At 40.2% G+C, this 115,343-nt stretch carries 115 protein-coding genes, 1 tRNA gene, 1 rRNA gene and 3 pseudogenes (2 of these 120 running past the window's edge); 65 read left to right on the top strand and 55 right to left on the bottom strand.

The features are described 5' to 3' along the window. Positions 1-1,470, bottom strand: a 16S ribosomal RNA gene (locus tag ACE1CI_RS12240) (it extends 19 nt beyond the left edge of the window). Positions 1,471-1,745: 275 nt separating this feature from the next. Then, a complete protein-coding gene (locus ACE1CI_RS12245) occupies positions 1,746-3,575 on the bottom strand; it encodes an aspartate kinase (protein WP_413263971.1) in 1,830 nt (609 codons plus the stop codon). Positions 3,576-3,938: 363 nt separating this feature from the next. Between ACE1CI_RS12245 and ACE1CI_RS12250 the strand changes: the two genes are divergently transcribed. From ACE1CI_RS12250 to ACE1CI_RS12260, 3 genes are all read left to right on the top strand, one after another. Beyond that, entirely contained in the window at positions 3,939-4,511 is a 573-nt protein-coding gene (locus ACE1CI_RS12250) for a Uma2 family endonuclease (RefSeq protein ID WP_413263970.1), read from the top strand. 83 nt (positions 4,512-4,594) lie between these two features. Next, complete coding sequence (locus tag ACE1CI_RS12255; RefSeq protein WP_413263969.1) at positions 4,595-4,858, top strand: type II toxin-antitoxin system Phd/YefM family antitoxin; 264 nt, start codon at positions 4,595-4,597, stop codon at positions 4,856-4,858. A 13-nt stretch (positions 4,859-4,871) separates the two neighbouring features. Next, on the top strand, positions 4,872-5,219 hold the full coding sequence (locus tag ACE1CI_RS12260; protein ID WP_413263968.1) for a type II toxin-antitoxin system RelE family toxin: 348 nt from the start codon (positions 4,872-4,874) through the stop codon (positions 5,217-5,219). Between the two features lie 26 nt (positions 5,220-5,245). Here ACE1CI_RS12260 and ACE1CI_RS12265 read toward each other — a convergent pair whose 3' ends face one another. Then, on the bottom strand, positions 5,246-6,067 hold the full coding sequence (locus ACE1CI_RS12265) for a pentapeptide repeat-containing protein (RefSeq protein WP_413263967.1): 822 nt from the start codon (positions 6,065-6,067) through the stop codon (positions 5,246-5,248). Between the two features lie 208 nt (positions 6,068-6,275). Here ACE1CI_RS12265 and ACE1CI_RS12270 point away from each other — a divergent pair, with 208 nt between their 5' ends. Together ACE1CI_RS12270 and ACE1CI_RS12275 are read left to right on the top strand one after the other, a co-directional pair. Then, positions 6,276-6,710, top strand: a complete 435-nt coding sequence (locus tag ACE1CI_RS12270) for a hypothetical protein (protein ID WP_413263966.1) — start codon at positions 6,276-6,278, stop codon at positions 6,708-6,710. A gap of 377 nt (positions 6,711-7,087) precedes the next feature. Continuing rightward, on the top strand, positions 7,088-8,008 hold the full coding sequence (locus ACE1CI_RS12275; protein WP_413263965.1) for a hypothetical protein: 921 nt from the start codon (positions 7,088-7,090) through the stop codon (positions 8,006-8,008). A gap of 63 nt (positions 8,009-8,071) precedes the next feature. Here ACE1CI_RS12275 and ACE1CI_RS12280 read toward each other — a convergent pair whose 3' ends face one another. The 6 genes from ACE1CI_RS12280 to ACE1CI_RS12305 form a co-directional block, all read right to left on the bottom strand. Continuing rightward, positions 8,072-8,422: a hypothetical protein gene (locus ACE1CI_RS12280; protein ID WP_413263964.1), complete on the bottom strand. Its 351-nt coding sequence runs from the start codon at positions 8,420-8,422 to the stop codon at positions 8,072-8,074. Between the two features lie 138 nt (positions 8,423-8,560). Beyond that, complete coding sequence (locus ACE1CI_RS12285) at positions 8,561-9,583, bottom strand: DUF4351 domain-containing protein (protein ID WP_496615428.1); 1,023 nt, start codon at positions 9,581-9,583, stop codon at positions 8,561-8,563. Positions 9,584-9,585: 2 nt separating this feature from the next. Next, entirely contained in the window at positions 9,586-9,921 is a 336-nt protein-coding gene (locus tag ACE1CI_RS12290; protein WP_413263962.1) for a hypothetical protein, read from the bottom strand. Further along, on the bottom strand, positions 9,918-10,055 hold the full coding sequence (locus ACE1CI_RS12295; protein ID WP_413263961.1) for a hypothetical protein: 138 nt from the start codon (positions 10,053-10,055) through the stop codon (positions 9,918-9,920). The genes ACE1CI_RS12290 and ACE1CI_RS12295 overlap by 4 nt, the downstream gene beginning before the upstream one ends. A gap of 42 nt (positions 10,056-10,097) precedes the next feature. After that, entirely contained in the window at positions 10,098-10,442 is a 345-nt protein-coding gene (locus tag ACE1CI_RS12300; RefSeq protein ID WP_413263960.1) for a DUF4351 domain-containing protein, read from the bottom strand. Between the two features lie 16 nt (positions 10,443-10,458). After that, positions 10,459-11,802: an adenylate/guanylate cyclase domain-containing protein gene (locus ACE1CI_RS12305; protein WP_496615429.1), complete on the bottom strand. Its 1,344-nt coding sequence runs from the start codon at positions 11,800-11,802 to the stop codon at positions 10,459-10,461. Positions 11,803-12,400: 598 nt separating this feature from the next. On the opposite strand from ACE1CI_RS12305, the gene ACE1CI_RS12310 reads away from it, so the two are divergent. Further along, a complete protein-coding gene (locus tag ACE1CI_RS12310) occupies positions 12,401-12,652 on the top strand; it encodes a hypothetical protein (RefSeq protein ID WP_413263958.1) in 252 nt (83 codons plus the stop codon). Between the two features lie 20 nt (positions 12,653-12,672). On the opposite strand, the gene ACE1CI_RS12315 is transcribed toward ACE1CI_RS12310, so the two are convergent. From ACE1CI_RS12315 to ACE1CI_RS12350, 8 genes and pseudogenes are all read right to left on the bottom strand, one after another. Next, positions 12,673-13,770, bottom strand: coding sequence for a protein kinase domain-containing protein (locus tag ACE1CI_RS12315; RefSeq protein ID WP_413263957.1), 1,098 nt, complete (start codon positions 13,768-13,770; stop codon positions 12,673-12,675). A gap of 430 nt (positions 13,771-14,200) precedes the next feature. Further along, on the bottom strand, positions 14,201-14,893 hold the full coding sequence (locus ACE1CI_RS12320; protein WP_413263972.1) for a CHAT domain-containing protein: 693 nt from the start codon (positions 14,891-14,893) through the stop codon (positions 14,201-14,203). Continuing rightward, positions 14,872-15,066, bottom strand: a pseudogene (locus ACE1CI_RS12325) (PIN domain-containing protein); the annotation flags it as partial. The pseudogene ACE1CI_RS12325 and the gene ACE1CI_RS12320, both read right to left, overlap by 22 nt. A 17-nt stretch (positions 15,067-15,083) precedes the next feature. Beyond that, positions 15,084-15,320, bottom strand: a complete 237-nt coding sequence (locus ACE1CI_RS12330; protein WP_413263955.1) for a hypothetical protein — start codon at positions 15,318-15,320, stop codon at positions 15,084-15,086. Between the two features lie 206 nt (positions 15,321-15,526). Beyond that, positions 15,527-15,781: a hypothetical protein gene (locus tag ACE1CI_RS12335; protein WP_413263954.1), complete on the bottom strand. Its 255-nt coding sequence runs from the start codon at positions 15,779-15,781 to the stop codon at positions 15,527-15,529. An 80-nt stretch (positions 15,782-15,861) separates the two neighbouring features. Then, positions 15,862-16,263 (bottom strand): type II toxin-antitoxin system VapC family toxin, encoded by a 402-nt coding sequence (locus ACE1CI_RS12340; RefSeq protein ID WP_413263953.1) that lies wholly within the window; start codon positions 16,261-16,263, stop codon positions 15,862-15,864. Between the two features lie 12 nt (positions 16,264-16,275). Further along, the gene (locus tag ACE1CI_RS12345; RefSeq protein WP_413263952.1) at positions 16,276-16,545 is read right to left on the bottom strand and encodes a hypothetical protein; all 270 of its coding nucleotides are present in this window, start codon (positions 16,543-16,545) and stop codon (positions 16,276-16,278) included. A 72-nt stretch (positions 16,546-16,617) separates the two neighbouring features. Further along, entirely contained in the window at positions 16,618-17,199 is a 582-nt protein-coding gene (locus ACE1CI_RS12350) for a hypothetical protein (protein ID WP_413263951.1), read from the bottom strand. Between the two features lie 68 nt (positions 17,200-17,267). Between ACE1CI_RS12350 and ACE1CI_RS12355 the strand changes: the two genes are divergently transcribed. Further along, entirely contained in the window at positions 17,268-18,146 is an 879-nt protein-coding gene (locus tag ACE1CI_RS12355; RefSeq protein WP_413263950.1) for a hypothetical protein, read from the top strand. 7 nt (positions 18,147-18,153) lie between these two features. Here the strand turns inward: ACE1CI_RS12355 and ACE1CI_RS12360 are convergent, their stop codons facing one another. The 5 genes from ACE1CI_RS12360 to ACE1CI_RS12380 form a co-directional block, all read right to left on the bottom strand. After that, positions 18,154-18,990 carry an SH3 domain-containing protein gene (locus ACE1CI_RS12360; protein ID WP_413263949.1) on the bottom strand — a complete coding sequence of 279 codons (837 nt, stop codon included), beginning with the start codon at positions 18,988-18,990 and terminating at the stop codon, positions 18,154-18,156. 150 nt (positions 18,991-19,140) lie between these two features. Next, on the bottom strand, positions 19,141-19,716 hold the full coding sequence (locus ACE1CI_RS12365; RefSeq protein WP_413263948.1) for a thioredoxin family protein: 576 nt from the start codon (positions 19,714-19,716) through the stop codon (positions 19,141-19,143). A 33-nt stretch (positions 19,717-19,749) separates the two neighbouring features. Continuing rightward, a complete protein-coding gene (locus ACE1CI_RS12370; protein WP_413263947.1) occupies positions 19,750-20,943 on the bottom strand; it encodes a hypothetical protein in 1,194 nt (397 codons plus the stop codon). Positions 20,944-21,052: 109 nt separating this feature from the next. After that, a complete protein-coding gene (locus ACE1CI_RS12375) occupies positions 21,053-21,988 on the bottom strand; it encodes a hypothetical protein (RefSeq protein WP_496615430.1) in 936 nt (311 codons plus the stop codon). Further along, positions 21,933-22,247 carry a hypothetical protein gene (locus ACE1CI_RS12380; protein ID WP_496615431.1) on the bottom strand — a complete coding sequence of 105 codons (315 nt, stop codon included), beginning with the start codon at positions 22,245-22,247 and terminating at the stop codon, positions 21,933-21,935. The genes ACE1CI_RS12375 and ACE1CI_RS12380 overlap by 56 nt, the downstream gene beginning before the upstream one ends. Positions 22,248-22,550: 303 nt before the next feature. On the opposite strand from ACE1CI_RS12380, the gene ACE1CI_RS12385 reads away from it, so the two are divergent. Together ACE1CI_RS12385 and ACE1CI_RS12390 are read left to right on the top strand one after the other, a co-directional pair. Further along, positions 22,551-24,749 (top strand): protein kinase domain-containing protein, encoded by a 2,199-nt coding sequence (locus ACE1CI_RS12385; protein WP_496615432.1) that lies wholly within the window; start codon positions 22,551-22,553, stop codon positions 24,747-24,749. 267 nt (positions 24,750-25,016) lie between these two features. Beyond that, positions 25,017-25,454, top strand: coding sequence for a hypothetical protein (locus ACE1CI_RS12390; protein ID WP_413263944.1), 438 nt, complete (start codon positions 25,017-25,019; stop codon positions 25,452-25,454). Between the two features lie 295 nt (positions 25,455-25,749). Here the strand turns inward: ACE1CI_RS12390 and ACE1CI_RS12395 are convergent, their stop codons facing one another. From ACE1CI_RS12395 to ACE1CI_RS12405, 3 genes are all read right to left on the bottom strand, one after another. Further along, the gene (locus ACE1CI_RS12395) at positions 25,750-26,334 is read right to left on the bottom strand and encodes a DUF4276 family protein (protein WP_413263943.1); all 585 of its coding nucleotides are present in this window, start codon (positions 26,332-26,334) and stop codon (positions 25,750-25,752) included. An 11-nt stretch (positions 26,335-26,345) separates the two neighbouring features. Then, the gene (locus ACE1CI_RS12400; protein ID WP_413263942.1) at positions 26,346-27,518 is read right to left on the bottom strand and encodes an AAA family ATPase; all 1,173 of its coding nucleotides are present in this window, start codon (positions 27,516-27,518) and stop codon (positions 26,346-26,348) included. A 105-nt stretch (positions 27,519-27,623) separates the two neighbouring features. Then, the gene (locus tag ACE1CI_RS12405; protein ID WP_413263941.1) at positions 27,624-28,826 is read right to left on the bottom strand and encodes a phosphoglycerate kinase; all 1,203 of its coding nucleotides are present in this window, start codon (positions 28,824-28,826) and stop codon (positions 27,624-27,626) included. A gap of 113 nt (positions 28,827-28,939) precedes the next feature. Here ACE1CI_RS12405 and ACE1CI_RS12410 point away from each other — a divergent pair, with 113 nt between their 5' ends. From ACE1CI_RS12410 to ACE1CI_RS12445, 8 genes are all read left to right on the top strand, one after another. Further along, positions 28,940-29,350 carry a universal stress protein gene (locus tag ACE1CI_RS12410; RefSeq protein ID WP_413263940.1) on the top strand — a complete coding sequence of 137 codons (411 nt, stop codon included), beginning with the start codon at positions 28,940-28,942 and terminating at the stop codon, positions 29,348-29,350. A gap of 112 nt (positions 29,351-29,462) precedes the next feature. Beyond that, on the top strand, positions 29,463-30,326 hold the full coding sequence (gene ylqF, locus ACE1CI_RS12415; protein WP_413263939.1) for a ribosome biogenesis GTPase YlqF: 864 nt from the start codon (positions 29,463-29,465) through the stop codon (positions 30,324-30,326). Between the two features lie 269 nt (positions 30,327-30,595). Beyond that, on the top strand, positions 30,596-31,567 hold the full coding sequence (locus ACE1CI_RS12420; protein ID WP_496615433.1) for a sodium-dependent bicarbonate transport family permease: 972 nt from the start codon (positions 30,596-30,598) through the stop codon (positions 31,565-31,567). A gap of 4 nt (positions 31,568-31,571) precedes the next feature. After that, positions 31,572-31,865 (top strand): P-II family nitrogen regulator, encoded by a 294-nt coding sequence (locus tag ACE1CI_RS12425; RefSeq protein ID WP_413263937.1) that lies wholly within the window; start codon positions 31,572-31,574, stop codon positions 31,863-31,865. Between the two features lie 38 nt (positions 31,866-31,903). After that, positions 31,904-33,025: an RNA-guided endonuclease InsQ/TnpB family protein gene (locus ACE1CI_RS12430; protein WP_413263936.1), complete on the top strand. Its 1,122-nt coding sequence runs from the start codon at positions 31,904-31,906 to the stop codon at positions 33,023-33,025. Between the two features lie 601 nt (positions 33,026-33,626). After that, positions 33,627-35,513, top strand: a complete 1,887-nt coding sequence (gene ltrA / locus ACE1CI_RS12435) for a group II intron reverse transcriptase/maturase (protein WP_413263864.1) — start codon at positions 33,627-33,629, stop codon at positions 35,511-35,513. Positions 35,514-35,784: 271 nt separating this feature from the next. Continuing rightward, positions 35,785-36,459 (top strand): carbonic anhydrase, encoded by a 675-nt coding sequence (locus ACE1CI_RS12440; RefSeq protein WP_413263863.1) that lies wholly within the window; start codon positions 35,785-35,787, stop codon positions 36,457-36,459. A gap of 79 nt (positions 36,460-36,538) precedes the next feature. Then, a complete protein-coding gene (locus tag ACE1CI_RS12445) occupies positions 36,539-37,819 on the top strand; it encodes a proton extrusion protein PcxA (RefSeq protein WP_413263862.1) in 1,281 nt (426 codons plus the stop codon). Positions 37,820-38,583: 764 nt separating this feature from the next. On the opposite strand, the gene ACE1CI_RS12450 is transcribed toward ACE1CI_RS12445, so the two are convergent. Then, on the bottom strand, positions 38,584-39,828 hold the full coding sequence (locus tag ACE1CI_RS12450; RefSeq protein WP_413267183.1) for a sensor histidine kinase: 1,245 nt from the start codon (positions 39,826-39,828) through the stop codon (positions 38,584-38,586). A 42-nt stretch (positions 39,829-39,870) separates the two neighbouring features. Next, positions 39,871-40,545, bottom strand: coding sequence for a response regulator transcription factor (locus ACE1CI_RS12455; RefSeq protein WP_413267182.1), 675 nt, complete (start codon positions 40,543-40,545; stop codon positions 39,871-39,873). Positions 40,546-40,828: 283 nt separating this feature from the next. Between ACE1CI_RS12455 and ACE1CI_RS12460 the strand changes: the two genes are divergently transcribed. Beyond that, entirely contained in the window at positions 40,829-41,560 is a 732-nt protein-coding gene (locus tag ACE1CI_RS12460) for a carbonic anhydrase (RefSeq protein WP_413267181.1), read from the top strand. A gap of 113 nt (positions 41,561-41,673) precedes the next feature. On the opposite strand, the gene ACE1CI_RS12465 is transcribed toward ACE1CI_RS12460, so the two are convergent. After that, a complete protein-coding gene (locus ACE1CI_RS12465; RefSeq protein ID WP_413267180.1) occupies positions 41,674-42,453 on the bottom strand; it encodes an MOSC domain-containing protein in 780 nt (259 codons plus the stop codon). Between the two features lie 219 nt (positions 42,454-42,672). Here ACE1CI_RS12465 and ACE1CI_RS12470 point away from each other — a divergent pair, with 219 nt between their 5' ends. Beyond that, positions 42,673-44,313, top strand: a complete 1,641-nt coding sequence (locus tag ACE1CI_RS12470; RefSeq protein ID WP_413267179.1) for an adenylate/guanylate cyclase domain-containing protein — start codon at positions 42,673-42,675, stop codon at positions 44,311-44,313. A gap of 24 nt (positions 44,314-44,337) precedes the next feature. Here the strand turns inward: ACE1CI_RS12470 and ACE1CI_RS12475 are convergent, their stop codons facing one another. Then, the gene (locus tag ACE1CI_RS12475) at positions 44,338-46,704 is read right to left on the bottom strand and encodes a PAS domain-containing protein (RefSeq protein ID WP_413267178.1); all 2,367 of its coding nucleotides are present in this window, start codon (positions 46,702-46,704) and stop codon (positions 44,338-44,340) included. Between the two features lie 466 nt (positions 46,705-47,170). Between ACE1CI_RS12475 and ACE1CI_RS12480 the strand changes: the two genes are divergently transcribed. Together ACE1CI_RS12480 and ACE1CI_RS12485 are read left to right on the top strand one after the other, a co-directional pair. Then, the gene (locus tag ACE1CI_RS12480; RefSeq protein ID WP_413267177.1) at positions 47,171-48,913 is read left to right on the top strand and encodes a TolC family protein; all 1,743 of its coding nucleotides are present in this window, start codon (positions 47,171-47,173) and stop codon (positions 48,911-48,913) included. A gap of 382 nt (positions 48,914-49,295) precedes the next feature. Beyond that, positions 49,296-49,592, top strand: coding sequence for a 2Fe-2S iron-sulfur cluster-binding protein (locus ACE1CI_RS12485; protein ID WP_496615434.1), 297 nt, complete (start codon positions 49,296-49,298; stop codon positions 49,590-49,592). A gap of 209 nt (positions 49,593-49,801) precedes the next feature. Here ACE1CI_RS12485 and ACE1CI_RS12490 read toward each other — a convergent pair. Beyond that, positions 49,802-50,293: pseudogene (locus tag ACE1CI_RS12490) on the bottom strand (RNA-guided endonuclease InsQ/TnpB family protein); the annotation flags it as partial. A gap of 175 nt (positions 50,294-50,468) precedes the next feature. On the opposite strand from ACE1CI_RS12490, the gene psbM reads away from it, so the two are divergent. Then, entirely contained in the window at positions 50,469-50,585 is a 117-nt protein-coding gene (gene psbM / locus ACE1CI_RS12495) for a photosystem II reaction center protein PsbM (RefSeq protein WP_413256598.1), read from the top strand. 77 nt (positions 50,586-50,662) lie between these two features. Here psbM and ACE1CI_RS12500 read toward each other — a convergent pair whose 3' ends face one another. From ACE1CI_RS12500 to ACE1CI_RS12510, 3 genes are all read right to left on the bottom strand, one after another. Next, positions 50,663-51,493 (bottom strand): universal stress protein, encoded by an 831-nt coding sequence (locus ACE1CI_RS12500; RefSeq protein WP_413266564.1) that lies wholly within the window; start codon positions 51,491-51,493, stop codon positions 50,663-50,665. Between the two features lie 217 nt (positions 51,494-51,710). Beyond that, positions 51,711-55,439 (bottom strand): CHAT domain-containing protein, encoded by a 3,729-nt coding sequence (locus tag ACE1CI_RS12505; protein ID WP_413266565.1) that lies wholly within the window; start codon positions 55,437-55,439, stop codon positions 51,711-51,713. Positions 55,440-55,444: 5 nt separating this feature from the next. After that, positions 55,445-58,825, bottom strand: a complete 3,381-nt coding sequence (locus ACE1CI_RS12510) for a CHAT domain-containing protein (protein ID WP_413266566.1) — start codon at positions 58,823-58,825, stop codon at positions 55,445-55,447. Positions 58,826-58,935: 110 nt separating this feature from the next. Here ACE1CI_RS12510 and ACE1CI_RS12515 point away from each other — a divergent pair, with 110 nt between their 5' ends. The 9 genes from ACE1CI_RS12515 (at position 58,936) to ACE1CI_RS12555 (ending at position 64,656) form a co-directional block, all read left to right on the top strand. Then, the gene (locus ACE1CI_RS12515) at positions 58,936-59,271 is read left to right on the top strand and encodes a DUF6972 family protein (RefSeq protein WP_413266567.1); all 336 of its coding nucleotides are present in this window, start codon (positions 58,936-58,938) and stop codon (positions 59,269-59,271) included. Next, on the top strand, positions 59,222-59,485 hold the full coding sequence (locus tag ACE1CI_RS12520) for a hypothetical protein (protein WP_459564121.1): 264 nt from the start codon (positions 59,222-59,224) through the stop codon (positions 59,483-59,485). Before ACE1CI_RS12515 ends, ACE1CI_RS12520 begins: the two co-directional genes overlap by 50 nt. Positions 59,486-59,543: 58 nt before the next feature. After that, entirely contained in the window at positions 59,544-60,005 is a 462-nt protein-coding gene (locus tag ACE1CI_RS12525; RefSeq protein WP_413266569.1) for a DUF29 domain-containing protein, read from the top strand. Positions 60,006-60,307: 302 nt separating this feature from the next. Beyond that, complete coding sequence (locus tag ACE1CI_RS12530; protein WP_413266570.1) at positions 60,308-60,562, top strand: type II toxin-antitoxin system RelN family antitoxin; 255 nt, start codon at positions 60,308-60,310, stop codon at positions 60,560-60,562. 46 nt (positions 60,563-60,608) lie between these two features. Next, positions 60,609-60,926 (top strand): type II toxin-antitoxin system RelE/ParE family toxin, encoded by a 318-nt coding sequence (locus ACE1CI_RS12535; RefSeq protein WP_459564122.1) that lies wholly within the window; start codon positions 60,609-60,611, stop codon positions 60,924-60,926. A 55-nt stretch (positions 60,927-60,981) separates the two neighbouring features. Continuing rightward, entirely contained in the window at positions 60,982-61,857 is an 876-nt protein-coding gene (locus ACE1CI_RS12540; RefSeq protein ID WP_413266572.1) for an isocitrate lyase/PEP mutase family protein, read from the top strand. Positions 61,858-62,070: 213 nt separating this feature from the next. After that, positions 62,071-63,237, top strand: coding sequence for an AbrB family transcriptional regulator (locus ACE1CI_RS12545; protein WP_413266573.1), 1,167 nt, complete (start codon positions 62,071-62,073; stop codon positions 63,235-63,237). Next, on the top strand, positions 63,212-64,021 hold the full coding sequence (locus tag ACE1CI_RS12550; protein WP_413266574.1) for a DUF1838 domain-containing protein: 810 nt from the start codon (positions 63,212-63,214) through the stop codon (positions 64,019-64,021). Before ACE1CI_RS12545 ends, ACE1CI_RS12550 begins: the two co-directional genes overlap by 26 nt. Then, positions 64,018-64,656: a hypothetical protein gene (locus ACE1CI_RS12555; protein ID WP_413266575.1), complete on the top strand. Its 639-nt coding sequence runs from the start codon at positions 64,018-64,020 to the stop codon at positions 64,654-64,656. Before ACE1CI_RS12550 ends, ACE1CI_RS12555 begins: the two co-directional genes overlap by 4 nt. Positions 64,657-64,701: 45 nt before the next feature. On the opposite strand, the gene ACE1CI_RS12560 is transcribed toward ACE1CI_RS12555, so the two are convergent. The 3 genes from ACE1CI_RS12560 to ACE1CI_RS12570 form a co-directional block, all read right to left on the bottom strand. Then, complete coding sequence (locus tag ACE1CI_RS12560) at positions 64,702-65,724, bottom strand: VOC family protein (protein WP_413266576.1); 1,023 nt, start codon at positions 65,722-65,724, stop codon at positions 64,702-64,704. 129 nt (positions 65,725-65,853) lie between these two features. Then, positions 65,854-66,189, bottom strand: coding sequence for a DUF4870 domain-containing protein (locus ACE1CI_RS12565; protein WP_413266577.1), 336 nt, complete (start codon positions 66,187-66,189; stop codon positions 65,854-65,856). Positions 66,190-66,288: 99 nt separating this feature from the next. Further along, complete coding sequence (locus ACE1CI_RS12570) at positions 66,289-66,522, bottom strand: type II toxin-antitoxin system HicB family antitoxin (RefSeq protein WP_413266578.1); 234 nt, start codon at positions 66,520-66,522, stop codon at positions 66,289-66,291. Positions 66,523-66,632: 110 nt separating this feature from the next. On the opposite strand from ACE1CI_RS12570, the gene ACE1CI_RS12575 reads away from it, so the two are divergent. From ACE1CI_RS12575 to ACE1CI_RS12600, 6 genes are all read left to right on the top strand, one after another. Beyond that, entirely contained in the window at positions 66,633-66,785 is a 153-nt protein-coding gene (locus ACE1CI_RS12575; RefSeq protein ID WP_413266579.1) for a hypothetical protein, read from the top strand. 9 nt (positions 66,786-66,794) lie between these two features. After that, a complete protein-coding gene (locus tag ACE1CI_RS12580; RefSeq protein WP_413266580.1) occupies positions 66,795-66,980 on the top strand; it encodes a hypothetical protein in 186 nt (61 codons plus the stop codon). After that, entirely contained in the window at positions 66,977-67,147 is a 171-nt protein-coding gene (locus ACE1CI_RS12585; RefSeq protein WP_413266581.1) for a hypothetical protein, read from the top strand. The genes ACE1CI_RS12580 and ACE1CI_RS12585 overlap by 4 nt, the downstream gene beginning before the upstream one ends. Before the next feature lie 58 nt (positions 67,148-67,205). After that, positions 67,206-67,442, top strand: a complete 237-nt coding sequence (locus ACE1CI_RS12590; RefSeq protein ID WP_413266582.1) for a hypothetical protein — start codon at positions 67,206-67,208, stop codon at positions 67,440-67,442. Positions 67,443-67,452: 10 nt separating this feature from the next. Next, a complete protein-coding gene (locus ACE1CI_RS12595) occupies positions 67,453-67,899 on the top strand; it encodes a type II toxin-antitoxin system VapC family toxin (RefSeq protein WP_413266583.1) in 447 nt (148 codons plus the stop codon). Between the two features lie 183 nt (positions 67,900-68,082). Beyond that, positions 68,083-68,364, top strand: coding sequence for a type II toxin-antitoxin system Phd/YefM family antitoxin (locus tag ACE1CI_RS12600; RefSeq protein ID WP_413266584.1), 282 nt, complete (start codon positions 68,083-68,085; stop codon positions 68,362-68,364). A gap of 8 nt (positions 68,365-68,372) precedes the next feature. Here ACE1CI_RS12600 and ACE1CI_RS12605 read toward each other — a convergent pair whose 3' ends face one another. Continuing rightward, complete coding sequence (locus ACE1CI_RS12605; protein ID WP_496615435.1) at positions 68,373-70,982, bottom strand: tetratricopeptide repeat protein; 2,610 nt, start codon at positions 70,980-70,982, stop codon at positions 68,373-68,375. Positions 70,983-71,419: 437 nt separating this feature from the next. Between ACE1CI_RS12605 and ACE1CI_RS12610 the strand changes: the two genes are divergently transcribed. Continuing rightward, positions 71,420-71,560, top strand: a complete 141-nt coding sequence (locus ACE1CI_RS12610) for a hypothetical protein (RefSeq protein WP_413266586.1) — start codon at positions 71,420-71,422, stop codon at positions 71,558-71,560. Between the two features lie 145 nt (positions 71,561-71,705). Here ACE1CI_RS12610 and ACE1CI_RS12615 read toward each other — a convergent pair. Then, positions 71,706-71,778, bottom strand: a tRNA-Val gene (locus tag ACE1CI_RS12615). 41 nt (positions 71,779-71,819) lie between these two features. Here ACE1CI_RS12615 and ACE1CI_RS12620 point away from each other — a divergent pair. Continuing rightward, positions 71,820-72,449: a metal-binding protein gene (locus ACE1CI_RS12620; RefSeq protein WP_413266587.1), complete on the top strand. Its 630-nt coding sequence runs from the start codon at positions 71,820-71,822 to the stop codon at positions 72,447-72,449. 56 nt (positions 72,450-72,505) lie between these two features. On the opposite strand, the gene bioU is transcribed toward ACE1CI_RS12620, so the two are convergent. Further along, positions 72,506-73,510, bottom strand: a complete 1,005-nt coding sequence (bioU, locus tag ACE1CI_RS12625; protein WP_413266588.1) for a (S)-8-amino-7-oxononanoate synthase BioU — start codon at positions 73,508-73,510, stop codon at positions 72,506-72,508. A gap of 452 nt (positions 73,511-73,962) precedes the next feature. Here bioU and ACE1CI_RS12630 point away from each other — a divergent pair, with 452 nt between their 5' ends. The 10 genes from ACE1CI_RS12630 (at position 73,963) to ACE1CI_RS12675 (ending at position 83,212) form a co-directional block, all read left to right on the top strand. Beyond that, positions 73,963-74,172, top strand: coding sequence for a DUF2997 domain-containing protein (locus ACE1CI_RS12630; protein WP_413266589.1), 210 nt, complete (start codon positions 73,963-73,965; stop codon positions 74,170-74,172). 46 nt (positions 74,173-74,218) lie between these two features. Beyond that, positions 74,219-74,605, top strand: coding sequence for a DUF1257 domain-containing protein (locus ACE1CI_RS12635; RefSeq protein ID WP_413266590.1), 387 nt, complete (start codon positions 74,219-74,221; stop codon positions 74,603-74,605). Beyond that, positions 74,605-75,057 (top strand): ferredoxin, encoded by a 453-nt coding sequence (locus tag ACE1CI_RS12640; protein ID WP_413266591.1) that lies wholly within the window; start codon positions 74,605-74,607, stop codon positions 75,055-75,057. The genes ACE1CI_RS12635 and ACE1CI_RS12640 overlap by 1 nt, the downstream gene beginning before the upstream one ends. A gap of 200 nt (positions 75,058-75,257) precedes the next feature. Further along, on the top strand, positions 75,258-75,539 hold the full coding sequence (locus ACE1CI_RS12645) for a PqqD family protein (protein WP_413266592.1): 282 nt from the start codon (positions 75,258-75,260) through the stop codon (positions 75,537-75,539). After that, a complete protein-coding gene (locus ACE1CI_RS12650) occupies positions 75,526-75,990 on the top strand; it encodes a lasso peptide biosynthesis B2 protein (RefSeq protein WP_413266593.1) in 465 nt (154 codons plus the stop codon). The genes ACE1CI_RS12645 and ACE1CI_RS12650 overlap by 14 nt, the downstream gene beginning before the upstream one ends. Then, positions 75,990-77,840 carry an asparagine synthase-related protein gene (locus ACE1CI_RS12655; protein WP_413266594.1) on the top strand — a complete coding sequence of 617 codons (1,851 nt, stop codon included), beginning with the start codon at positions 75,990-75,992 and terminating at the stop codon, positions 77,838-77,840. Before ACE1CI_RS12650 ends, ACE1CI_RS12655 begins: the two co-directional genes overlap by 1 nt. A 190-nt stretch (positions 77,841-78,030) precedes the next feature. Beyond that, on the top strand, positions 78,031-78,966 hold the full coding sequence (locus ACE1CI_RS12660) for a hypothetical protein (RefSeq protein ID WP_413266595.1): 936 nt from the start codon (positions 78,031-78,033) through the stop codon (positions 78,964-78,966). Positions 78,967-78,992: 26 nt separating this feature from the next. Then, complete coding sequence (locus ACE1CI_RS12665; RefSeq protein ID WP_413266596.1) at positions 78,993-80,141, top strand: 50S ribosomal protein L11 methyltransferase; 1,149 nt, start codon at positions 78,993-78,995, stop codon at positions 80,139-80,141. A gap of 98 nt (positions 80,142-80,239) precedes the next feature. Further along, on the top strand, positions 80,240-82,066 hold the full coding sequence (locus tag ACE1CI_RS12670) for an ABC transporter ATP-binding protein (protein ID WP_413266597.1): 1,827 nt from the start codon (positions 80,240-80,242) through the stop codon (positions 82,064-82,066). 6 nt (positions 82,067-82,072) lie between these two features. Next, positions 82,073-83,212 (top strand): nucleotidyltransferase domain-containing protein, encoded by a 1,140-nt coding sequence (locus tag ACE1CI_RS12675; protein WP_413266598.1) that lies wholly within the window; start codon positions 82,073-82,075, stop codon positions 83,210-83,212. A 228-nt stretch (positions 83,213-83,440) separates the two neighbouring features. Here ACE1CI_RS12675 and ACE1CI_RS12680 read toward each other — a convergent pair whose 3' ends face one another. After that, positions 83,441-83,722, bottom strand: coding sequence for a YiaA/YiaB family inner membrane protein (locus tag ACE1CI_RS12680; protein ID WP_413266779.1), 282 nt, complete (start codon positions 83,720-83,722; stop codon positions 83,441-83,443). Positions 83,723-84,131: 409 nt separating this feature from the next. Between ACE1CI_RS12680 and ACE1CI_RS12685 the strand changes: the two genes are divergently transcribed. Further along, positions 84,132-84,710, top strand: coding sequence for a zinc-ribbon domain-containing protein (locus ACE1CI_RS12685; RefSeq protein WP_496615436.1), 579 nt, complete (start codon positions 84,132-84,134; stop codon positions 84,708-84,710). Here ACE1CI_RS12685 and ACE1CI_RS12690 read toward each other — a convergent pair. Beyond that, entirely contained in the window at positions 84,703-85,371 is a 669-nt protein-coding gene (locus ACE1CI_RS12690) for an SOS response-associated peptidase (RefSeq protein ID WP_413266777.1), read from the bottom strand. The genes ACE1CI_RS12685 and ACE1CI_RS12690 overlap by 8 nt on opposite strands. Before the next feature lie 19 nt (positions 85,372-85,390). Here ACE1CI_RS12690 and ACE1CI_RS12695 point away from each other — a divergent pair, with 19 nt between their 5' ends. After that, complete coding sequence (locus ACE1CI_RS12695) at positions 85,391-85,999, top strand: glutathione S-transferase family protein (protein WP_413266776.1); 609 nt, start codon at positions 85,391-85,393, stop codon at positions 85,997-85,999. Between the two features lie 11 nt (positions 86,000-86,010). Here ACE1CI_RS12695 and ACE1CI_RS12700 read toward each other — a convergent pair whose 3' ends face one another. From ACE1CI_RS12700 to ACE1CI_RS12710, 3 genes are all read right to left on the bottom strand, one after another. After that, positions 86,011-86,238 carry a DUF167 domain-containing protein gene (locus tag ACE1CI_RS12700; protein ID WP_413266775.1) on the bottom strand — a complete coding sequence of 76 codons (228 nt, stop codon included), beginning with the start codon at positions 86,236-86,238 and terminating at the stop codon, positions 86,011-86,013. Continuing rightward, on the bottom strand, positions 86,222-86,641 hold the full coding sequence (locus ACE1CI_RS12705) for a ribosomal maturation YjgA family protein (RefSeq protein ID WP_413266774.1): 420 nt from the start codon (positions 86,639-86,641) through the stop codon (positions 86,222-86,224). Before ACE1CI_RS12705 ends, ACE1CI_RS12700 begins: the two co-directional genes overlap by 17 nt. Positions 86,642-86,827: 186 nt before the next feature. Beyond that, positions 86,828-87,349 (bottom strand): DUF2231 domain-containing protein, encoded by a 522-nt coding sequence (locus ACE1CI_RS12710; RefSeq protein ID WP_413266773.1) that lies wholly within the window; start codon positions 87,347-87,349, stop codon positions 86,828-86,830. 432 nt (positions 87,350-87,781) lie between these two features. On the opposite strand from ACE1CI_RS12710, the gene ACE1CI_RS12715 reads away from it, so the two are divergent. The 3 genes from ACE1CI_RS12715 (at position 87,782) to ACE1CI_RS12725 (ending at position 90,748) form a co-directional block, all read left to right on the top strand. Further along, entirely contained in the window at positions 87,782-88,816 is a 1,035-nt protein-coding gene (locus tag ACE1CI_RS12715; RefSeq protein ID WP_496615437.1) for a hemerythrin domain-containing protein, read from the top strand. Between the two features lie 345 nt (positions 88,817-89,161). Further along, positions 89,162-90,208, top strand: coding sequence for a hemerythrin domain-containing protein (locus ACE1CI_RS12720; RefSeq protein WP_496615438.1), 1,047 nt, complete (start codon positions 89,162-89,164; stop codon positions 90,206-90,208). Positions 90,209-90,295: 87 nt separating this feature from the next. Continuing rightward, positions 90,296-90,748 (top strand): hemerythrin domain-containing protein, encoded by a 453-nt coding sequence (locus tag ACE1CI_RS12725; RefSeq protein ID WP_413266770.1) that lies wholly within the window; start codon positions 90,296-90,298, stop codon positions 90,746-90,748. 194 nt (positions 90,749-90,942) lie between these two features. Here the strand turns inward: ACE1CI_RS12725 and ACE1CI_RS12730 are convergent, their stop codons facing one another. From ACE1CI_RS12730 to ACE1CI_RS12740, 3 genes are all read right to left on the bottom strand, one after another. Beyond that, positions 90,943-91,803 (bottom strand): SDR family oxidoreductase, encoded by an 861-nt coding sequence (locus ACE1CI_RS12730; protein ID WP_413266769.1) that lies wholly within the window; start codon positions 91,801-91,803, stop codon positions 90,943-90,945. Between the two features lie 391 nt (positions 91,804-92,194). After that, positions 92,195-93,730, bottom strand: a complete 1,536-nt coding sequence (locus ACE1CI_RS12735; RefSeq protein ID WP_413266768.1) for an FAD-dependent oxidoreductase — start codon at positions 93,728-93,730, stop codon at positions 92,195-92,197. 128 nt (positions 93,731-93,858) lie between these two features. Further along, positions 93,859-95,379, bottom strand: coding sequence for a phytoene desaturase family protein (locus ACE1CI_RS12740; RefSeq protein WP_413266767.1), 1,521 nt, complete (start codon positions 95,377-95,379; stop codon positions 93,859-93,861). Between the two features lie 46 nt (positions 95,380-95,425). Here ACE1CI_RS12740 and ACE1CI_RS12745 point away from each other — a divergent pair, with 46 nt between their 5' ends. Further along, complete coding sequence (locus ACE1CI_RS12745; protein ID WP_413266766.1) at positions 95,426-96,154, top strand: hypothetical protein; 729 nt, start codon at positions 95,426-95,428, stop codon at positions 96,152-96,154. A 52-nt stretch (positions 96,155-96,206) separates the two neighbouring features. Here ACE1CI_RS12745 and ACE1CI_RS12750 read toward each other — a convergent pair whose 3' ends face one another. Together ACE1CI_RS12750 and ACE1CI_RS12755 are read right to left on the bottom strand one after the other, a co-directional pair. Further along, a complete protein-coding gene (locus ACE1CI_RS12750; RefSeq protein ID WP_413266765.1) occupies positions 96,207-97,073 on the bottom strand; it encodes a cytochrome c biogenesis protein CcdA in 867 nt (288 codons plus the stop codon). Positions 97,074-97,076: 3 nt separating this feature from the next. Next, entirely contained in the window at positions 97,077-97,601 is a 525-nt protein-coding gene (locus ACE1CI_RS12755; RefSeq protein WP_413266764.1) for a hypothetical protein, read from the bottom strand. Between the two features lie 205 nt (positions 97,602-97,806). Here ACE1CI_RS12755 and bchH point away from each other — a divergent pair, with 205 nt between their 5' ends. Genes bchH through ACE1CI_RS12770 form a run of 3 tightly spaced genes read left to right on the top strand, consistent with a single transcriptional unit; the run spans position 97,807 to position 102,340 of the window. Then, a complete protein-coding gene (gene bchH / locus ACE1CI_RS12760) occupies positions 97,807-101,700 on the top strand; it encodes a magnesium chelatase subunit H (RefSeq protein WP_496615439.1) in 3,894 nt (1,297 codons plus the stop codon). 17 nt (positions 101,701-101,717) lie between these two features. Beyond that, the gene (locus tag ACE1CI_RS12765) at positions 101,718-101,954 is read left to right on the top strand and encodes a DUF2281 domain-containing protein (protein WP_413266762.1); all 237 of its coding nucleotides are present in this window, start codon (positions 101,718-101,720) and stop codon (positions 101,952-101,954) included. Beyond that, complete coding sequence (locus tag ACE1CI_RS12770; RefSeq protein WP_413266761.1) at positions 101,951-102,340, top strand: type II toxin-antitoxin system VapC family toxin; 390 nt, start codon at positions 101,951-101,953, stop codon at positions 102,338-102,340. The genes ACE1CI_RS12765 and ACE1CI_RS12770 overlap by 4 nt, the downstream gene beginning before the upstream one ends. A 121-nt stretch (positions 102,341-102,461) precedes the next feature. Here ACE1CI_RS12770 and ACE1CI_RS12775 read toward each other — a convergent pair whose 3' ends face one another. Beyond that, the gene (locus ACE1CI_RS12775; protein WP_413266760.1) at positions 102,462-102,734 is read right to left on the bottom strand and encodes a hypothetical protein; all 273 of its coding nucleotides are present in this window, start codon (positions 102,732-102,734) and stop codon (positions 102,462-102,464) included. A gap of 530 nt (positions 102,735-103,264) precedes the next feature. On the opposite strand from ACE1CI_RS12775, the gene ACE1CI_RS12780 reads away from it, so the two are divergent. The 4 genes from ACE1CI_RS12780 to ACE1CI_RS12795 all read left to right on the top strand — a co-directional run bounded on the left by ACE1CI_RS12780 (position 103,265) and on the right by ACE1CI_RS12795 (position 104,483). Beyond that, positions 103,265-103,486 carry a type II toxin-antitoxin system HicB family antitoxin gene (locus ACE1CI_RS12780; protein ID WP_193981914.1) on the top strand — a complete coding sequence of 74 codons (222 nt, stop codon included), beginning with the start codon at positions 103,265-103,267 and terminating at the stop codon, positions 103,484-103,486. Next, the gene (locus tag ACE1CI_RS12785) at positions 103,486-103,671 is read left to right on the top strand and encodes a type II toxin-antitoxin system HicA family toxin (protein ID WP_413266759.1); all 186 of its coding nucleotides are present in this window, start codon (positions 103,486-103,488) and stop codon (positions 103,669-103,671) included. The genes ACE1CI_RS12780 and ACE1CI_RS12785 overlap by 1 nt, the downstream gene beginning before the upstream one ends. Positions 103,672-103,711: 40 nt before the next feature. Then, a complete protein-coding gene (locus ACE1CI_RS12790; RefSeq protein ID WP_413266758.1) occupies positions 103,712-104,173 on the top strand; it encodes a DUF29 domain-containing protein in 462 nt (153 codons plus the stop codon). Between the two features lie 70 nt (positions 104,174-104,243). Further along, positions 104,244-104,483, top strand: a complete 240-nt coding sequence (locus ACE1CI_RS12795) for an addiction module protein (protein WP_413266757.1) — start codon at positions 104,244-104,246, stop codon at positions 104,481-104,483. A 13-nt stretch (positions 104,484-104,496) separates the two neighbouring features. Here the strand turns inward: ACE1CI_RS12795 and rsgA are convergent, their stop codons facing one another. From rsgA to grpE, 5 genes are all read right to left on the bottom strand, one after another. Then, positions 104,497-105,660 (bottom strand): small ribosomal subunit biogenesis GTPase RsgA, encoded by a 1,164-nt coding sequence (rsgA, locus tag ACE1CI_RS12800; protein WP_413266756.1) that lies wholly within the window; start codon positions 105,658-105,660, stop codon positions 104,497-104,499. Positions 105,661-105,662: 2 nt separating this feature from the next. Continuing rightward, a complete protein-coding gene (locus tag ACE1CI_RS12805; RefSeq protein WP_413266755.1) occupies positions 105,663-105,941 on the bottom strand; it encodes a sulfurtransferase TusA family protein in 279 nt (92 codons plus the stop codon). Continuing rightward, positions 105,938-107,080 (bottom strand): molecular chaperone DnaJ, encoded by a 1,143-nt coding sequence (gene dnaJ / locus ACE1CI_RS12810; RefSeq protein WP_413266754.1) that lies wholly within the window; start codon positions 107,078-107,080, stop codon positions 105,938-105,940. The genes ACE1CI_RS12805 and dnaJ overlap by 4 nt, the downstream gene beginning before the upstream one ends. Before the next feature lie 177 nt (positions 107,081-107,257). Then, positions 107,258-109,219, bottom strand: coding sequence for a molecular chaperone DnaK (gene dnaK / locus ACE1CI_RS12815; protein ID WP_413266753.1), 1,962 nt, complete (start codon positions 109,217-109,219; stop codon positions 107,258-107,260). A gap of 124 nt (positions 109,220-109,343) precedes the next feature. Next, entirely contained in the window at positions 109,344-110,060 is a 717-nt protein-coding gene (grpE, locus tag ACE1CI_RS12820) for a nucleotide exchange factor GrpE (protein ID WP_413266752.1), read from the bottom strand. A 576-nt stretch (positions 110,061-110,636) separates the two neighbouring features. Here grpE and ACE1CI_RS12825 point away from each other — a divergent pair. From ACE1CI_RS12825 to ACE1CI_RS12835, 3 genes and pseudogenes are all read left to right on the top strand, one after another. After that, entirely contained in the window at positions 110,637-112,634 is a 1,998-nt protein-coding gene (locus ACE1CI_RS12825; RefSeq protein WP_496615440.1) for an ATPase, T2SS/T4P/T4SS family, read from the top strand. Positions 112,635-112,798: 164 nt separating this feature from the next. Continuing rightward, positions 112,799-113,906: pseudogene (locus tag ACE1CI_RS12830) on the top strand (type IV pilus twitching motility protein PilT). Between the two features lie 231 nt (positions 113,907-114,137). After that, positions 114,138-115,343, top strand: the 5' portion of a protein-coding gene (locus ACE1CI_RS12835; RefSeq protein WP_413266750.1) for a type II secretion system F family protein. It continues 39 nt past the right edge of the window; 1,206 of the gene's 1,245 nt are visible here — the first part of the coding sequence; it begins with the start codon at positions 114,138-114,140; the stop codon falls past the right edge of the window.

The raw sequence follows: 115,343 nt of genomic DNA on the forward strand, positions 1-115,343 counted from the left end.
CACCTTCCGGTACGGCTACCTTGTTACGACTTCACCCCAGTCATCAGCCCCACCTTCGGCATCTCCTTCCTTTGCAGGTTAGGATAACGACTTCGGGCGTGGCCAACTCCCATGGTGTGACGGGCGGTGTGTACAAGGCCCGGGAACGAATTCACCCCAGTATGCTGACCTGGGATTACTAGCGATTCCGCCTTCATGTAGGCGAGTTGCAGCCTACAATCTGAACTGAGCCACGGTTTATGGGATTAGCTTAACATCGCTGTTTAGCTGCCCTTTGTCCGTAGCATTGTAGTACGTGTGTAGCCCAGGACGTAAGGGGCATGCTGACTTGACGTCATCCCCACCTTCCTCCGGTTTGTCACCGGCAGTCTCTTCAGAGTGCCCAACTGAATGCTGGCAACTAAAGACGAGGGTTGCGCTCGTTGCGGGACTTAACCCAACATCTCACGACACGAGCTGACGACAGCCATGCACCACCTGTGTTCGCGCTCCCGAAGGCACTCCTCCCTTTCAAGAGGATTCGCGACATGTCAAGTCCTGGTAAGGTTCTTCGCGTTGCATCGAATTAAACCACATACTCCACCGCTTGTGCGGGCCCCCGTCAATTCCTTTGAGTTTCACACTTGCGTGCGTACTCCCCAGGCGGGATACTTAACGCGTTGGCTACGGCACTGTGAGGGTCGATACTCACAACACCTAGTATCCATCGTTTACGGCTAGGACTACAGGGGTATCTAATCCCTTTCGCTCCCCTAGCTTTCGTCCTGTGAGTGTCAGTTGTGGTCCAGCAGAGCGCTTTCGCCACCGGTGTTCTTCCCAATCTCTACGCATTTCACCGCTACACTGGGAATTCCCTCTACCCCTACCACACTCTAGCTCTTCAGTTTCCACCGCCCCTCAGTGGTTAAGCCACTGGTTTTAACGGCAGACTTGAAGAGCCACCTACGGACGCTTTACGCCCAATAATTCCGGATAACGCTTGCATCCTCCGTATTACCGCGGCTGCTGGCACGGAGTTAGCCGATGCTGATTCCTCAAGTACCGTCAGATCTTCTTCCTTGAGAAAAGAGGTTTACAACCCAAGAGCCTTCCTCCCTCACGCGGTCTTGCTCCGTCAGGCTTTCGCCCATTGCGGAAAATTCCCCACTGCTGCCTCCCGTAGGAGTCTGGGCCGTGTCTCAGTCCCAGTGTGGCTGGTCATCCTCTCAGACCAGCTACCGATCGTCGCCTTGGTAGGCTCTTACCCTACCAACTAGCTAATCGGACGCGAGCTCATCTTCAGGCAATAAATCTTTCACCTTTCGGCACATCGGGTATTAGCAGCGGTTTCCCTCTGTTGTCCCCATCCTGAAGCTAGATTCTCACGCGTTACTCACCCGTCCGCCACTAGCTCCGAAGAGCCCGTTCGACTTGCATGTGTTAAGCAGACCGCCAGCGTTCATCCTGAGCCAGGATCAAACTCTCCATTTGATTTACTTGACTCATTCGTTCCTAGCTACGCTAGAAACTTTTTATTAATTTCTTTGACGAGCTTGGCTTTTTTTGGCTTTCAAACTATACTTTTTTCTAGGTTCGGGCGCGACTTGGAGTGCTTCGCTTGTGCTTGGCTTTCTCTCGACCGCTTTACTAATGTATCAACCCCTAAAGGGTTTGTCAACACTTTTTCTAAACTTTTTTTGGGAAGGCTAGAACTGTTTATTCGCAAGGGTTTCAAGGGGAAGTCATGCGGGGAGTTGGCTCAGGCATTAAGCGGGAACCTGGATTTTTTGATTACCTGCTAGACCAAAGGCGGCATGAATTGTCTGTAAGGCGGTAACTCCTTGGTCTTGGGCGACTACGCAGCTGAGTTTAATTTCTGAGGTGGCGATCATTTGGATGTTGATTTGGTTTTTGGCTAGGGCTTCAAACATTTGGGCTGCTACTCCGGGTTGTCCTTCCATGCCTGTGCCTACGGCGCTGACTTTGGCGATCGCATAGTCCACCACAACCTCCCCGCACCCCCATTCAGTAACAACTTCTTGTAAAGTGGCTTTGGCTGCTTCAGCATCGTTTTGGGCAACGGTAAAGGCAATATCTCGCCGGGGAAGCCCGTCAATAATTCGACAGCGTTGGGATTGGATAATCATATCGACACTTATATTTTTGCTGGCGAGTTGTTTAAATAGGCGTGCTGCCATGCCTGGTCGATCGGGAATGTGTCGAATCGCAATACGTGCTTGGTTAAGATCTAGGGCAACTCCTCGCACTGGTGGTAAGGGGTGTTCGGCGGTATTCTCTTGGGTGATTACTTTTCTGTTGATCCATGCCGGAGAAGTGTTCACATCAAAGGTTTTACAGAGCGCAGAGATTGCCCGATCGCATTCTCCCGCCTCAACTACACAACTCACTTTCACCTCTGAAGTAGAAATCATCAGGATGTTGATCTCAGCTTCTGCTAAGGTGGCGAACATCTCAGCAGCGATTCCAGGTCTTCCGATCATGCCTGCACCAGCTATACTGACTTTGGCGATTTGTGGATCTACCATGACTTCGGCTTCATCTGGGGCGGGTGTAGGATGAGTGCGTAAGACGGGTGCGATCGCAGCTGTTACGGCTTCGGCTTTTTTCACTACATTTTTGCTGACGGTGAAGGCGATATCATTACTATTACCTTCATGAATTGACTGAATAATTAAGTCAACATCTAAGTCTTGGTGGGCTATTTCGCCAAACAAACGCGCCGCTACACCAGGACGATCGGGTACGCGCAACAACCCTACTTTAGCTTGATCGGTATCAAACTCTACTGCATCGACTGCTTTTACCAGTTCTAAACCTTCTAACGAACGAGTTTGATATGCTGGAGAAACTACCTTTGTACCGGGTTCATCTGTCCAACTCGATCGCACTACTAAAGGTACTCCATAGTTCCGGGCAATTTCTACTGCACGGGGATGCAATACTTTTGCACCCAAGCTAGCTAACTCCAACATTTCGTCAGAGGTGATTTCTGTCATTAGCTGTGCATCGGGTACTAAGCGGGGATCTGCGGTTAAAATGCCGGGAACATCTGTGTAAATTTCGCAAAAATCAGCGTGTAAAGCCGCTGCTAAGGCAACGGCAGAAGTATCCGATCCGCCACGTCCCAAGGTGGTAATTTCCAAGTCTTCTGCACTGGAAATCCCTTGGAATCCTGCCACTACTACCACTTTACCTTCTTCTAAATGCCGCGAAAGTCTTTCGGTTTCAATTCGCAAAATTCGGGCGCGAGTGTGTTGTGCTTCGGTGACTATTCCTACTTGGGCACCTGTGAGGGAGATTGCTGGTTGCCCCATCTCCTGCAATGCCATACTGAGAAGGGCAATGGAAACTTGCTCGCCAGTAGAAAGGAGCATATCCATTTCCCGACGACTAGGGTTAGTGGAAATTTCATTAGCTAGCTTAACTAAACCATCGGTGGTTTTTCCCATTGCTGAGACTACTACTACCACCGAATTACCAGCTTTAGATGTATCTATAACTCGTTGGGCTACTGCTTTGATGCGTTCTACTGAGCCAACTGAGGTGCCGCCGTACTTCTGGACAATTAGAGCCATGACCGATTTTCCCCTTGAGCCTCTGGTTAATTTTGACCCGTTGAAGAGGTATTTTTAGAGGCATTATATTATGTAATGAACTTTTTGAATTTATCAGAATTTGGTAGGAAGATCAGTTAAAGTTTACACTCCTTTATTAGGATATGCCGAATCAGCGTTATGTAGCATAAGTAGCAAATTAGTTATTAGTTTAGGCTCTTTAATATGTCTTTAGCTGCAAACAATCTATTTTATAGAACGTATTAGTAGGTTGTAATTATGGTAAAATTATACTTATTATTAATGCGATGAATTTGACAATTACTCGATGCGTCTAACAAATTAATCTAGAATATAACAAAGATTATTTGGAGATATACTAAAATGGTTGTCAGCCAAAACACTGTTTATATTTCCCACGCAAACTATCTAAAAGGCGAGGAAATTAGTCCCGTCAGACATGAGTACATTAGAGGAGAGGTTTATGCAATGGCTGGAGGTACTCAAGCTCATAACACTATAACTGGTAACATTTTTGCTTTGTTGAGAAATCATGTGCGGGGAAGTGGATGTCGAGCTTTTGTAGAAAACATCAAGGTTTTGATAGAAGCAGCTGATGTGTATTATTATCCCGATGTGATAGTAACTTGCGATGAAAGGGATAAAAATTTATCTGAATCTTTCATTCGTTATCCGAGTTTAGTTATAGAAGTATTGTCGGATAATACAGAAGCTTTCGATCGCGGAAATAAGTTTGCTGATTACCAACAAATTGAATCTTTACAAGAATATGTGTTAGTTTCTCAAAAGCGGCAAAGAGTAGAATGTTTTCGTCGCAATGCTGAAAGACGTTGGGAATTATATACTTTTGTTCAAGGGGAGCAGATTCAGTTGGCTAGCATAAATTTTAGTGTTGATATTTCGGCTTTGTATGAAGATGTAGCAGAATTGAGTTAAGATGCTAATAAGCTGAGTAATTTTCCCTGAGTTTGAATAGTCAATCTATAATCAACTCAATCCAAAGATCAATCTCTAAAATTATGCCAAAATACCTAAGTATTAACGAAGCACAAGAAAAGCTACCAGAATTACCGGATCAGTTGGCAGATGAACTAGCAATAATCACTAAGGACGGTAAGCCTGTAATGATTGCTATGAGTTTAGAACAGTTTGAATCTTTGTTGGAAACTTTGGAAATTGTTTCCGATCGAGAATTTATGGCGCAGTTGCGAGAAGGTATTCGACAAGCAGAGGCGGGAGAAACTATTAGCTTAGAAGAGTTAAAGGCAGAGTTAGGATTTTGAGAGTATTGGAACAATGGAATCTGTTGTGGAATACAAAGTTATTCTAACTATTCAAGCAAGACAGCTATTTGCTGAGATTAAAGACCGTCGGGAACAAGAATTAATTTTGGCAAAATTAGCAAAACTTAAGCATGATCCTGATAAGCAAGGTAAAGCTTTATCAGAAGATTTAATAGGCTATCGTAGTGTCCGTGCTGTTGGTCAAAGATACCGGATCGTGTATCGAATTATAGAAGATCAGGTGTTAGTTATGGTGGTAGGAATAGGAAGACGTAAAGAGGGAGATAGAAAAGATGTGTACACAGTTACAAAGAAATTATTAGGGGATATTATGTTGGAGTCGCAGACAGAAGAGGAGTAATTATAATTTATTGAGCGAATGCTGTTCTAATCTTCCACTTGACTCAATGTTTCTAAAAATTCCTGTACAACTCGATCGGGTTCTTCGCTACATCTGGTAGGATTGTAATATTGGATAATGGAGATGCCGTGAGTTTGGAAAATGCGATCGCACTCCCGAAAATTCGCTTCAGCTTGTTGGGATGGTGAGCGATCGATCTCTAAAATTCCCGATTTACCTTGATAAAAAATCAGAAAATCAACTTGTTTATTTTCTCTGCCTTCTATGCTTGTTAGCCGAATTTGGAAGTTAGGGATAAAGAGGATGTTTGTGCGATCGAGTGCTTCCGCTATTTTCACTTGTGCTTCTGAACAAAAATGTAACCCATTCCAGTGATAAGTTTGTTCTTCTGAGTCAGGATTAGCTTCCCAGTTATCTCTTGCTTTATCTGATTGAGTGTTATTATTAGTAATAATTTTTCGGTCTAAAATAGCTTGACATAAATCTGCCTGAATTAAATTTGCACATATTCTGGTTTCACTTAAGTTTGCTCCAGTTAGATTAGCACCATTAAGATTTACCTGAATCGCTTGATTTCCATATAAATTAATTTTATTTTGACGCAAATATCGCCTTAAAACTGATTGAATATTATCTTTTTTAACCTTTTCTCCAAATGCTTCTGAAAGAAGTTTCCAAAGTTTAGCACCAGCATCTTTGATATAATCATATTCGTATTCGGAAGTTACAGCAATTTCCTTATAAGAGCGACCTTCCCAAGATTGACGAAACACTAACTCTTGAACTTTATTGAGGCGTTGATAATTGAGGACAATTTCGATAAACTCTAATGCTTCGTCAACAGTCATTTGTGAAAGTTCCTTAATAGTGCAACCTGAAATAGTTGTATAGGGTATAGGCAGAATCCATCTAACCACGAAATCTTTGCCCAAATATAGATTCTAACCTGATCGACAGGCAATTATTACTTATATATGACTTTTATATTACTTTTTCTCACCGTCATAGCTAATATCAAGCTGCTAGGGTGTTGCAAGCATAAAGGAGTAATTTTCTATGACCGAACCTGTAACACTGACAGCAGCCGCGATCGCTACGCTAGTTTTAATTAAAGCCTCAGAAAAGGCTGGTGAAAAGCTTGGAGAGAGAGTTGTTGAGCAGGGTAGTAAGTTGCTATCACAACTTAAGAGCAAGTTACCAAGTACAGCAAATGCCATAGAACTATCGCCACAGCAACCATTAGATTATCATAAAACTGTTCTTGAGTTGGAGGCAATCAGTAATCAAGACCGCGAAATTGCTCAAGCTGTTGAGGAATTGGATATAACAATAAAAGCAGACTCAAAACTTTCTCAAGCAGTTCAAGCTTTAGCAGTTGCCCTCAAGACTCAACCACCAACTGTTCAGAATTTTGGAAAAATTGCCGAAGAAATTAGAGAAATTAAAGCTCTTTTTCAAGGAGGCACTTTTACTGGTAATTTCAACTTCTGACTGACTAAGGAAAAGCAGAAATATAATTTTGATTTTGATACTTTCGTCAAAAAGATTGCCAATGACTATACCTATTTAGAATATTTATCCCCTAGAATAGCCGATCAAAAATGGAAAATTTTAGAGTCATATTCAGAAGAGAAGTTTGAAACATTTGAACTTCAAACTCTCAAGCTAGTTGTTAGCTATTGCTGCTACTTTATTAAAAACCTTCCGACCCCTTCTCCAGAGTACAGATATAGTAGCAGAAAAGCTTATTATTCATTGACTAAAAAGATGAGTAATGAAAATAAATTAAGGAAGAGTACCTATAAACTAAGCTCCATAATTAAAGACAAGATAATGGCTGAAATAATCCGAACAATGGAGGAATAAATATGAATTCAATTGATAGAGCGTTAATTAGAGAATATTTTGAATGCTTACAAAAGCGACGTACTACAACTGAATCATTTGCAAAGCAAGTAATTTCTGATTTGCTAGCTCACTGGAAAGAGAATAGAGCACCGAAAGAAGGAACTTGGGCTTACATCATAGTAGGTGTGTTATTATTTTCGCTCTTGTTCAGTCCTGTCCTTACTGTTTTCCTAATTTTGACAACTGTATTTATTGCACAACTAAGAATAAAACCAAATATTAATCCACCAGTTGATGATAAACAAATAGACCGATGGTTGTTAGAAGACAAACAAAATATTTTAGAAAAAGTTCCTGATGAATTAGATGTAATATTAGTAGGCAATTCACAGAATACACCTAAGTTACTTAATGTAGTACTGAATCAAGATGCTCCCATAGAACTTAGTAGTGGATTTATCCTAGAAAATGATAATAATAATTTGAGAAATTCTTTTGTTTCTAAAGATTATTATGTAGAAAAAGGACTAGATAACAAAACTAGGTATAGTATTCATGTATTTATGGTAATTTATCTCTGTCGGAACTTTCTCACCTACTATAAGTGTTATTGGAATTTTATCAGCGGTGCGGCAAACATAGTTGAGACTGGTGAATATTTGTATGACACAATTGTTTCAGTAAAGACTGAAGAATTATCGCTATTAAAGTCAGTAAATGATGATGGAGAAAAGTTAATACTCAAGAAAGTTTTGCGTATTAGCACTACTGACGGAAAAGAATTAGAGTTCCCTGCGATATCAGACATAAGAGTGAGTTATGAATCCTTTCGGAGAAATGATATTTCACCCGTTAGAGATGCAGCACATATTATTCGAGAAATGATAAGAGAAAGACGTATTGATGTGCAAATAGTAAAGCCGTTTGATGCAGATGATTAAGAGTCATGATACTTAGGAGAAAAAGAGAAAGAAAGGCGATCGCACTTTCCCCTCTTCATCAAACTAAGTTGTTTTGGATTGTGCGATCGCCTTCTTTTCCTGAAGCATATTAAAACTACCGTAAACAATCGAAATTTCAAAAATATCTGTATGAATTAAAGCGGGTTTTCGATGTGCATTCTCACCCAAATGAATACCAATTAAATCTGCTAATTCTTCTTCTGCTTCCTCTTCATCGTGAACATCCCATCTGATTTCACGACAATCATTAAATACTAGCGAATAAGGTAAGCGATCGCCTGTTGGATCGTACAAACATTTAACTAACACCTCAGTACACCACCGAGAAATTTTTACATTTGTTACCAGAGATGTAAGTCCACCTAAACCTAGTAAATTATAATCATCAGCCATACTTATAAATAGGAAAGAACGAGAACAAAAGACGATCGCACTTTCTCCCCTCCATCAAACTAAGTTGTTTTGGATTGTGCGATCGCACTTTAACTTTCTGAAGATAGATGAATTGCAATTAATTCATTACCTAAAAGTTCACGCCAAATTTTCCAACCAAGCAGTTAAATCATCAGGGGATGAAAAATCCAACAACGCTTCTGCTAATTCCTCCAATTGAGTAATTGATAAAGCACGAATTCTCTCTTCTGTGCTGGGTGCAAGTTCTCCCACCCGTCGCCGAAGTAGGCGCAAAATTACTAACACTTCGCGTTGTAAACCTTGTTGTAAACCGCGTTGAACGCCTTTTTGAAGTATTTCTTGATAAAACAAAGATTCTTGCATATTATCCTCCCGAAATAGCTGACTAATCAGATTTGGTTTATGCAGCAATCCTGACATTACTGCGGTACAAACTAATATCTCTCTTCGCTGTGTGGGGTCTTGGATTAATTCTACTCTTGCAGCTACTTCCTGCAACAATTCTCTTGGGGAGTCGCTGCGAGTTAGAGGTGCTAGGGGTAGCAAGGCGGGATCTGCTAAAAACAATTCTGAGTCTTCTTCCCATAACCGAATTATGCGATAGGAATGTATTGTGTTTGCTTCCTGAAATCTGTCTATGAAAACTAGGGGTGAATCGATACGTTGCAGGAAAATTACTACTTGTTCTATTTTACATCTGTATTTTCCATAAAGGCGCACCCAGTAGTTGAGCATTCGTTCGGGAATTGGGGGGTCTGAATAAGGTAATTTTTCAAATTCTAGGTGTAAGATTGTGTTGCCGAATCTTAATAAAATTAAGGAATCTGCTCTAATTGGTTCGGTGGGTAATTCGGTTTTGAGGATTTCGACTGTGGTGAATTCCTCATGAGGTAATAACCAGCGAACGAAACTGGCTGGATTTTGGGAGGCGATGTATTTGCAGGTGTTATCGTAAACCAATGTTTTGCTTTTTTGTCGGCGGATTTTCCCTTTTTTTAGATTATACTTGCTCCCGATAAAGTTGGAGAAAAAATCTGGATTATTTTCGACATTGCTGTGGCGATCGCACTTTCCCCCCTTCATCAAACTAAGTTGTTGTAGATTGTGCGATATTGCTTGGCAATGGGATTGCGATCGCATCTTCAATTTTTAACTTTCTCAACTCGATTTTCCAAAGATTTTTGCAGTGCTAACGCCTCTTCAGGATTTCCAAATTCACCAATATCTACTGGCAATTTCAACTCTTCTCCTCTGTATTTTCGCAAAACCAACCTAGTCACTTTAAAAATAATGTGCTGATTAAACTTGAAAGTTTCCCAGAAGCTATTGTCATGGTTAACAACCTGAATTTTTTGCTGATTTATCGTGTCAAAGTGCCTGGTAAACTTGAAGTAGCGTTCCTCCTCTCCGAGAGACATTAATACATCAAGTGAGTCTGCATCTTTTTGGAATTCAATAGCTAAAATTCTTACTTTCACTGTCTTACCTGGTAAACTGCAAACAAAGTCCAGTAATTCAGAAACTCCTCTATATACATTTTATATCTTGTGCCATTCCAAGGATCGCTCCACCAAACTAAACTGTTGTAAATTGTGCGATCGCATTTCAACATTATGATGGGGAATTAATTTGAGTTAATTCCCCAATAGAAACTTCAATTTAAATTTCCCAACCAAGCAGTTAAATCGGTTGGTGATGTGAAATCTAACAATGCTTCTGCTAATTCCTCTAATTGAAAAAGCGATAAAGTACAAATTCTATCTTCCGTACTTGCTGGAATTTCTCCTACTTGCCGTCTCAGTAAACGCAGAGTTTGTAGAAGTGCTTGCTGTTTTTGTCCTTGTGCTATACCCTGCTTTAAACCTTGTTCTAAACCTTGTTCTAAACCTTGTTGTAACCCTTGTTGTAATCCTTGTTGTAATCCGCGTTGTACACCTTTTTGCAGTATTTCTTGGTAAAACAAAGATTCTTGCATATTATCCTCCCGAACTTGTTTCATATCATATTTATTGAAATTAATCCGGCAAAGTTAATATTTCCGAAATTTTGCCTTTTAGTAAGTAAGTTTTCATGTCTCCTCTGCCTTTGACATGGATAATTCCCCGTTCTACAAAGTTGTAATGATTCTTTAGTAATTCGTAAGTTTCGCTGGTAACTTGTATGCTGCCTGGTATGCCGTGAGATTCCATACGACTAGCAATATTTACTGTGTCTCCCCACAAATCATAAATAAACTTTTTCAAACCAATTACTCCGGCAACTACTGGGCCAGTATTAATGCCAATTCTAATTTGAAACTTTTGATTATTTTCAGTATTAAATTTGGCTAATTCTTGTTGCATATCTAAAGCCATATCTGCGATCGCAATTGCATGATCTTGCCGAGGAATTGGTAGTCCAGCAACTACCATGTAAGCATCACCAATGGTTTTGATTTTTTCCAAATCATGCTTTTCGGCTAATTGGTCAAACAGTGAGAAAATTTTATTGAGTAATTCCACCATTTCTGTTGGGGGAATTTTGGTTGATAATTCTGTAAAACCGACAATATCAGCGAATAAAACGGATGCTTCACTAAAATGTTCGGCTAAAGTTCCAGTGGATTGTTTGAGACGGCGTGCGATCGATTGCGGTAAAATATTCAGTAATAAACGTTCTGATTGTTCTTGTTCAATTGCTAGTTGTTGATAAGCTACTTCCATTTGACGACGAGCTCTAAACTCGGAACGCTGCAACCGTTCGTATAAATAAACTGACAAATCACAAACAAAACAAACCCAAAACATATACAAAAATAATAAGGATGTATTCATCCAAGGTGCTGGCATTGTCGCAGCTTTATTTAACAAAAACTGAATGCTGACATAGTAAGTTAAAACTCCCAGTTGTGTTGTTAAGTGTAAGTGCCAACACACAGGAATTAATGTAGTCATGCCAAAAAATGTTAAAGGCCATCCTAAAATATCAGGTTCGATTTTCCCGGCAAAAATTGTATTTATTATTAGTGGAATTAGGGTGACAGACCAAGCAAAACAGAGAAAAATTACGCTGGTATAACGCCGACCGAATTTAGTTTTTAGTAAGAGTAAACAAACTAATAAGCTTAATTCTTCGGTAATATATATTGCCAAAATTAAAGGTTGGAAAAACTCTCGGTTGAAGAAAAAGTTTCTGATTTCCAAGGCGATAAAAGTCAACAATCCGATTAAAGCAAGTTGTAAATTTAACTGCAAACGCTTGCCCAGAAAGTCTCGTCGCCATCTTTGGTAATCAGCTGCTTCCACCTGAGTCTGTGCTTGGTGCCCTAGCAGATTTGGGATTAAAGAAGCCAATTGATATCTGTTTAGTAGTCGCCGCATCCTGATTGCTAAACCCAAGGAGTAGAAGCTAAATTTAAAACCATCATAGGCTATAGCCCTCTTTTGCCACTACCACTAGAGAATCTTCTGGAACTGCATAGTCAGGACTTAGGCAGTGGGATGGTGCGTTACACTGGCGTTAACGCACCCGAAGGATAGAGGTTTGCGTAAGTCCTAATAGTTTCTTAGGCTTTCGCCTTGGGACAGCAAGCATTATTGAGAATGACTAAAATCTAGACTAGGCAAGGGGAAAGCCTTTTTCTCTGCTTATAGTGACAAAAGCGGGATGGGTGGAGGTAGCTTATATTTTATTTAGAGGGAAATATGTGGCTGTATCTTCCGGGGAAAGGATGACAGTTGGGAAATTGTCTACTTGGAGAAGCGATCGCCCAAACCAGCAAAAAGCAATTATTATTTCGCTACAGTCTTACAATTGCAGTTGTTTGGGGAAAGTATACCTAGCTGAAGTAAATTATAACTAAAAGTAAAGCGAGTTTACTCTTGAGTCACCTTAAAGAGTGACACATCATGTCAAAGAAAAGTCAAAGAAATTTTTTATTTTGAGAATAAGGATGAGTAACAAAGCGAGAAATCACAAATGCAAAACGATATCAATTTACCAATGGCGGCTGTAGTCAACGATATAGAAGCTTTGATTACAGAAATAGATGAAAACCCTCAGATGTCCTCTTGGGTGATCAGATTAGTACTGAAAACAATTAAAGAAAAAGCCCGCAAAATGGCATTAGATAACCCAGCTAACGTTACTAATTTTAATCAAACACCTCATTTTGATGTTTTGACTAATCCCTCAGCAATTACTCCAGTAAAAATCACAACTTTAAGATAGATTTTATCCTAATTAATTCATTAAGAACCAGGTTTATTTTTGGGTGCTTTAGGATCGAATTGAGACTTGAGTTCATCTAATTCTAGATCGATCTGGTTTTTTGCTGATCCAGTTCCTAAAAACTGCGATCGCAATTCTTCCAATTCGCGATCGACTTGACTTTTAGCTGCTTTATTTGTAGGATTTGCGGGAGGTGCAGGTGGGGGAGTTTTTACCGGAGGTTGGCTGGGTGTGACTGAAGTTGGCGAGTTTAAATCTTTGAGGACTTCGGCGGCTGATTGATAACGTTTGTTGATAGCATTTTCTAGCATTTTATCTAAAATACTACCAAGTGAATTGCTAACTGGATGTTGTAAAAATTGCCGCCAAACCCAGGTATCTTCTTCCAAATTATATAGGTCAAAAGGTGACATTCTTGTTAATAAATGAATGCAAGTGACACCTAAACTATAAATATCGCTAGAAAAAACGGCTTTACCACGCGACTGTTCTGGTGCTACATATTCGGGGCTACCGATACTAGTTCCGGTTTTTTGTAAAGCAGTACCAGCAGTAGTTTTAGCAGCACCAAAATCAACCAAAAATAACTTATTATCGCTGCTTCTTCTAATAATATTGTCCGGCTTAATATCCCGATGAATTACTTGGTGACTATGAACAAATTGCAGTATGGGTAATAAATCATTTAATAATTGGCGAATTTGAGTTTCGTTGAAAGCACCTTTTTGAGCTAGTTCTTGAGATAAAGTTTGCCCATCAATGAATTGTTGAATTAGATATTGGCGGTTATCTTGAGTGAAATAAGCTAATAAGTCGGGAATTTGCGGATGTTTACCTAATTCGTCCAATTGAACTGCTTCTTGAGTGAATAATTCTGCGGCTTTTTGGGCGCTATTTGTACCTTGAACTAAAGGGAAAAATTGCTTGATTACGCAAGGAGGTTTAGATGGTTTATCTTCATCAATGGCTAAAAATGTTCTGCCGAAACCGCCTTGTCCAATAGGTTTTATTGCTCGATAACGTTCTCTTAGTAAGAGTTTTGCGCCGCAGTTTACACAAAAGTTTGTTGTTCCAGGGTTTTGCGGATTTGGGCAATTAGGATTGAGGCAGTAACTCATAATATTTTACCAATTAATTAATGATGGGGTATAGCATATTATAAAACTTACAGGACTTACGCAAGTGTCAGATTTGGATCGAATTGTAGGGTGCGTCAGACATTAAATTTGATTGAAAGAATCAGGGTTTTAGCGTCTGACGCACCCTACTGTAGGTGCAAATAAATAAAGTGATAATAGTTATATTCGGATAGGGCGGGCAGGATGCCCACCCCACAAGAGTTACAGCTTTCTTGTGGGGTGGGCAGGATGCCCACCCCACAAGAGTTACAGCTTTCTTGTGGGGTGGGCATCCTGCCCGCAAAAGGTTTTCACTTTATTTATATCTACCTACTTATTGCAAAACCCTGTAGAGACGTTATATATAACGTCTCTACATTCTGGGATATATAACGTCTCTACATTCTGGGTAATCTTGATGGACATGATATTACCGCCCATTGCCAATTAAAATAAAAGGCGACCAATAATAAGGATGAGAATAATCGCTTTGAATTAGGCTAAGTTTCGCTTTTCGTAAGGCTTCACTTTTGCTCATTCCTTGCTTCATATTTTGATAAAACTGAATCATTAAATCCTTTGTCGCAGCATCATCAACACTCCAGAGAGTTGCAATTATCGATTTAGCGCCAGCACGTTCAAATATATAGGCGACTCCGGCTATTTCTTCACCATTGGAATTTGTTTCTATGGCAGTTTGGCAAGCACTGAGGGTGAGGAGTTGGGTATTTTGTAATCCTAATAAGGCAGCATCGGCTATTTTGAATTGTTGATCTGCAAATAGGATTGTGTTTGCTTCCATGTTCAATTTTTTACAACCTTGGGGTTGGAAACAGCCGTGAGTTGCTAAGTGTAGGAGTGGAAAGCGGGATGCGGCAATTTTGAATTTTTCTAGGGTAGCATCGTTGTGGAGAAATACTTGGCTTCCTGGGAACATCTGGGCAAGATTTTTTACTTCTTCCTCTGTTCCGGGTAGATTTTGCGGATCTTGGGGAATCGGATTTCCTAATGCAAAAATACCTTTTTGTAGAAAGGTTTGATTTTGTAGAGACGTTTGATTTTGTAGAGATGTTTCATGAAACGTCTCTACATTATTGGATTTTAAAGAACGACTATAAACCAGTTTTCTACTTGAAGTTCGAGAAAATCTGCGTAATCTGACACATTATTAGTGACAAGAATCAGATTATTAACTTTGGCAATAGCAGCAATTTGACCATCTGCAAAAGAAGGGGTTTTTCCGATAGTTACCAAATGCGCTCTTTGTTCTGCGTGCCATTTAGCTGCATTGGCATCTAACAGGAAAAGTAAACTCACAAAATCACCTCACGACCGGGTGATTTATCTCGCAATTCGGCAAAAAAATCTTCATCAATACCTAATTCTTCCACATTGTTCTCTTGCCGAAACTGTTCTAAACGTTCCCAGAATCCCGATTTACCTGGAACAACTATATCAAATTTATCGATGATAATTTCTGTGCCATCAGGAATATTAATTTTGTCTAGCAATTCAATAATTTTACCTTTCTTGATTCCTTTGATTTGCATGATATTTTTTCCTTTTATTGTCAGGGTTGCTGTAATTTTTCTAAGTTTTATACTGTTAGATTTATTTTAACCAATCTTCTAATTGCAATTCTGGAATGTTAATGAAATCTCTAGTATTGTGAGTTAGTAGGATATTTTTACTAAGATCTTGCATCAGTCGCAAAACCCGCCTGCGAATCAATTCGCAGGCTAATAGCTCAACTCCACTAAAGTGGACTGAAAGCTTTTAATTTTAAATATTTTAGTCCTCTAAAGAGGACTTTTGCTATGAGCCTGGGACTTGAGTCCCAGGCGAATTTTGCGACTGATGCAAGATCTGAGTTTACGCGATCGAGTTGACGTTCCTTTTCCAAAAATTCGCCTATTTTTGCCCATTCTTCTCTATCTTCATCAGAAAGACTTTCTAAAAATTCCTTCGATTGGGATGGGCGGGTTTTGATTTGGATATTTTTGTTTTGCATTCAAACCTTTGGCTAAACCCGCCCCTACCGATTTGTATTAATCTTATAAATAAACGATATATTGTACTCCAATAGCTTTTTTATTCCTCTTCTAACCAATCTTCTAATTGCAAATCTGGAATATTCATGAAATCTCTAATATTGTGAGTTACTAGGATATCTTTACGCGATCGAGCAACAGCAGCAATTAGTACGTCTATATCTTCACTAGGTCTGCCAATTCTTCTTAACTCACCCTGAATTATGCCAAATTCGATCGCCGCATTTTGATCGAATTCGACAATAGTTGGCATCAAGCTAACCAATTGTTCTATTCGGTTGAGATTATCTTCGACCTGTTGAGAACAGTACGCACCCTTATAAAGTTCTGCTATCACAATTGTGGGTACGTAGCACTGAGCGTACTTAGGGTAAAATTGAGCTAACGCTTTTGGATTTCGATCGTTAATCGCACTACAAATGTTGGTGTCTAGCAAATACACAAACTTTTACCTTTATTCTGTTACTTGTACACCATGAATTTTTTCCGAATTAGCCCTTTTTTCTCTTTCTAATTCTTCCATAGTTTTCCTAAAATCCTCTCTCCCTTCCCAAGGACTTTCTAAAAATTCCTTCATCTTTTGCAACTTTTCTTCATTACTCGTGTTCTGAATCGCCTCAATCTCGATATTCACTTCTTGACCATCAGGAATATTAATTTCTTGTGAAAGTTCGATCGCTTTCCCTCGTTTGATGCCTTTGATTTTCATGTTGGTTGTCTCCATGCTACTGGATAATATCTTAACTCTAGAAACCCGGTTTCTTCAAGAAACCGGGTTTCTCTGTACCTCACTCACTTAATAGGGTGTGACGATAATAGTCATGGTTTTGTCGGCTAAATTAAAGCGCATTTCATCTACTACGTAGGTATTTGTTTTGGCGATCGATTCAATACTTTCTAATCGGGTTCGATCGACCACAGGTGGCCCTAATCTTACTTCTGCTTGTCCTTTAATCGGGTCTTTCAAAATAAAAGCATTCAGCGGAATTTTTTCCCAAGATCTTGGCAGTAAAACTCTCTCACCTCGGATAAACTGCCGCCCATCGCTGCCATAAACTAAACCTTGATTGTCAAACTTTACATTGACAATTTGACTCAGAGGGATAGAAATAGAATTTCCATTGCGCTGAATTGATAGATTTTGTCGGTCGATCGCCTTTATCTGACCACTTTTTGATTGATTCCCTTTCAGGATAATCTCTGCTTCTGAAGGCAAGGATACAGGAATTAATCTTTCATCAGCTTTGAGGTTTGGTACTTGTGCAAATGTAAAGTTTCTTGTGTGAATATTTTGATTAGTTGCCGCGTTGGTGTGTCCAACAAAGTGGGGTGTTGTTGCTAAAAGTGCCACGACAAACACCGGGAAAAAAGGTTTCATATTTTGGAACTCTTTTTTAGTGAGCTATAATTTATCTATTATAATTCATCTACATTTGGAGAGGTTTTGTGTCCAGTCCTGCACCTACTCAGGAACTAAATATTTTAGGCAAAGTTGCCAGTGTTGTCGGTTTATTGGGTGCTGCCCTTTTCTTCACTGGTTGGATTTATCGCTGGTCATATTTCTACTTTTTTCAATTAGAAGTAACTACTCTAGATTTACCAGCGCAGTCGTTTTTTATTGTTCCTTTGCAAGTATTTTTCGGTGATGGTTGGGCAATTTTCAAAAGTGTAATTGCTTTGATTTTCACTGCTATAGCTATTATCATTACTTTATGGTTAATTCAAGTAATAGGTAGTGCGGTTAGTGTTAAAATAGAGAGATGGCGATCGCACATTATTAGTTACTGTGAAAGACGCGATCGTTTTTGGTGGGCGCGTCAACTAAAGTCTTTGGTTCAGTTTAATTCGATTAACATAGATTCGATTAAGTTTTTGCGATCGCTAGTAGATGAAGTAGTCATAGTAGCTTGGATATTAATGGTTTTATTTTGGTTAGCTAGTTGGCAAGGAATCGCAGATGCAAGAAGAGATGCGGGACAAAATTCTACTTTACCAGTTGTCACTTTAGTAACACCAGAAAACCGTTCAGCTTTAGGACGTAAACTAGACAATGAATTCACAGATCCGAGTTTAAAGGGCTATCGGATAATTGGCGATCGAGGTTTATTTAATTCTGTAGTAGGCAAAGAAGATACTGATATTAGTAATAAAAAGAATCCGAGAGTTTGGCGATTATTAATGGAACGTGGGGGTTGGATTTATTTGTTTCCCGCTTTACCTGCGAATTCTCAAGCAAGCGATCGACCTATAGTTATCGCTATTCAAGAAAGTCAATCTAGCCCAAATTTAATGATTTTAAGTGGAGAAACATCAAAAACAAAATAACCTTAAATTAATTACCGTTTCCTCCTAATAAATAACGCAATCGCCATTGTCCATCAAATCGGGCAAAACTAATGCGGTAATCTCTCGGTTCATAATACACGAACTGATTTTGCACCCAGCCTTTTTTACGATTTTTCAAAATCACTGGAGTCCACCCATCAAATTGATTAACTAATTCTCGATCGGATTCTGATAACTTCTGGTAAGTTGCTGAATCAAATTGTACCAATTCTTTGGAAACTACTGCTATTATAGGTGAATTAGTTTTAGTGTCGGCGCGAATATTTACTTTTTCGCCAAGAATTGCTACCTCACTTTGCCAATCAGAATCATATATTGGTTTACCAAAAGTTTTCGGACAAACCCAAATTTCGTTTTCGGTTTCCTGCTGAGTTATTCTCGTAGTAACTTCTAATGTACACCCAGCACTAACAGCTTTTTCTATTTGTTGCCAAAATGGTGAGCTTTTATCTTCCAAGTAATAATTTTCTAGGTTTAATGATTCCCCAGAATTTGATTTAGTTTGCGTTGTCACAAGGGCGCGAATAAAAGTTTCATCATAGCGCTTGACTGCACTTAAAAAAGATTGGCGAAATTGGGAAAAATCTACTTTGCTAGATAGAGGATTGCTCGGTGATAAACTATTTTTATTATGATTAAGATTATTTGATTTTTGCAAGGTTAAATTTTTGGGTAAGGAGTCATTTTCCAATGAGTTTGGAGAGAAAATTTGAGCATTTAACGCTGATTGTTTACCATTTAAATAACTGATGGTTGCTAAAGTAGAACCTGCGATCGCGCCAAGGACTATCATCATAAACATCAAAATGTGTGGAAATCTCATACTAATTCCTCTGCAATTCAATTAGCTGGGGGAAGATAGTTACCCTGACTGATACTATTTTATACTTTTACTGTTTCCTAAAACAGCAATAAACCCGTCTGGAAAAGAACGGGTTTTATATAACTCAATATAATAACCTAATGATTAGCTCTAGTAACTTGGTGCGTTACCAGCTTTCCACTTAATATTACAGCCAACACTAGGTTTTTGTTCTGGATTCACAGATCGATCGTTTAATACTGCATCGATCGCAGCACGTAAATCTTTACCTGTCACAGGAATTCCGTTACTAGGGCGACTATCATCCAATTGACCGCGATAAACTAATTGTCTATGGCGATCGAAGAGGAAAAAGTCAGGAGTACAAGCAGCGGTGTATGCCTTAGCAACTTCCTGAGTTTCATCATAACAGAAAGGAAAAGTAAACCCAAGTTCTAAAGCCATTTGTTTGAGTTTTTCGGGTGCATCATCAGGGTAATTTTTGGCATCATTGGCACTGATAGCAACTATTCCCAAACTCTGATTTTTGTAATCTTTTCCTAATTGTGCCAATTCATCTTTAATATGTTTGACAAAGGGGCAATGGCGACAAATGAACATCACTAATAATGCTTCCTTGTCAGCAAAGGTTGCCAGGGAAATTTTCTCATTGGATACTACATCTGGTAGTTGAAAATCGGGTGCTTTGGTATCCAATGCCAACATAGTTGAAGGTGTTAACGCCATGATTGCAACTGCCTTTAGTAAAAGTTATTATTCTTAAGATATCAGATGCTTTGATTTTTTATTGTTGCATCTTAGTTTGATTTGCCAACCAATACCAAAAGCGGCAAAACCTAATAAGCTAAAAGTAGAAGTAGGTTCAGGGACAGATGTTGAAACGGGTGTTAGTAAAAAGCCACGCGGTTGACCATTAAGATAACCATTGCCAATTATTTGCCCTTTGTTATTAATTTTTAAGGCAGAAGTTAGTTGCCAGCCTAAATTAGGAGCAATAAAATTACTCAGATCGTAGATATTATTTTCTTCCCAAATTACGGCGGATGTTGAATAATATTCAGAGCCATAAGCATAAGCACCGACTATTTGCCCTAAATTATTAATGCTATTTGCTTGACCGTACCTACTGCCAATAAAGCCTAAGTCAGTACCAATTGGGTTTTGTTCCGGGTTATTCCATAACAGTCCATGATAGGGGGCTGAAAATAAATCTCTTAAGTCATAAATCATACGTCCTGAACCAACTACTTGACCTCGATCGTTGATAGATGAAAGTGTTAATGGAACGAGAGATTTATAAGTGGTAGTAACTTCTGTAGGGAATAATTGAGTTAATTTGCCATTGTCATAAAAGAAACTATTCCATATAGGTCCACCAGTAAGATTTCCAATTACTTGACCAGAATTATTAAGTGCCATTCCAGAAACATACCTAGCAGAAAATAAATTGGTAAAGGTGCCGTCAACATCTCTAAGTAAACCGTAAGCACCATAGCGAAACTGCGAGGTATAACTCGTTAGTCCAACTAAAGCTATTTGTCCTGCATCGTTAATATCTTGAGGGATTACATTAGTGCAACTAACTTCAGATAGACAAATGTCAACTGGAGGTCTGTCTATTTTTGTAATGTTATTTCCATCAAAAATAAAGGCTTCTTCACCGATCGCATAATTGCCTGCATACCAATAACCAACTATTTTACCTTGGTTATTGATTGCATTAAGTCGAACCAGACTAGGATTTCCACTAATTATGTTACTAAAATCAGTGAGAGTTCCGTTAGTCCATAAATATTTTTCTCCGACTATTTGACCATTGTCATTAATGTCTGAAGGCGTGAAAGGTAATTCAGTAATGGAATAAAAGGAAATTGCAGCAGAGGGTAGGGTGGTGGCGCAAAAAATTAAAGCACTACTAGCAGTAGTTAACGAAAAGTTTTTTAAAGTTATCATGGGAGTAATTTAGAATTTATAGACGAAGTTTTTACCCACTAGTGAGTTACTAACTGAGTGAGAACTTAGCGTGAGTTTGTTTAGTGGAAGATTAGCGATCGCCAACAATTTACAAACCTATCTTAGGGAAGGTAAATAAAGATTTCTTCTTGCATCTTAGTTTGATTTGCCAACCAAGACCAAAAGCGGCAAAACCTAATAAGCTAACAGCAGAAGTTGGTTCGGGTACAGATTTAGAAACAGGTGTTAGCAGAAAGCTAGCCAGTTTATCATTCAGATAGCCATTGCCAATTATTTGGCCTTGATTATTAATTTTTAAGGCAGAAGTTAGTTGCCATCCTGAATTAGGATCGATCGACTCGTTGAGATCATATATAGTATTTTCTTCCCAAATTACAGCAGATCTTGAATTGTAGTTAAGGCCAGAAGTACCTACTATTTGGCCTAAGTTATTAATGCTATTTGCTTCGCTGTAACTACCTCCTAGAGTGCCTAAGTCAATCCCGACAGGATTTTGTTCGGGGTTATCCCAAAACACTCCATGAGTGGGAGATGAATATATATTTTGTGGGTCATTACTAATATTTCCAAAACCGACTACTTGACCTCGATCGTTGATAGATGAAACTGTTACTGGAATAGAAAATGTAGAATCCCTAAAATGTTCTGTGGGAAATAATAGATTTACTTTACCATTGTCATAAAACCAACTATTTCTGACACCTGCACCTCCACCATTTCCTATTACTTGACCAGAATTGTTAAGCGCCATTCCCACAATAGCTCTAGCTGAAAATAAATTGGTAAATGTGCCGTCAGTATCTCTCAATAAACCAAAAGCACCATAGCGAAACGTCTCAGGAGGTCGCAGTCCAACTAACGCTATTTGTCCAGAATCGTTAATGTCTTGAGGGATTAAATTAGTACAACTATTTTCGCTTCCACAAACGTTAATTGGAGGTCTGTCTATTTTTGTAATGTTAGTACTATCAGCAAGAAAGGTTTTGTTCGCCTGTATGATAACTGCCCGCAAACCAATAACCAACTATTTTACCTTGGTTATTAATGCCAGTAAGTTGCATAAAATTAGGATTTTCACTAATTAGGTTACTAAAATCAGTGATAGTTCCGTTGTTCCATAAATACTTTTCTCCAACTATTTGACCGTTATCATTAATATCTGAAGGACTGAAAGGTAACTCAGTAATAGAATAAAAGGAGACTGCGGTAGAAGGCAGGGTGGTGGCGAAAAAGATTAAAGTACTGCTCGCAGTAGTTAAAGAAAGCTTTTTTAAAGTTAACATGGGAGTAATTTAAAATTTATAGGCAAAGGGTTTTTTCCACTGCTGAGTTACTAACTAGGTGGAAACTTAGCGGGAGTTTATTTAGTCAAAACATAGCGATCGCCAACAATTTATAAACCTATCTCAAGGTAGGTAAATAAACAGAAATAGGATTTACCGTATAATCAAGTAAAAATAGTCACGCAATTAAGTTTCAGATTACCAGCCAAAAAACTGGCAACCTAGAAAAATTACATAGTTGCCTAGTTGAGCTAATCTGGATGAGATAAGTTAAAATCTAACAGCCCAACTTGTAAGTTAGGTATGATGCCGATTTATTGCTCTAAGGGACACGAAAACGCTAATACTAATCTTTATTGTCAACAGTGTGGGGAGAAGCTGGAGCAACCTGTTGTTAAAGGTGTTTATCCGGGGTTGCTGCTGGGCGATCGCTATCGGATCGTCCGCCAACTCGGACAAGGTGGGTTTGGGCGGAGTTATTTAGCGGAAGACTCTAACCGCTTCAATGAACTCTGTGTTTTGAAAGAGTTCGCCCCCCAAGTTCAAGGCACTTACGCACTACAAAAAGCTGTAGAATTATTTGAACGAGAAGCAGGCATTCTCTACAAATTACAACATTCGCAAATTCCTAAGTTTCGGGAATTATTTCGGGCAAAACTTCAAGATGAAGGGCATTTATTTTTAGTTCAAGATTATATAGAAGGGGAAACTTATCGCGCTTTATTAGAAGCAAGAAAACGCCAAAAGCAGAAATTTACAGAACCAGAAGTTAAGCAATTAATGTTGCAACTTTTGCCAGTGTTGGATTATATCCACAATTTTGGCGTAATTCACCGAGATATTTCCCCTGATAACATTATTTTAAGAAATTCTGATAATTTGCCAGTATTAATTGATTTTGGTGGGGTAAAAGAAGTAGCGGCAAATGCCGAATCTCAGTTTACTCAAGCGCCACCAAATGTTGTGCCTTCTTATGCTACTCGATTAGGCAAAGTTGGTTATGCACCACATGAACAAATGCAAGTGGGTTTAGTTTATCCCCACAGTGATTTATATGCTTTGGCGGCGACTGCTTTGGTGTTATTAACTGCTAAGGAACCCCAACAATTAATCGATCCGCATAATATGACTTGGAACTGGCGACAAGAAGTAAATCTTAGTCCCAGTTTTGGCATGACTTTAGATAAAATGTTAGCTTATCGTCCGGGCGATCGCTATCAAACAGCCCGTGACGTTTTGCAAATTTTATCAGGTAATCCAAATCCCGTTGTTCCTGTTACCCAAGCACCAAGTTCTGCGACAACTCAAGGTACTGTAGCAGTTTCACCAGCAGCTACTCAACCTGCAAAAATTCCTCCGGTTAACAGGAGTCAAACTAGTAGTAGTTCCAGTGGTTGTTTAGGGAAAATTTTAGCAACGGGTTTAGTAATTGCGATCGCAGGTGGCATAGGTTTAGCAATTAGCAATAGTAACTTATTTAAGAAAAGTAGAAAACCCCCTCGCCCACCTGTAGAACAACCAACGGCGACAGCAACACCTGAACCGCCGATCTCGAAACTTTCGCCACAAGAACAAGCGAGAAAAAATGCGTTGCGCGATCGCCGTCAAGGTTTAGGAATAGATTATAATTTCTTTTTAAATTTAGTCAATGAAACATTCTGGCAAAGAAATCCTAGTCAGAGAGGAAAGGTTTTAAGCGATGAACCAAAAGACGAACAATTACGGAATCAATGGGATAAAATTGCTTCCGAATGGTTGGATAAACTAGCATTTTTAAGCAGTGAATCTCGTCGCCGTTTGGGAAGTTACACAGTAAACGATCGCTCGCAATGGAAAGCAGAAGTAAATAATAAAAAACTGAGTAGTCGCGCCCTTTATGACATCGCAGATGCCGAATTTTTCTCCAGATTTCCCGAACAACGAGATCGAAAGTTTATTGACAAACCAATTGGACAAGTTTGGCAAGCAGTAGTTTTTGATAAAGTCAATGCTATAAAATATGGAAATGCTTTGCAAAGAATCGTTTTTCCTGAAGGGGAAATAGGCGATCGCGTTAGCGGTACACTCAAACCCGGAGAAGGAAAAGCTTACATTGCAGGACTTGCTGCTGGGCAAATTATGAATGTAAAACTACAAGCAGATAGCAAAGTTTTATTTTCAGTTTATCCACCAACAAGCGAACAACCAGCATTATTAGAAGATGCTACCAAACGTACTTGGTCAGGTACGCTTCCCCAAGGTGGTTTTTATGAATTTGTTGTAGTTTCTAAAGCAGAAAAACCTGTTGATTATCAAATTACTATAACTGCGGAAACTCCCGCGCCACCACCAGAACCAACAACAGAACCAACACCCATTCCCACACCAACTTCTACTGCAACACCAACAACAGAACCAACAACAGAACCAACAACAGAACCAACAACAGAACCAACACCAACAGAAACTACTCCATCCCCTCCTGTTGAAACACCTCCAACTAATCAACAAGGGAATCTTTAGGTGTTGATAACTAACTGTTGAAATACAGTTATAGCAAGCTAAGTAAAGGTGCTGTATCAATTTTACCAGAAAAGACTTGTGAAAAACTCAGCTATTGACGTATAATGCGCGGGGGAAGAAATTTAACCAATATTAGGTGAAACAACCCAACGTATTGAAAATTTAAGCGATCGCACCGCTTAAAAAATTTCCTCATGCTTTATAGTATGTCAGCCAATAATTGTCGGTAATTCTTTCTGATAAAAACAACAAAAAACAGGAGTGCTTATGCGTTTTCGTTCCATGTCAGTTTTGATTGGCATCGCCGCTTTTAGTGCTGGAATATTGCCTGTAACAATGATTACTGCCGCACCGAAACCTGATTCCTCAATCCTGGCGCAAAATGTTCCAGTGGGAAACGTAGGTAAAGTTAATCCCGGTCAACCAATAAGAATGACAGTGGTAAATAATACTTCGCTGCCCCTATTTGCAGGAATTTCTGGTGGTACAAGATTGGAACTTGAACCCCAAGGCAAAAATACATTTATTTTTGATTCAACACCAATCAATGTTTTTGTTTATCCGGCTCAAGGTACCGCAAGTTTGAAGTACAAAACCAGCACCCAAGGCAACACCGTAACTGTCCAAGTTACTCAAGTTGGTGGAGTTACCCCTGGTGATGGTACGATTAATATCAGACCTTCTGGTGCAATTTATGTCTTCTAATCAATGAACTATTTGATAATAGTTGAAACCATTGACAGATTAAATCAAAGTTTGAATTTGAACAAACCTTAATCTAGGCATAAAGTCTGCAATTTCCTATTTTTTTTGAACCATCAATTTAAGGTGAGAGGAAAATCCCCCTACTAATATTTTTCAGAAATTAGCGGATTTTTACACAAACCTTACGCAAAAAAACCCAGTTTCTACGCCAAATCATTGCTTTAGATGAGCAAACTTAAGGCAGAAACCGGGTTTTTCACCCCCTCTGCATAAGTCCTGTAATAAACGCTAACTTTCAGCCGATAATTTTCCTAAGTCCATCGCGAAAAACTTGAAAACTTTTTGACTGATTAATTTCCACATTCATATAAGGAGCAACTCTCTGAGCAAAGTCAATTTTTTGTAACCCTGTTTCATAACCGTATTTTTTGAGAATTCGATCCAATTGTTCCCAAGTTCCACCTTTAATTGCATCTGGGTTGCGAAAACTTGCTTTCCTACATAGAGAAGTGGGTATCTTTTCATACTCAGCGCAAATTGCTGATACATCTCCAAGAAACCAAGATTCTAATTCTTCTACAGCAATTCGATGGAGAACTATATTACCTTTTTGTTGCCTAACCACACTGCTAGCATCGCACAAAATTTTTTTTAACTCTAAACAGTCATCTCTATCTTGGTCAACTACAACTACTATGCGCCAGTCGTCTGGCACAAATTTAGCATAAGCATCCATACGTTCTGGTAGTTTTTTTAAAAGCCTATCTTTATTTTGAAAATTATGAATTAAGAAACTATGATTATCTCCGATAATTTTGGGAACAATAATTTTTAAAGTTACTTCTGTGGAATATTCTTCTACTAAAAACTCGATGTGCATGATTGCTCCAATTAATAGGGTAGTCCTCTAAGATAGCCCTCAGACCAGAGATCTCCTAACCCCGCTTTTGATTCTATAAAGTGTTTAGCATCAGGTATTTGATCGGCTCTTGTAACAGTTGAATAACCATTCTTATCTCGTTGGAAAATCCACAAGTTTTTCGCATCTTTAATTGTATTGACCAAGAAGGGAGAATGAGTTGAGACAAAAACTTGAGCGCGTTGCGAATAGGCAATTAATTCTTCACTTAGGGGTTCAAGCAATCGATGATGAAGCCCATTTTCCGGTTCTTCAATACAAAGTAACTGAGGAGGATTTGGATCGTTTAATAGGATCAAATATGCTAGTAACTTCAGAGTTCCATCTGAGGCAAATCTAGCTAAAAATGGTCGGCTAAATGGAGCATCTTTGAATAATAGAGCTAATCTGCCATCAATTGTTGATTCTGATTCGACTCTTTCTAACTGGGGAACGCGATGAGTTAATTGCTTAAGTATTTTATCTAAAACTCTAGGATGTTCATCTGCTAAAAATTGAACTACATTAGCAATATTGTCACCTTCGCGAGAGAGATGTTCCATTGCTCCAACAGTTGCTAATTGGCGTGCTTGAGCGGGAATAAAGTAAGAGAGGAACCATCCTTCTATAAAACGCCGTAAGCTTGCTACACGAGGGTTATCTGATAATTGACCAATTGTTTTAATAGCAAGGGAACTTGGATCATCCATTCGATAGTAGATTCTGTTATCATTAATTTCAGGATTTTCACCGCTAATTACCTCACCTTGACCATATTCAAATTTAAGAAAGTCAAATGGTTTGCCATGAGGCCCTCGTTTCCAGCGAAGACTCTCTCTAGAAACTATAGGCGAGCTATTTTGTAAACCAATAGCTACAGTATAAGTAATCAGAGGTGATTTACTATTTTCCCGATATTGAATGGCTATTTCAATTTCTTGACTTTTGCAATCACGAGATATGACTTCTGGAAATCTTCCTCTTTTTTCTAAAGCTTTACGAACATTAGTAGTGAGACAATCTGATAAAAAACCTATTACATCAAAAAAGGTAGTTTTACCACTTCCATTTGGGCCAAGGAAAACGGAAAATGGTTTAATATCTTTAAGGGTGATATCTTGCAATACTCGGTAGTTTTTTACAGAAATTTTTTCAATTCTTGCCATTAGCCTATTGATTAGAAACAATAAATACAAGAATAGTAAGGGTATGGCGTACCATACCCCTACTAATATTTTTCAGAAATTAGCGAAGCTTAATAAAGTAATTTATTAAGCTTCATCTAAAGCCACAATTCCGGGAAGTTCCTTACCTTCCAACAATTCCAAACTAGCGCCGCCACCAGTGGAAATGTGACTCATTTGATCTGCTAGACCGACTTTTTCGACAGCAGCTACAGAGTCGCCACCACCGATAATGGTAGTAGTTCCATTTGGGGTTAATTCTGCAAGAGTACGAGCGATCGCTTCCGTACCCACAGCGAACTTATCAAATTCAAACACACCCATTGGGCCATTCCAAATTACAGTCTTGCAATCTGCCAGAGCATCTTGGAATAATTTCACGGATTCAGGGCCAATATCTAAACCCATCCACCCATCAGGGATGTTTTCAATGCTAACAGTTTGGGAATCAGCATCAGCAGCGAATTTATCTGCAACTACCACATCAACTGGTAACAGCAATTGTACGCCCTTTTCTTTCGCCTTTTCTTCCAAAGATTTCGCTAATTCTAGCTTATCTTCTTCCACCAAAGACTTACCCACGTTTAAACCGCGAGCTTTGTAAAAAGTGAAAACCATGCCACCGCCGATAAACAGCTTGTCGCATTTTTCCAGTAACTTCTCAATTACGCCAATTTTGCTAGAAACTTTAGAACCACCGATAATTGCTGCTAAAGGACGCTGAGGTTCTTCGATCGCACTTTGCAAATACTTCAGTTCCTTTTCAATCAAAAATCCCGCAACCGAAGGACTCAGATATTTAGTCACACCTTCCGTAGAAGCATGGGCGCGGTGGGCAGTTCCAAAAGCATCGTTAACATACAAATCGGCATTAGCAGCCAACTTCTCAGCAAATTCCGGGTCGTTCTTTTCCTCTTCCTTGTAGAAGCGGACATTTTCTAGCAACAAAACATCACCATTTTGCATTGCCGCAACAGCAGATTCAACTTCTTCGCCAATGCAATCGCTAGGCTTTTTCACCTCTTTTCCCAATACTTCTGACAACCGTTGAGCAACAGGAGTGAGACGAAGTTTGTCATCTACACCCTTGGGACGGCCAAAGTGACTGGATAGGATGACCTTGGCTCCATTATCTGTCAAATACTGGATGGTTGGCAAAGCAGCCCGGATGCGGGTGTCATCGGTAATGTTACCTGCATCATCTACAGGAACGTTGAAATCAGCCCTTACCAGGACTCTTTTACCAGATAAATCTGAGGACGTGAGATCTGCTACAGTTTTCTTGGACACCGAAATAACCTCCTAAATGCTTTTTTTACGAAATCAGCGTGCCAACTTATGGTCGTCCGTTCTGTCTACGCAGTCCACATTTTACCGGAGTGAGGGATCACGAGGTACGTTAAATGTTTAAGACAGTTTTATTCCCAGTGGATCAAAGTCGGGAAGCCCGCGAAGCGGCTGATGTAGTGGTGAATATCGTGCAAAAGTACGGTAGCCGTCTCGTTTTGCTATCCGTAGTAGAACCGCCAGCTGAAGGAGAATCAGCTAATTCAGATGCGATGGCTTCACCCGAAGCAGTAGCAAAATTATTGAAAACTGCCCAAACTCTGTTTACCGATCAAGGCATTCCCGCCGATATCATGGAACGTGAAGGCAAAGCAGCTTTTACGATTTGCGATGTTGCTGACGAAATTGACGCAGATTTGATCGTTATGGGTAGCCGAGGGCTAGGATTAACAGAAGAAGGAAGCACCGATAGTGTCACTTATCGCGTTATTAACCTTTCTCCCTGCCCCGTTTTGATTGTTCCTTAATCGGGGACTGGGGACTGGGGACTAGGGACTAGGGACTAGGACTGTGAAGAGAGTTTTGAGTTTAATCCCCAGTCCCCAACCCCCAACCCCTAACCCCCAACCCCCAACCCAAATGACTACTCCTGCGATTCAATGGTATCCCGGACATATTGCCAAAGCTGAGAAGGCACTCAAGGAACAGCTAAAGCTGGTGGATGTGGTGCTCGAAGTTCGGGATGCGCGAATTCCTTTGGCTACTCAACACCCGCAAGTTCCGCAGTGGGTGGGAAGTAAGGCGAGGGTGTTGGTACTCAACCGAATGGATATGATTCCTTCTCAATTGCGCCAACTTTGGGAAAATTGGTTTGAGTCGCAGGGAGAAACACCTTATTTTACGGATGCCCAACATGGTAAGGGTATCCAAGCTGTGACGCAAGCGGCGCAAGCAGCGGGGGTGGAGATGAATCGGAGGAGGCGCGATCGCGGAATGTTACCCCGTCCTGTTCGCGCTGTCGTCATCGGTTTTCCTAATGTGGGAAAATCAGCTTTAATCAATCGGTTGTTGAATAAAAGAGTCGTAGAAAGCGCCCGTCGTCCCGGAGTAACTAAACAATTACGTTGGGTCAGAATTTCTAATGAAATTGAATTATTAGATGCACCCGGAGTAATTCCCGGTAAGTTAAACGATCAAGAAGCAGCGATTAAATTAGCGATTTGTGAAGATATTGGCGAAGCATCTTATGATAATCAGCGAGTCGCTGCCGAATTAGTGGAATTGTTGAACTATTTAGGAGATGTCGCCGGGAATTTTTTACCTGGTTCTCCTTTGCAATCTCGTTATGGATTAGATGCTAAAGAATATACAGGCGAAGATTATTTAGTAAATTTAGCGAAAGAACGTAATCAAGGCGACGTAGAACGGACAGCACGCCAACTTTTGAATGATTTTCGTAAAGGTTTAATGGGTGCGATTCCTTTGGAATTACCACCTAGTTAATTTGCGGTTTACAGTAGCGATCGCTACCCCAAAAAAAGCTGTTTAAGCAAAAATACTTGTAATCTTTCCAAGTTCTTGACAATTCATCTGTAAAGTTAGTTTTGTTGGACTACTTCTCAGGACGTATGTCCAGGGAAATAGGAGCGAAACTCCTTTTAGCACGCAGTTTTGTAGGTGTCTTGCGTCTTGATTATTTAGGATGTGGGATAGCTTATGCGATCGGGAATTTTGCCAGGTTGTAATTCTATTGATTTGAGGAAAAGTCTGAGATGGATTCAAGCTTAATTTTGTCCAACATACTAAATCCGCCTGTTTTGTTTTTCTTTTTGGGTATGTTGGCTGTTTTCGTAAAATCTGATTTAGAAATTCCCCAACCTCTGCCAAAACTGTTTTCTCTTTATCTGTTATTAGCGATCGGGTTTAAGGGAGGATATGAAATTGACGAAAGTGGAATTAATCCCGAAATTGCCCTCACACTTCTAGCAGCTATAGTGATGGTTTGTGGGATTCCCATTTACTCATTCTTTATCCTGAGAACCAAACTTGATTCATATAATGCTGCCGCTATTGCAGCTACTTATGGTTCAATTAGTGCCGTCACCTTTATTACCGCCAGTTCTTTCTTAACACAACTTGGGATTACCTTTGGCGGACACATGGTTGCCGCCTTAGCATTAATGGAATCTCCCGCCATTATTGTCGGATTAATCCTTGTGAGAACGTTCAGCAAAAAAGATTCGGATGGAAAATTTGCCTGGGGTGAAGTCCTACGAGAAGCTTTTCTGAACAGTTCCGTTTTTCTTTTAGTTGGTAGCCTGATTATCGGCATTTTAACAGGCCCAAAAGGTTGGGAAAAATTAGAACCTTTTACCCAACATATCTTCTACGGAGTGCTTTCTTTCTTCTTGTTAGATATGGGATTAGTTGCAGCCAAAAGAATTAAAGACCTGAGTAAAACTGGTTCTTTCTTAATTGGTTTTGGTGTATTTCTCCCCGTATTCAACGCAATTTTGGGAATTTTAATTGGCAAAATGCTGGGGATTTCCGAAGGAAATGCGCTGTTATTTGCCGTGTTGTGTGCTAGCGCTTCTTACATTGCAGTTCCCGCTGCTATGAGAATGACTGTTCCCCAAGCAAATCCTAGTTTGTATGTTTCAATGGCTTTAGCAATTACCTTTCCATTTAACATCATTGTAGGAATTCCTTTGTATATGGAAATGATCAAGAGATTGTGGGTGTAATGTAATGGAACGAGTAAAAAAAGTAGAAATCGTCACCACTTCTTTGGAGATGCACAAAGTTTTGGAAGTTTTGGATGAAATCGGCATCTCTGGCTATACTGTAATCCGAGAAGTTACTGGCAAAGGTGACAGAGGAATCGCCAGTGATGATTTAGAAGGAGACATTCTCAGTAATAAATACGTGATGTCTATTTGCACTGAGGAACAACAGCAAACATTAGTCGAAGCAATCAGACCTATCCTGAAAAAGTTTGGCGGTGTTTGTATCGTTTCTGATGCCAGTTGGATCGTACATTAGACAATTTTACTTGTAGCAATTCTCCAATTAATTGACTGATGTTAAAAGTTTTAAAGGTCAGAATTTACCCAAATAAAGAACAGCAAGTAGTCTTAGCTCAAAACTTTGGTTGTTGTCGCTTTGTTTGGAATTACTACCTAAATAAAACTAATACTCAGTATGAACAAACCGGAAAGGGTTTAAGCTATTGCGACATGGCAAAAGATTTAACCCAACTCAAGAAGGTTAAAGATTATGCTTGGTTAAAAGAAGCATCTTCATCAGCACTACAGCAATCACTGAAAAATCTAGAAGCAGCATTTAAGAACTTCTTTGAAGATCGCGCTAGATTCCCTAAATTCAAGAGCAAACATGGAAAGAAATCACTTCGCTATCCAGCGAGTTGTTCACTCAAAGATAAGGGCGTAAAACTCCCCAAACTGGGAATTGTCAAAGCAGTAATCCCCAAAAAAATTGATGGCAAGATTAAATCTGTAACTGTTACCAATACAAGTACAGGTAAATATTATGCCTCAATTTTGTTTGAAACCAAGGATGTACCAACCAACAAGGAAGGCAAAATTTCAGGTATCCATTTGGGACTTACTAACTTGGTGACTGTGTTTGACGGAGAAAACTGTTATAAAGTTGATCCAATGAAAACCACCAAGAGATACGCTAAAATCGTGCGGCGTAGACAACGATCGTTATCGCGGAAGAAGAGAGGTTCCAATAATCGTAGGAAGCAAGTTAAAAGGGTAGCCAAATATCATGAAAAAATAACAAATAAAAGGCAAGATTTTCTTCATAAACTCTCAAGAAAGTTAGTTGACGAAAACCAAGTCATTGTAGTAAAAAACCTTTGTGTTGAAGGTTTACCGCATAATAAATTTGCCAAGTCAGTGTTAGATACTGGATTTGGGATACTGGTAAACTTTCTGAATTACAAACTTGACCGAGAGGGAGGAAAACTTGTAGAAGTTGACAGATTCTTCCCCAACACAAGGCTTTGTAATTGCTGCAAATTCAAGAATGATTCACTCACTTTAAAAGACTGTGAATGGGATTGCTTAGAATGTGGAACCCATCACGACAGAGACGAGAATGCCGCACGTAAGTGCGATTCGTTTAGTCAAAACCGAGAAATCGGGGGACGACTAGCAGTATCAAGTAACCAATAGGTTGAGAAGCACTTAAATCCTTGGTACTGACAACTTCATAACCTTGTGAGTGAAGGCAAGTATCCTAGAAAGCCAAAGTCTCATCCCGAAGACACATCGGTGAAAGCACACAAAGCGCGATATTTGTATCGCGTCCCCCCAGGTAGCGACTAGCCATCAATCCTGGAAGCGGGGGTGAAAGCGGAAAGGTGCTGACAGCCTAAAAGTCAGTTCCCCGTGAGCAAGTCCTTATGGATAACGAAAGTGAAGATGTGTCAGAACCACCGTTACTGCAAACCAGTGAAATCAGGCTGATACACTGGGAGTCCCAAAAGGGCAAAGAATAGGGTAATAGGAGGATTTTTGTCGGTCTACTAAGTGTCACCCGAAAACTCGGTGGAGAGCATCATCATAAAAGGACAAACCAAAGGTTATGAGGAACGAAGTAACCCATTTGATTACTCTCATCCAAGGTCGATTGAATGAGTAGTCAGCTAAGACGAAACCTCTAGGAAACTAGGTAACAAATGGGAGAGATTGAGTCAGAAGCGAATGCCCTATCTAACAGTAGGGATATGCTGACAGACTCACGGTGAAATAGAAGGTAGGGGTACAAGTAGCAATGAAAAAGGCTAAAGCCCGACAATCAGATAAAGATTGGTTGAGGATAGTATGGACATCGGATATACCTAATCAAGCCTGCGAAAACCCAACAGTTACCTGGAGGGATATCCAATGGAAGAAATTAGAACGTCAGGTGTTTAAGTTACAAAAGCGCATCTACCAAGCGTCTCGTCGTGGTGATGTCAGAACAACTCGCGGACTCCAAAAGCTGTTGATGAAGTCCCAGGCTGCAAAACTGCTAGCGGTGCGTAGAGTAACCCAGGATAACCAGGGAAAGAAAACGGCGGGAGTGGACGGGATTAAAAGCCTGACCCCAAAGCAACGTTTTGAACTGGCAAAACAATTAAGACTGGGTTCAAAGGTCAAACCAACTCGGAGAGTATGGATACCAAAACCGGGAACGGAGGAAAAAAGACCTTTGGGAATACCTACCATGAAAGACCGAGCATTGCAGGCGCTTGTCAAAATGGTACTAGAACCAGAATGGGAAGCACGTTTTGAACCTAACTCATACGGGTTCCGACCAGGGCGCTCATGCCAAGATGCTATCGATGCAATATTTCTAGCGATAAAGCAAAAAACTAAATTCGTGCTAGATGCGGATATAGCCAAATGTTTCGATAGAATCGACCACGAACAACTACTACGAAAAACCAATACCTTCCCAACCCTACGGAAACAAATCCGAGCATGGCTAAAAGCTGGAGTGATGGAAGGAAAACAGTTGTTCCCAACATCTGAGGGTACACCACAAGGCGGAGTTATATCCCCCCTGCTGGCTAACATCGCCCTTCACGGGATGGAAAACGCAATCATGGAAGCGGCAGATAATTTCGATATGAAACGTCCTGACGGCACACAATTAAGCAAGAGGGATAAAAGAAAGTCTGTTAGCCTGATTCGTTATGCCGATGACTTCGTTATCCTCCACGAAGACATAACCATTGTCCAACGATGTAAAGAGATAATCTCTGAGTGGTTAAAAGGCATGGGTTTGGAATTAAAGCCAAGTAAAACCCGATTAGCTCACACCCTGAAAGAATATGAATCCGAAAAACCGGGTTTTAACTTTTTAGGGTACAACATCAGACAACACCCCACTGGAAAATATACCAGTGGACGAGTCAAAGGGAAACTACTAGGCTTTAAAACAATCATCACCCCAAGTAAGGAAAGCCAGAAAAGACACTACAAAGAGGTTGCAGAAGTAATTGACAAACATAGAGGGGTAAACCAAGCTGCTCTCATAAAAAGCTTAAACCCAATCATCAGAGGATGGAGCAATTACTACTCAACAGTAGTTAGTCAAAAGGTGTTTGAAAAACTCGACCACCTGATAATCTGGAAATTACTTAAATGGGCAAAACATCGCCATAGAAATAAGGGCAGAAAGTGGAATGTCCAACGATACTTTCAAACCATTGGCGGTGATAACTGGGTATTCGCAACCAGGCAAGAAGGAACCAATCCTCTGCGGTTACTAAAACATAGTTCCACAACAATTAAACGCTATGTAAAAGTCAAAGGCGAAGCGTCACCTTATGACGGAAACCTGGTTTATTGGAGTTCCAGAATGGGAGAACACCCTGAAATGCCAAGTAGAATCTCAACCCTACTGAAGCGACAAAAAGGGAAGTGTACCCACTGCGGATTGTTCTTCAAAGATGAAGATGTAATGGAAATAGACCATATCATCCCCAAATCGAAAGGTGGAAAGGATGAATATAAAAACTGGCAACTTCTTCATCGGCATTGTCATGATACGAAAACTATCTTTGATGGTATTTCAGGCAATAAATCTGACTGTAAAAGTGTCAAACCAAAGCCGCCAGTTAACTCAGAAATTAAATGGGTTAACGATATGTTGGTAATGACGTTTGTTTGACAAACACTATTTCGCTGAGGAGCCGTATGATGCGAAAGTATCAAGTACGGTTTTGGAGAGCAACGGCTCTCGTGAGAGAGTCGTTGACTTTAATTATTAGGGAAGAAGGGTTAAGAATACTGTCAAGAAATACTGTGGGACACACAGAATTTCAAGCTTGTGGAGAGGGCATAAGACTCGTTAGCACGTTTTGCTAAAAAGCGGCGCTCGATGAAACAAGAATCTCCCACAGAATAGCTTAACGGGAGAGTGTCAATGAGGGAATTTACCAATGCCAATGAACCGAATTATCAAAGGTCTGAATGAGTTCCATAACAACTATTTCAACTCTCACCGCGAAATGTTTGAGCAGCTATCTCACGGTCAAGCTCCAGAGATACTGTTTATTACTTGTTCAGACTCTAGAATTGACCCAAATTTGCTGACTCAAACCAACCCTGGTGAACTGTTTATCATTCGGAATGTTGGTAATATTATTCCTGCCTTTGGAACACTAAATTGCGGCGAAGGTGCAGGCATAGAATATGCTGTTTACGCTTTGGGTATCAAGAATATTATTATCTGCGGTCATTCTCATTGCGGAGCGATGAAAGGTCTTTTACAAGTGGGTAGTCTAGCTGAAGAAATGCCTTTAGTTTATGACTGGTTAAAGCATCATGCCGAGGCTACCCGTCGTCTTGTTCTAGACAATTACAAAGATTATAAAGGTGAAAAGTTGCTAAGGTTAACTATTGAACAAAATATTTTAACCCAAATAGAAAACCTGGAAACTTACCCCTTAATTCGCGCTAGACTTCACAGCGGTCAACTCAATCTTCACGCCTGGTTTTATGAGATTGAAGCTGGAGAAATCCTCGCTTACAACGCTAGTCAAGGTGAATTTATCCCGTTGGAAAAAGGGCTATTTCCTGTACCCGACCCTCTCGCCGCCATGCGTTCTAGTTAATTAACAATCATTCCTGATATTATGCCCAGTTAATTTGCTGGACATAATATCAAAACGTTAAATATATTAAGTATCGGCAATGAAAAATTCTTTTTATTCCAAGATAACGGAGCCTTTGCATAAAAAACTTAATCATCACTTATTGTCGGCTCATCAATGGTTTTACAAAACTCCTGAAAGAGCTTTAGAGGAAGCATACCAAGCAGCCTTAATCATTAAATCTCTTGAAGAAGAGTACTTTAATGGCAAGAGAATTTGTACTGATTCTACCGATTATAGTGAGAATGTTTTGTCTTACTTAGAAACTGATTTGGGCAAGAATTTAAGTAAGGTAAGAATGCGATTGGCAGAGTTTAAAGTAAGCCGCTATTTTCTGAATGTTTCTAATCCGCTTTTACTAGAGAAAGTGAAATTAATTGATAGTATCATCGAAAAATACTCATATCCTAGTAATAATTCATTAGCTTTAGTGCCGATCGCTAATTCAGTAAAACTCGACTCTTACAAAAAAAATCAATCCGTCTCCTCTATGAATATGGAAGATTTAACAACTGAAACTGTCTCAGATAAAACCGGAGTCTTACCCAGATCGATCGGTAGAACAATTAATAAAATCAAAAGTGAATTAGACCCAAAAGCCGAGGAAGAAGTTATTAAAAAGTTTCGCAATTCTCGGAATAAAACTAGAATTTCTGTAAGATTTCTGGTGATTTTAATTACTGTTCCTTTGCTTGTCCAAATAACAGCGAAAAATTTCTTAGTCACTCCTTTAGTTAATAATTTTGTCAGCCAAAACGAAGCTCAAATCTTTCTCAATTCGGAAATGAAAGAAGAAGCTCTCCGAGAGTTACAAAGTTTTGAAGAAGAGTTAAAGTTTAACAACTTAATTAATCCGACAAATCCATTATCGGCTGAAGTAATGGAAGAGCAGGTCAAACATAAGGCTAATGAAATTGCTGAAGAGTTTCGCGGCAAAAGTCGTGATGCTGTGGGTAATGTTTTTGCTGATATTATAGCGCTTGTTGCTTTTGCTTTAGTGATTGTGACGCACAAACAAGACATAGTTGTTCTTAAATCTTTTATGGATGAAATTGTCTATGGTTTGAGCGACAGTGCTAAGGCTTTTATCATTATTTTGTTTACAGATATCTTTGTTGGTTTCCACTCACCTCATGGTTGGGAAGTACTACTGGAAAGTTTAGCAGGTCATTTGGGTATTGCGGCGAATAAAAGTGCAATTTCTCTATTTATTGCCACAGTACCAGTAATCTTAGATACGATTTTTAAATATTGGATATTCCGTTATCTCAGTCGAATATCTCCTTCCGCAGTTGCTACTTTAAGAAATATGAATGAGTAGTAAGTAGGTACATATAAATAAAGTGAAAATTAAGGCGGGCAGGATGCCCACCCCACAGTGATGCCCACCCCACAGGGATGCCCACCCCACAGTGATGCCCACCCCACAGGGATGCCCACCCCACAGGGATGCCCACCCCACAGGGATGCCCACCCCACAGGGATGCCCACCCCACAGTGATGCCCACCCCACAGGGATGCCCACCCCACAGGGATGCCCACCCCACAGGGATGCCCACCCCACAGGGATGCCCACCCCACAGGGATGCCCACCCCACAGGGATGCCCACCCCACAGGGATGCCCACCCCACAGGGATGCCCACCCCACAGGGATGCCCACCCCACAGTGATGCCCACCCCACAGGGATGCCCACCCCACAGTGATGCCCACCCCACAGGGATGCCCACCCCACAGTGATGCCCACCCCACAGTGATGCCCACCCCACAGGGATGCCCACCCCACAGGGATGCCCACCCCACAGGGATGCCCACCCCACAGTGATGCCCACCCCACAGGGATGCCCACCCCACAGGGATGCCCACCCCACAGGGATGCCCACCCCACAGGGATGCCCACCCCACAGTGATGCCCACCCCACAGGGATGCCCACCCCACAGTGATGCCCACCCCACAGTGATGCCCACCCCACAGTAGGGGCAATTCATGAATTGCCCCTACTGTGGGGTGGGCATCCTGCCCGCCCCATCCGAATATAACTATTATCACTTTATTTATTTACACCTACTTAATATCGTTTTTAGTTTAAGAATTGTTAGCAGGTAGACAAACGATGAAACAACTACCAATTCCTACTTGACTGGTGAGAGTAATTTCACCGCCGTGTTTTTGAGCGATCGCTTGGGCTATTGATAATCCTAAACCACAACCACCTTTCCAATAAGAACGAGATTGATCCGCCCGCCAAAATCTTTCAAACACCTGTTTTAAATGTTCCGGTGCAATTCCTACACCTGTATCGCGAACTTTTACTTCTATATAAGTACCAAAATGACTGGCTTTGATGGTAATTTTACCTCCTTCTGGAGTGTAATGTATGGCATTTTGCAGTAAATTAGTAAACAAGCGAATCAGCTGAACTGAATCACCTAAAACGTATAAGTCATCAGCTAATTTTCCTAACAAATCAATTTGTTTAGCTGCTGCTTGTGGCTGATAAAGTTCAATTAAATTATTTAAAATAGCTGTTAAGTCCAGACGATCCCAATCATGACTCTTGACATTATCAGTTCGGGCTAAAAATAGTAAGTCTTCTGTTAAGCGAGACATTTGATCGGTAGCATTAGCGATCGCTTGAAACTTTTCTGCATCTGTCGATCGCATTCCTTCCGGGTATTTCAACGCCACCGCTGCATTACTTTTAATTGCCATTAATGGGCTACGCAATTCGTGAGACGCATCAGCAGTAAACTGTTTTAAGCGTAGAAAGCTTTGTTCAATAGGTTGCATCGCTTGACGAGTTAAAAACACTCCCCCAACACCGCTTAAAACCAAAGCCATCACAATTCCCCCACCTAAACCAAAATCCAATTTCTGAATAGTTTCATTTAATTCTTTTAGGCTTTGACTCGCCCTAATATACCCAATTAACTGACCGTTATTACTACTAATAATCCTTAAAGTTACTCCTTCAATGGCAATTTTATCAGTTTGAAACTGTACTCTTTGATTTGGCTGAACAGGAATAGGTAAATTTAACACAAATTTCCCCTGTTGGGCAATCAATTTACCTTGAGGATCGAACCATTGTAAGGCTTGATTGTGAAAAGTTAAATCTTTAATAAACAATTCGTTTTCAAACTTTTTATTGCCCTTTTCAAACTGTCCGTTAGCCGCTACTCCTTCAGCTAAAGCAATTAGTTTTTCTGTCTGCTGTTTAGCTAAGCTGCGAACAAAAACCACTCTTACAGCTAGGGCACATATTATCAGTATTGATGCTAATACAAACAGGTAAGATAACAACAAGCGATCGCGAATTCTATTAAACATTCTGTACTTTCTCATTTGACTAAACAAAATTAATCAATTATCTTACTTGTTAGAAAGACGGTAGCCAACCCCGTACACAGTTGCAATTAAATCTTCCTTACTTCCTGCTTCTTTGAGTTTTCGACGCAAATTGGTAATGTGGGTTTTAATAGTTTCTGACTGCGATGACTTATCAAATTCCCAGAGTTTATCTAGTAATGCTGCACGAGTAAAAACTTGCTCTGGGTTTCTCAAGAAGCAGTTAAGAATCATATATTCTTTAGGCGTTAACGACAAAAGTTGACCAGCATAAGTTACTTTATGACTACTAGGATCTAGTTGCAAATCACCATAAATTAAAATTGGTTGTTGAGTTTGCCGACTTCTGCGTGATAAAGCTCTAATTCTGGCTGACACTTCCTCTAAATCAAAAGGTTTAACTAAATAATCATCAGCACCCGCATCAAGTCCCATCACTTTATCTTGTGTGGTATCTCGCGCTGTTAGCATCAAAATAAAAGCATTTAATTGTGTATCTCGTAACCGCTTACATAAAGTGATTCCATCAAGTTTTGGTAACATCAAATCTAATAAAATTACATCGTATTCTGCTGAGCTTGCATATTCCCAACCTTGCAACCCATCAGCAGCTAAATCCACAACGTAATGCTGATGTCTTAAATCTTCAGCTAACGGTTGAGCAATTCGTTCATCATCTTCAACAATCAAAATTCTCATACTGGCATTGGGTTAAATTATTAATCAATCAAGTCAAATTTACTACGGAAATATGCCCGGAATTCCTTCCATTGTTTCTGTTGAATTTGCTCGATGGTAGTCGATCGTAGTCAAAAGCTGGTTACTTAGCATTTTCTTGGCATCCGAGCAAAAACTTAACATAAATTAGCAATTATTAATTATTTGTAAAATAAAATAAATTTATTTAATCTGCTTCTCATAGTTTAATGAAATACGTATGAAATCTTTGGCCTGAAATAGTGGAGTGTGGGCGAGCATAATTATGAGACACCTAGATGGTTTTATTGGTCGTCGTAATGTTTTAAAATTGGCGGGAATTGGAAGTGCTGGTTTAGCTGTTAGTGCTGCTGGCGGGTTCCTTTGGGGTGCACAGGAAGCGGTGACTCCGCAGGTAGCAGAAGCGCAAGAAAAACCCCAACCAGTTCCTCCTGATGCAGCTTTGCAGCGAATTATTGAAGGAAACAAAAGATTTGTTGAGGACAAGCGGCAAAATTTGCAATCTAAATTGCGTTTACAAGAAACTGCTGCTGCACAGTATCCTTTTGCTTCCATTCTTACTTGTGCTGATTCCCGACTTCCAGCAGAAATTGTGTTAGATCAGGGACTTGGAGATTTGTTTGTAGTTCGGGTTGCGGGAAATGTTGCCAGTCAAACTGCCATAGGTAGTTTAGAATTTTCAACCGCAGTGTTAGGAACTCAGCTAATAATGGTTGTGGGACATGAAAGATGTGGTGCAGTAGCAGCAGCAGTCAAAGGCGATCCACTTCCAGGAAGAATGGGGGTTTTTGTTGAAGAGATTAAACCAGCTGTGCGATCGGTAAGAGGAAAAACAGGCGATCCTGTAGACAATGCGGTTGCTGCTAATGTGAAATACCAAGTAGACAATTTGAAGCAAAAATCCACTATTTTGTCTAACCTGATTGCGGAAGGTAAGCTAAAAATTATGGGGGGTCGTTATGATTTGGATACGGGAGAATTAACCATGCTTACCTAATTAATTTAAGAACCAAAGGTTAATTATATCATGATTGTTTGTAGTGACGACTTTAGTCGTATATTCCTCGCATAAAAGGACTAAAGTCCCCACAACGAACTATAAACATGATATTACAACAGGTTAACTTCATCTCCTAATCGTAAAATTTTTCCTGCTTCTGAGGCAGGAATTTTTGTATTAAGACTCAAGCGATAAAAGTGATTAAATCGAGATGAATTTACCCAACTTGGTAAAGTTTCGCGGCGTTTTTCGGTGAAGATTTTTTGGAAATTAGCGTAACTTTCGCCTGTTAACGAGTTGCGAGTGGGAACAATACAACGTTGACAAGGGTTAATTCCCTCAAATATTACTTCGCCAATTTGAAATTTTACAACCTCTCCTTCACTGGCGAAAAGTCGATCTTCCCAAAAGGGAGGAACGCCATTTATCTCCAGGTTTGTACGGAGGCGTTGGCGCATTTCGGTTACAGAAATTCCCGGAAACCAAGAGGCGACGGTTTCTAAGGTAGCGGTACTAATGACAGTTGGGCCGGAGGCAATGTTATCATCTGGAAAACCAGTAGTTGAGTTTCTCACTAATGTGACAGCGAAACCAAAGTATTCACTTAACCAGGATTCTAATTCGGAGCGATCGCTCTCGATATCAAATTCCTTTTTTTCTCCGGTTCCGTGAATTTCTAAACAGATAGTCTGTGTGCTGCTATTCCAAGACGATCGCAATAAATGCACTTTAGCATTACGTTTACCATTGACAAACCGACCTTGTGTATCTACGATAGCGAATTCTCGGTCTTGGCACAAAGCACCGCTGGGTAACACTTTTGCTTGGTTAACAGCTATTCCATCTAAGGATTTTAACGGATAAAGGGAAATACTTGCAAGATATGGCATCTAAGTGGATTCTTTAACCTTAGTTAACAATTGCTTGAAAGAGTTAATCTTAATGTTACAACTGATACGCCTTTTCGTTACAAATCCAGTTATTGAAAGTGCCGATTAGGTTAGACTGGAGACATCATAAGGACAAGAAAAAGCTACTTCATCGGTAGATGTGTCAGTTTATATCAGGGGCGCTATTAGCAAAAATAAATAGCAATAAAGGGTAAAAAAATGGCTGAGCTTAAGCTGTGTGTCTACCTGGATAATGAAGAAAAGATAATACCAGTAGATCGAGATGAATTTACTATAGGACGTTTACCAGATAACGATTTAAATCTGCCTTATTTTGGAATTTCTCGCTATCATGCGCGAATTTTTAAGCAAGGGGAAGGCAAATGGTTCATTGAAGATATGGGAAGTAAAAATGGTACTTTCTTAAATGAAACAATGTTGACTACTGCTGAAAGGTTAGCACATAATGATTTGATTAAATTAGGAAATATTGATGCCCAAGTTATTTTGAATGATTCTACTTTACCAAGGGTGCGAAAATTCGACCAACCAGAATTGGATGAGGGAATGACTATTGTTCGCAATGTGAATGATTTGAAAGAACAATGGATACAAGCGGATAATTTAGCTGATAAAGTTAAACGACAGGAAACCTCGATCGCCCGCTTAAAAGACTTAGTTGATATCGCGCAAAATTTAAACTCAGCTGAATCGATCGAAGAGATATTCTTAGCAGTTAAAAAAGTAGTTTTCCGTTACATTGAAAGTATGGAACGGTTAGGTTTGTTAATTGTTGATAATGAGACAGGGGACTTAAAACTATTTAATGGAGCAGTTAAAGAAATTTACTATTCTCAGCCCTTACCTAATGATGCAAGTTGGATTAGTCGCAGTATATGTCAAACAGTATATGTAGAAAAAATAGCAATTCAAACTTCTAATGCTCAAGTCGATGAAAGGTTCGGTAATGAAATTAGTATAATCACTAAAGATATTCACAGTGTAATGGCTGTTCCCTTATGGGATGAAACTAAAGTTGTTGGGGTTTTATATGCTGATGGACATATTCCCATTAGCGATTCAATTCAGCAAAAAGATGAAGATTTGAGCTTTTTTTCCACTTTAGCTAACTTAGTAGCTTCTAGCGTACAAAGATGGTTACTAACTCGGCAATTAAGAAATGAAGAAAAAATTCGTCATCGCTTAGAGAGATACCATTCTCCAGCAGTAGTACAACAAATGATGAAAGCGGGTAATTTATCAGACAGGGGTTTAGTTCCCAAAGAGAGCGAAATTAGTATTATGTTTGCTGATATCGTCGGTTTTACAGCTCTTTCAGAAAAGTTAACTCCGGCAAAAATTTCCGAATTACTCAATGCTTTTTTTGAGGAAATGTTGCAAGAAGTATTTGCGGAAGGTGGAACTTTAGATAAATTTATTGGCGATTGTATTATGGCATTTTTTGGTGCTCCAGAACCGCAACACGATCACGCGGAAAGAGCTTTTAGAGCCGCGAAAGGAATGTTAGCTCGGTTAGCAAAAATCAATACAAATAAAGTGTTATTTCATCCTTTAGAATTACGAATTGCTATTAATAGCGGGAAAGCTGTCGTGGGAGATGTGGGTAGTACATTGCGGGTAGATTATACGGTTTTAGGTTCGACAATTAATTTAGCTTCGCGGATGGAATCAATCTGTCCTCCTGGTAAATTAATAGTTAGTGAAACAACATATAAAATGTTGCAACCTTCTCAACGTTTAGAGTTAGAAGAAATGGGGGACTATCGGTTTAAAGGTATCGATCAACCTATCCCAATTTATGTGATAAGTAAAAATTTAATGGCTACTAAACGCCAATAAAAGTTACAAAATTTTGGGAATAAATTAATTTTCACATAAATTAGCATGGTTGTTTTCGCTAAAAGCTACGCGATCGCGCCCTTGTTGTTTAGCAGAATAAAGTGCTCGATCCGCAGCATTAATTAAGTCTTGCGGCGATAATTGAGCATCTGGAATCACACAAGTAACTCCCAAGCTCACTGTCAAATGATTACTTACCTTAGAATGACTATGGGGAATCTCTAAATTATGAATTGTTTGGCGAATAAGTTCAGCTAAATGAGTTGCGCCTGACAAATCAGTGTAAGGAAGTATCACCGCAAACTCTTCACCACCGTAGCGAGCAAATAAATCAGCTGGGCGGCGGAAAATATCACTAATAACTATTGCTACTTGGCGTAAACAATCATCTCCTGCTAAATGACCATAAGTATCGTTATAAAGTTTAAAATAATCAATATCAAACAAAATTAAAGATAATGGTGCTTTTTCTCTTCTCAACCGCAACCATTCGGTGTTAAGATATTCATCAAATCGACGGCGATTAGCTATTTGAGTTAAACCATCAATAGTTGCTAATTTTTTTAACTCCTCATTCGCTGTTTGTACTTGGTGATAAAGTTCTGATTGATAAATTGCCATTGCTAATTGATCGGCTATTTCTCTAGCTATTTCTATCTCTGATTCTTGCCAAGAATATTGTTGAGGTTTTAAAAGGAGCAGGCTACCCCAAGTCGTAGAGTTAAAGTGTAATGGAATCAGTAACCAAGCGCCGGGAAAAGTCTTAGCTAAACGAGAATTAATTTCATCTTGACAAAGACTAGCATCATTTAACTGGACAATTTTTAATTTTTTGAGTTGTGAAGAAATCGGATTGTCTCGATCGGGAATTTTCTGCCCCATCAAGCTATTTCTCTCATTGTTTTGCCGATATTCTGCTACTGTTAACCAAACTTCTTGCTCTGGTAAATACTGAAAAATAGCCACTTGCTCAACTTCTAAAAGTTCACCAATATCTGTTACAGCAGAGTCAAAAATAGTTGGTAAATCCAAGGAGTTGCGAATTATTTGAATGACTCGGTTTAGAGCTTCTTCTTTCTGCGCTTGCGATTGTAGTAATACTTCTAGCTGTTTACGTTCAGTAATATCTTGAACTGTACCAAATAGTTTAACTACTCGTCCTTGACTATTGAAAACTGCTTCTCCTCTAGCTTGATTGTAGATAACTGCACCATCTTTACGAACTGCTTTAAAATCAATTTCAAAAGATTTTCCCTCGCTAATTGCTCGGCTAACTGCCTGTAGTAATCTTTCTCGATCTTCAGGAAAACAAACTTGCAAAACCTCTTGGTAATCATATTCTTTGCGATCGCCATAAAAGCCAAAAATGCGGAATAACTCTGACGAACCAACAATTTTTCTAGTAATTATATCTAATTCCCAATTGCCGATCCGAGCAACTCTTTGAGCCGCCGCAAGTTTGGCTTCGCTTTGTCGCAAAGCTTCTTCTGCTTGTTTACGAACAGTGATATCTTCACAAACAATTACTGTATATAAAAGGGAACCATCTTTATTTTTAATTAAAGATACTGTCAAGCGTCCCCAAACAACTGCTTTATCCTTGCGGATATAACGTTTATCAATTACATAGCTATTTATTTCTCCTGCTAATAATGAATTGTATAATTCCAGATCTATGGCTATATCTTCGGGATGGGTAAATTCCGTAAAGTGCATCCCAATAAGTTCTTCTTGGGTATAGCCAAGAAACTGACAATCTGCTTCGTTAGCTAACATGATATATCCATCAACATCAACTAATGCCATGCCTACGGAAACATTGTCAAAAACCGAACGAAACTTTTGTTCGCTCTGCCGCAATCTTTCTTCTATTTCTTTGCGATCGCTAATATCAACCATCGAGCCAACCATACGGATAGCATGACCATTAGCATCGCGCACTGCTTTACCTTGACCGAGAAACCAACCATAACTACCATCTGCCTTTTTTAATCGCATTTCACACTTATATGGCTGATTAAATTCTAAATGTTGTTGGATTGCTTGGTTTACTCTTATCTGATCTTCTTCGTGAATTAATTCATAAAATAAGTCTAAAGTCGGATGACAACTACCCGGCATAAAACCAAGTAAAAGAAACAATTTATCCGACCAGAATAAAGTATTATTTCTGATATCCCAATCCCAAATTCCATCATTAGTAGCCTCCATCATTAACTGGAATCGTTCATAATTTTGGGATAAATCTGTTTCAGGTTGCAGCTGTTTTTGTAATATCATTTTTTTGGGAAGCTGTTCTTCAATTTTATTAATTAACCGATTGTTGCGCCAAATTAGCACATAAAAAGCAACTAATGCCAGTAATGTTTCAGGAAAATAATTAAACCCCACTAAAATCGCCTTTTTGTTGCTATTGTAACATTAATACTCTACCCATAAATAAAACCATCGTTCTAAATATTAGATACCCATTTATTATATAGGCTGATAAAAGTATGTTATATTGCTCATTACTATACAAAATTAAATAAGTGTATAGTTTATTAAACAATAACTTAAAAAAAAATCAGGGAATCGGAAAATAACCTTGACTATTCCGTATAATTTGCATTTACCTGGTTACACTCATTAGAGAAATACCATTGTTGCCCTAAAGCAGAAAGGCTTTTATATTTGATCAGGAAACAGTTAGCTCCTCACCGGGGTACTCTTGCATCACGATGACGCTACCTGTTGCTGACCAAGGGAGTGTTTGCCAAGTCCAGTTCTCAACTAGTATGCTGCTGTAGTTGTTTGCACAAAGCAGCAGACTCTTCAAAAGCGTATGTTAAAGCTTCATTATCTTGTGGTTGTGAGTGTGAGTGCCATAGTATGTGCTGGTATGCCCCGCATAGCTAACGCTAAAAGCGGTGTAGCCAGTCTTGAGTCCAGCAGTGAAGCAAACAGGGATAACCAAAGTTTACCTGCTGTGGTTGAAAAGAGTGATTACTTAGTCAGTAATCGAAGGCACAAAGAGGAAGGAAGAAAAGCCGATCGCGAACCGCCATTTCTGGAATCCGCGACAGGGCGATCTGGCACGGTAAGCGATCGCAATATCCCGGCTTTAACGTCAAATCATCAAGTGATAAAAAACCGGAGATCCCTATCTCCAACCAATAACTTGATGACACAAAAGATACCAGTTAACCGATTACCGGGGGCGGTTCCCATTCCGAACTATCTGATCCCCAATCCTAACCCATTACAGTTTCCCACCAGACCAGAAGAGGTAAACATAGAAGTAACTCAACCTCTGACCTTAGAACAAGCAATAGAACTAGCAGAACGGAACAATCGCCCCCTGCAAGTAGCCCGACTACAAGCAGAACAGGCCCAAGCCCAGCTAAGAGAAGCCAGAGCAGCCTTGTATCCCACAGTAGATTTAAGCGCAACTGTGCAAGGGGGAAGAAACGCTCAAAACGAGTTTGACTTTGAACGAGCTCAAAGGACAAGAGAAAGGCAAATAGATGCGGCACGAGAAGCGGCACGACGACAAGGCGTACCATTCGTCGAGCCACCTGAGCAGCTATCTGAGCCTGGAGCACTAAGTTTAAGCGGCACAATACAAGCTGAGTATAGCCTTTTGAATGGAGGGCGGCGTAACGCTCAAATTCGGGCAGCCCAAGAAGCACTTCGCGGTGCCCAGTTAGCAGTTGAAGCCTTAAGCGAACAAACACGCTTGGATGTTTCCAATGCTTACTACGACTTGCAACTAGCAGATGAACAGGTAAGAATTGCCGAATCTGCTGTCCGCAATGCTGAACAAAGTTTACGAGATGCCATAGCATTGGAACAAGCCGGATTAGGCACCAGATTTGATACCCTGCGGGCGCAGGTGCAGTTAGCCAACCAAAACCAACTTTTAGTGACTAACCGCGCTCAACAACAAGTTAACCGTCGCCAGTTAGCCCAAATTTTGAGTGTACCCCAATCAATTAATATTGTCGCTGCTGACCCTGTAGAAATAGCTGGACTATGGAATTTAACTTTAGAAGAAAGTATTGTCAGAGCATTTCAAAACCGTGCTGAACTGGAACAGCAGTTAGCTCAACGCAATGTTGCTGAACAGCAACGGCGTGTTGCCTTAGCCGCTCGCAGACCGCAAGTAACTTTATTTGCCAACTACAATCTGCTAGAGGTGTTTAATGATGGTTTAGGTTTGGCAGATGGCTATCAAGTGGGGGCAAGACTGAATTGGAATTTGTTTGATGGGGGCGCAGCTAGGGCAAGGGCAGCGCAACAGGAAGCTGCTATTGAAATCGCAGAAACTCAATTTGCCGATCGGCGCAATCTAATTCGTTTCCAAGTGGAACAAGCCTTTTACAATTTAAACGCTAACCTGCAAAACATTCAAACTGCTAGACTCGCCGTAACTCAAGCGGCAGAAGCTTTACGTTTAGCACGCTTGCGGTTTCAAGCTGGAGTGGGTACGCAAACAGAAGTAATTGACGCAGAAAACAGTCTGACAGAAGCGCAAGGAAACTTAGTTAGAGCAGTAATTGACTACAATCGATCGCTAGCCACCCTCACCAGATCTGTAAGTAACATCCCACTTCCTTAAAGGGCAGAGGGGCAGAGGGGCAGAGGGGCAGAGGGGCAGAGGGGCAGAGGGGCAGAGGGGCAGAGGGGCAGAGGGGCAGAAGGGCAGAGGGGCAGAAGGTAAAAAATTCTCAAGAGTCTCCTTGTCCCCTTGTCCCCTTGTCCCCTTGTCCCCTTGTCCCCTTGTCCCCTTGTCCCCTTGTCCCCTTGTCCCCTTGTCCCCTTGTCCCCCAGTCCCCAGTCCCCTTGTCCCCCAGTCCCCAGTCCCCAGTCCCCAGTCCCCAGTCCCCAGTCCCCAGTATTTAAAGTTTGTAATAGTTCTTAAGAAAAAGTAAAATAAGACAGTTAACGCTAATCTAACGGGTTTGCTCCGGGCGAAGATCCGGTTAATCAAGGGGTAAGTGATGGCTAACATTAAATTTGTTAAAGAAAGTACAGAAGTAGTAGCAGCAGATGGGGCAAATTTAAGAGAGAAAATGCTGCAAAATGGCATAGATCTGTATAAATTCACAGGTAAATTGATGAATTGCGGTGGTTACGGTCAATGTGGCACCTGCATTGTCGAAATTGCCTCTGGAATGGAAAATCTGTCTCCGCGCACGGAAGTAGAAAATCGGAAGTTGAAGAAAAAACCGGAAAATTATCGGCTGGTTTGTCAAACGTTGGTTAATGGGCCTGTGAGCGTGATTAGCAAACCTTGACACTCTCACCGTCAAGCTTGCGCTGTGACGGGAGATTCTTCCTTCACTGAAAAACGCCTGACAAAAGCAGTGCTTTTGCTTGGTCTTACTCTTTCTCCAGAAGCTATCGAGGTATGCCCTACCTCTAACATTCGTAAACCTTCATCTCTCAAGTTGCAAGCGGCGTTAATGTCCCGATCGTGTAGAGTTCCACATTTGGGACATTGCCCTCTACCGTCATCAAACAAACAACTAGCATAGAACTCACCACTAGGAGTCATTGAGACTGTGACGGATTTAAACTCACCTTCTGGAATTTTAGATACCTTGGAGTACACTTTTCCCAATTTAGGCAATGTTAAATAATCACCACTTAACTTCATTCCTTGAGGGAATCTAATCGACTGTTTATGATGCTTCTTTTTAAAGTTGGGATATTTAGCCCTTTTTTCAAAGAAGTTGAGAAAAGCACTCGACAAGTCCAAAGCTACTTGTTGCAAAACTTGGGAAGGTGGTTCTGTCAACCACTCATATTCTTTCTTGAGTTGTGGGAGTAGTTTGATTATTTCATTTCTGCTTAATCCTTTCCCTGTGTTTTTGTAAGTTTCAGTTGTCAGGTTAAGGCTGTAATTATAGAACCAACGACAACAACCAAAAGACTTCGCTAACAAGTCTCTTTGTGTAGTTGTTGGGTAGATTCTGTACTTAAACGCCTTAAACATACGTCCTCAACACTTAGTCTTTTTATATTTTACCATACATCCTATAGAATGGTAAAACAAAACAAGGATTCGCTACGCTCATTCTGAGGAACGTAGGTCGCAGGCATTTAGATAAGTACCTGGCGTGATATCCTAGTTTTGTCAAAAAAATGCTGTGAACAGAGGTTGGGATTTTATGGAAGTTAACGATCTAGGGTTTGTCGCCAGTATTCTATTTGTGTTGGTTCCTACTGTTTTTCTCTTAATCCTGTACATCCAAACCAACACTCGTGGCACTGATAAGAATATTTAATTAAAAAAAGAACTGGTGATTAGTAGTGGGTAGTAGGTAGAGAAATTCCTACTACCCACTGCCTAATAAATAGGTGATTAACCAACTGTACGGGCTAACAGAACTGGACAAGGGGCATAAACTCTTACATAGTCAGATAGGGAAGTGCCTAGTAAGCGGTCTAAGTCTGGGAATGCTTTGGCGATCGACGGACGGCGATCGGGAGAACCCAGCAACAGTAAGTCTACATTATTCTCTTCAGCCAGATTACAGATTTGTTCTCCAGGTTTACCAACAGCAGTCACCGACTTGGTGTTGATACCCAATTTCTTGGCTTCATCAGTTGCAGCCTTTAACGCAGACTCAACAGTGGGGGGAGTTTCTTGACCTTTGGCGTTAACGTGAGCCAAAATCAATTGACTGCCTTTGATGTCGCGCAGGAGGAACAAAGCCAGCCTTAAGCATTGTTTTGCGGCTTCCGAAGCATCCAACGCGACCATAATTTTGTTAAGTTTCTTGACATAAATATCGTCCTTAACCAATAACATGGGACGGTTAGACAATTGGAAAACGTATTGACTAACAGAGTTTTCCAAAATTGACTCAAGACGCTTTAAGCCACGAGAACCCATAATAATTAAATCCGCCCCCATTTCGTCAGCGACTTCGCAAACAATGGTTTTCGGATCGCCTTGTCGCAGCATGGCGTTGACGTGGTTTGGGTCTAATTGTAAAGTTTGAATCGCAGTGGCAAGAAACTTACCTCCTTCTTCCCACTTAGCTGTCATCTGATCAGCGTTGACTTGGGGAGGTACAACGTGCAAAACGGTAACTGAAGCAGGTTTAATGGAGGGAATTTCCATCAAAGCTTTTAGCATTTCTTCAGTGTGACCTGTTCCAGAGTCAGCCAGCAATATTTTTTCTATCATGTGTTTGTCTTTGATAGTAATTAAACTGAAGGGTAAAGTCGTTTCAATAATTCACGATAGAACGATTAGCGACTTATCTGGCAAGTCTTTTACAAGCTGTTACAAAACGCGATCGGGATTTATGGATTTACACGATCGACAGGATGATTCTAGAAATCTGGTTAATCCATAAAGTTTGTAAATCCTGGTTAAACTTTCTCCCCTTCTCCCTTCTTTATTACAAACTATTGCCAATTAAAACGAAAGGTGCCCAGTAGTAAGGGTGAGATAAGTTTGATTTTACTGGTTGGGCGGCAGTGATGCCTCGTTGGGCTAAGTTATCTGGGGAGTCATTGCTTTGTAAAAATTTGAGTTGGGCTTGACGGAGGGCAGCGGCTTTAGTTATTTGTGTGTCGTTAGTGTTATTTGCTAGGTTACTGTAAAAGTTTTGCATTAATTGACTAGTGCTACCATCATTTACTTGCCATAATGAAGCCATGACGGATTTTGCACCACCATTAAGAAAATAATAACTTAGTCCAGAAATTTCTATGCCTTCAGCGTTTGGCCCTCCAAGGGCAGTTTCACAGGCAGAGAGTACTACTAAATGAATGTAGCTCAAACCTTGCAGTTTTTGAATGTCGGGAATGGTTAATTTAGCGCCATTTCCTAATAAAAGATAGGAAGCATCTGGACTTCCGGGGACAAATTTTCCATGTGTGGCGATGTGCAAAATATTGCGTCCGGGTAAATTATCTCGTAATGTTTTGAAATCAAAAGTTTGATTAAGGAATTCTAATCCAGGATAAATACCTTTGGGATCTTCTGGTTTTTGGCGGACAATGGCATCTAATTCAGCTGGTACATAAGGTAAGGCATTAAAGTCTGCAACTGCATTGGATAATCCTAGTGCTAACATTGAGGTTTTTTGAGTACCGGGAGGTAAGCGATCGCGCATATCTGTCAAGTCAGCTGATAATACTGTGGAGACGTTGTAGTTTTGAATTAAATATTTTTCTCCGTCATACAAGGCACTCATGGGTATGTAGCGGGTGACGCGATCGAGTGAGAAAATTAAGTTTTGCACTTTACTAGTTTTTAATTCAGTTTCTATGGGTTTAATTAACCAGTCATAGAGTTGTTTACCTGTGGCTTGCACTTCAGTAATGGAAGAATTAGGCTGTTGTAATAATAGCCGAAATTTAACTACAGTTTCGCCTAATTGCCGACGATTTACTGGTACTTCTACTGTTTTAACCACACCTCCGGGAGAGGCTAATAACAGCCATATTTTATCTTCTAAAACTAAGGGATAAATTAGCACGGTTGCGGGTTGTGATTCGACAATTTCTTTGGTTTTACTAATTTTACTAGGGTCAAAAAATGCGTCGTCTTGGGCGCGTCTTTGTCTAATTTCCTTTTCAATTGCTTGGACTTTTTGATTAAATTGTCCAATTAAAACATCCCGTTGATCTAGTAATTGGCTTAATTGATTGCATTGAGTTAGTTGACATTGATGCAGCTTTTGTCCAAATTGAATTAAACTGCCATTTTCTTGCACAATTTTGGCTTCTGTTTGGTTAAAAGCTAGTTCTGGGTTGTTACCTCCCGATCGCGTATATTCGCGTAATTCTTCGGTTTTTAATAGTTCTAATACCTGTTGTGCTTCTAAGATTCTTCCTTGAGATAACAACAAATCTGCTAATTCGCGATAGATATCGGCGGTTTTAATGCGATCGACACTTTGTACGGCTTGCAAAAATGACTTTTGTAATGCCACAGGTAAACCGCTAATTTTCCCTCTTACTTGTTCAATTTCATTAATTGCTTGTTTATAATAAGTAATAGCAGTAATTGGTGAGTTTAAGTCTCGATAAACACGGGCAATTCCGGCGAGAATGCTATAATCGCTATCGATGGAGATGGCTTGTTGGTAAAGTGCGATCGCTTGACTATTTCTCCCTAATTTTCTATTCACTCCTCCTAAAAGATTTAAAGCCAAAGATGCCAGAGTATCATCTTTTTGTTCTTTTGCTTTAGCTAAACTTTGTTGAAACAATTCAATAGCTTTTTCGTTATTCTCTAAACTTGCATAACCCAGCCCTGAAACTAACAAAGAATAAGCTTCCATTTGGGGATTTTGGACGTTACGAGAAGCGGTTAAAGCTTGCTGCGATAAATCAACGGTTTTTTGGAAATTCCCTTCGCCAAAATATCCTACACTTAGCATAACTAACAAAGCAGATTCTACAACGGGATTGTCAGTTTCTTTGGCAATTGCTAAACCTTTTTCACCCAATTCTATAACTTTTTGATACTCACCTAATTCCGCATAAACACTTAATAAGCTAAACAAAGGATAAAGTTGCGCTTGGGGATTTTTAATTCCTTGGCTAAGTTTTAAACTTTGTTCGCCAAACTCCAAAGTTTTTTGATAATCTTCTAGTTGGCTGTAAATATTAGCTAAATAAATTAAGGCTAATGCTTCAAAAGTTGGCTCTTTTATTTCCCTTGATAAGTTTAAAGCCTGCTGCATAAATTCGAGGGATTTCTGATATTCTTCGGGTTTATTTGCTGCTTGGTAATAAGCTTGACCAATTACTAATAAAGCATAAGTCTCTCGCGATCGGTCTTTAATTTGTTTGGCGATTGTTAGACCTTTTTGGGCGAATGCGATCGCTTTTTCATGCTCACCCAAATTATTATAATTATCACCAATTTGCGAATTCAGATATGATTCCAAAGAGGGATTTTTATATTTTTGAATTACTGCTAAACTCTCCTGAGTCAACGCCAATGATTTCTGATATGCTTCAGGAGTATTTGCCAATAAATAAGAACTCCTAGCCAAACTAAAAGAAGCAAAAAGTTCCATTTGCGGATTTTGTAACTCTCGCGCAATTACTAAACCTTGTTGAGCAAATTCAACAGCTTTTTGATGTTCTTCGAGTGAATCATAAGCGAGTGCCAAAACTACTAAAGCCCGCCCTTCAAAGTTGCGGTTTTTAATTTGTTTTGCTATAGTTAAAGCTGACTCGCCAAACTGAGTTGCTTTTTGATAATCTCCTAAGTTAGTATAGGCAAAGCCCAGAGTAAACAAAGCCAAAGCTTCCATTTGCGGATTGTTTATTTGCTTAATCATGGCTAAACCTGGTTCAGCAAATTCCACTGCTTTTTGATAGTTTTCCAAGCCCATATAAGCATAACCTAGAGTCACTAAAGCCATTGCTTGTAACTCTGGTTGTTTAATTTCTCTAGCTAATTTTAAACCAGGTTCGCCAAATTCAATAGCCTTTTGTTGGTTTTCCAAAGAAGTATAAGCATAACCGAGAGTCACCAAAGCTAAAGCTTCCAATTGAGGATTTTTGGTTTCTCTAGCTATGGGTAAAAGCTGTTCATAATACTCGGCTACTTTTTGTAAATTACCCAAGGAATCATAAGCGATTCCCAAACTGACTAAAGCCTTTAATTCTAACTCTTGGCTTTTGATTTCCCTCGCTACTAATAAAGCTGGTTCCAAATATTCCACAGCTTTGGTATAATTTTCTTGAAGTCGATATATAGTGCCGATGTTTTGTAATGCTCTAGCTTCCAAATCTCGGTTTTTAATTTCCTTCGCAATGGTCAAAGTTTGCTGATAAATTTCCATTGCTTTCGTGTTATTTCCCGCAGCAGCGTAAGCATTACCCAAGTTTTTCAGGGTTTCCCCTTCCCCTTGACGGTCTTTAAGTTCTTGATATATAGTCAAAGCTTGTTGAAAACTTTTAATAGCTGCTTCCGCTTGATTATTTTCTAGCTGTTTTTGTCCTGTTTGTAAAAGAGTTTGTGCTTCGGTTTTGCGATCGCTTGTTGCGGTTTGGGCTAAAATATTTGTGATGCTGGGATTTGTTTCGCCCCAGGAAACAGGAGAAAAGGAAAGAAACAGGGTAGCAGTGATTAAACTTAACTGATAAAAACGAAAACTCATAGATTTTATAATCCGTTACCAATTAATACAAAAGGTGCCCAATAATAAGGATGAGAGAACCGAGAACCAAAATTAGCACGAGTCCCAGGTTTAATCTCAAAAACTACAGTAGCACGACTTTCTTCAGAAGTGCCAGTTTGGTTATTTCCCCGCAAAAAACTTAATTGGGCATTTCTTAAAGCCTCAGCTTTAGTAATCCGAGAATCAGCAGTATTATTAGCTAGTTGATTGTAGAAAGTTTGCATTAATAAAGAAGTGCTGGCATCATTGACTAGCCACAAAGAAGCAATAGCCGCTTTCGCCCCACCTTCCAAAAAATAAGCACTAATCCCAGAGATTTCTAAACCTTCCGCATCTGCGCCACCCAAAGCAGTTTCGCAAGCGGATAATACGACTAAATGCACATCAGTTAAACCAAAACTAACTAAATCTTTTATTTGGGGAATGGCTAACTTTTCTCCTGTTCCTAATAACAAGTAAGAATCTTCCGGTTTTCCAGCGACAAATTCCCCGTGAGTTGCAATATGTAAAATCTTTTTTCCTGATAACCTATCTCGCAAGATTTGCCAGTTAAAAGCGTTATTTAAGAAAGCTAAACCGGGATAAATACCGTTTTTATCTGCGTCATTTTCGCGGACTACCATATCTACTTCAGTGAGCACATTTGGTAAAGGATTAAAACCTGCAACTGCATTAGATAAACCGAGTCCTAAAACGGGAGTGTTGGCGGTGCCTGGGGGAAGTCTATTACTTACATCAGTCAACCCAGCTGATAAAATAGTAGAAACGGTGTAATTTTCAATTAAATATTTTTCCCCATCAAACAAAGCCGCCATTGGAATATAGCGGGTAACTCGGTCAAGGGAAAAGACCAGATTAGTAACTTTTTTATTCCCTTTAATCTCAGATTCAAGTGGTTTAATCAACCAATCATAAAGTTGTTTGCTGGTGGCTTTTAATTCTTCAATATTGGAATTAGGCTGTTGTAATAATTGGCGGAACTTTAATACAGTTTCCCCTAATTGACGACGAGAAACTGGAACTTCTACACTTTTGAGAACGCCACCTTCACCAGCGAAAAGTAACCAAGTTTTATCTTCGACAACGAAGGGATAAATTAACACAGTACCAGGTTGGGCGGCGATAATTTCTCTAGCTTTGCGTCCGAAGTCGTTGGGGTCGAGAACTTGTTGGTCTTGGGCGCGACGGTTGGCGATAATTTGTTTTAAAGTAGCAATGCTTTGATTATATTGAGTAGTTAAAGCTTGTAATTGGTCGTTGAGTTGGCTTAATTCGCTGCATTGAGTTTGGCGACATTGGGTAACTTTTTGCCCGAAGGCGATTAAACTGCCGTGAGTTTTGCTAATTTGTTCTTCAGTGGAGTTAAGGTCGATGCCGGAAGTTTGGTTACTGGCTTTAGCGTTACGAGTGTAGTCCCGAATTTCTTGAATTTTCAGGAGTTCTAAAACTTGTTGCGCTTCTAAAATTCTGCCTTGTCCAAGTAAGAGATTGGCTAAACCGCGATAGGTAAATGCCACTTTTCCGGTGTAGGATTTTTGTTGTTCTTGGGGTAGTTTGCGTAAATCTTGGCGAATAGTTTCGGTAACATTAACTGATTGTTTGTAGAAAACAATAGCTAATTCAGGTTGGTTTTGTTTGTTTAGTAAAAAACCAATATTATTAAGAGTTGTCCCTTCCACCGCCTTATTGCCAACTTCTCTGCTAATAGCTAAAGCTTGCTGATAGAATTCCAAAGCCTTCGGGTACTGTCCGAAATTTTCATAAATTGCCCCAAGATTATTGAGAGTCGTCCCTTCGATTGCTTTGTCGCCAATTTCCTTGAAAATGGCTAAAGCTTGGCTTAAGTTTTCCAAAGTTTTCGGGTACTGTCCGAGACTGCGGTAAACTCCCCCAAGATTATTGAGAGTAGTTCCTTGCCCCGCCTTGTTGCCAATTTCCCTGTGAATCGCTAAAGATTGCTGATAGAATTCCAAAGCCTTCGGGTACTGTCCGAAATTTTCATAAATTGCCCCAAGATTATTGAGAGTCGTCCCTTCCATTGCTTTGTCGCCAATTTCCTTGAAAATGGCTAAAGCTTGGCTAAAGAATTCCAAAGCCTTCGGGTACTGTCCGAGATTTTCGTAAATTGTCCCAAGATTATTGAGAGTTATTCCTTCCATCACCCTGTTGCCAACTTCTCTGTTAATCGCTAAAGCCTGCTGATGAAATTCCAAAGCTTTCGAGTACTGTCCGAGATTACTGTAAAGTAACCCAATACCATTTAAAATCGTCCCTTCCCCCGCCTTGCCGCCAATTTCCGTGAAAATGGCTAAAGCTTGGCTTAAGTTTTCCAAAGTTTTCGGGTATTGTCCGAGATGAATGTAAACTTCCCCTATATTATTGAGAGTCATCCCTTCCCCCGCCTTGTTGCCAATTTCCTTGAAAATGGCTAAAGCTTGCTGATAAGTTTCCAAAGCTTTCGGGTATTGTCCGAGGCTGCTGTAAACTGCCCCAATACCATTTAGAATTGTCCCTTCCTTAGCCTTATCGCCAACTTCACTAACAATAGCTAAAGCTTGGTGATACAATTCCAAAGCCTTCGGATATTGTCCCAGATTTCTGTAAACACTACCAATACCAGCGAGAGTCGTCCCTTCCCCCGCCTTGTCACCAACTTCTCTGTTAATCGCTAAAGCTTGCTGATACAATTTCAAAGCCTTTGGGTATTCTCCGAGATTGACATAAACTGTCCCAGTATTATTGAGAATCGCCCCTTCCTTTGCCTTGTCACCAACTTCCTTGAAAATGGCTAAAGCTTGGCTTAACTTTTCCAAAGCTTTCCGGTACTGTCCAAGACTAATGTAAACTTCCACAAGATTGTTGAGAGTCTTTCCTTCCATCGCCTTGTTGCCAACTTCTTTGTGAATAGCTAAAGCTTGCTGATAAAATTCCAAAGCCTTCGGATATTGTCCGAGTCTGACATAAACTGCCCCAATAAAATCGAGAGTCGTCCCTTCCCCCGCCTTGTTGCCAACTTCCCTAACAATAGCTAAAGCTTGCTGATAGAATTCTAAAGCCTTCGGATATTGTCCGAGATTGTTGTAAACTAACCCAATAGCAGCGAGAACAACCCCTTCCCAGGCTTTATCTCCTACTGTTCGATAAATCACCAAAGCTTGTTCTAAACTTCGTAATGCTTCTTGGAATTGACTCTGACGAGACTGCTCTTGTGCTTGTTGAAATAATCTGTACGCTTCAGCTTTGCGTTGTTGATTTGTTGTCGTCTGTGCCGATGCACTTAATATAGTTGGCGTAGTTTCTCCTAATGGCAAAGTAGAAGCAACTGCAAACATCAAACTAGCAGCAAAAACACTCAGACGACTCATATATAACTCCGCAACTAACAGTTATCCGCTGGCTGTTCAATTACATTTATGTCTCATCGCTGAGAACTTATGCAAATTATCTCACTGTAGCGTGTGATATGCTCAAATTTATGAGTGGCATTGAACGCGAATTAATTCTTGATACTCGTCATATTCCCAAACATTTACCCGATACGCCTCAAGTGCAAAGGTTGTTGCGGCGTGGAAGGGCTGCTCATGTTTTCAACGACAAAGCTACAATGAATCGAGTTGCTCAAGCCGTAATTGAAAGAGGAAATTACACTGGAACTATCAGAGGCTATGAGCGTTTTGGTCTGTTATTTGAGGAAGCCATTGGTTATAGAATCAGTCCAGATGGTTCAATCATCCCACTATTTTATGGAGAGGTGAAAATTGATGCAGAAAATCGATACCACGTCACTCCCCGCACCAGATTTAGTGAATAATAACTGGGAATTTGCCGAAGTTTGGATGGATGCAATGCTGTTTCCTCCTTATATATTGTTGTTAGTTGGTGACAAAGCTGGGAATTGTTGTATATTCGATCCTGCTGAAGGTTACAAAATTATCTTTACTAGTTCAACTTACGAAGAAGCCCAACTTTGGTTGTTAGAAGATGAATATGAACCAATTGAAGGGCGAGTTTTTAGTGATAATTAGGCTTGGATCAAGGCTTTATTTATAATAAAAGCACTCCCCCGAAACTTGGAGGTACTGAGTGACAGATAGAGTTTTTCTCGATAATAAAACCAAGTTATACGAAAGTGACTTTTGCTTGTGGGTAGAAGATACCGTCTCCAAGTTGAAAGCGCGAAACTTTGATGAACTAGATTTAGAAAATTTAATAGAGGAGATTGAAAGCTTGTCCAAAGGAGACAAAAGAGAGTTAAAAAACCGTCTGGACGTTCTCCTAAATCATTTACTAAAACGCTGCTACATTCCCACCCCGGAAAACTACCGAGGTTGGGAATTAACTATCAGAGAACAACGCAAACAATTACAAAGATTACTAGAACAATCTCCCAGTTTACAAGGTTATTTATTAGAAGTGTTTGCCGAAATTTGGCAAGTTGCTTTAGCAGATGCCCAAAAAGATTATCCTCAAATCAAATTCCCTGATGATTGTCCATTTCCCAAAGATGTAGAAGCAATTTTATCAGCAGAATTTTGGATTATTTAGTAACGCAAGTTGCTAGTTATAAATGTAGATTTTTCTTAGCCCCCCTTATCAAGGGGGGTTGGGGGGATCTAAACTTGGAAACACAGCGTTAGATCCCCCCTAGCCCCCCTTGCAGAAGGGGGGAACAAGAAAAAATTAATAACTAGCAACTTGCATTAGTATAAAGGCTTAATTTATACTAAAACCACTTCCTCAAAACTTGGAGGTAGCCGAGTGACAAAGATTCTGGAAGCTACCTACAGTAACAGCAATGTGATTTTAAGATATAATTAACAGAAATTTCAGTAAAAATATAGAAACGAATGAAAGCCGTTGAAGTAACAGGAACGTTGGATGAAACTGGTCAATTATTGCTCGATCGCCCTATTGAAAATTTTCCTCCTAGTCGGGTGCGAATTCTGATACTTTTTCCTGATGTTACTGAAGAAGAGGAAACCGATCCTGATGATACTCCGATCGAAGAAGTAAAAGCAAGTCTCAGGAGAGCATTGGAGGAAGCAAAAGCCGGACAACGCTTACCCATTTCGGAAATGTGGTCAGGAATAGATGTGGAATGAAACACCTTTAGTTAACATCGATTTAACACCTGAGTAAAAACGAAATTTGAGGGAATTGCCAAAAAAATATCGCCAAATTCGATCGGACCTTCAGCCAATAATTGTACAATTACAAGAAGGTAATTTTATTGGCGATCGCATTCCCGGAATAGGTGAAGAATATGTCATCATGAAATTAAGAATTAAAAATAGCGACATCCAAAAAGGGAAAAGCGCAGGTTATAGACTGATTTATCAAATTGAGTCACTAACTAGCATACTTTTATTAACAATTTACTCTAAATCACAGCGAGAAGATATCAATGCTAACGAAATTCGCAGTATCTTAGCTGAATTCGATATTCCAGAAGAACCTAAAGATTGAGTAATTTTTACTTGAATTATCATATTATAAATCTATCTCTCACAAATTTACTTCTATGTCGGCTGGACAAAAACTGCGTGAATTAATTGCACGTCCCGAAATAATCGTTATCCCTGGAGTTTATGATTGTTTGGGGGCAAAAATTGTCGAACAATTAGGTTTTGAAGTTGCAGCTACCAGCGGTTTTGGCATTGCTGCTTCTACTCTTGGTTTACCTGATTACGGTTTTCTCACGGCAACGGAAATGTTGTACAGTGTTGGCAGAATTGCCCAATCAGTAACTATTCCTTTAATTGCGGATATGGACACTGGTTATGGTAATGTTTTAAATGTGATGCGAATAGTTAAAGATGCAATACAATTGGGTTTAGCTGGCATCATTTTGGAAGACCAAGAATGGCCTAAAAAATGCGGTCATTTTGAAGGAAAAAGAGTGATTTCAATGGCGGAACACGCTGGGAAAATTCGTGCTGCTGTGAAAGCACGAGGAGACAGCAGTTTAGTAATTATCGCCCGAACTGATGCGCGATCGCCATTGGGTTTAGATGAAGCTTTTCGTCGGGGAAAGGCTTATATTGAAGCTGGCGCAGATGTGTTGTTTGTGGAAGCGCCGCAGTCGGTGGAGGAACTGAGGGCGATCGCACAAACCTTCCCCAAAACCCCATTAGTTGCTAACATCGTCGAAGGTGGGAAAACCCCGCAACTTTCCGCCTCAGAATTACAAGAAATCGGTTTCAAAATTGCCTTTTTCCCCGTCACCGGACTTTTAGCCACAACTCAGATAATGACAGCTTGTTTCCGTCAGTTGAAAGAACAGGGCTCAACAGCAGATTTTACTCAATTGGTGAATTTCAAAGATTTCCAAGAATTTATCGGTATTCCCAAATATCGCCAAATAGAACAAGAATTCATTCCTGTGGAAGAAGCTTAATTTAGGTATTAATGCTATATTAAAGCAAAAGAATCACAATTTAACTAAAAATGGCTTCCCGCGCATCTTTAGTCAAACTTGCTTTATTAACAAAAACTCAAATCAAAACTTCCTCGCTGATATCAAGCATTTGATGCAGCTAATTTGGTTTATGGCTCATGCCGCAAACCTGCAATTAACCTTGTTAATCTAGGAGATAGGAAAAACTTAACTGTGGACAATAGAATAGCAAAAAACTCGTTAGTAACTTTGGGTTTAGAACTACTTCTTTCTTTACCTTTAGGCTTCGCTTTTGGTAAGATCTTCCCCATTGGAGGAATTGCTTGGATATTTGGCGGTATCGCTGCTGGTGCATTAACAATTTATAGTTCGCGCTTCACTAAATGGGATATTCAACCACATCCAATAGCCAGAAAAGTTGGACAAGCATTAGTCGGAACTACCATCGGCTTTTCCATAGCTAAAGGCAACCTCGAAGCAGTTTATTCGGAATTACCAACTTTTCTATTTTTAACGCTGTTTGTTATGATAACAGGCGTATTTATTGGCTGGTTTTTCTCCAAAGTTACCCGCACAAACATCTTCACATCTATGTTAGCCACCACTCCTGGCGGTGTAGGAATTATGTCCAGCTTTGCCGCTGAATATAACAAAGATGTTTCTCTAGTTTCCCTAGTTCAAGTCATCAGAGTTACCAGCGTTGTCATTATTCTACCAATAATCGCCCGGTCAATAACTAATAGTAATGACACTTCTGTAAGCAGTTTAATGAGGAATTTGTTGCCTACAGATAGTTTATCATTACTCTTGCTAGTAATTCTATTAACCTGCACCTTTATAGTAGTGCAACTAGCAAAAAAATGGCAAATTCCTACTCCTTTCTTCTTCGGTGCATTAGTAGTAGGAACAACCTTTAGCTACTTCTTAAATACTGCGCCATTTCTACCCGAAATTAGCTATACTCCACCTTATATAGTTAACTTAATCGGTCAAGCACTACTGGGAATTAGCATTGGTGAATCTTGGGGAAACAATCCGAAAATTAAGAAAAGAACTATTTTTTATGCTTTAATTCCAGTAAGCTTAACTATTGTAGCAGGATTTATGGCAGCTGGTTTTGCTATGCTGTTTACGCCTTGGGATTGGCTAACTTGTATGCTAGTCACCGCACCCGGAGGCGCAGCAGAAATGATCTTAGTGGCCCTCTCCTTAAATCATGATGTAGAAATAGTCACAGCAGGGCATTTAATGCGACTAATTGCTTTAAACGTTTCCCTACCTCTGTGGTTATTGTTCTTTCGCTATCTTGACAATAAGCTGACAACAAATAAAGCAGTAGTCAGAGGATTAACGGATGATCAATACAGTCAAAGAATTTGATACTAAAGAATGGGTAAAAGTGCGTTCTTCCCTGGATGGAAGCCAAACTTTTCTCACTTGGACGGGTTCAATCTACTCTTTTGTCCCTAATGAAAAAAAGAAACGGTTGTTTAACATTGTCGGGATGAGTGTTAGTAGATGTATCGCTAATGATGATGATAGTTGGGATTTTACTTCACGGGAATTAACTTATTACCTTGACCCCCAAACAGGCGAAATTTTGCATAAATGGCAAAACCCTTGGACAGGAGAAACTGTGACTGTAGTTCATGTAGCTAATAGTCCGGTAGAAGGACATTTTAAAGGTAAGTTTCCCGGACGAGTAAATGGTGAAATTACTACTTTTGTCTTTGATTTATTCCCTACTTATCCCAATTCTTTAGCAAAAGAGGAGACTTTTAGTGATTACAGTCCCCAAGAAACTTATCAAGCTGCGGAATTATTTAAACTGACAGTTCCGACTAAAGATTTAGAAAATTCTGACACAGTTACAGTGTCAGAAATGTTTATTGCTTGGGATAGAATCGGTCCTTGGTTACCTTGGATGAAAATGGGAGATAAAGCAGGTCATTTAATATATAGTGCTAGCGGTTTGAAGGTGAAAGATTTTACCGATTTACCTCAATTATTGCAAGATGAAATTAACACGCGAGTTCCTTTATATAAAAATGCGCCGAAATCTCCTTTGGATGATGATATGACTTCTTGGACATATTTTAAAAAGCATTTTCCTGCTTATTTAGCTGGGGAGAGATTTCCCATTCCTGAAGCGGAAGAATCATGAGTAATCATGAACCAAGCTTTGATATTTGGCTTAATTCCATTTTTGGGCAAGAAGTAAAAGAATGGAGTTCCGATCTTGCTGATGAAGTTATTATCCCAAAATCTCCGATTCTCCAAATTGAATATTTAACTCAACTTTTTGCCCATTCGCAAGAGTTACTTAAACCCTATTGTGCCGATCGCATTGGGCAAGGTTTAAACTATTTAATAGCTGATGACAAAATGATTTATGCTGTCTTTGATGATAGTATCTACTGGCAAAAAAGACAGCAATGTATTCAGGCAATTTTTAGTTTATTTCAGAATTTATTTGCCAAGAAATGTGAACCAACGCATAAAGAATACGCAGCTAGTAAAAACTTAGACCATATTTGTTATATGTGGTGGGATGTTTTTCCTAGTTGGGGGACGGGAAACGCTGATTTCGATCGCACTTGTTTAACAGTAATGGAAAAGATTTTGTATCTCAATTCTTGGGTTTGTTGTGAAAGTGCTTTACATGGTTTAAATCATTGGTATTACAACAACCGAGAAGCTGTTATAGAAATTATCGATCGCTTTTTACAAACTCGCCAAAAAATTCCCGAATCAGTACGACAACAAGCAATTTGGGCGAAAAACGGTTTAATGCAATAAGGAACTATTAACTCTGCTAAACATAAACAACTTCCTTTATATTAACTATTTTGCTATCAAAGTCCAAAAGTAACCATCTGGCGCAACAAAAGAAAAGCTTTTTTCCCCAAATTCATTAACTTCAATTTCTGAAAATCTTTGTACATTGCTTTCTTTAATTCGGTGAAAATACTCTTCAATATCACTCACTCGATAAGTGTATAAAGACATTCCCAAACATCCTGGTACTGATTTTTCAAAGCAACTTTCTAAATTCATAGATTCAGGAAACCGAACAATATAAAGTCTGCCAGAACGTGCAGTTTTAAAATCAGTCGTGGAAGAACGAGGATCGTCAAAAGCTGTAACGATAAACTTTTCTTGCGGTTGCAAATCATAAAATTCTCTTCCCGCCTGCGAACTTTCATAAGTAGTTTCCACATCATCTCTTACCCGCAACAAACCCAATGTTTCTTCATAAAAACGCAGAGTTTCTTTACTATCATCCTGAACAATTATTCCCAAATGAGTAATTTGACTAGATTTAAAAGTAGAGTTTTCGTTAATTTTCCCGTAATTTGGCAAAGAATAATTGAACCGTTGAAACAAAACTTGTCGAGTTAAAGGTTGCAGTAACAGCATTTCTCGTACCCCGACAGGTGGATCGATAAAAGGGCGAATTTGTCTATCTTTGTTATAGATAATTTCCCAATAAGGAAAGGTATATTTAATCGGTAAACCTGCCTTTGCTGCCTCTTCAGCATGATTTAAAATATTCATTACATCAGCAGTTAATGTAGTTGTCCAACGAGTGCCTTTCGCCTTCATTGATGTAAGTTTTAACCCTTCATTTTTCGGGCTTTCCCATATCATTAAACGCACTAAACCGTGATCTGAATCTTGGTGAAATAAGCGAAAGGAACGTAACCCAGAATTAACCCCGTATAAGTTATAAACTTTCTCTGCTGACAATTCTCCGGTTTGTCCAATTGTGTAACCAAATTGCGCCCAATATTGAATTAGAGGCATAGCATCCTCTACTCCAATACATACTTCATAAATTCCGGCAATTTTGGGAGATGTTTCCATAAATAGCGCCAAATTTTGCTATAGATTTCTTGTTACATATTCTACTTGCCGGAGGTTAATAAATCTATAGTAGGGACAGGGCATAATTAAATTTTGGGGATTATAGATAATATTTATGATGCCGTGTCCCTACACCAAACGAATAATAAATGGATAGTAATAGGGACGCTTGGGATTACGGAAAACTTTTATTATAGCAATAATCGGCATGACGAAATTAGCGATCGCCAAAAGAAACAACAGGGGAATACCAATTAACATAAAAACTAGGAAGAAAAATGCGATCGCACACACATAAAGATTAATGTGCAAATTCAGAGATTCCTTGGCATTCTCTAGCACGATCGGATCTTCATAGAGTAACAAAACGGCAATTGGTATAGAAATTGACACAATCATAAAACTAAAAAACACCGAGCCATGACATAGCATCGATAAAATTTTTCTCTGATCCTTGTTCTTCATAGACTATCCTCAGAGTTAAGTTTTACCTATTAGCGATCGTAGACTATCTAATTCTTTTTGTTGTTATCAAACCTTCAAATTAGCGCATCCCAGATTTTTCTAGGCATATTCAGGTTGTAATTCAAAAGTTAATATAATTGTCGGTTTAGCCACTAATCCAAATTCAGCGGGCTCTTCATCTTCCAAATGCAGAGTAACAGCTTCAACGATATTTTTTGCCACTTCATCTAATGTGTCTCCCTGCGTTACCACAGAAATTTCTAAGCACTCAGCTACATAACCTTTTTGTTCCCCTGGACGGATATAAGCATTTATGTTTTGTTGCAGTTTCATTTTTATGTTGATTCAAGGTAAAGTTTAATAGCTAATTGGATATTTGCATATTTTATTTTAGCATTATTTCTACTATATTTATGATAATAAATTAACAATTTTTTCTATCAATGACGATTCCTTCAGAAATATTAGCGTTAATCGATCGCCTGAATCAAGAACTAAATGAAACCGAACAAGAATTAATCAGTGGACTCAACCGAATTAGACCTTTATTGTCTATTTTTCCAGACAACAATCTGTTGATCGGCTATTTCAGTTAATTTAATAATGTGCTATTTTTTATAGATAGTTATAGAAGGCGAATTCAATCTATAATTAAAACAATTGAATCTGCGGATGTACTAGAGGAGTTAATTCAGGAAGCAGGCGAAGATTTGGGAGAACAACTAGGTCGAGTAATTGAAGCTAAAATGGGTGTCAGACGCATCATGAATACTTTGGAGGAATTACCGTGAAAAAGTTCCCAGATGAAAAGAGACAAGCTGAAATTCTTAAAGAGATCGAAATTGCCGAACAGAAAGCTAGAGAAATGGCAGAATTTGCCGACAAAATAGCGAAAAAATGGGAACAACTGCTACCAAAAAACCCTGCTGCAAAACCAAAAGTCGGTGAGTCAAATTAAAATTAGGTACGTAAGAAATTAGAATTTACCATGAACACAAATCCAAAAATACCGAATAATGACTTACAACACACTTCAACAATTAAAGCAGCAAGCTGATACCTTAACACTAGAAGAACAACTAGAATTAATTGCCTATCTAGCCGAAAAAGCTAGGCAAACGCAACCTACTAACAAACCTCGACAAAAATGGAGCGAAATTCGCGGTTTAGCTTCTGCACCCGCATTAGGTGAAGATGCTCAAACCTGGGTTTCTCGAACTAGACAGGAAGCCGACGAACACCGAGAAAGGTAATTAAAACAGAATGAAATTAACCGATAGCTTGCAAGGAGTTACCCGCCTATTTTTAGATACAGCACCAGTTATTTATTACATTGAAAACCATCCTCAATACTTTTCAATAATTAAACCAATTTTCGATCGCATAGATAATAGCTTATTAATAGCAGTTACTTCACCTGTTACCTTAAGCGAGTGTTTAGTCATACCTTACCGCTTGGGACAACCCCAAATTCAGCAGTTATTTATTAACCAGCTTGTCAACGGAAACAATACACAATTTAGATCCATTGACTCGAACATTGCCCAACAAGCAGCCCAATTGCGATCGCGGTATAATTTAGCCTTACTTGATGCCTATCAAGTGGCTATTGCAATAGAGACTAATTGCGAAGCATTTTTAACCAATGATATCGCCTTGAAGCGGGTCACTGAATTGCGCGTCTTAGTAGCAGATGAATTAGAACTGTAAAAGAAGTTTGTTTAATGTTTGATGCACTGAATATGACATTAGATGAAGCTATTGTCGCAACCTTGTAATGAATTAAAAGTTTTTAGTCCATTAAAATGGACTTGGGCTATTAGCCTGCGAATTGATTCGCAGGCGGGATAAAAGTGCAGGTGCAAGATCTCAGTTAATAGATGTGAAGCCCTAATGTCTCAACAATATTCAATCGAACAAATAGCAGTTAACCTCAATAAAATTATTCAGGAAATCGAACAAGGTGAACCCGTCGAAATTACACGGGAAGGTGAACAAGTTGCGGTGATTATTTCCACAAATGAATATAAAAAACTGCTGCATAAATCCCCAGGTTTTTGGGAATCTCTGCAACAATTTCGCCAAGAAATTATGGCAGAAGGTATCGAAATTGATCCTGATGAAGTTTGGAAGGATGTGCGCGACAAATCCCCCGGACGTGAGGTAAATTTGTGAGTCGCTTTTTACTCATCGGGGAGATTTTGGGCGAGAATTTCCCTCATAATTTCCAAAAACAAAGGATTATTTTGCAACTCTTCTAAATCAGCACGATTTTCATTAATTGCTTCGAGCCAAAATATCGCCAAATTTTGCCTTAATGTTACTGTATTAGGATGTTCTGCGCCTAAGCTGCGTTGCAAAATTTCCCAAGCTTGCAGTAATAATGGTTCGGCTTCGCTGTATCTGCCTTGGGTTCTGTAAAGTCCGGCTAAGTTGTTGAGGTGGGTAGCTAATTGGGGATGATTTTCTGGCAAACTCTGGCGATCGATTGACAAAGCTTGCAGATATAATGGTTCCGCTTCGCTGTATCTGCCTTGGGTTCTGTAAAGTCCGGCTAAGTTGTTGAGGTGGGTAGCTATACCGGGATGATTTTCTGGCAAACTCTGGCGATCGATTGACAAAGCTTGCAGATATAATGGTTCCGCTTCGCTGTATCTGCCTTGGGTTCTGTAAAGTCCGGCTAAGTTGTTGAGGTGGGTAGCTAATTGGGGATGATTTTCTGGCAAACTCTGGCGATCGATTGACAAAGCTTGCAGATATAATGGTTCGGCTTCGCTGTATCTGCCAAGGGATCTGTAAAGTTCGGCTAAGTTGTTGAGGTGGGTAGCTAATTGGGGATGATTTTCTGGCAAACTCTGGCGATCGATTGACAAAGCTTGCAGATATAATGGTTCCGCATCGCTGTATCTGCCAAGGGATCTGTAAAGTTCGGCTAAGTTGTTGAGGTGGGTAGCTAATTGGGGATGATTTTCTGGCAAACTCTGGCGATCGATTGACAAAGCTTGCAGATATAATGGTTCCGCATCGCTGTATCTGCCTTGGGAACGGTAAAGATTGGCTAAGTTGTTGAGGTGGGTAGCTAATTGGGGATGATTTTCTGGCAAACTCTGGCGATGGATTGACAATGCTTGCAGATATAATGGTTCCGCTTCGCTGTATCTGCCTTGGGAACCGTAAAGTTCCGCTAAGTTGTTGAGGATAGTGGCGAAATCGGGATGTTCTTCACCCAATCTTTGTTTAACAATATCCCGACATTGCTGATACCAAACTTCTGCTTGCTGAGAGAAACTTTGACCTTGATAAAACCTACCTAAGCGGTTAAAAGGTGTAATCAAATCCTCATCATCCAGAAATTCTGCCAAATTATTTGCTACTTCTTCAATGTGAGGAATCCAAGGACTGAAATTAATCACATCCTCACGAGTCAACTGATAGTTAATTTGCCTCGCCACTGCTACCATCGACGCAGCAAAAGTCCGTTTCATTTCCTCTGCTTGAGTCAACTCATCCAACCGCTTTTGCAAAAATTGCCGAATCAAAGGATGTAAACGATAAGTTTCCTGACGCACTTCCTGAAGCAAATGCCAATGTTGCAAATCCCGCAACGCCTTTTCCACAACTTCCTGTTGATCTTCATCTTCTATCGCTTCAGTAGAAAAAGGAATCGCCGCCAAAGCAAACAAACTTAAAACACAACCGAGAATTTTCGCATTTTCATCCAACTGTTCCCAACTTAAATTAATCGCCTCTTCCACCCCAAACTCATAACGCATCAAAGGATTCGCCGCAATTAAAGCCGCATGATCTAATCGCTGTTTTTCCAATCGCCGCAACAACTTAGCCAAAGACAAATTCGGCTGTAAATCGAGATAACGTCCGACTAATTCCAACGCCAAAGGCAAATATCCCAAAAACTGACAAAGACTTCTGGCAATCTTTGGTTCTTGTTGCAGTCGTTCTCTACCAACAATGGATTTTAATAACCGCATCGCCGCCAAAGGTTTGAGCACATCCAACCGTAACTGCTGCAATGTTGAATCAAACTGAAATCGCGTCGTCAGCAACACTTTAAACCGAGATGATTTTGGTAAAAAAGGTTTAACTTGTTGTTTGTAATTAAACACATCATCAAAAATAAACAGCACTTCCCCCGGATGCCATTTTGACCAACAAAACTGCAATTTATCTGCTAATTCCCAATCATCAGGAGGAACAATATTAAATTGAATTTCCGCAAATCTGAGAATTTGCAGTCCCGCCAAAAGTCCCTGCGCGTTTACCCAACAAATCCCACCGGGATAATCTAATAAATGTTGTGTCGCATATTGAATCGCCAACTCAGTTTTCCCTACTCCCCCCATCCCATTAATCGCCGCAATTACCACTTGGCTATTTTTTTGTAAAAGTTGGTGTAATTCCGTCAGTTGTTTGTCTCTTCCCACAAATGCAATGGAGTTGCTGGGAGGGATGTTTTCGGGAGTTGATCCCCCCTGTCCCCCCTTACCAAGGGGGGGAGAATCTGATTCCGCTTTTCCCTCGTTAAGAATGGGGGTAGTGGCTGTAGATTGTTCGTCTTTGCTGATTTCTTGCCAATCTAAACCCAGTTTCTCGCAAAATTCGACGAAATTGAGGTAATCTACCTCTTTGCCGTTAAAGAACTTGCTAGCGGTAGCATAAGCTTTTCCCATTTCCGTTGCGAAAGCTTTGACGCTAGGAAAACCATTCCGCTTTAGGGCTAGTTTAACTTTTTCAATATGTTTTGGGGCAACTTTTAGCGATCGCGCCATAACCATATTTTTCGGGTATTAGTTATATTTTGGCATTGTTTGGGCGATCGACCCGATCCGCCTGCCATTCAATTATTGTAGGGGCGAAGCATTTGGGCGATAAATTTTGCAAATTACTAAAAATCTTGGTTCCAAATGCTAATGCCTACGGCACGCTACGCGAACGCCCTGTCTTGGCGCAAGATTTAGATATAGGTTATCTGTGGGGCAGGGCGAAGCATTCGGAAAGTTATATTTTGGTTGAGTTTCATAAATTGTCGCCCGAATGCTTCGCCCCTACAAAATTTCTATCCAATACAGCATTTCACATTTATCCCTGTCACCCAAAATATTCCCATACCAAAAGTTATACACAAGTTATATAAACGCATACATTTGTTAGTTTCAAACGCATTTATCAGCCGAGTTTGATGAATTTATTACATCAAAAAGGTTGAATCAAAATGAAAGTCAATCAAAAACAAATTCGGTGTATTATCATCTTTTTGGTAACAACAATTATCGGATTTATCGATCCGACTTTTTGCACAGGTTTGCAAGTCTGTATATTAGTTTGGGATTTGTGGGAGAATTGCGATCGCTAATATCCAGAGACTTTCTTAAATTCCCCCCTTGGTAAGGGGGGTTAGGGGGGATCAAAGTTTCAGGCAGAGAGTGCGTAAGTCCTAATTTATCTAAAAAGTGGTACAGATTTTTGTGCCAATCCGTACCACTTTTTCATGTATTGTATGGGCAGTACTGGACTCGAACCAGTGACATCTTGCTTGTAAGGCAAGCGCTCTACCAACTGAGCTAACCGCCCGTTTCTCACCCGCTTAACTACTATAACAGACATTCAAAAAAATGCCAAGTGGTAGGACGCACGATCGCATAACTTTATGGATATTACCTGTAGTGGCTGTTCTGACGTTTGGACTGACCCAAAGTGGTTCTCTGACGTTGCTAGTCTCCGGGGGTTTTTTGTTTGGCGGGCTGATGTTTGGGCCGGATTTAGATATTTACTCGCGCCAATTCCAGCGTTGGGGCTTTTTGCGCTGGATATGGATTCCTTATCAAAAAAGTCTGCGCCATAGGTCATTTTTATCACATGGGCCGATTATTGGGACGGCTTTGCGATCGCTCTACCTCAGTCTTTGGATTATCATCTTAGGCGGATTGGTAATTTTCATTGCTGATTTGTTCGGAGTAGAAACTAGTGAGTGGAAAACTAACACCAAATTAGCTTTATCCTCTGTATCAGAACATAAAGCCGAAGGAATCGCTTTATTTGTGGGATTAGAATTAGGAGCAATGAGCCATTCTTTATCTGATTGGGGTGGTTCAGCTATCAAGCGCTTCAAAAGTAGTAAGTCTAGAACTTTACCGCAGTCGTCTGGAGTGAAAAAGCGATCGTCCTCTAAACTTCCCAAACAAACAATTGTAAAACAAACCACGAAGACACGAAGAACACGAAGTAAAAGAAGCGGTTCATAGTACGTTGTTGCGCTTTAGCGCTAAAATCTAGCGCTGAAGCGCAACAACGTACCGATCTACTTGACAAATTGGGGCATAATTTCCGCAGCGGTGAATAAACCGTAAATACCTCTTTGATTTAAGGCTATTCCAGCTTTTAGATAACCGAAGGCGGGGCCACAAACGTTGGCTGCCATGCTGGTTTCATCGCCTAAAGTGAAGGTATGGGTGGAAATTTTGCCTTCAAAGGTTCTACCAGTTATTTGAACGTTGGTGCTCAAGGGTTTTTTCGGGTTGCGGGTATCGACGACTCCGCCGACTGTGACGCGATCGCGCGGACAAATTCCCGCTAGTTCCAGCATGATATCATCAGCGTGCTCCATATTTTCTAAAGCTAAAATGCCGTTAGTGCGATCGAGTAATGCTTCGACTTCGGCATCGCTCATGGCTACTGCTTTCTCTACGTTGTAACCTGGGATATGAGCGATATCTTCGCGAATTGTCGCCCGATAAGCTTCCCAGTTAGCAATTCCCACTCCAAAGGTAATTTTTACTGAGTGAATCTCTGCATAACTTTGTGCTGCTAACGCTGCTGCTGCGGTTAATAACCCCGGAGTTGCACCGCATCCAGCCATGTAAGTAATCCCTGCTGCTTGTAAACTATCTTTTAATTGCAGCATTTGTTCCACTGCACTGGTACGCTTGAGAGCATCAACTAAAACTCCACGCCAACCAGATTGAATGATTTCCTTGACTACAGAAGCCATAAAGGTATTAGGTAAATTTGGTAGTGCCAAAAAGTACCCATCTACATCTGCTTGGCTGATTAAATCAGAAATGCTGTTGTTACTTAAAGTACCGCCTGCTTCCAGGTAGCCGAGAGAACCTTGTGCTTGGTAGGTGGTGATGCAAGTATCGGGATTTAAACCTCTAGCGTCGTAAGCATAACCTTTTTTATCTGCCGCTGCTACCCAAATCATTTCTTGCTTGGGCGCGAGTATTCTAGCGGCTGCTTGTCCTAACCCACCAAAACCCAGCACTCCTACACGAATGGGACTTGTAAGTTGTTTTAGATTCATCATTCTTAACCTTAAATTTAAAGACAACCTTTAATTATCGAGCTATTTAGCTTAGGTCAGAGTTATTGAAAAATTTTATTAATATCGTCTTAGTCGTGTATGATACAAATCTTATCACATATATAGTGTAACTCTGCAAATGAAGGTACTAGATATAGTGGCTAAATAAGCGATCGGACAAAGGACTGCACTGATGGTAAGAGAAGTATCAATGCTTCTAAGGCTGGTGCTTCTGTCGTTGGGTATCTTGACTGCTAGGGCAAGTTAAGCGAAACTGACAAATAATTGAGGGATTAATCGCGTAAATAATAAGTTGTGTTGCGCTTTGATTCGATTTGCCACATTAGGTAAAGTGAATTAAAGACAAAATTGTTAGCATCTCGATCGAGAAGCTGCGACAGCACTGTTAAGTGCGATCGCCTAGTTCAATGATTATGTAGGTTACAACCAAGAGCATGGAAACACTAGAGTTTATCATTTATCCCGATGGGCGAGTAAAAGAAAAAGTTACTGGCATCATAGGGAACTCCTGTGCTGAGGTTACTGCTGCAATAGAAGCTCAACTTGGACAAGTACTAAGTCAGGAGGAAACTTCTGAGTATTTTGCTCAAGTATTAGAACAATCAAACACAGCAACGACCCAAGCGACTTTTAGTGAATGGTAAGTTGTTTTTTTTTGCAAATTTTACTTTGTTTTAATCATCAGAAACTATGTCACACTTTAGCCAAATCAAAACTCAACTCCGTAACCTTGTCTCCCTGCAAACTGCTTTGACAGACTTAGGGATTGATTGGAAATCTGGCCCTTGTCCGGTGCGCGGTTATCGCGGTCAAACTATTAATGCTGAAATTGCTATTGAGCAGGAAAATGGTTACGACATTGGTTTTAGATGGAATGGCAACGAATATGAATTAGTTGCCGACTTACAGTACTGGCAGCAACCTATCACTGTAGATAGATTTTTAAATAAAATCACTCAGCGTTATGCTTTCCAAACTGTATTGAATGAAACCGCTAAACAAGGTTTCCAAGTTGCTGAACAACAAAAAAATGAAGATGGTTCGATTCGCTTAGTAGTACAACGCTGGAGGGGCTAATGTCCGACTTTTCTCCCGCATCAGGAGATAATGACGGCGTAGCTCGATCGGGTCTAGAACCAGAGTTAGGTGGCTTTCTCAGAAACGATCCAGAACGCTCTGGTTTTGAGCCAGAACTTGGTGGTTCACTCCGACAAAAAGGTGTTTATGTAGATGAGATTACCTGCATCGGTTGTAAGCATTGCGCTCACGTTGCGCGTAACACCTTCTATATAGAACCTGATTATGGTCGATCGCGAGTAGTTCGGCAGGATGGTGACTCGGAAGAGTTAATTCAAGAAGCAATTGATACTTGTCCTGTCGATTGTATTCACTGGGTAGACTACACAAAGTTGAAAAAACTGGAAGCAGAACGCCAGTACCAGGTAATTCCAATGGCTGGGTTCCCAGTAGATCCGGCAATGGTTACTGCCAGAAGCCGTCAACAAAAGCGCAGGTCAAAAAAGCACTAAATTTGGTTTTCCATGCTTTCTTGGTTGCAGATTATATTGATTAGGGCTGTTTTGAGCAGCCTTTTTTGTTGAAGGCAGAGGGGCAGAGGGGCAGAGGGGCAGAGGGGCAGAGGGGCAAAGGAGAAGAGGAAATTGGGATAAGATAATTTTGAAGAGTAAAAACTAAAAACTAAAATCCAAAAACTAAAATCTAAAATCGAATGGGTATTACTTTTGAAATGCGAGTTTCTGTGCCGGAAGATGTTTTAATTCGGGAGTTAGATGGGGAGTCGGTGATTCTAAACCTGAAGAGTGAACGTTATTTTGGTTTGGATGAGGTAGGAACTCGGATGTGGGAAGTGCTTTCTACTTCGGAAACGATCGCCGCAGCCTATCAAACTTTATTATCAGAATATGATGTAGTTCCTGAGCAGCTAGAAACTGATTTGTCTAATTTGCTTCAACAACTGGTAGAACATGGGTTGATTAATGTTAGCAATTAATATTTGGCGTAAGTTAAAAGAACTTTCTTGGTCAGAACTAATGCTACTGATGCAGGCGTTGTTGTTGTTGCCATTGGTAGCTTTTGGGATAAAATGTTTTGGTTTTAGACGGTTTTATGGAGCGATCGCTAATCTTAACCCCAGAAAAGATAAAATGCAAAAAAGAGAAGGGATTAAGCAAGCTAAGGCGATCGCCAAATTAGTAGAAATTGCTAGCAGACATGGTTTATATAAACCTAATTGTTTACAGAAATCCTTGCTGCTTTGGTGGTTATTGCGACGACGAAGTATTGAAAGTAAATTAAGAATTGGTGTACGTAAACAAAAAGAATTATTAGAAGCTCATGCTTGGGTAGAATATCAGGGTTGTGTTTTGAACGATCGCAGCGATGTTGACCAACATTTTGCACCTTTTGCTGGGGCAATTCTACCAGTTGAGGTAAAAATATAATGAGTGGTATTGTCGGGATAATTAATCGGGATGGAAAACCAATTAACCCCGATTTGTTGCAGCAAATGACCCAATTTATGAGCTATCGAGGTCTAGATGCTCAACAGATTTGGCTAGATGGCAATGTGGGTTTTGGTCATACAATGCTACGAACTACTAAAGAGTCTTTGGAGGAGAAACAACCTTTTAGTTTAGATGGTATTTGGATTACTGCGGATGCGAGGATTGATGGTCGAGAAGAGTTAATTGAAAAGTTAAAGATTAATGCGGGAACAGATGTAGAATTAATTTTACGGGCTTATCAGATTTGGGGGGAAGATTGCGTACAATATTTGTTGGGTGATTTTGCTTTTGCCATTTGGGATGAAAGAGAGGAAAAGTTATTCTGTGCCAGAGATCATTTTGGTGTAAAGCCTTTTTATTATGCAGAAGTTGGGAATTGTTTAATTTTTAGTAATACGCTCAATTGTGTGAGGATTCATCCTGGGGTGTCGGATGAGTTGAATGATTTAGCGATCGCAGATTTTTTACTATTTGGTTACAACCAAGAACTCACTACAACTACTTTTGCCGATATTCAACGTTTACCACCAGCCCATTGTTTAATTTGGTCAGAGGAAGCGCTACAAATTAAACGCTATTGGACATTACGCACTGATGGTTTTATTCGCTATAAACGGGCAAGTGAGTATATAGAACATTTCCAAGAATTAATGGAAAAAGCGGTTAGTGACAGACTGCGAACAAATCAAATTGCTGTCTCGATGAGTGGAGGAATGGACTCTACAACTATAGCCGCTACAGCTTGCCAATCTCTACACAAACAAGGCGATACTTTTGATTTAAGAGCTTTCACCGTTGTCTATGATAAATTGATTCCAGATCAAGAACGTTACTATTCGGGATTGGTAGCAGAAACTTTGGGTATTTCGATTCACTACTTGGTTGCTGACAGTTATACTTTGTTTGGACAAGTAGAACAACCTTTGTTGCAACGTCCCGAACCTAGTAGTTTTTCTTGGTTAGCAATTGTTGCAGATCGATTACAAGAAATTGCTGCTCATAGTAGAGTTCTATTAGATGGAAATGGGGGCGATCCGGTTTTTTCTTCTTGGGGCGCTTACTTTTATTTTGCTCATTTGGTGAAAAACTGGCAATTCGATCGCCTGATCGCAGATACGATTGAGTATGTTGTCTCTCATAAAAGACTACCCCAACCGGGAGTGCGATCGCGCCTGAAGCAATGGTTAGGTATTCACCCGCCGCTACCTGCCTATCCCAAGTGGATAAACTCTGATTTTTCCGCTAAATTGGACTTGCCTGGAAGATGGGAACAGTTTTATCGGGAAAAACCCCTAATTCATCCAATCCGTCCAGAGGCATATCAACAGCTTACCAATTCAGGTTGGTCTTATCTGTTTGAAAACTATGATCCGGGAGTAACAAGTTTGCCTGTGGAGGTACGATATCCCTTTTTTGACTTGCGTCTGGTAAATTATCTATTGGCAATTCCACCAGTGCCTTGGTGCTTAAATAAAGAACTGATGCGGGTGGCGATGAAGGGTATTTTACCGGAGTCGGTGCGGATGCGTCGGAAAAGTCCCTTGTTGGGAGATCCCACAACTGCACTTTTGCAGCAAACTGGAACGCAAGCGATCGATCGATTTGAAGCTGCACCAATGTTAGCTAAATATGTCGATCGCAATGCAATACCGTTAGTTTCAGGAACAGAACAGGATGCAATTGAAGCCTGCATTAATCTGCAACCATTGAATCTCAACTACTGGTTACAAAATCTGGCTCTAGTTAACCATAAATTAGCAAAGGATAAACAATATGAATTCCCATAATCAAACATTCTCCAAAAAAAGCTATCACAGCCCTAAATTAGTTATTTACGGTGATATCCGTCAACTAACAACTAGTCAGAACATATCCACACCTTACAGGGATACTGCTGCAATTACAGATTTCCCTAGTAACAAGACGACCTTTTCTTGAGGCAAAAGACAGCCACCTAATCAGTACCACAATAAACTAGTGTTTTCTTATTCTGTGTATGGTCTACAACTGCATTCTGATAAACTAATTCCGGGGTTAGTGCCTTTACAAACTACCGCTGAAGTAGATGTTAGGGTGTGGTTAGATTTGATGCCATCTTGGTTGGATGAAACTGTCGAGCTGGCAGAAGGGAAAAGGGTAAGAGAATTACGGGATGGTGCTTATCTGGGAATTACTTATGAAGATGGTACCAAATTCATTGTTGAGCGATCGGGTCAAGAAATTTGGGCAACTTGGCCCGATAATTTAACCTTAGAGGATACCGCTACCTATCTGCTGGGGCCAATTTTGGGCTTTGTGTTGCGTTTGCGTGGTGTAGTATGTCTGCACGCCAGCAGCATCCAAGTTGGCGACAAGTGTATTGCTATAGTTGGCGCAGCAGGTGCGGGTAAATCTACAACCGCTGCTGCTTTTGCCAAAGCTGGTTTTCCCATCCTATCAGATGATGTTGTACCACTTGTGGAACGGAATAACTGTTTTTTGGTACAACCAGCTTATCCGCGTGTGCGCCTGTGGCCTAACTCGGTAGAGATTTTGTACGGTATGCCGGATGCTTTGCCTTGTTTGACACCGAACTGGGATAAACGTTTTTTAGATTTAACTCAAGAAGGTTTTCAATTTCAGCAGCAACCTTTACCTTTAGGTGCTATTTATATTTTGGGCGATCGCAGTACTATTCCAGAAGCTCCTTTTCTTGAGTCTATACCTGCTCATCAAAGTTTGATTGCCTTAGTGACAAACACTTATGCTAATAGTTATTTGGATAAAGTAATGCGTGCTCAAGAATTCGATTTTTTGAGTCGGGTTGTAGCAAATGTGCCAGTGCGAAAGGCAATTTCTAATACAGATCCAGCCTGTTTGTCAAAATTTTGCCATTTAATATTAGAGAATTTTATGGTAATAGGTAATAGATAATATTAATTAGCCCTTACGAATTACTAATGTATAGTATTTCTGGATATGGCAGCATGATTGCTGACAAAGGACGCATGGACGCTTATGTTAAAGCACTGCGTCAGACAGTAAAACCCAATTCTGTAGTAGTAGATATCGGAACTGGTACGGGAATTTTTGCTCTGCTTGCTTGTCAGTGTGGGGCGAGGAAAGTTTACGCCATTGAACCTAGTGATGCAATTCAAGTGGCGAAAGAAATTGCTACAAAAAATGGTTATGGCGATCGTATTATTTTTATTCAAGATGTCTCAACTAAGGTAAAAATACCCGAACTCGCTGATGTAATTGTTTCTGATATTCGGGGAATGTTGCCATTATTTCAGCAACATATTCCCGCAATTATAGATGCAAGAAAGCGTCTGCTTGCTGATGGTGGCATCCTCATTCCTCAGCGTGATATCTTGTGGGCAGCAGTAGTGGAAGTGCCGCATTTGTACGATCGCATTGTCGATGTTTGGGATAACAATATTTATGGTTTAAATATGACAGCGGCGCGGCAAATTGTAATTAATAATTGGGGTAAAGGTTGGATAGCACCAGCACAACTTTTAACCCTACCGCAATCTTGGGCGATCTTAGATTATCCTACTATAGAAAGTCCTGATATTAGCGCTCAATTAAGTTGGACTGTAGCGCGAAGTGGAACTGGTTATGGAGTAAGTATTTGGTTTGATGCAATTTTAGCAGAAGGTGTGGGTTTTTCGACTGCACCTGGTATGCCAGAACTCGTTTATGGCAATGGTTTTCTTCCTTGGTTAAAGCCTGTTTTTTTAGAAGTTGGTGATACAATTTCGGTAAATTTGCAGGCTAATTTGGTTGGTAATGATTATATTTGGCGGTGGAATACTTGTATTTTACATCAGGGTGATTCGAGTCAAGTTAAAGCGACTTTTCAGCAATCAACTTTTTTCGCTACGCCGCTTTCTCCGGTACAGTTGCGTAAGAGTAGTTCTGCTTATTTACCGAGTTTGAATGAAGATGGAGAGATCGATCGCTTAATCTTAGAATTAATTGGCGAGGGTATAATGTTAGGCGATATTGCTACTCAAGTTCAGGAAAAATTTCCTACTTGCTTTGCCAATTGGCAAGATGCTTTAACAAGAGTTGGTAATCTCGCTCAGAAATATAGCAAATAATAAATCTGGTTCGTTGTGAGGACTTTAGTCCTTTTATGCGAGGAGTATACGACTAAAGTCGCTACAACGAACAATAACTTAAATAGGATAGTTGAACCATGAGAAAATTTAGCTTTTTGCAGCAGAAAATAAAAAATGGTTTTAGTCAGCTTCCTTATTTAGTAAAAGCTTTTGATTTAGTTTGGCAAGCTGCAAAAAAATGGACTGTTATTTGGGCGATTTTGTTAATTATTCAGGGGTTGTTACCAGTTGCAACTGTTTATTTAACTCAGCAGATAGTTGATAGTTTGGTAGCTGCTTTAAATGTGGGAGTTTCTCAGGAAAAAGTTATCCCAATTTTAATTTTAGTTGCTTTGATGGGGGGAGTTTTATTATTAACTCAAGTTTTGGGAAGTTTCTTAAGTTGGGTGCGTACTGTTCAATCAGAATTAGTTAAGGATTATATTAGTGCTTTGATTCATAAAAAGTCGCTGTCAGTGGATTTTGCTTTTTATGAGTCGGCGGAATATTACGATCGCCTACACCGCGCCAGACAAGATGCGTTTTTTCGCCCAACTGCGTTATTAGAAAATAGCGGAAGTTTGGTACAAAATGGCATTACTTTAATCGCAATGGCGGCAGTTTTAACTCAATTTGGTGTTTGGATACCTGCGGCATTATTAATTAGTACTTTACCCGCTTTTGCCGTAATTTTAAATTATAGTAAACAAAATTATAACTGGTGGATAAAAACAACTGCTGATGAAAGACGTAGTTGGTATTACTATTACTTACTGACAGAAAAAAATTCGGCAGCGGAATTAAGGATTTTTGAATTAGGCGATTATTTTCAGTCTGCTTATCAGAGTTTACGGCGTAAGTTACGTGCCGAAAAGGTTAATTTAGCAAAGAATGAGAGTTTGGCGAATTTGGGTGCTGGTGCGATCGCGCTTTCAATCACCGCCTTTGCTTTAACTTGGATGGTATGGCAAGTTTTGCAAAAACGAGTAACTTTAGGAGACTTAGCATTATTTTACCAAGCTTTTAACCAAGGTCAAACATTGATGCGAAGTTTGCTACAAAACTTAGGTCAAGTTTACAGCAATATGCTATTTTTAGGCAATCTTTTCGAGTTTTTAGAATTATCGCCCCAAGTAATAGATCCTCCTACCCCAAGCTTAACCCCCAAAAACTTAAACCAAGAAATTAAATTTGAAAATGTTTCTTTTTGGTATCCAAATAGGAAAAAAGCGGCTTTAGAAAACTTTAATTTAACTATTCCATCGGGAAAGATTGTCGCCATTGTCGGCGCAAATGGTGCGGGTAAAAGTACCTTGCTAAAACTGCTTTGTCGCTTGTACGATCCTCAACAAGGAAAAATCACTTGGGATGGAATTGACTTGCGCGATTTGCAAATTCAAAACTTACGCAGATTAATTACGGTTTTATTTCAACAACCAGTTGATTATAATGCTTCTGTTGCTGAAAATATTGCTCTTGGTGACTTATTAGCTACTGCCAAATTGCCGGAAATAGCTAATGCTGCTGAAGCTGCGGGTGCAACAGAAATTATCGATCGTTTACCTGATAATTACAATACACTTTTAGGTAAATTATTTGCTGGTGGCGTGGAACTTAGCGGTGGTGAATGGCAAAGAATAGCTTTAGCAAGGGCTTTTCTGCGTCAGGCTCCTTTAATTATTTTAGATGAACCGACTAGCGCAATGGATTCTTGGGCGGAAGCAGATTGGTTGGAGCGATTTTGTCAATTAGCTAAAGGGAGAACAGCTATTATTATTACCCATCGTTTTACTATTGCTAGACGTGCTGATATTATTCATGTTATGTCAGATGGTGAAATTGTAGAATCAGGGTGCCATGATGAGTTATTAGCTCTTGGGTGTCGTTATGCTCAATCGTGGAAAAGTCAAATGCAGGTAAATTAAAAGTTAATGAAAAACTTAAAAGAAAACCAATCATTAATAACCTTAATTTTACGGGGAAGATGGGATAAAACAGCGTTACAAGTGGCGCAAGAAATAGTGACAAATAGTAATATAGATTGGGATAATTTATGCGAATTTGTATATAATGAAGCTTTGGCTCCACTGCTGTATCGAATTTTACGGAATGAAGATTGGTTGCCTGAAAATGTACAAATAGAATGGCGAAATGCCTATTATCAAAATGCTTGCCGTAATACTTTATTGCTGAAAGAATTGGGTAATGTGTTGCAAAATTTGGCAGATGTTGGAGTAGATGTAATTGTCCTTAAAGGTGCAGCTTTGGCAGAAAAGGTTTATGGCGATATTGCTGTTAGACAGATGGTAGATTTGGATTTATTGATTCACCCGGAAGATTTACCAATTGTTAGAAAAGTTGTGGCGAGTTTGGGTTATCAGCTTGCAGGTGTGGAAATGCAATCTGGTTTTAATGAAGAGTTTCGCAATGAGGAAATTCATTGGAAGCAGGGATTAGTAAATGTTAATTTAGATTTGCATTGGAAATTAGTTAGCCCAGTTTATTATCAACGGACTTTTTTAACTGATTGGTTTTGGGAAACGGCTATCCCGACTAAAATTAGTGGTTCTCCGGCTTTTATTTTAGGTAATGAAGCGCAAATTGTTTATTTATGTGCTCATTTAATGTTGCATCATGGGGGAAATAGTTTACTTTGGTTACATGATATTGCTGAGGCGATCGCCTTTTCCCCCACACAAATAGATTGGGATTTAGTTATTAGCAAAGCCCAAACTTACAATTTAGTATTATCAGTACAACAAATTTTGCTGCGAGTAGCTGATGAATGGAAAGCGGAAATTCCGGGGAATGTGCGATCGCAATTAGCCACTTTAAAACCTTCTTGGGAAGAAATCAGAGCTTATTCTTGGCAAAATAAAACAATGGTTTTACGCTTATTTGATGATTTAGCAGGTGCAAAAGATTGGCTGACTCGTTTACATATCGCTTGGGATACATTATTTCCTAGTCGCGCTTATATGCAGCATCGTTACGAAATTCCCCATCCTTTACTTATTCCTTTATATTACCCCTATCGTTGGTTACGAGGTTTTAGAAAAGTTTCTGGTTGATTAAGTAGGTGCAAATAAATAAAGTGATAATAGTTATATGAGGATGGGGCGGGCTCTCCTGCCCACCCCACAAGAAAGCTCTAACTCTTGTGGGGTGGGCAGGAGAGCCCGCCCTGGTTTTCACTTTATTTACATCTACCTACTTATTTGGTAAGTTTGTTGTGAGGACTTTAGTCCTTCTTTCTACGCTTATTAGGACTGAAGTCCTCACAACAAACGATATTAAAATTACTTGAGTGGATGATGTTCTGTTAAGATTTTTTCGACTCTGGCTTCGTCAATTCTGGCTGTTAATTTTGAGGCTTCATGATTGTCTCTAACGGTTTTAGCTAAAGTAAATGTAGAACCGACCGAAAATAGTACACCCATTCCCATATAACCTTTTACCCAACCATCAACTGGTAAATAAATTATCCCGATGGAGGTAGCGGAAAGAGAAAGAACAAAGGAAAGCCAAACTTGAATAATCCAAGCTGTCGTATCTTTTTGATTGTTAAGTGGTTGTTGCATAATGTCTCCTATAAGAAGGATGAAAAGTTTGGTTATCTGTTATGCTTTAGATCTTCTAATTAGTTTTTCCCCTTAATAAATTTGCAGTGACAGTTTGTTAACTGGGTGAAATAAATCAAAGATTATTAACCGTAAATAGGGGTTTTGTCAGCTAATTTGCTATTAAAGATGGGGACAGTTTCGTAACTGACACAGGAATCAATCATCTCTTAGTTAGATGTTGCAAGAAACGTATTTTTGTAAAGAAAAGCAATTTATTATAAATAATTTGGTGAAAGGTAAGCGATCGCACCAAATTCATCTTCCAATAAAGGAGAAAAATAGTAAAACTCGATCGGGTATTTTCTCCTAAGTAATTATGTGGAAAACTGTTTTACACTATATATTAGTCTGTATTTTGGTTGCAAACATGAATACTTACTTAGGCAACCTGGGTAGTGGGCAACAAGTTTACGTTGAAAATCAGGGAACGCAAACGATCGTCACACTTTTCAGCAGTAGTCCAGGACAACAACAAAGTCAAAGCAACAGTTTTCCCACAGGTTCTTGGGTAAAACCGCCAGCTTTGTTTCGCACTGCATCTGGGGCAATTTTGCAAATTCAAACTCAATCAGGTAATCAGTTTGTAAGTCTGCAAACTAGTGGAATGAGTAGTTTAAATGAAACTCCTTCTTTGAGTAATGCAGAAAATATTCCCCTGCAACAAACAGAAAAAAATCCCACATCGACAACGCCTTCTATGACACCAATGCAACCAATGGAACCCATGAAACCAATGGAACCAATGAAACCAATGGAACCGATGCGAATGGGTGATATGGAAATGCAAATGTCGCCCACAATGCAAATGCGAATGGGAAATATGGAGTTAAAAATGCCGCCGATGGGAACAGGAACACCAACCAAAGGTGGTTTTTGTACTCAATGTGGTAATCAAGTAAGTGAGCAAGATCAATTTTGCGATCGTTGCGGTCATAAAGTTAAATAGGTTGAATACATTCTGCGCGATCGTTTTTCGGGTTATTCACTTTTGTACTAACAGGATAAGCGGTCATTTCCTCCGTAGGGTAGGGTTGCAGAAACGATTGTAACAATTCGATTTTTTTTGCTTCTGGCTCTAACCATTGGTCATAATTTTTGTCGGCAAGAATTACAGGCATTCGGTCATGAATTGGACGCATTAATTCATTGGCTTCTGTAGTCAAAATTGTACAAGTTTCTATTGGTTCACCCTCCCCTTTTTCCCAATGTTCCCACAAACCCGCAAAAGCAAAAGGTTCGCCATTTTCCAAGCGGAAATAAAAGGGTTGTTTTTCCCCATTTTGAGTTTGCCATTCATAAAAACCATCTGCTAAAATTAAACAGCGTCGCTTTTTAAAAGCTGCACGAAAGGCTGGTTTTTCGGCAACTGTTTCGGCTCTTGCGTTAATTAGCTTTGCTCCCATTTTCGCATCTTTTGCCCAACTGGGAATTAAACCCCAACGTAACATTTTAAATTGGCGTTCTGAACTTTCTGAATCTACTAAAACTGTTGCGATTTGTTGAGTTGGCGCGATGTTATATCTGGGAGAAATTTCAGGAACTTCTTTGACTTGGAACTTGTCAGCTATAGCTTCGGCTAATTGGGTAAAACTGTATCTGCCACACATAAATTTTAGGTAATTGCTGATGTATAAATTATACGAATTTTTCTCTTCAGGTAACTGCTATAAACTCCGACTTCTGTTGACTCAATTAGATATTCCTTTTCAAAGAATACAAGTTGACATTCTGAAAGGAGAAAGCCGAACTCCTGAGTTTTTACTCAAAAATCCTAATGGGAGAACTCCAGTTTTAGAAATTGAGACTGGGAAATTTTTAGCGGAATCAAATGCCATCCTTTTTTATTTGAGTGAAGAAACTGATTTTTTGCCAACGGACTCTTTTGAAAAGGCGCAAGTGTTGCAATGGTTATTTTTTGAACAGTACAGCCACGAACCTTATATTGCCACTTCTCGATATTGGATCTCGATTTTAGGAAAAGCTGAAGAATACCGGGAAGCACTCCACCAAAAAAGAGCCGGGGGTGAGGCTGCATTAAAAGTAATGGAAAAGCATTTAACTGAACATCAATTTTTTGTTGGTGAACGTTATACTATTGCTGATATTGCTTTGTTTGCTTATACTCATGTGGCTGATGAAGGAGGTTTTGATTTATCCGAATTTCCGGCTATTCAAGCTTGGATAAAGCGAGTACAAGCGCAGCCAAAACATATCAGTATTACACAACAAGTATAGCAAAAATAAATTTAGGAATCAGTGTCTATTTCTACTAATTTTGTTCTTGAGGATAGACCTGATTTAATGGTAATTTGAGATTTGGAGACGTTAAACTTTTGGGCTAAAAGTTTAATCAACTCTTCATTGGCTTTGCCGTCAACTGGTGGTGATTTTAAATGTACAATTAGACTACCGTCGGCTTCTTCTTGAATATTTTGCTGTTTAGAATTGGGTTTAACTTTAACTTGTTTTTTCATGCTTGTGTCCTTTTCGCAAAAGTTGACGCAACCACAACCAACCGAGAAAACAACCTATTAAATAGTAAACAAGGTCTTGCCAATCAAAATGGGTTCCTAGCGTCATTCTTCCCCAAAAGGTATAGCGAAATCCTTCTAAAAATGGTGGTTTCCAAAGTTGGAGGAATTCTATTATACTGTTAACAGTGAAAACCCAAAGGGGAATTTGTTTGGCTGCTGAAGGAGTGGGAAAGAAGAAAAAGAGTATTAAACACCAAAAGATTTGGTAGAGAATATCACCAGCATAATTGTCAATCCAGGTTTGAGCAGGGCCGTTATAAAATTTAGTCAAAAAGCCTAGTGGTGTAACAATTAGTAGTGAAAGTAGAGTGAATAGACGGATTTTGGTTTTGTTATAACTCAATTTTTTACCTCTATTAGACTGAATCTAGATCCCCTCGCAGATCCCCGACTTCTTCAAGAAGTCGGGGATCTGCGAGGGGATCTGGGAACATCGGGAGACAAACAAAAACCTATCTGAGTTAAATTATCCCTCAGATAGGTGTGTTTTTTGAGAGGCAAATTGTAGTGATGAGATCTTTTGATTGGGTTATGATTGATTGCGATCGGTATACCCAATGACAGCTATTTTGTGTCGATATACTAATTCGCCACCATACCAACCAGAAAGACCGAGAAGCAATGCCACAATAATCGAAATAACTAGTCCTGTGGGTACAACTGCGCCAGCGACATTTCCCCAACGCAATACTAAGTTAATAATTGATAGAGTTAAAACCGCTATATTGAGGATCATGTGAGCCCAACCTGCGGTACGTTTGCGGACTCTTTCTATGCCAAAAAAGTCCATTAATCCTGTAGCTGCTGCTAATAAACCTATTACAACTCCAGCAACTAATAGCCAAAAAGCGCCTCTTGCCCAAAACAAATCTTTTGTAAAGAAATAGAGTAAATCGCAGACTGGTACTGCTACTAAAAAAGCAATTGGTAAAGTGACAATTACGGGATGAATGGGATGTCCTGCGATCGCTACTGTACTAGTGACACCGCTATCTTGATACTCTGATTGATGGCTTTCAATTAGTGGGGGAAGATTTGGAGTTTGTGTCATATTTCTCTCAAGTTGTTTGGTTCGCCTAATTAGGTTTTTTGCTAGTCAGTGTTTGACTATCAGAAATTGCTTTAGCAAGACAACATATCCCAGTTGCAAATTTTCTGAGGATAACTTTATACAGGGAATCGTACAGCTTTAATCTATATCATTAGCAAAAAAAGTGTATCTATCTCACGAAGTAGATGATAGATAATTTTTATGTATCTCCCAGTAGAATGGCAAGCAAATATTAGAGTTTTTTATGAGTTACATATAATATGTGTTCGGAAAAACATTAAAATTATTTATTATTAAACCCAATCAGAGGTTAAATAGAATTTAATCGGTTTTAACTCCGTCAAAAGAGAGAGGTAATTGCTGTTTTCCTATTGCAGGATCGGACTAGATAAGTTTGACGATTTTAAAAGAATAAACACAGAGGAGAACAACATGGTATCGACTCTTGACGACACCAAGCGCATTGCTATTGCTAGTAAATTAGCAGACATGAAAGCTATCCAAAAGTTAATCATCAGCAATGAGCAAATGCTGCTGAATGCTTGCGGAGATCAAGAAATCTGCAATCGAGTGCGGGATATGCTCAATGATGACCAGAAAAATATGGGGGTTTTAGAAACAGTAATTGTTCAATACGGTGTCAAAGCAGAGCCGAAACAAACGACACAAGAACTGGTTGAGAAAACTCAGAAATTGATGCAGGGTTCTGAGCTATCTTTGTATGAAAAGTTCTCTCAGCATGAACTTTTGAAACACGCCCAAGTAATGAAAGGGTTGTTAGTTCATAAAGCAGCACAAGTTGTGGGTGCTGATATTGAAGCGGCAATTACTCCTTTAAATACCGTCAATTTTGAAAATCGGGCGCACCAAGAACAATTGAAAGGTATTTTAGAAGTTTTGGGTGTGCGGGAACTGACTGGAAAAGATCCCGATCAAGGTATTTGGGCGAGAGTGCAAGATGCGGTTGCTGCTTTCTCTGGTGTTGCTGGTAGCGTGCTCACCCAAAATTCTGGTATGTCCGATATGACAATTGAGCAAATTATTCGCATGGATCATGCCAAAGCTAACACCTTGTTCATGGAAATTGAAGGTGCTAAAGATCCCCAAAAAGCACAAGAATACTTTGGTCAACTTTACAAAGATTTGACCGCGCACGCTAAGGCGGAAGAACAAGTTGTTTACCCAGCAGTACGTCCTTATTACCAAAAGACACAAGACTTGTATCAAGAGCAAGCTGAACAAGAAAGAATGCTCAATCAAATCATGTCTTTGAGTCCTGCTTCTCCTGCTTTTAAAGATCAAGTTAAGGAGTTAGCAAAGATGACTCAGCATCACATTAATCAAGAAGAAAACGAAATGTTCCCCAAAATTCGGGATAATTTCAGCAGCGCTCAACAGCAACAAATGGCGAGTGAGTTCAAAGCTGCTAAGAGCAAATTGCAAGACCAAATGGTTTCTATGAAGTAATTTGAGCCAGCTACACAACAAGCTAAGTTCAGATCTTGCACTCAAAGGAGGTTCCACCTCCTGTGTCCTCGTTCCCTGGTTGAACCTGGGAACGAAGAATGGAGGCTCTGCTCAGGAGTGCAAGATCTGAGTAAGTTAAATCTAGAGGCTTAATTTAATAGCCTCTAGATTTTTTGGGCGTTTTGTCATTAGTAATTTGACGGAATTTATCTAATAATTTAGAAATATTTATTTCCTGCTAATTGGCATTTTTGATCGGTCGAGAGACGGATGAATTAAGTATAAATTGTATGACATTCTCAAGGTATGGACTAATTCCATAATTAACGAGGAAGGAAACACGAGATGGTTAAAAGTTTAGATGATGTAAAGCGTTCTGCTATTGCTATGGAATTGGCAGATATGGCAGAACTTCAAAAGTTGCTGATTGCTAATGAGCAAAGGTTTATTTCCGAAGTTTCCGATCCTGATATTCGCGATCGCTTCCAAAAGATGCTGGATGACGATCAAAAGAATATGGGCGTTTTAGAAACTGTCATGGTGCAGTATGGTGTGAAAGCGGAACCTCGCGATATCACCAAGCAAATGATTGAGCAAGCTCAGAAATTAATGTCAGGTTCGGAATTAAAATTATTCCAAAAAGTAGGACAGCACGAACTATTAAAGCATAAGCAAGTAATGGCTGGACTTTTAGTTCACAAATGCTCGCAAGTTGTGGGTGCTGATGTTGCGGTTGCGATCGGTCCTTTAAACACCATTAACTTTGAAAATCGCGCTCATCAAGAACAACTCAAAGGAGTAATTGAGCTTCTGGGAACTCGCGAATTAACTGGCAAAGAACCCCAACAAGGAGTTTGGGGAAGAGTGCAAGATGCAGTCGCCGCTTTATCAGGTGTATTTGGTAGCGCCGTTACCCAAAACTCTGATAAACAAGACATGGACATCCGCGATTTAATCAGATTAGATCACAACAAGGTAAATACAATCTTCACCGAAATGGGTGCGACTGAAGATGTTGCCAAACTGGAAGAATTATTCGGTCAAATGTACAAAGACTTGTTGGCGCACGCTAAAGCTGAAGAAGAAGTTGTTTATCCCAGAGTTCGCCCCTTCTACGGTAATGACAACACCCAAGAACTGTTTGATGAACAAGCAGAAATGGAGCGAATGTTGAATGAAATTATGTCAATCAGTCCGGCAGATTCTCAGTTCAAAGAGAAAATTAAGCAATTGATGGATGCAGTTGGCGATCACGTTCGTCAGGAAGAAAGCACCATGTTCGCTGCGATCGGTGACAATTTAAACGAACAAGAACGCGAACAATTAGCTAGCGAATTCAAATCAGCTAAGAGCCAGATTCAAGATGAAATGGTTGCTTCCATGAATCAGTAATTAATTGCTCTTTTAACAATTTCATTTCCCACCATTTTACAGGTGGTGGGATTTTTGTTAATACTGCATTTTTCGGGAGAAATGACAATGAATGTGATTGAATTAATTAAATCCGACCATCGCAAGGTCGAGTCTTTGTTCTCAGAAATGGAGAAGACTAAAGACTCCAAAAAAATGCAAATGTTGTTTGACGAAATTTACACTGAGTTAACTTTACACGCGAAAGTTGAAGAGTTAACCCTCTACCCAAGTATGCGGAATTACGATGAAACTCATGACATGGTAGAGGAAGCTGAAGAGGAACATACTGAAGCTAAGGTACTATTGGAAGAACTTAAATCCATGAGTCCTAGCGACCCTGATTTCAAAGCTAAAATTGAGGAATTAAAAGAAGCTGTTCAGCATCACGTAGAAGAAGAAGAAAGCGAAATTTTACCTTCTGTCAGTGATAGCATGGATGAACAAGAAATGAAGGAACTCGCTAAGGAGTTTCAAGAAGCTAAAAGCAAGTTAGAAAAAGAGATTTCTGCTGCTAGTTAGTCAATGAAGAGACTTACAGCAATACACCCTAGAAACCCGGTTTCGCAGAAGAAACCGAGTTTCTTTGTGCTTACAGCAATACACCCTAGAAACCTTTCTTTGCTTTGTGCCTCCGACTGAAAGGTGCGTTACGCTTTCGCTAACGCACCCTACAATGCGTACTCAACAAGTAAGAGATTGAGAGTTAAATTAGTTTAAGCGTTGACAACTTCGCCGCCATTTGGATGTAAGATTTGACCAGACATATAAGAAGAATCATCTGATGCTAAAAATACATAGCAAGGGGCGATTTCTTCTGGTTGTCCTGGACGTTGCATTGGTACTTGTTTACCAAAGCTGGCAACTTTATCTTCTGGGAAAGTTGCGGGAATTAATGGTGTCCAAATAGGGCCAGGTGCGACACCGTTAACGCGAATTTTCTTTTCAGCTAGGGATTGGGAAAGCGATCGCGTAAAGGCAACAATTGCTCCTTTAGTTGAGGAGTAATCTAGCAATTGTTGATTACCTTTATAAGCGGTAACAGAAGTAGTGTTAATGATGGCGCTGCCTTCTTTGAGATGCTTCAGTGCAGCTTTGGACAGGTAAAACATGGAGAAAATATTGGTGCGGAAAGTGCGCTCCAACTGTTGGGCAGTAATATCTTCTATGCTTTGTTGCGGATGTTGTTCAGCAGCGTTATTAACTAGAATATCGAGCTTTCCTAACTCATCAACTGTCTTTTGTACTACTTCTTGGCAGAACTTTTCATCGCCGATATCACCTGCTAGAGTTATACATTTACGACCTTCTTGTTCTACCAATTTCTTGGTTTCTTCAGCATCGTTGTGTTCGTTCAAATAGACGATCGCTACATCTGCACCTTCTTTCGCAAAAAAGATCGCCACTGCACGACCAATTCCACTATCACCACCAGTAATTAAAGCTACCTTATCGCGTAACTTTCCACTACCTTGATATTTAGGATCATCTGATTTTGGTTTCGGAGTCATTTCTGACTCAATTCCCGGTTGTTGCTCCTGATGTTGAGGTGGTTGTAATTGTTCCTTCGTTTGCATAGTATTCTCCTAGAGAATCCTGAAATATTTGCACCCTAAATTGACAGCAACCCAAAACTAAAATTGTGCTTTTTAAACTTGGAAAATAACCAACTAATTACTAGTAATATAGAGCGTTTACTACTGGCGATCGCTCTGAGGGAAACTTTAATTTCCTCGCCAGTAATAACTAAGTGGAGGAAGCGACAAAAACTCCACACCGCCCTTTAATCTTTGGCATTTTTACACCGTTTGTACATCTGCCGTCGCTCTCCTTCGATGCACAATAATGGGACACAGCGACACAACTCCCATCCGATGCAAAATTCTGCATTATTCAGTTATGCTTCAGGTTAACAATTACCAGTTTTTGCTTTATCAACCTACGGGTAGAAAACGCCCAAATCCTAACTCAACCTTTGGTTGCATTGCTAGTAGGAAGAGGTTTTTGATTTAAATCAGTAATTGGTGGGCCATTTAACACTTCACCTGTAGTACTAAAACGTCCCCCATGACAAGGACAATCCCAGGTTTTTTCCGCATTGTTCCAGTTAACAATACAACCAGCATGAGTACAAACAGGTGATAAAGAACACAAATCACCTCTTTCATCGCGGTAAACTGCATATTTCTTACCATCAATGTCAACAATTTTCCCTTCACCTATTGGCACTTGGGAAAGTTCTTTAACATCAGATCTAAACCTGTCAGCAATAAAATGTTTGGCAACACCCACATTTTCCGTAACGAATCTTTGCACGCCAGCTAAAAGATTTGCCCGGTTAGGATCGTAAAGTTTAGTCCAAGGATTTTCCCGACCCAAAATTAAGTCACTCAGCAACATTCCGCCAATAGTACCGAAAGTCATGCCGTTACCTGAATAACCAGTAGCAACATAAATGTTATTGTTAGCAGCAGTTTTACCAATGTAAGGCAAACCATCGGCGGGTTCATAAAGTTGAGATGACCAATGATAGTCAATTGATTTCACATTGTAACGAGCTTTTACATAAGTTTCTAACTGTTCGTAACACTGCTGATTATTGACTTCTTCTCCGGTTTTGTGATCTTCACCTCCGACAATTAAAATGTTTCCATAACTGCGGGTATAATGATAGGGTGAATCGGTGTCCCAAAACAGTCCTACGGGTGCTGGAGAATGCAAACTTACCCCAATTACATAAGAACGATAAGGGGCAATTTTGGTTGACATTACATACAAATCTGGCAGACTTGAAAGGTTATGAATTGGTGTGTGAGTGGCAAGAATTACATTTTTAGCTGCCACAATTCCATGTTCGGTGTAAACATCATTAACCGGATTACTGTTGATTTTAGTAACAGGCGTTTCTTCAAAAACAAAACTGCCGTGACCATTCACAGATTTTGCTAATCCTTGTAAATATTGCAGGGAATTAAACTGTGCTTGATTGGGAAATAAAAGTGCAGCTTTTACGGAAATTGGTAACGGTACATCAGTAGTTAAAGAAGTTTTGATACCTAATTTCTGTGTTGCTTCTGCTTCTTGTTCTATTTCCGAAATGTCTTGAGTATTTTCGGTGTAAAGATATCCTGGTACTCTTTGAAAGTCGCAATCAATCTTTTCTTGGGCAACAATTTCGGCAATACATTCGATCGCCACTCGACTAGATTGCGCTACTAATTTAGCATCCTTTTCCCCCAAAGAAGAAATCATACTTTTGTAGCGTTCATCAGCAGCTTCCGTAATATGTGCAGTTGTGTATCCAGTTACACCACTGCCGATTTTTCCTGCTTCTAAAACTGCCACAGTTAACCCCGCACGCTTCAACAATAAAGCAGCTGTTAACCCAGTAATTCCCCCACCAACTATAGCGACATCGACAGAAATGTTACCGCCTAAAGGTGGAAATTTTGTAGTTTCTGTGGTATCCATCCAAACAGATACAGAGGTTCCTGGTAAATTCATTATTCTTATTCCAATTACTCCTCTATCTGGGATAACGTTTCTACTGTCAAACAGGGATCGGTTAATAGGAATAAAAAGAATCTATCTTTTCGCAGATGTTAACTCAAAAGTAAAAGTTTAACTTTCAATTAACGGTAAATTTCAGTTAGCAACTCGGCATTTTGTTGGGGGGAAACCAAAGTATTGGCGCATAAAATACCGGAAGCAGCAACAGCGGGAACACCAATTCCCGGTAAAGTGCTATCACCAACGCGATATAATCCAGGGATAGGAGTATTGAAACTGGGAAATGTACCTTTACCTGCGGCAATTGCTGGGCCATAAGTTCCTTGATATCTGCGTAAGTAATAGCTATGAGTTAAGGGTGTACCAATAAGTTCTAAAACGATGCGATCGCGCAGGTCTGGAATGATTTTTTCTAAGGCGGAGAATAGGGATTGCGATCGCTCTTTTTTCCTCTCCAAATAACCCGCATCCCTCTGCCAATTCTCGAAAGGTTCCAAAGTATAAGCATGAACCACATAATGTCCCTCTGGTGCTAAATTTGCATCCCAAACAGAAGGAATCGAAATCATACAAGTATTCCCAGGTTCAGTAATATCTTTGTTACTATCATGAACAACCACATGATGACCAGTTAAATTCTCTAAACCTGCTGCCCGAATTCCCAAATGTAAGTGCATAAAGCTATCAACCGCCGGAGTTTGCAGGGAGTTTTGCCGATAATTTACTGGTAAATCTTCAGGACGCAATAACTGAGTGTAAGTGTCCCAAATCGTCGCGTTAGAAATTACAATAGGTGCTTTAATAACTTCCCCATTTCGCAACTTAACGCCGCCAACTTTCCCCGATTCCAAAAGTATTTGCTCAACATGAGCATTTAATTTAATTTTACCGCCCCAACGTTCCAAACCTCTAACTAAAGCATCAACAATTGCCCCACTTCCCCCAATAGGATAATCAACCCCAATATTGTTACGTTCTCCCAACATGAAAGCGACTTCAGGGGCGATCGTTCCTTCAGCTTTTAGCCCAGAAAGTAAAAAACATTCTAAATCAATTAATCTTCTCACCCAAGGATCTGTTATTTCTTGATTCATTATGTTACCAACAGAACCTTGAATAATTCCTAAATGGGGTAACAATTTGAATAGAGAAGGTAAATATTTGACCAACAAAATCGGAATCATTTGTAAATCTGCCCTTAAAGCTATGGTTGGGATATCTTTTAAAGCTTCATAGAGAGATAACAAACGTTTTTCAAATCTGGAGAGTTCGATCGCACCTAGCGGCGTAATTTTCGCTAATTCTTCTCGGTAACGTTCCGAATTACTATAAACCGGAAAAGTGCATTCAGGAAAATGATAATGCCCTAAAGGATCGTAACTAATTGTGGGTAAAGATTCACCTAAAACCGCTAAAACTTGCCTTAAAGGATTCAGACTTTTTGGGTTATTTAAACCACAATAAAAAGATGGGCCAGAATCAAAATTAAAACCCCGACGAGAGAAATTGTGCGCTGCACCACCCGCGATAGTGTGACTTTCACAAACTAGGACTTTTTTGCCATAACGCGCCAGTAAAGCAGCTGCGGTTAACCCACCAATGCCGCTACCGATTACGATTACATCTAATTGCTGTTGCTGCATTTTTGCTCCTGAAAAATTTAGTTAAAACATCAATGATAAAAGTCAGGTGGTTGGCTACAGCTACGAAACAGACGAAAAAGGCTTTATTTCAGGTTTTTTCAGCCCCTTCATTTGGGATAAAACCAATGGAATAAGTAAGCTGAGTGGTGACGGTTTATCTCAGCTGATCGATCGAGGATATAAGAATATATTACCCACAGATATAAACAACTCTGGTCAGGTACTTGCTGGAGCATTCAACCCTGAAGTTGATGAGTCGGGGATAGGTGTCTATTGGGACAAAGACAGTGGATTTATTTCGACGGGTATTGGTGTAGTTGAAGATGCCTACGTTTTGGGGATTAACGATTTAGGCCAAATAGTTGGTAGTGGATTTAATGATAATAGATTTGGTGGCTACATCTGGCAAAAAAATACTCCTACTATCAATCTGAATTTTTTCCCCAGTGGTTTCAACAACTTAGGTCAGGTAGTTGGTCAATCAAGAGAGAAGACTTACCTTTGGGATAAAAACACTGGATTAGTTGACCTTGACCAGGTACTTTCTACTTTTGGCTGGTCAATAGAAATTAACGATCGCGAAGATGGTCGCGGTAATTTACTCATCAACAACGCAGGACAAATTTTTGGCACTGGCTTTTTTAACGGGGAACGTCGTGCTTTCTTATTAACACCTGATAATACAAAGTCGGTTCCAGAACCTGCAACTGCTTTGGGAGTTTTCGCTTTTGCTGCGTTTGCAGCTGCCTCTAAAATGAAACGCCAAAGACAATAGAAATAGAAGGAAATAATTTTGCCCGGTAAAACATCAGTTTACCGGGTATTTCCTATTTTGTAGCCATTTTTAGGGAAACAATCCAACTAATGCCATCAATTAAATAGTATGCGCCAATTATGATTAAAGCCAAGCTACCAATGTGAGTAATTTTTTCGGAATATTTCAAAAAACCGCGAGTTTGTTTAGCTAAACCTGCAAATAAACTAGCAAAGAAAATTACTGCTGTGTAACCTATGGCGTAAAAAACCATTGCCAAAGTTGTTTGCAATTGTGAACCTGTGGCAGAGGCAGCAGCTAACACAGCAAACATGATGGGACTGGTGCAAGGAGAACTGACTAAAGCGAAAGTTAAACCAACACCATAAGCGCCAGCAATGGGAATTTTAAAATTAGTTTGGGGCAATGGTAAGCGGATAATTCCTAATAGTGAAAGAGCCATTAAAATAATGAACACACCCACTGCTAACTGAACAAAACCCCGATATTTAAGTAAAATAATTGTGGCAAAGGAAGATAACATTCCAAACAAACTGAGCATTGTTACTACACCTAAAACAAATGCTCCTGCTTTGCCAAAAGCATCCCAGCGAGAGTTGATTTCACGAGTGCCAATGTAGCTGAGATTGATGGGAAGTAAAGAAAGAATGCAAGGTGAAATACTGGCAATTAACCCCCCAGCAAAGGAGAGAGAAAATAAAACTAGGGGATTATTGGTATTTTGTTCGCTGAACCATTGCTGATAGCGATCGCCTATTCCCAAAACAAAATTGTCGATCGCTGCTGATATGCCATTTTCACTAAATAATTTACTGGCTAAGATTACTAGAATTGTGACCCCGAACAACGCTCCAAATAGAAACCAACCAGAAAATTTAGGTTTAGTCAATTTTTCCGTAAACCATTTGCTGAGAGTCATATATTAATTTCCTGAAGTTTTAAAGTTGCGAGGGCCAGCATAACCAGAAATATCAGCCAGTTCTTTTAAGGGAATACCACCTTCATATAATTTCCCATTAATTTGCCAGGTAGGTAAAGCTCTAATATTGATTTTGTCGCAAAGTTCAGTTTGAGGGTTTTTCCCACGCGGATCGCATTCAACACGAATATTTGCTTTAATAATTTTGTCGCCTTCGGTGCCAAATTGTCGCTCTTGCCAATTACAAACCGTACACCAAAAAGCAGCGTACATTTTCGCACCTTTTTGTTTTAAATGATTTGCCAAAGCAACTTCTGGAATCACATTTGAATTAGCAGAATTTGCTGGAGATGCAGGTTTTTTAGTGGGAACTGATTTAGTTGTAGCTAAGACTGTTGGAGTTGCAGTTGGCGCTGTTTGAGCTTCCACTTTTTGGGAGTCATTAGTGGAAGAACAACTAGAAACAAGTGCTAAGGAAGCGAAAATCGCTGTGGGTAGGCTAATTTTGACAAATTGCATGATTGTCATCGGTTTCATAGAGTTTGGCAAATAGGATCGTCAGAAAATCCAGCATTTACTAAATGATTAATTTTCCAGCTTACAGTAGTTTTCCCACAGATCTACCTGTTTGAACATTTTTTCCGGGCTTTTTTTTCATAATCAGGAAGTATTTTAAATTTACCGGGCGATCGCTTTATGATCGAAATATGAAAAGGGTTTTGTAGCTTAAGTCATGAAACGCATAGTTCTGATTGCTGGGTTTGAATCTTTCAACGCTGAGTTGTACCGCAAAGCAGCGGAGTTAGCTGTAGCACGCTGTCCTGAGCTAGACATTCGGGTGTTTAGCGATCGCGCCCTCACCACCGAACCCGATAAAGTAGAAGCAGCATTACAAGGGGCAAATGTCTTTTTTGGTAGTTTAATATTTGATTATGACCAAGTTTTATGGTTACAAGAAAGAGTTAAAAACATTCCCATTCGCTTAGTTTTCGAGTCAGCATTAGAATTAATGAGTTTAACTCAAATTGGCGCTTTCAAAATAGGGGATAAACCCAAAGGAATGCCCAAACCAGTTAAATTTATTTTAGACAAATTCAGCAATGGAAGAGAAGAAGACAAACTCGCAGGTTACATCAGCTTTTTGAAAGTCGGGCCAAAATTATTAAAATTTGTCCCAGTACAAAAAGTCCAAGATTTACGCAACTGGTTGATTATTTACGGATACTGGAACGCTGGCGGAACCGAAAATGTCTCTTCAATGTTTTGGACGCTGGCAGAAAAATATTTAGGTTTAAAAGTAGGCGAAATTCCCCCACCAATAGAAACCCCAAACATGGGTTTATTACACCCAGATTACCAAGGATATTTCACATCACCACGCCAATATATTGATTGGTATCTTGTAGGGCAGGCATCTTGCCTGCCATTAGATAATAGTGACAGGCAAGATGCCTGTCCTACAAATACAAATTCTCCAAAATCTGACAGGCAAGATGCCTGTCCTACAAATACAAAACCAATAGTAGGAATCTTACTTTATCGCAAGCACGTTATTACCAAACAACCTTATATTCCCCAATTAATTAGAGAATTTGAAAAAGCGGGATTAATACCTTTACCAATTTTTATTAACGGTGTAGAAGGTCATGTTGCGGTAAGAGATTGGATGACAACCGCTTATGAAACCGCCCAAAGAAAGCTGGGAAAAATCGAAACTCCTTCCTTATCAGATGAAGCAGTAGAAGTTGATGCGATTGTTTCTACTATAGGATTTCCGTTAGTTGGTGGGCCTGCTGGTTCAATGGAAGCAGGACGACAAGTAGAGGTAGCAAAACGCATTTTAACTGCGAAGAATGTACCTTATATTGTATCAGCACCTTTGTTAATTCAAGACATTCATTCTTGGACTCGTCAAGGCGTTGGTGGGTTACAAAGTGTAGTTTTGTACGCGCTTCCTGAGTTGGATGGGGCGATCGATCCCATACCCCTCGGCGGATTAGTCGGAGAAGACATTTACCTGATTCCCGAAAGAGTAAAACGCCTCACCGGAAGATTGAAAAAATGGATTGAGTTACGCCAAAAACCCCCATCAGAAAGGAAAATTGCCATTATTTTATATGGTTTTCCGCCCGGATATGGTGCTGTAGGAACCGCTGCTTTATTGAACGTTCCCAAAAGTTTAATTAACTTCCTAAACGCACTCAAAGAACAAGGTTATAATGTTGGACAAATTCCCGCAGATGGCGAAGAATTAATTCGCTTAGTAAAAGAAGCAGATGCAGAAAAAGTAAGTAGGGAAGAATTTAGCCAAGTTAATAAAGTTCATGTCCACACTTTAGAAAAATGGTTGGGATATCTGTTAACAACTCGCATTGAGAAACAATGGAAATCTCTTACCGAGACAGGAATCAAAACTTATGATGATGAATACCAAATTGGCGGAATTCAGTTAGGAAATATTTGGATTGGCGTGCAACCACCTTTAGGGATTTCTGGCGATCCCATGCGGTTAATGTTTGAGAAAGATTTAACTCCGCATCCGCAATATGCAGCTTTTTATAAGTGGTTGCAGAATGAATTTGAGGCGGATGCGATCGTACATTTCGGAATGCACGGAACAGTAGAATGGTTGCCCGGATCGCCATTAGGAAATACCGGATATTCTTGGTCAGATATTCTCTTAGGAAATCTCCCCAATCTATATATATATGCCGCCAACAATCCCTCCGAATCAATGTTAGCGAAACGGCGCGGTTACGGCGTGCTAATTTCTCACAATGTCCCCCCTTACGGGCGTGCAGGATTGTACAAAGAATTAGTAACTTTGCGCGATTTAATCTCCGAATATCGAGAAGATACACAAAAGAACTACGTCCTCAAAGAAGCAATTTGTAAAAAGATTGTCGATACTGGTTTAGATGCAGATTGCCCATTAGAAGAAGCGAAAAAATTAGGAATTGCCTTCACTCCTGAAAACGTCAAAATGTTTAGTGCTGATGTTTTTAATCATTATTTAGTCAAGCTTTACGAATACCTGCAAGTTTTAGAGAATCGCCTCTTTTCTTCCGGTTTGCACGTTTTAGGAGAACCGCCAAACGAAGAAGAAATGGCAGCTTATTTGAATGCTTATTTTGGGGAGGAAGGGACAGGTGAGACACCTATCCCACAAGAAACAGAAAAATTGTGGGATGGGCATCTTGCCCGTGAGACAGAAAAATTGTGGGATGGGCATCTTGCCCGTGAGACAGAAAAATTGTGGGATGGGCATCTTGCCCGTGAGACAGAAAAATTGTGGGATGGGCATCTTGCCCGTCCAGAAGCTTTACAAATTCGGGATTTGTTGATGCAAACAACAGACGAACTAACTAATTTATTGCGGGGATTAAATGGCGAATATATTCCCCCTGCGCCGGGAGGTGATTTATTAAGAGATGGTGCAGGAGTTTTGCCAACAGGCAGAAATATTCATGCTTTAGATCCTTACAGAATGCCTTCACCTGCTGCTTACGAAAGAGGGCGAGAAATAGGTCAAAAAATCATCGCCCAAAACCTCAAAGAAAATGGAAAATATCCCGAAACAATAGCGGTAATGTTATGGGGATTAGATGCCATTAAAACTAAAGGTGAATCTCTAGGAATTCTCTTAGAATTAGTAGGTGCTGAACCAATAAAAGAAGGTACAGGGCGAATTGTTCGTTACGAATTAAAACCATTAGCAGAAGTCGGACATCCCAGAATTGATGTATTAGCAAATCTTTCCGGTATTTTCCGCGATAGTTTTGTGAATATTATCGAACTCTTAGATGATTTGTTTCAACGTGCAGCTGAAGTAGATGAACCAGAAGAGCAAAACTTTATCCGCAAACACGCTTTAGCATTGAAAAAACAAGGTGTAGAAAATGCCACCGCACGCTTATTTTCTAATCCTGCGGGTGATTATGGTTCCTTAGTAAACGATCAAGTTACTGCCTCTAATTGGGAAACAGGCGATGAATTAGCGAACACTTGGCAAGGGCGAAATGCCTTCAGTTTTGGCAGAAAAGATAAAGGGGAAGCGCGAACCGAAATCCTCAATCAATTGCTGCAAACAACAGAAAGAGTTGTGCAACAAATCGATTCAGTTGAATATGGTTTAACTGACATTCAGGAATACTACGCTAACACTGGCGGATTGAAAAAAGCAGCCGAAAAACAACGAGGGAAAAAGGTTAGTGCTAGCTTTGTGGAAAGTTTTTCTAAAGATACAACGCCCCGCAATTTAGAAGATTTGCTGCGAATGGAGTATCGCACCAAATTATTAAATCCCAAATGGGCACAAGCAATGGCAGATCAAGGTAGTGGAGGTGCTTATGAAATTTCCCAACGGATGACAGCGTTAATTGGTTGGGGTGGTACTGCTGATTTTACTGATGCTTGGGTTTACGATCAAGCAGCTGAAACTTATGCTTTAGATGCAGAAATGGCAGAGAAGTTACGCAAAGCAAATCCCGAAGCTTTTCGCAATATTATTGGCAGAATGTTAGAAGCAAATGGGCGTGGTTTTTGGCAACCAAGTCAGGATAAGTTGCAAAGATTGCGCGAGTTGTATGATTTGACAGATGAAGAATTGGAAGGTGTTACAGTTTGATAAGGAGGTAATTTAAGATGATTAATCCATTGATTGAAAAGGAAATTTTTACTCAACTTAATAAATTGAGTGATGAACAACAACAGCAAGTACTAGACTTTGCGCGATTTTTAGCGAGGAAAAATCCAGTTGGTGTACCTGGTAAAGAGTTGCTGAAATTTGCAGGTACTATTTCCCATGAAGATGCAAAAATTATGTTAGAGGCAGCAGAGGAAAACTGGGGACAGGCAGATTTGAAAACTTGGTGTGAATGAGTAGTAGATTCCTGTTAGATACAAATATTGTCATTGCTTTACTTCAAGGAGACGCTTCAGTTCAGCAATACTACGCGGAAGCTGAAGCTATCTTTGTTCCAAGTACTGTAATAGGTGAACTTTATTATGGTGCTTATAAGTCTGGAAAAGTAACAGAAAACTTAGCTCGAATAGAGGAGTTTCTAGCTACTAATAATGTCCTGACGTGCGATACAGCAACAGCGAATTACTATGGGCAAATTAGAAATCTTTTACGACTGAAAGGGCGACCTATACCTGATAATGATATTTGGATTGCTGCTGTTGCTATGCAGTACCAATTAACTCTTGTATCTCGTGATGCTCATTTTCAGGAAATTGATGGATTGCTAGTAGAAATGTGGTAACAGGCTTAATTTATGCAAATCAACTAGTGACAGATTGCTACTAGAAATATAATTAGAGATAGCCAAGTCATATATGTAACTTGGCTATTAGATCTATTGTTTACTCACAGGACAAATTAAGTTAGGAATTTTGAGCAATCCACTCCTGAAGTTCACTATTAGTCATTTGGTTGACGTGCCGAGGAGTGTGTTTATTTTGGCTTTTAGCTATGCCGATAGCTTTTCCCCTTAGAAACTTTAGAAGTTTAATTTGTTCTTCATCAGTTTCTTCAGCATTTGGGATTCTATACAATTGCTCTACTTCCTCCTTAAGCGCTTTAGCTTGTTTAGCTATTGATTCCAGATTTTCAGCTAAGATGCTTAATTCTGGAAAAATATTTTCTTTCATCATCATTTACAATTTTTGCTAAGTGTGTTTGTTGGCTAAACAGATTACTTAGCTTCCTAACTGGTACTTAGGGAATTACTATTAATAATCTGAATAACCAATTATTATTACAATTACAGACTTATCTATATAAAGTCAACAAACAAAAATAAGCGCTTTAGCACTAAAACCCTGCTAAATCGCTGCTTATCTTTATATTTCATCGGATAACGCTATGGGAAGCGCTATATCTTTCTACAACGCCCTAAGTACCAGTTAGGGCTTTACGTAATCGGTTTAGCTAACAAACACACTGTTGAAACCACTTGTCACCCTCTTGGGTGTCAGCTGTATGTTGATTCAACATACAGTTAATATTATAGTACTGTCTAAGGTATTGTAAATACCTTAGTACTGTACATGGTATTTTTAATGACGCTTTTCGCCAACAATAGGAAGTTAAGCAAGTCACAAACACAGTGCTAACACTCACAATCCTAATATTCTGGTGACACAAGAAGTCTTTACCTTACCGCACTTTAGCAAAACATCCGGCAATGTCAAACACATTTACTGCAATCTTTGAAAAAGTAGACGACTGGTATATTGGCTATGTTGAAGAATTATCCGGTGCCAATGTACAAGAGAAAACTTTGGAAGAAGCAAGAGAAAGTTTACAAGAAGCTATAGAATTAATCCTAATATCTAACCGCGAACTAGCTGAAAGAGAACTTTCTGGTAAAGATGTAATCCGCGAACAGATCAAGGTGAACATTTAGTGAAACGAAGAGAACTCATTCAATATTTAGAATTAAACGGCTGCTTGTTTCTTCGTGAAGGTAAAAAACATACCGTTTACTATAACCCATTGAATCGCAAAACATCCGCTATTCCCAGACATACCGAGATAGTTGACGTTCTTGCTAGGAAGATTTGCAAAGATTTAGAAATACCTCAACCTTAGAAATGCTAAAATTTTGTACTTTGTATGAGGCTACAGAATCATGAAAGCAGACATTCAAACTAATCAAAAAAGTCTCTATGAAAATGATTTTGTTAACTGGGTTGAAACCACAGTAGAACAATTGCGTAATCAAGATTATGCCAATGTAGATTGGACGAATTTAATCGAAGAAATTGCAGATATGTCAAAACGGGAGCGGAAAAGCTTAAAAAACAATCTGATAGTAGTTCTGCTCCATCTTCTCAAATGGCAATATCAACCAGAATTTCGCAGTGGTAGTTGGCGAGGAAGTATTCGGGAACATCGCAGACGCATCAACGATGATTTGCATGATTCACCAAGTTTAAACCCTTATTTGCTAGAAATATTTGCTGACTGTTACAAAAATGCTCGTGAACAAGTAGCAGATGAAACAGGTTTGCCATTAGCAACTTTTCCCGAAGATTGTCCTTATACACCCGAACAATCTCTAGATTCTGATTTCTTACCAACAACCGACTAATCAAATGATTCTGTATTTATCGTTCAAATAAGCTACACTAAAAGCAGTTTTTTCAACCGTTTCTGTGACTATGCGATCGCTCGATCAACTAACTCAAGAACTGTTATCTTTACCAAGTACATCAAGAGCATTACTAGCTGAAAAACTTGTAGAAAGCCTTGAATTTGACACAGATTCAGCAATTCAATCTGCTTGGTTAACTGAAGCAAAAAAACGGCAAGATGAAATAAAAAACAATACCGTTGAGCAAATTTCAGGAGAAGAAGCATTAGCACAAGTAAGGCGACAGCTTGAAAACCTTGCAGAGTAGATATTCTCAGCAATCAAATATCCGTATCTTCATACAACTCCAACAACTTTTGCTGTTGAGTTTTCCGCGAAGTGCGCCGATATTTCTTCGCTTCTAATCTCGGTTCATATTGACTCCCACCTTTGCGTTTAGTTTTCATTTTCAAAACTGCATCAGGATCGGATTGTTGATTTAACTGTTCTTGACGTGCGATCGCACTGTCCAAAAACTCCAAATAATGCTCATACCTCTCCCAATCTCCCCGCACCGCACAGTTAGGCTCATCCCGATGCGAACAATCACTAAACTGACAATAATTTTCAACCAAACGATCTCTAATTTCGGGAAAATACTGCGTTAATTCTTCTGGACTACAATCAAGATCCGGCTGATTAAAACCCGGAGTATCTGCTAAATAACCGCCCTTTGGTAACTCAAATAATTCAACGTGCCTAGTAGTATGTCTTCCCTTACTTAATTTCCCCGAAACTTCCCCCACACGCTGTTCCAAACCGGGAATTAAATAATTAATTAAACTCGATTTTCCCACCCCAGAAGGCCCTGCCAACACGGTAATTTTATTGCTTAATTTAGCAGTCAATTCATCTAAACCACTGCCATCAGCAACACTAATAAATATTGGTTCATAACCCCAAGCAGATAAGCGATCGCGCCAAGCTTGTTTTACTTCCAAACTCACCAAATCGCTTTTATTCAAACACAAACTCACCTCCAACTCAGTAGATTCCGCCTTCACTAAAAATCTACTTAATTGAAAAGGCTCTAAATCCGGTTCTGCCAAAGCAAAAACTAAGATAATTTGATCGGCATTCGCGATCGGAGGTCGATCGAGTTCCGTCTCTCTAGGCAAAACCTGCGCGATCGCACCTCGTCCCCCCGCCCAATCAGGCTCTTCAATCTCCACGCGATCGCCCACCATCACCTGCTGACCGATTTTTTTCAACCTCGCCCTGCGGGTACATAGTAAAGAGGTGGGGGGATGGGGAGGTAGGGGGATGGGGGGAGTTTCTAGCTCTAGATCTCTCCCCATCTCCCCATCTCCCCATCTCCCCATCTCCCCATCCCCCCATCTCCCCATCTCCCCATCTCCCAGCTTCACCCGATAAAAATTCGCCTGTACAGCTAACACAGTTCCCCACAAAGGAGAAACTGTGTTATCGTCATCTGCTGTACTCATGCTCAACTCGCAGGTCGCCGGACTAAAATGGCGAAAAAACCAGTCCGGTCTTCTATTTGTTCGATGCGATAACCTTCCATCGTCAGGCTATCAGGAACCTGCTCGATCGGCTCTCCAGGATCTAACCATACTTCCAAAAGAGAACCGGGAGCCATTTGCTGCAAGCGCAGTTTCGTGCGGACAAAATTAATCGGACAAGGAGTGCCTCGCAGGTCTAGCTGGGCATCCGGGGTAGATAGGGCGTTCGACTGAGCGCTCGCGCCGAAGTCAGGGTTACTCATTTGTGGAAAATATTTCCAAAGAATCCTTCTATACCGCCTTTACCAGTGCGTTCGCCCCTAATTTTAGCCAACTTTTCCAACAATTCCCGCTCCTCTGGAGTGATTCGGTTAGGAATTTCAATCTCCACAGTAATCAGGTGATCTCCCCGACTCACTGGGTTGCCTAACTTCGGTACACCGCGATTTTCCAATTTTAGAACTGTATTTGGCTGCGTACCTGGGGGAATCGTCAACTCTTGTGGGCCATCCACTGTGTTAACTTCCAGCCGACCTCCCAAAATTGCCTGTAAGTAGCTAATTTCGATTTGCGACAGGATATTGATTCCTTCCCGCTTAAACTCTGCGTCTTCGTTGACAAATAAGTATACATACAAGTCACCTGGAGGGCCGCCTCGTTGACCGCTATCGCCTTCAGAAGCAACACGCAGGCGAGTGCCATCATCCACACCAGCGGGAATGGTAATTTTCAGCTTTTTAGTAATTTGCTTTTGACCCCGACCATCGCAGGTTTCGCACTTATCTTCAATTACCTGACCGCTACCGTTACAGGTAGGACAGACAGAAACTTGAGTAAAGCTGCCAAAAGGAGTGCGTGTGACTCGCCGCACTTGACCGGAACCTGTACAAGTAGCACAAGTGCGAGGTCGAGTCCCTGGTTTAGCACCTGTACCGCTACAAGTTTCACAGGTTTCTAGGTGAGAAATGCGAATTTCCTTCTCACCGCCAAACACAGCTTCCCGGAAGTCTAATTTTAAATCTAACCGGAGGTCATCGCCTCTGGCGGGGCCTGTGGGTCGTCGCCCAGTGCGAGTCCCCCCGCCTACGCCGCTTTGACCTGCGAACCCGCTAAAGAAACTTTCAAAAATATCGGCAAAACCGCCCATGTCGCCAAAATCTTGAAAGCCTTGTGCTGCTGCGCCTTCTACTCCGGCGTGACCAAAGCGATCGTAACGCGCCCGCATTTCGGGTTCGGAAAGCACTTCGTAAGCTCGGTTAATTTCTTTAAAGCGGTCTTCCGCCCCAGGTTCTTTGTTCACATCTGGGTGGTACTTACGAGCCAGACGGCGGTAGGCTCGCTTGATTTCTTCTTGGTCGGCGTTGCGAGCAACACCTAGAGTTTCATAATAATCGGTGGACATAGAGGACTGGTACAGGTTTAAGTTTTAAGTTATGAGTTTTGAGTCAGAGAGTTTTAAGTTATGTAGTTAACTCAAAACTCTCGAATTGAGTGGCAGGATAGTTTTAAGCTTTCAGTTATGAATTTTAAGTGAAAATTTTAACTCTCTCACTCAAAACTCTCTCACTCAAAACTACTATTAGTCTACGGCTTCGTAATCTGCACTCACCGTGTTTTCATCTTCAAAGTTGAAATCGAAGTCTTCGTCCTCACTAGCTACGGTTACTGCTTCATCTACAGGTTCCGCAGCGGAGGCGGAGTAGGAATCTACAAATTCAGTTTGACTTTGGTTAGCCTGCTGATATACCGCTGCACCAATATCAAAAAGCATTTGTTGGAAACTATCTACTAATTGTTTCATCTCTTCTAAAGAGATGTAAGGATCGGCGATCGCTCCTCTTAATTCTGCCGCTCTTTCTTTCGCGTAGACTTGCATTTCGTCGCTAATGAATTGACTATTATCTTTCATTGTCGATTCATAGCTATAGAACAAGCTATCCGCCTGATTCTTCATTTCAATTAGCTGTTTGCGTCTCCGGTCATCCTCAGCAAACATTTCCGCTTCTTGCCGCATCCGTTCCACTTCAGCAGCCGTCAAACCACCCGTATTAGTAATCCGAATGCTTTGCTCTCGACCCGTACCTTTATCTTGCGCCGCTACTTTGAGAATGCCATTCACGTCAATCTCAAACGACACTTCAATTTGTGGCACTCCTCGTGGTGCTGGGGGAATCCCTGTGAGCAAGAATTTACCCAAACTCTTGTTATCACGAGCCATTGCCCGTTCCCCTTGCAAGACGTGAATTTCCACCGATGTTTGCCCATCGGTTGCGGTAGAAAATACTTGCGATTTGCTTGTCGGAATAGTAGTATTCCGGTCAATAATTTTCGTAAACACCTCGCCTAAAGTTTCAATTCCCAAAGACAGAGGTGTAACATCTAACAGCAGCAGGTCTTCTACTTCCCCACTTAACACGCCGCCTTGAATGGCTGCACCTAAAGCTACAGCTTCGTCTGGATTTACAGATCGATCGGGAGTTTTGCCGCCAAAGAAAGATTTTAGTGCCTCTTGAACTGCCGGAATCCGAGTCGAACCGCCTACCAGAATAATCCGATCGATATCCCCTGCCTTCAAATCGGCATCTTTGAGAGCTTGATTCATTGGTTCGATCGTGCTTTCCACCAAATGACTCACCAACTCTTCAAAGTTCGCCTTCGTCAGTGACATTTCCAGATGTTTTGGCCCACTTTCATCTGCCGTAATAAACGGCAAATTAATCGAGGTCTTCACCATGCTGGAAAGTTCTATTTTGGCCTTTTCCGCCGCTTCTCGCAACCTCTGAAGCGCCATTTTATCCGTACTCAGGTCTATTCCCTCTGTTGCTTGGAAATTCTCAATCATCCAATGGACTATGCAGTTGTCGAAGTCATCGCCACCCAAATGGTTGTTCCCAGATGTCGCTCTGACTTCAAACACCCCATCACCTAATTGCAGGATCGAGACATCAAAGGTGCCCCCACCCAAGTCAAATACCAGCACTAACTGCTCTTCATCTTGTTTATCCAAACCATAAGACAGAGCAGCAGCGGTCGGCTCGTTAATAATTCTTAACACTTCCAGCCCAGCGATCGTCCCAGCATCTTTGGTTGCCTGCCTTTGAGCATCTGTAAAATAGGCAGGCACCGTAATCACTGCTTGTTCTACGGGTTCTCCCAAGTAATTTTCCGCATCCTGCTTCAACTTTTGCAGAATCATCGCCGAAATTTCCTGGGGAGTGTAAGCTTTAGAGCGCACTTTCACATCAACCGTATCGTCTTTCCCTTTAACGCAGTTATAAGGAACTTGGGATCGCTCGATCTCCGTATCATCCCAACGACGACCAATGAAGCGTTTAATGCTGTAAATAGTATTTTCGGCATTCATAACCGCTTGTCGCTTCGCCAGTTGACCGACCAACCGTTCGTCAGCTTTGCCAAATCCCACTATACTAGGCGTGGTTCGCCCTCCTTCTGAGTTAGGTATGACGATCGGTTGACCGCCTTCTAGAAAGGCGACACAACTATTCGTAGTGCCCAGGTCGATGCCAATAACTTTTCCCATAGATCGCGGCAGTTTCTCGAAGAGTGCTTCTGTTCAGGCTTGTTGTAAATTAGGTTTGGTAGATTGAAATTTTAAAGATTTGCCATTGAATTTACAATCTCAAATCTTTAATCACCTACACCCCTTAACTTTCCGGTGACTCGCTTCTACTTTCCTCTGAGGGTACCATGTGTTCAAAAGGAGCAGCAACTTTCACCACTGCATGACGCAGGACTCGTTCTCCCAAAAAATAGCCAGGAATCAGTTCATCAATCACTGTTCCTTCTGGATATTCATTAGTTGGTTCCTGAATCGCCGCCTCATGTAAATTCGGGTTAAATTCTTGCCCCTTCGGACGCATCGCCGATACTCCCAAACTTTTCAGAGCCGTTACCATTTGCTTGTAAATGCTTTGATAGCTTTTGTGAATATTTTTTTCTGCGTCTGTTTGGGGCTTAATTTGAGCTTGTGCCCGCTCAAAATTATCCACTACTGGTAAGAGCGACGAGAGAGTATTACACTTGACCTGCTGATCCAACTCTTCCTTTTCTTTTTGGCTGCGCTTGCGGAAATTATCAAAATCCGCCGCAATTCGCATATATTGGCTGGTACGTTCTTCCAGTTGCGTTTTTAACAGAGCTACTTGCTGTTCTAAGGCCGCGATTTCCGCTTCCATTTCTTCCCATTCGGCGGCATCTGCTGCAAAAGAGATTTCCCGATCGGAGTTCCCATCGGTTGTGGCTACCTCCGAGTTTAGCTCTGTTTCCAGATTAGCTGACATCCCGGCTGAATTGTTGTTCTCTTCAGCAACGTTAGCGTTTATATTTTCCGTTTGTTCTGTCTGTTTAGATTCTTCTATCATCGTCCACTCACCCAGTTAAGAGACTGCTAGCTACAGCGAACTAATTGCTCTAAAAATAGATTTGGCGCTAGCTCCCCCTTAACTTTACAAAAAAAACAGTAATAAAGGTCACTTTTTCTTGCCCATTGAATAGTTAGTTGTCTAATTTCTTGAACTAGCCAATCCCTTTTAATTATTGTACTTTGCTCAAAGAGAACAAGGTAGATTAAGTCTCAGGTTGTCTGAGAAACGATTCAGAGCAGAAAAAATCTATGAGATCGGCCTCTACTTAAAGCGTTGGTTAAGGCTATCATCTTGGAAAGGTAGAAGAAAAATACCCTCCCTTGACTGGCTCATCTATGAAAAATGGTAGTGCTGACCGCAAATCCCGATTAATTGGGTAATTTTGTGAGCTTAGCTTAATTTCAGACTGAAAACTTGGACTGGTTTTCCAGGAAAACCTGTAGCTTCCTAAAGCGGTTATTTTTCATTTCGGGAGTTCCCTTATCGGAAGTTTCAGTATTCGAGATCGCAGTCTGATGAAAATTTGGCAAAAACTTTTGGGAATACTCTATAAGGAGAACTTCTGCATCAGCTATGACTAACTCTTCATCATTTCCAAAACGCACCTCAACCAGCCTGATAGTCCAAAACTTTTCGCCCTTTGGCAATAAGTTGATTCAAGCGGGCTATGTTAATCCTGAGCAGATGAAACAAGCGATGATCGAAAGTCGCTCATCAGGAAGACCATTAACAGAGATTCTAGAGTCGCTAACCGGAAGACAGTTGCCCCCAGACTTGTTGCGTCAGTACAAGAAACAGCAGCTGTTTGAATTAAAGATTCTCTTTGGTGTGGAATCTCTCGATCCCGAAATTACGGATGTGCCAGTTAATCAGCTAGGGGAGTTGATTGACTCATTAATACCGATCGATATCTGTCGCCGTTATCGTTTAGTGCCTTTATCTAAAAATGATACTCAGCCGCCTAGTGTTCTGATCGCGATGGTGAATCCCGATGACCTAGAAGCTTTGGATGATTTGAACCGGATTTTACGGCCTCAAGGTTTGGCATTGCAACGGATGGTGATTACGCGAGAAGACTATGAACACCTGATTACCAAATATTTAGATGAAGAAGCGGAAAGATTAGAGAAACGGGAACGGGAAAAGCAAACTGATGTCAGCGGCTTATTAGACGATCTGAATATAGAAGGTTTGGAAGATGCACCCGAAGAAGGCGAAGACCTTGACGCAGACGGTAAGGAGTCATCAGCACCAATTATTAACTTGGTGAACAAGATTTTGATTAAGGTTTTGCAGGAAGGTGCTTCGGATATTCACGTTGAGCCGCAAGAAGAGACTTTACGGATTCGGTTCCGTAAGGATGGGGTGTTGCAACAGGCATTTGATCCTTTACCGAAGCAAATTATTCCGGCAGTGACGGCTCGGTTTAAAGTAATTTCTGATTTGGATATTGCCGAACGCCGACAAGCACAAGATGGTCGGATTCGCCGGATGTTTAATGGACGGAAGATCGATTTCCGGGTGAGTACTTTGCCTAGCCGTTATGGGGAAAAGGTGGTACTGCGGATTTTGGATAACTCGGCAACTCAGCTGGGATTGGATAAGTTAATTACTAATCCAGATACGTTGGCGTTAGTCCGAGAAATGGCTAGTCGTCCGTTTGGGTTGATTCTGGTAACGGGGCCTACGGGTTCTGGTAAGTCAACGAGTTTATACTCGGTGTTGGCAGAACGGAACGATCCAGGGGTGAATATTAGTACGGTGGAAGACCCGATCGAATACACTTTGCCAGGAATCACTCAGGTACAGGTGATTCGGGAAAAAGGCTTAGATTTTGCGACGGCGTTAAGGGCGTTCTTACGACAAGATCCAGATGTGATTCTGGTGGGTGAAACGCGGGACAAGGAAACGGCGAAAACAGCGATCGAATCGGCTCTAACAGGTCACTTAGTATTAACTACTTTACACACCAATGACGCGGCGGGTGCGATCGCTCGGTTAGATGAAATGGGCGTAGAACCATTCATGGTGTCCGGTGCTTTAATCGGTGTATTGGCACAACGTTTGATGCGGCGCGTTTGTCCTGATTGTCGCATTCCCTACACACCCGCACCCGAAGAACTGGCACGTTTTGGCTTAACTGCGTCCGGTGATGTAGACCTGTTAATTTACAAAGCAAATACCATTCCTCCAGCCGAAAGACCTAATGATAAAAGCCTCTGCAAAACTTGTAAGGGAGTTGGCTACAAAGGTCGGGTTGGGGTTTACGAAGTATTGAAAGTTACAGAAAATCTGCAACTTTTAATTAGTCAAGGCGCACCCACAGAACGGATCAAAGAAGCGGCTGTAGAAGAAGGCATGATTACCTTGCTGGCATACAGCTTACAGTTGGTACGGGAAGGTCGGACTACCCTAGAAGAAGTAGAGCGCGTTACCTTTACTGATTCAGGCTTAGAAGCAGAATTAAAAGCCAAACGCAAGAGCGCCCTTACCTGTCGCGTTTGTGATGCCGGACTACAACAGGAGTGGATTGAATGTCCTTACTGCCTAACACTCAGGTTTAGCGAATAGCATCGATCGAGTTATTGGTCATTGAGTCATTGGTCAAAGGTGCATCTAACAACTAGCAATGAGCAAAAAAAACAAAAGAAAGATGACAAATGACCAAAACTATTTGGGCAAACTAAGAATACTAAACAAATAAATCTACTGCTAACGGAGACAGTCCTATGCCGATGGAAATGATGATTGAAGACTTAATGGAACAATTAATTGAGATGGGCGGCTCGGATATGCACATCCAAGCTGGTGCGCCTGTCTATTTCCGGGTCAGTGGTAAACTGGGGCCTGTTGGCGAGGAGCCACTGACGGCAGAAGAGTGTCAACGCTTAATTTTCAGTATGCTCAATAACTCGCAACGGAAAGATTTGGAGCAGAACTGGGAATTAGACTGTGCTTACGGGGTGAAAGGGTTAGCTCGGTTCCGGGTGAATGTTTACCGGGAACGGGGAGCTTGGGCGGCTTGTTTGCGAGCTTTGTCTTCTAAGATTCCGAATTTCGATAAATTGGGGTTGCCAGATGTGGTGCGGGGAAACCACGGAAAGACCAAGAGGCATGGTGCTGGTGACTGGACAAACGGGGTCAGGAAAAACTACGACGATGGCGGCGATGATCGACTTGATTAACCGCACGCGAAACGAACATATTCTGACTGTGGAAGATCCGATCGAATATGTATTTCCCAATATTAAAAGCTTGGTTCACCAACGGCAAAAAGGTGAAGATACTAAGAGTTTTGCTAATGCGCTCAAAGCAGCATTACGGGAAGACCCAGATGTAATCCTGGTGGGTGAAATGCGGGACTTAGAAACAATTGGCTTGGCGATTTCCGCAGCAGAAACAGGTCACTTGGTATTTGGCACTCTGCACACAAACTCAGCGGCTCAGACCATTGACCGGATGTTGGACGTATTCCCTCCAATTCAACAACCCCAAATTCGGGCGATGCTTTCTAACTCTTTGGTAGCTGTATTCAGCCAAAACTTGGTACCAAAACAAAATCCTAAACCTGGGGAATATGGTCGGGTAATGGTTCAGGAGATTATGGTGATCACACCTGCTATTTCTAACCTGATTCGGGAGGGCAAAACTTCCCAAATTTACTCGGCGATTCAAACCGGAGGTAAATTGGGGATGCAAACTATGGAAATGTCCTTAGCTAACTACTACAAATCAGGGGCTATTTCTTACGAGGCTGCCATGAGTAAATCTTCTAAACCTGATGAATTACAAAGGTTAATAGGTCCGGCACCAGCTGGAGTAAAAGTCGGCTCAGCCCACTAAGTTAAGTTAGGATAGCGGTGTTAGGTAATAGGTAATAGGTAATAGGTAGTAGGTAGTAGGTAGTAGGTAGTAGGTAGTAGGTAAAAGTTTTAAGTGATGGGTTTTGCCTACTTCCTGGCGAGAATTTAAGCATTTTGACTGACCAAGTAACTCTTAACACCCACTACCTACTACCAATTACCAATTACTGCATAAACAAAAATAAATTAAACAAAAAGTTTGGTGTTAACTATGCCTACTTTCTTAGCCCAAGTTAGAGACTCTCAAGGAGTTGCCAAAAAAGAAAAAGTAGTTGCCGAATCTATCAGGGATGCCCGTGCGCTTCTGAGAGAGAAGGGAATGACAATTCAAGACCTCAAGGAAGCAAAAAGCTTTAACTTGAAAGAGTTTGATTTTAAAGCCGCAATGGCGAAGGTCACTGTCAAGGATAAAGCCATTTTCTCTCGCCAATTTGCGGCAATGGTAAATGCTGGGGTGGCTTTGGTGAGAGCTTTGGGGGTATTAACTGAACAATGCACTAATCCGAAGTTGAAAAAAGCTTTGGTGGGGATTAGTGCAGATGTAAATGAGGGGATTGGTCTGGCAGAAGCAATGCGAAAACATCCCGATTGCTTTGATAACCTCTATGTGGCAATGGTAGAAGCCGGGGAGGTTGGTGGGGTACTCGATGAAGTTTTAAACCGGATTGCGAAATTATTAGAAGATGCGGCGAGACTACAAAACCAAATTAAGTCGGCAATGTCTTATCCGGTGGCGGTGGGAAGTTTGGCTGTTTTGATCTTTATTGGGATGACGACATTTCTGTTACCAATTTTTGCGAAAATTTTTGAAGATTTGGGAACGGAATTGCCATTGTTTACCCAAATAATGATGGGGATTAGTGAAATTTTTCGTGGCCCATTCCTGCCAGAACCGAAAAGAAATTACTGGGTATTTGTGGTTATTGGTGTGATTGTAGGGTTGAATATTGCCTATAAGCAATATTACAAAACTCCGGTTGGTCGCTTACAAATTGACAAGTTTTTCCTGAAAGCTCCGGTTTTTGGTGATTTGACGGAAAAGACTGCGGTGGCTCGTTTTTGTCGCACTTTTGGGACTTTGACTCGTTCTGGTGTACCAATTTTGACTTCTTTGGAAATTGTCCGGGATACGGCAGGTAATGTGGTAATTTCTAATGCGATCGAATCAGCGCGAAAAGAAATCCAGGGCGGGGGGATGATTAGCCTTGCTTTGCAGCGAGAAAAAGTATTCCCAATTCTGGCAATTCAAATGATTAGTATTGGGGAAGAAACCGGGGAAATTGACAAAATGTTGATGAAGGTTGCCGATTTCTATGAAGATGAAGTCGAGCAAGCGGTGAAAGCTTTAACAAGTATCCTAGAACCACTGATGATGGTGGGGATTGCTTGTATTGTGGGTTCGATTTTGTTGTCGATG

This window comes from Floridaenema flaviceps BLCC-F50 (assembly GCF_041929275.2).
Lineage (GTDB): Bacteria > Cyanobacteriota > Cyanobacteriia > Cyanobacteriales > Aerosakkonemataceae > Floridanema > Floridanema flaviceps.

Coding starts and splice junctions, on each gene's coding strand:
- ACE1CI_RS12245 (WP_413263971.1), bottom strand. CDS start 3,575: ATGGCTCTAATTGTCCAGAAGTACGGCGGCACCTCAGTTGGCTCAGTA.
- ACE1CI_RS12250 (WP_413263970.1), top strand. CDS start 3,939: ATGGTTGTCAGCCAAAACACTGTTTATATTTCCCACGCAAACTATCTA.
- ACE1CI_RS12255 (WP_413263969.1), top strand. CDS start 4,595: ATGCCAAAATACCTAAGTATTAACGAAGCACAAGAAAAGCTACCAGAA.
- ACE1CI_RS12260 (WP_413263968.1), top strand. CDS start 4,872: ATGGAATCTGTTGTGGAATACAAAGTTATTCTAACTATTCAAGCAAGA.
- ACE1CI_RS12265 (WP_413263967.1), bottom strand. CDS start 6,067: ATGACTGTTGACGAAGCATTAGAGTTTATCGAAATTGTCCTCAATTAT.
- ACE1CI_RS12270 (WP_413263966.1), top strand. CDS start 6,276: ATGACCGAACCTGTAACACTGACAGCAGCCGCGATCGCTACGCTAGTT.
- ACE1CI_RS12275 (WP_413263965.1), top strand. CDS start 7,088: ATGAATTCAATTGATAGAGCGTTAATTAGAGAATATTTTGAATGCTTA.
- ACE1CI_RS12280 (WP_413263964.1), bottom strand. CDS start 8,422: ATGGCTGATGATTATAATTTACTAGGTTTAGGTGGACTTACATCTCTG.
- ACE1CI_RS12285 (WP_496615428.1), bottom strand. CDS start 9,583: ATGCGATCGCAATCCCATTGCCAAGCAATATCGCACAATCTACAACAA.
- ACE1CI_RS12295 (WP_413263961.1), bottom strand. CDS start 10,055: ATGTTGAAATGCGATCGCACAATTTACAACAGTTTAGTTTGGTGGAGC.
- ACE1CI_RS12300 (WP_413263960.1), bottom strand. CDS start 10,442: ATGAAACAAGTTCGGGAGGATAATATGCAAGAATCTTTGTTTTACCAA.
- ACE1CI_RS12305 (WP_496615429.1), bottom strand. CDS start 11,802: ATGCGGCGACTACTAAACAGATATCAATTGGCTTCTTTAATCCCAAAT.
- ACE1CI_RS12310 (WP_413263958.1), top strand. CDS start 12,401: ATGCAAAACGATATCAATTTACCAATGGCGGCTGTAGTCAACGATATA.
- ACE1CI_RS12315 (WP_413263957.1), bottom strand. CDS start 13,770: ATGAGTTACTGCCTCAATCCTAATTGCCCAAATCCGCAAAACCCTGGA.
- ACE1CI_RS12330 (WP_413263955.1), bottom strand. CDS start 15,320: ATGCAAATCAAAGGAATCAAGAAAGGTAAAATTATTGAATTGCTAGAC.
- ACE1CI_RS12335 (WP_413263954.1), bottom strand. CDS start 15,781: ATGCAAAACAAAAATATCCAAATCAAAACCCGCCCATCCCAATCGAAG.
- ACE1CI_RS12345 (WP_413263952.1), bottom strand. CDS start 16,545: ATGGAGACAACCAACATGAAAATCAAAGGCATCAAACGAGGGAAAGCG.
- ACE1CI_RS12350 (WP_413263951.1), bottom strand. CDS start 17,199: ATGAAACCTTTTTTCCCGGTGTTTGTCGTGGCACTTTTAGCAACAACA.
- ACE1CI_RS12360 (WP_413263949.1), bottom strand. CDS start 18,990: ATGAGATTTCCACACATTTTGATGTTTATGATGATAGTCCTTGGCGCG.
- ACE1CI_RS12365 (WP_413263948.1), bottom strand. CDS start 19,716: ATGGCGTTAACACCTTCAACTATGTTGGCATTGGATACCAAAGCACCC.
- ACE1CI_RS12370 (WP_413263947.1), bottom strand. CDS start 20,943: ATGATAACTTTAAAAAACTTTTCGTTAACTACTGCTAGTAGTGCTTTA.
- ACE1CI_RS12380 (WP_496615431.1), bottom strand. CDS start 22,247: ATGTTAACTTTAAAAAAGCTTTCTTTAACTACTGCGAGCAGTACTTTA.
- ACE1CI_RS12385 (WP_496615432.1), top strand. CDS start 22,551: ATGATGCCGATTTATTGCTCTAAGGGACACGAAAACGCTAATACTAAT.
- ACE1CI_RS12390 (WP_413263944.1), top strand. CDS start 25,017: ATGCGTTTTCGTTCCATGTCAGTTTTGATTGGCATCGCCGCTTTTAGT.
- ACE1CI_RS12395 (WP_413263943.1), bottom strand. CDS start 26,334: ATGCACATCGAGTTTTTAGTAGAAGAATATTCCACAGAAGTAACTTTA.
- ACE1CI_RS12400 (WP_413263942.1), bottom strand. CDS start 27,518: ATGGCAAGAATTGAAAAAATTTCTGTAAAAAACTACCGAGTATTGCAA.
- ACE1CI_RS12410 (WP_413263940.1), top strand. CDS start 28,940: ATGTTTAAGACAGTTTTATTCCCAGTGGATCAAAGTCGGGAAGCCCGC.
- ylqF (WP_413263939.1), top strand. CDS start 29,463: ATGACTACTCCTGCGATTCAATGGTATCCCGGACATATTGCCAAAGCT.
- ACE1CI_RS12420 (WP_496615433.1), top strand. CDS start 30,596: ATGGATTCAAGCTTAATTTTGTCCAACATACTAAATCCGCCTGTTTTG.
- ACE1CI_RS12425 (WP_413263937.1), top strand. CDS start 31,572: ATGGAACGAGTAAAAAAAGTAGAAATCGTCACCACTTCTTTGGAGATG.
- ACE1CI_RS12430 (WP_413263936.1), top strand. CDS start 31,904: ATGTTAAAAGTTTTAAAGGTCAGAATTTACCCAAATAAAGAACAGCAA.
- ltrA (WP_413263864.1), top strand. CDS start 33,627: ATGAAAAAGGCTAAAGCCCGACAATCAGATAAAGATTGGTTGAGGATA.
- ACE1CI_RS12440 (WP_413263863.1), top strand. CDS start 35,785: ATGCCAATGAACCGAATTATCAAAGGTCTGAATGAGTTCCATAACAAC.
- ACE1CI_RS12445 (WP_413263862.1), top strand. CDS start 36,539: ATGAAAAATTCTTTTTATTCCAAGATAACGGAGCCTTTGCATAAAAAA.
- ACE1CI_RS12450 (WP_413267183.1), bottom strand. CDS start 39,828: ATGTTTAATAGAATTCGCGATCGCTTGTTGTTATCTTACCTGTTTGTA.
- ACE1CI_RS12455 (WP_413267182.1), bottom strand. CDS start 40,545: ATGAGAATTTTGATTGTTGAAGATGATGAACGAATTGCTCAACCGTTA.
- ACE1CI_RS12460 (WP_413267181.1), top strand. CDS start 40,829: ATGAGACACCTAGATGGTTTTATTGGTCGTCGTAATGTTTTAAAATTG.
- ACE1CI_RS12465 (WP_413267180.1), bottom strand. CDS start 42,453: ATGCCATATCTTGCAAGTATTTCCCTTTATCCGTTAAAATCCTTAGAT.
- ACE1CI_RS12470 (WP_413267179.1), top strand. CDS start 42,673: ATGGCTGAGCTTAAGCTGTGTGTCTACCTGGATAATGAAGAAAAGATA.
- ACE1CI_RS12485 (WP_496615434.1), top strand. CDS start 49,296: ATGGCTAACATTAAATTTGTTAAAGAAAGTACAGAAGTAGTAGCAGCA.
- psbM (WP_413256598.1), top strand. CDS start 50,469: ATGGAAGTTAACGATCTAGGGTTTGTCGCCAGTATTCTATTTGTGTTG.
- ACE1CI_RS12500 (WP_413266564.1), bottom strand. CDS start 51,493: ATGATAGAAAAAATATTGCTGGCTGACTCTGGAACAGGTCACACTGAA.
- ACE1CI_RS12505 (WP_413266565.1), bottom strand. CDS start 55,439: ATGAGTTTTCGTTTTTATCAGTTAAGTTTAATCACTGCTACCCTGTTT.
- ACE1CI_RS12510 (WP_413266566.1), bottom strand. CDS start 58,825: ATGAGTCGTCTGAGTGTTTTTGCTGCTAGTTTGATGTTTGCAGTTGCT.
- ACE1CI_RS12515 (WP_413266567.1), top strand. CDS start 58,936: ATGAGTGGCATTGAACGCGAATTAATTCTTGATACTCGTCATATTCCC.
- ACE1CI_RS12520 (WP_459564121.1), top strand. CDS start 59,222: ATGCAGAAAATCGATACCACGTCACTCCCCGCACCAGATTTAGTGAAT.
- ACE1CI_RS12530 (WP_413266570.1), top strand. CDS start 60,308: ATGAAAGCCGTTGAAGTAACAGGAACGTTGGATGAAACTGGTCAATTA.
- ACE1CI_RS12540 (WP_413266572.1), top strand. CDS start 60,982: ATGTCGGCTGGACAAAAACTGCGTGAATTAATTGCACGTCCCGAAATA.
- ACE1CI_RS12550 (WP_413266574.1), top strand. CDS start 63,212: ATGATCAATACAGTCAAAGAATTTGATACTAAAGAATGGGTAAAAGTG.
- ACE1CI_RS12555 (WP_413266575.1), top strand. CDS start 64,018: ATGAGTAATCATGAACCAAGCTTTGATATTTGGCTTAATTCCATTTTT.
- ACE1CI_RS12560 (WP_413266576.1), bottom strand. CDS start 65,724: ATGGAAACATCTCCCAAAATTGCCGGAATTTATGAAGTATGTATTGGA.
- ACE1CI_RS12565 (WP_413266577.1), bottom strand. CDS start 66,189: ATGAAGAACAAGGATCAGAGAAAAATTTTATCGATGCTATGTCATGGC.
- ACE1CI_RS12570 (WP_413266578.1), bottom strand. CDS start 66,522: ATGAAACTGCAACAAAACATAAATGCTTATATCCGTCCAGGGGAACAA.
- ACE1CI_RS12575 (WP_413266579.1), top strand. CDS start 66,633: ATGACGATTCCTTCAGAAATATTAGCGTTAATCGATCGCCTGAATCAA.
- ACE1CI_RS12590 (WP_413266582.1), top strand. CDS start 67,206: ATGACTTACAACACACTTCAACAATTAAAGCAGCAAGCTGATACCTTA.
- ACE1CI_RS12595 (WP_413266583.1), top strand. CDS start 67,453: ATGAAATTAACCGATAGCTTGCAAGGAGTTACCCGCCTATTTTTAGAT.
- ACE1CI_RS12600 (WP_413266584.1), top strand. CDS start 68,083: ATGTCTCAACAATATTCAATCGAACAAATAGCAGTTAACCTCAATAAA.
- ACE1CI_RS12605 (WP_496615435.1), bottom strand. CDS start 70,982: ATGGTTATGGCGCGATCGCTAAAAGTTGCCCCAAAACATATTGAAAAA.
- ACE1CI_RS12610 (WP_413266586.1), top strand. CDS start 71,420: ATGAAAGTCAATCAAAAACAAATTCGGTGTATTATCATCTTTTTGGTA.
- ACE1CI_RS12620 (WP_413266587.1), top strand. CDS start 71,820: ATGCCAAGTGGTAGGACGCACGATCGCATAACTTTATGGATATTACCT.
- bioU (WP_413266588.1), bottom strand. CDS start 73,510: ATGATGAATCTAAAACAACTTACAAGTCCCATTCGTGTAGGAGTGCTG.
- ACE1CI_RS12630 (WP_413266589.1), top strand. CDS start 73,963: ATGGAAACACTAGAGTTTATCATTTATCCCGATGGGCGAGTAAAAGAA.
- ACE1CI_RS12635 (WP_413266590.1), top strand. CDS start 74,219: ATGTCACACTTTAGCCAAATCAAAACTCAACTCCGTAACCTTGTCTCC.
- ACE1CI_RS12640 (WP_413266591.1), top strand. CDS start 74,605: ATGTCCGACTTTTCTCCCGCATCAGGAGATAATGACGGCGTAGCTCGA.
- ACE1CI_RS12645 (WP_413266592.1), top strand. CDS start 75,258: ATGGGTATTACTTTTGAAATGCGAGTTTCTGTGCCGGAAGATGTTTTA.
- ACE1CI_RS12650 (WP_413266593.1), top strand. CDS start 75,526: ATGTTAGCAATTAATATTTGGCGTAAGTTAAAAGAACTTTCTTGGTCA.
- ACE1CI_RS12655 (WP_413266594.1), top strand. CDS start 75,990: ATGAGTGGTATTGTCGGGATAATTAATCGGGATGGAAAACCAATTAAC.
- ACE1CI_RS12665 (WP_413266596.1), top strand. CDS start 78,993: ATGTATAGTATTTCTGGATATGGCAGCATGATTGCTGACAAAGGACGC.
- ACE1CI_RS12670 (WP_413266597.1), top strand. CDS start 80,240: ATGAGAAAATTTAGCTTTTTGCAGCAGAAAATAAAAAATGGTTTTAGT.
- ACE1CI_RS12675 (WP_413266598.1), top strand. CDS start 82,073: ATGAAAAACTTAAAAGAAAACCAATCATTAATAACCTTAATTTTACGG.
- ACE1CI_RS12680 (WP_413266779.1), bottom strand. CDS start 83,722: ATGCAACAACCACTTAACAATCAAAAAGATACGACAGCTTGGATTATT.
- ACE1CI_RS12685 (WP_496615436.1), top strand. CDS start 84,132: ATGAATACTTACTTAGGCAACCTGGGTAGTGGGCAACAAGTTTACGTT.
- ACE1CI_RS12690 (WP_413266777.1), bottom strand. CDS start 85,371: ATGTGTGGCAGATACAGTTTTACCCAATTAGCCGAAGCTATAGCTGAC.
- ACE1CI_RS12695 (WP_413266776.1), top strand. CDS start 85,391: ATGTATAAATTATACGAATTTTTCTCTTCAGGTAACTGCTATAAACTC.
- ACE1CI_RS12700 (WP_413266775.1), bottom strand. CDS start 86,238: ATGAAAAAACAAGTTAAAGTTAAACCCAATTCTAAACAGCAAAATATT.
- ACE1CI_RS12710 (WP_413266773.1), bottom strand. CDS start 87,349: ATGACACAAACTCCAAATCTTCCCCCACTAATTGAAAGCCATCAATCA.
- ACE1CI_RS12715 (WP_496615437.1), top strand. CDS start 87,782: ATGGTATCGACTCTTGACGACACCAAGCGCATTGCTATTGCTAGTAAA.
- ACE1CI_RS12720 (WP_496615438.1), top strand. CDS start 89,162: ATGGTTAAAAGTTTAGATGATGTAAAGCGTTCTGCTATTGCTATGGAA.
- ACE1CI_RS12725 (WP_413266770.1), top strand. CDS start 90,296: ATGAATGTGATTGAATTAATTAAATCCGACCATCGCAAGGTCGAGTCT.
- ACE1CI_RS12730 (WP_413266769.1), bottom strand. CDS start 91,803: ATGCAAACGAAGGAACAATTACAACCACCTCAACATCAGGAGCAACAA.
- ACE1CI_RS12735 (WP_413266768.1), bottom strand. CDS start 93,730: ATGAATTTACCAGGAACCTCTGTATCTGTTTGGATGGATACCACAGAA.
- ACE1CI_RS12740 (WP_413266767.1), bottom strand. CDS start 95,379: ATGCAGCAACAGCAATTAGATGTAATCGTAATCGGTAGCGGCATTGGT.
- ACE1CI_RS12750 (WP_413266765.1), bottom strand. CDS start 97,073: ATGACTCTCAGCAAATGGTTTACGGAAAAATTGACTAAACCTAAATTT.
- ACE1CI_RS12755 (WP_413266764.1), bottom strand. CDS start 97,601: ATGACAATCATGCAATTTGTCAAAATTAGCCTACCCACAGCGATTTTC.
- bchH (WP_496615439.1), top strand. CDS start 97,807: ATGAAACGCATAGTTCTGATTGCTGGGTTTGAATCTTTCAACGCTGAG.
- ACE1CI_RS12765 (WP_413266762.1), top strand. CDS start 101,718: ATGATTAATCCATTGATTGAAAAGGAAATTTTTACTCAACTTAATAAA.
- ACE1CI_RS12770 (WP_413266761.1), top strand. CDS start 101,951: ATGAGTAGTAGATTCCTGTTAGATACAAATATTGTCATTGCTTTACTT.
- ACE1CI_RS12775 (WP_413266760.1), bottom strand. CDS start 102,734: ATGATGATGAAAGAAAATATTTTTCCAGAATTAAGCATCTTAGCTGAA.
- ACE1CI_RS12780 (WP_193981914.1), top strand. CDS start 103,265: ATGTCAAACACATTTACTGCAATCTTTGAAAAAGTAGACGACTGGTAT.
- ACE1CI_RS12790 (WP_413266758.1), top strand. CDS start 103,712: ATGAAAGCAGACATTCAAACTAATCAAAAAAGTCTCTATGAAAATGAT.
- ACE1CI_RS12795 (WP_413266757.1), top strand. CDS start 104,244: ATGCGATCGCTCGATCAACTAACTCAAGAACTGTTATCTTTACCAAGT.
- rsgA (WP_413266756.1), bottom strand. CDS start 105,660: ATGAGTACAGCAGATGACGATAACACAGTTTCTCCTTTGTGGGGAACT.
- ACE1CI_RS12805 (WP_413266755.1), bottom strand. CDS start 105,941: ATGAGTAACCCTGACTTCGGCGCGAGCGCTCAGTCGAACGCCCTATCT.
- dnaJ (WP_413266754.1), bottom strand. CDS start 107,080: ATGTCCACCGATTATTATGAAACTCTAGGTGTTGCTCGCAACGCCGAC.
- dnaK (WP_413266753.1), bottom strand. CDS start 109,219: ATGGGAAAAGTTATTGGCATCGACCTGGGCACTACGAATAGTTGTGTC.
- grpE (WP_413266752.1), bottom strand. CDS start 110,060: ATGATAGAAGAATCTAAACAGACAGAACAAACGGAAAATATAAACGCT.
- ACE1CI_RS12825 (WP_496615440.1), top strand. CDS start 110,637: ATGACTAACTCTTCATCATTTCCAAAACGCACCTCAACCAGCCTGATA.